Origin of the sequence: Algoriphagus marinus, assembly GCF_001936475.1 — a bacterium.
GTDB lineage: Bacteria > Bacteroidota > Bacteroidia > Cytophagales > Cyclobacteriaceae > Algoriphagus > Algoriphagus marinus.
Genome location: NZ_MSPQ01000002.1, coordinates 403,699 through 519,041, shown reverse-complemented (window position 1 = coordinate 519,041; position 115,343 = coordinate 403,699). Strand labels below are relative to the sequence as shown.

Annotated in this window: 111 protein-coding genes, 6 tRNA genes, 1 other RNA gene and 1 pseudogene (1 of these 119 running past the window's edge); 70 read left to right on the top strand and 49 right to left on the bottom strand. The window is 39.9% G+C overall.

The features are described 5' to 3' along the window. Positions 1 to 689, bottom strand: the 5' portion of a protein-coding gene (locus BVC88_RS06700; RefSeq protein WP_075349857.1) for a toxin-antitoxin system YwqK family antitoxin. The gene continues 163 nt to the left of window position 1, outside the view; only the first 689 of its 852 coding nucleotides appear in the window; its start codon is at positions 687 to 689; the stop codon falls past the left edge of the window. Positions 690 to 822: 133 nt separating this feature from the next. On the opposite strand from BVC88_RS06700, the gene BVC88_RS06695 reads away from it, so the two are divergent. Beyond that, positions 823 to 2,025: a pyridoxal phosphate-dependent aminotransferase gene (locus BVC88_RS06695; RefSeq protein ID WP_075349856.1), complete on the top strand. Its 1,203-nt coding sequence runs from the start codon at positions 823 to 825 to the stop codon at positions 2,023 to 2,025. A 78-nt stretch (positions 2,026 to 2,103) separates the two neighbouring features. Further along, the gene (locus BVC88_RS06690) at positions 2,104 to 2,814 is read left to right on the top strand and encodes a glycosyltransferase family protein (protein ID WP_075349918.1); all 711 of its coding nucleotides are present in this window, start codon (positions 2,104 to 2,106) and stop codon (positions 2,812 to 2,814) included. 166 nt (positions 2,815 to 2,980) lie between these two features. On the opposite strand, the gene BVC88_RS06685 is transcribed toward BVC88_RS06690, so the two are convergent. Together BVC88_RS06685 and BVC88_RS06680 are read right to left on the bottom strand one after the other, a co-directional pair. Continuing rightward, positions 2,981 to 3,817, bottom strand: coding sequence for an FkbM family methyltransferase (locus BVC88_RS06685; RefSeq protein ID WP_075349855.1), 837 nt, complete (start codon positions 3,815 to 3,817; stop codon positions 2,981 to 2,983). 153 nt (positions 3,818 to 3,970) lie between these two features. Beyond that, positions 3,971 to 4,738, bottom strand: a complete 768-nt coding sequence (locus tag BVC88_RS06680) for a glycosyltransferase family 2 protein (RefSeq protein ID WP_075349854.1) — start codon at positions 4,736 to 4,738, stop codon at positions 3,971 to 3,973. Between the two features lie 313 nt (positions 4,739 to 5,051). Between BVC88_RS06680 and BVC88_RS06675 the strand changes: the two genes are divergently transcribed. Both BVC88_RS06675 and amaB read left to right on the top strand, forming a co-directional pair. Then, positions 5,052 to 6,077 carry a DUF4421 domain-containing protein gene (locus tag BVC88_RS06675; RefSeq protein ID WP_083639027.1) on the top strand — a complete coding sequence of 342 codons (1,026 nt, stop codon included), beginning with the start codon at positions 5,052 to 5,054 and terminating at the stop codon, positions 6,075 to 6,077. 64 nt (positions 6,078 to 6,141) lie between these two features. Then, positions 6,142 to 7,686: an L-piperidine-6-carboxylate dehydrogenase gene (gene amaB, locus BVC88_RS06670; RefSeq protein ID WP_075349853.1), complete on the top strand. Its 1,545-nt coding sequence runs from the start codon at positions 6,142 to 6,144 to the stop codon at positions 7,684 to 7,686. A 77-nt stretch (positions 7,687 to 7,763) separates the two neighbouring features. Here amaB and BVC88_RS06665 read toward each other — a convergent pair whose 3' ends face one another. From BVC88_RS06665 to BVC88_RS06645, 5 genes are all read right to left on the bottom strand, one after another. Next, complete coding sequence (locus BVC88_RS06665) at positions 7,764 to 8,228, bottom strand: hypothetical protein (RefSeq protein ID WP_139316533.1); 465 nt, start codon at positions 8,226 to 8,228, stop codon at positions 7,764 to 7,766. A 232-nt stretch (positions 8,229 to 8,460) separates the two neighbouring features. Beyond that, complete coding sequence (locus tag BVC88_RS06660) at positions 8,461 to 8,715, bottom strand: GIY-YIG nuclease family protein (RefSeq protein WP_075349851.1); 255 nt, start codon at positions 8,713 to 8,715, stop codon at positions 8,461 to 8,463. Positions 8,716 to 8,755: 40 nt separating this feature from the next. Continuing rightward, positions 8,756 to 8,830 (bottom strand) — tRNA-Val (locus BVC88_RS06655). A 41-nt stretch (positions 8,831 to 8,871) separates the two neighbouring features. Continuing rightward, positions 8,872 to 8,946, bottom strand: a tRNA-Val gene (locus BVC88_RS06650). Between the two features lie 151 nt (positions 8,947 to 9,097). Further along, complete coding sequence (locus tag BVC88_RS06645; RefSeq protein WP_075349850.1) at positions 9,098 to 10,924, bottom strand: TonB-dependent receptor plug domain-containing protein; 1,827 nt, start codon at positions 10,922 to 10,924, stop codon at positions 9,098 to 9,100. A 156-nt stretch (positions 10,925 to 11,080) separates the two neighbouring features. On the opposite strand from BVC88_RS06645, the gene BVC88_RS06640 reads away from it, so the two are divergent. After that, entirely contained in the window at positions 11,081 to 13,039 is a 1,959-nt protein-coding gene (locus tag BVC88_RS06640) for a M1 family metallopeptidase (protein WP_075349849.1), read from the top strand. A gap of 73 nt (positions 13,040 to 13,112) precedes the next feature. Here BVC88_RS06640 and BVC88_RS06635 read toward each other — a convergent pair whose 3' ends face one another. After that, positions 13,113 to 13,544, bottom strand: coding sequence for a VOC family protein (locus BVC88_RS06635; RefSeq protein WP_075349848.1), 432 nt, complete (start codon positions 13,542 to 13,544; stop codon positions 13,113 to 13,115). Positions 13,545 to 13,665: 121 nt separating this feature from the next. Further along, positions 13,666 to 15,318: a S41 family peptidase gene (locus tag BVC88_RS06630; RefSeq protein ID WP_075349916.1), complete on the bottom strand. Its 1,653-nt coding sequence runs from the start codon at positions 15,316 to 15,318 to the stop codon at positions 13,666 to 13,668. A gap of 168 nt (positions 15,319 to 15,486) precedes the next feature. Here BVC88_RS06630 and BVC88_RS06625 point away from each other — a divergent pair, with 168 nt between their 5' ends. The 9 genes from BVC88_RS06625 (at position 15,487) to BVC88_RS06580 (ending at position 26,224) form a co-directional block, all read left to right on the top strand. Beyond that, complete coding sequence (locus BVC88_RS06625; protein ID WP_075349847.1) at positions 15,487 to 16,245, top strand: hemerythrin domain-containing protein; 759 nt, start codon at positions 15,487 to 15,489, stop codon at positions 16,243 to 16,245. Then, positions 16,245 to 16,658 (top strand): Holliday junction resolvase RuvX, encoded by a 414-nt coding sequence (ruvX, locus tag BVC88_RS06620; RefSeq protein ID WP_075349846.1) that lies wholly within the window; start codon positions 16,245 to 16,247, stop codon positions 16,656 to 16,658. Before BVC88_RS06625 ends, ruvX begins: the two co-directional genes overlap by 1 nt. Next, a complete protein-coding gene (gene def / locus BVC88_RS06615; RefSeq protein ID WP_075349845.1) occupies positions 16,655 to 17,209 on the top strand; it encodes a peptide deformylase in 555 nt (184 codons plus the stop codon). Before ruvX ends, def begins: the two co-directional genes overlap by 4 nt. Further along, entirely contained in the window at positions 17,206 to 18,006 is an 801-nt protein-coding gene (locus BVC88_RS06610) for an amidohydrolase (RefSeq protein WP_075349844.1), read from the top strand. The genes def and BVC88_RS06610 overlap by 4 nt, the downstream gene beginning before the upstream one ends. A gap of 185 nt (positions 18,007 to 18,191) precedes the next feature. Continuing rightward, complete coding sequence (locus BVC88_RS06605; RefSeq protein WP_075349843.1) at positions 18,192 to 20,420, top strand: NADP-dependent isocitrate dehydrogenase; 2,229 nt, start codon at positions 18,192 to 18,194, stop codon at positions 20,418 to 20,420. Between the two features lie 218 nt (positions 20,421 to 20,638). Then, a complete protein-coding gene (locus BVC88_RS06600; RefSeq protein ID WP_075349915.1) occupies positions 20,639 to 21,367 on the top strand; it encodes a LytR/AlgR family response regulator transcription factor in 729 nt (242 codons plus the stop codon). Continuing rightward, positions 21,354 to 24,341, top strand: a complete 2,988-nt coding sequence (locus tag BVC88_RS06595; protein WP_075349842.1) for a histidine kinase — start codon at positions 21,354 to 21,356, stop codon at positions 24,339 to 24,341. Before BVC88_RS06600 ends, BVC88_RS06595 begins: the two co-directional genes overlap by 14 nt. Positions 24,342 to 24,439: 98 nt before the next feature. Further along, complete coding sequence (locus tag BVC88_RS06590) at positions 24,440 to 25,537, top strand: GTPase (RefSeq protein ID WP_075349841.1); 1,098 nt, start codon at positions 24,440 to 24,442, stop codon at positions 25,535 to 25,537. A 258-nt stretch (positions 25,538 to 25,795) separates the two neighbouring features. After that, on the top strand, positions 25,796 to 26,224 hold the full coding sequence (locus tag BVC88_RS06580; RefSeq protein ID WP_075349839.1) for a hypothetical protein: 429 nt from the start codon (positions 25,796 to 25,798) through the stop codon (positions 26,222 to 26,224). Positions 26,225 to 26,371: 147 nt separating this feature from the next. Here BVC88_RS06580 and BVC88_RS06575 read toward each other — a convergent pair whose 3' ends face one another. Continuing rightward, positions 26,372 to 27,202: a S1 family peptidase gene (locus BVC88_RS06575; RefSeq protein ID WP_075349838.1), complete on the bottom strand. Its 831-nt coding sequence runs from the start codon at positions 27,200 to 27,202 to the stop codon at positions 26,372 to 26,374. 255 nt (positions 27,203 to 27,457) lie between these two features. Here BVC88_RS06575 and gap point away from each other — a divergent pair, with 255 nt between their 5' ends. Further along, the gene (gene gap, locus BVC88_RS06570; protein ID WP_075349837.1) at positions 27,458 to 28,462 is read left to right on the top strand and encodes a type I glyceraldehyde-3-phosphate dehydrogenase; all 1,005 of its coding nucleotides are present in this window, start codon (positions 27,458 to 27,460) and stop codon (positions 28,460 to 28,462) included. An 82-nt stretch (positions 28,463 to 28,544) separates the two neighbouring features. After that, a complete protein-coding gene (locus tag BVC88_RS06565; RefSeq protein WP_075349836.1) occupies positions 28,545 to 29,165 on the top strand; it encodes an LON peptidase substrate-binding domain-containing protein in 621 nt (206 codons plus the stop codon). Here BVC88_RS06565 and BVC88_RS06560 read toward each other — a convergent pair whose 3' ends face one another. The 5 genes from BVC88_RS06560 to BVC88_RS06540 form a co-directional block, all read right to left on the bottom strand. Next, on the bottom strand, positions 29,166 to 31,733 hold the full coding sequence (locus tag BVC88_RS06560; protein ID WP_075349835.1) for a M1 family metallopeptidase: 2,568 nt from the start codon (positions 31,731 to 31,733) through the stop codon (positions 29,166 to 29,168). A gap of 117 nt (positions 31,734 to 31,850) precedes the next feature. Continuing rightward, a tRNA-Lys gene (locus BVC88_RS06555) sits at positions 31,851 to 31,923 on the bottom strand. Positions 31,924 to 32,042: 119 nt separating this feature from the next. Next, positions 32,043 to 32,116 (bottom strand) — tRNA-Arg (locus BVC88_RS06550). Positions 32,117 to 32,169: 53 nt separating this feature from the next. Next, a tRNA-Pro gene (locus BVC88_RS06545) sits at positions 32,170 to 32,243 on the bottom strand. Between the two features lie 128 nt (positions 32,244 to 32,371). Next, a tRNA-Lys gene (locus BVC88_RS06540) sits at positions 32,372 to 32,444 on the bottom strand. Between the two features lie 175 nt (positions 32,445 to 32,619). On the opposite strand from BVC88_RS06540, the gene BVC88_RS06535 reads away from it, so the two are divergent. Beyond that, the gene (locus BVC88_RS06535) at positions 32,620 to 33,309 is read left to right on the top strand and encodes a tetratricopeptide repeat protein (RefSeq protein ID WP_245803605.1); all 690 of its coding nucleotides are present in this window, start codon (positions 32,620 to 32,622) and stop codon (positions 33,307 to 33,309) included. A gap of 42 nt (positions 33,310 to 33,351) precedes the next feature. Here the strand turns inward: BVC88_RS06535 and BVC88_RS06530 are convergent, their stop codons facing one another. The 4 genes from BVC88_RS06530 to BVC88_RS06515 are packed head-to-tail and all read right to left on the bottom strand — an operon-like array spanning position 33,352 to position 36,782. Then, positions 33,352 to 34,086 carry a 3-keto-disaccharide hydrolase gene (locus BVC88_RS06530; RefSeq protein WP_075349833.1) on the bottom strand — a complete coding sequence of 245 codons (735 nt, stop codon included), beginning with the start codon at positions 34,084 to 34,086 and terminating at the stop codon, positions 33,352 to 33,354. A 3-nt stretch (positions 34,087 to 34,089) separates the two neighbouring features. Continuing rightward, positions 34,090 to 34,503 carry a c-type cytochrome gene (locus BVC88_RS06525; RefSeq protein WP_317044966.1) on the bottom strand — a complete coding sequence of 138 codons (414 nt, stop codon included), beginning with the start codon at positions 34,501 to 34,503 and terminating at the stop codon, positions 34,090 to 34,092. A 28-nt stretch (positions 34,504 to 34,531) separates the two neighbouring features. Beyond that, a complete protein-coding gene (locus BVC88_RS06520) occupies positions 34,532 to 35,584 on the bottom strand; it encodes a sugar phosphate isomerase/epimerase family protein (RefSeq protein ID WP_075349831.1) in 1,053 nt (350 codons plus the stop codon). A 28-nt stretch (positions 35,585 to 35,612) separates the two neighbouring features. After that, positions 35,613 to 36,782 (bottom strand): Gfo/Idh/MocA family protein, encoded by a 1,170-nt coding sequence (locus BVC88_RS06515; protein WP_075349830.1) that lies wholly within the window; start codon positions 36,780 to 36,782, stop codon positions 35,613 to 35,615. A gap of 249 nt (positions 36,783 to 37,031) precedes the next feature. Here BVC88_RS06515 and BVC88_RS06510 point away from each other — a divergent pair, with 249 nt between their 5' ends. The 4 genes from BVC88_RS06510 to BVC88_RS06495 are packed head-to-tail and all read left to right on the top strand — an operon-like array spanning position 37,032 to position 41,424. Further along, a complete protein-coding gene (locus BVC88_RS06510) occupies positions 37,032 to 38,258 on the top strand; it encodes a nucleoside permease (RefSeq protein WP_075349829.1) in 1,227 nt (408 codons plus the stop codon). 6 nt (positions 38,259 to 38,264) lie between these two features. Next, positions 38,265 to 39,143: a hydroxypyruvate isomerase family protein gene (locus tag BVC88_RS06505; RefSeq protein WP_075349828.1), complete on the top strand. Its 879-nt coding sequence runs from the start codon at positions 38,265 to 38,267 to the stop codon at positions 39,141 to 39,143. A 26-nt stretch (positions 39,144 to 39,169) separates the two neighbouring features. Beyond that, a complete protein-coding gene (locus BVC88_RS06500; RefSeq protein ID WP_075349827.1) occupies positions 39,170 to 40,849 on the top strand; it encodes a GMC oxidoreductase in 1,680 nt (559 codons plus the stop codon). Positions 40,850 to 40,866: 17 nt separating this feature from the next. Next, a complete protein-coding gene (locus BVC88_RS06495) occupies positions 40,867 to 41,424 on the top strand; it encodes a gluconate 2-dehydrogenase subunit 3 family protein (RefSeq protein WP_075349826.1) in 558 nt (185 codons plus the stop codon). A 78-nt stretch (positions 41,425 to 41,502) separates the two neighbouring features. On the opposite strand, the gene BVC88_RS06490 is transcribed toward BVC88_RS06495, so the two are convergent. Further along, positions 41,503 to 42,156, bottom strand: a complete 654-nt coding sequence (locus BVC88_RS06490; RefSeq protein WP_075349825.1) for an MCP four helix bundle domain-containing protein — start codon at positions 42,154 to 42,156, stop codon at positions 41,503 to 41,505. A 119-nt stretch (positions 42,157 to 42,275) separates the two neighbouring features. Then, complete coding sequence (locus tag BVC88_RS06485) at positions 42,276 to 43,070, bottom strand: glycoside hydrolase family 16 protein (RefSeq protein WP_075349824.1); 795 nt, start codon at positions 43,068 to 43,070, stop codon at positions 42,276 to 42,278. A gap of 217 nt (positions 43,071 to 43,287) precedes the next feature. On the opposite strand from BVC88_RS06485, the gene BVC88_RS06480 reads away from it, so the two are divergent. The 4 genes from BVC88_RS06480 (at position 43,288) to BVC88_RS06465 (ending at position 46,492) form a co-directional block, all read left to right on the top strand. Further along, on the top strand, positions 43,288 to 44,451 hold the full coding sequence (locus BVC88_RS06480; RefSeq protein ID WP_075349823.1) for a homogentisate 1,2-dioxygenase: 1,164 nt from the start codon (positions 43,288 to 43,290) through the stop codon (positions 44,449 to 44,451). A 232-nt stretch (positions 44,452 to 44,683) separates the two neighbouring features. Next, on the top strand, positions 44,684 to 44,845 hold the full coding sequence (locus tag BVC88_RS21300) for a hypothetical protein (RefSeq protein ID WP_175574384.1): 162 nt from the start codon (positions 44,684 to 44,686) through the stop codon (positions 44,843 to 44,845). A 58-nt stretch (positions 44,846 to 44,903) separates the two neighbouring features. Then, complete coding sequence (locus BVC88_RS06470; RefSeq protein WP_075349821.1) at positions 44,904 to 46,079, top strand: DUF4221 family protein; 1,176 nt, start codon at positions 44,904 to 44,906, stop codon at positions 46,077 to 46,079. Next, entirely contained in the window at positions 46,076 to 46,492 is a 417-nt protein-coding gene (locus BVC88_RS06465; protein WP_075349820.1) for a hypothetical protein, read from the top strand. The genes BVC88_RS06470 and BVC88_RS06465 overlap by 4 nt, the downstream gene beginning before the upstream one ends. 103 nt (positions 46,493 to 46,595) lie before the next feature. On the opposite strand, the gene pafA is transcribed toward BVC88_RS06465, so the two are convergent. Beyond that, entirely contained in the window at positions 46,596 to 48,224 is a 1,629-nt protein-coding gene (gene pafA / locus BVC88_RS06460; RefSeq protein ID WP_075349819.1) for an alkaline phosphatase PafA, read from the bottom strand. Between the two features lie 111 nt (positions 48,225 to 48,335). Here pafA and BVC88_RS06455 point away from each other — a divergent pair, with 111 nt between their 5' ends. Beyond that, a complete protein-coding gene (locus BVC88_RS06455) occupies positions 48,336 to 49,937 on the top strand; it encodes an aminopeptidase P family protein (RefSeq protein WP_075349818.1) in 1,602 nt (533 codons plus the stop codon). Between the two features lie 85 nt (positions 49,938 to 50,022). Further along, on the top strand, positions 50,023 to 50,406 hold the full coding sequence (locus BVC88_RS06450; RefSeq protein ID WP_075349817.1) for a GxxExxY protein: 384 nt from the start codon (positions 50,023 to 50,025) through the stop codon (positions 50,404 to 50,406). A 608-nt stretch (positions 50,407 to 51,014) separates the two neighbouring features. On the opposite strand, the gene BVC88_RS06445 is transcribed toward BVC88_RS06450, so the two are convergent. After that, a complete protein-coding gene (locus BVC88_RS06445; RefSeq protein ID WP_075349816.1) occupies positions 51,015 to 51,665 on the bottom strand; it encodes a carboxypeptidase-like regulatory domain-containing protein in 651 nt (216 codons plus the stop codon). Positions 51,666 to 51,774: 109 nt separating this feature from the next. Here BVC88_RS06445 and BVC88_RS06440 point away from each other — a divergent pair, with 109 nt between their 5' ends. The 4 genes from BVC88_RS06440 to BVC88_RS06425 all read left to right on the top strand — a co-directional run bounded on the left by BVC88_RS06440 (position 51,775) and on the right by BVC88_RS06425 (position 55,941). Then, positions 51,775 to 52,158, top strand: coding sequence for an ArsR/SmtB family transcription factor (locus BVC88_RS06440; protein ID WP_075349815.1), 384 nt, complete (start codon positions 51,775 to 51,777; stop codon positions 52,156 to 52,158). 5 nt (positions 52,159 to 52,163) lie between these two features. Next, complete coding sequence (locus BVC88_RS06435) at positions 52,164 to 52,859, top strand: YjjG family noncanonical pyrimidine nucleotidase (RefSeq protein ID WP_075349814.1); 696 nt, start codon at positions 52,164 to 52,166, stop codon at positions 52,857 to 52,859. An 85-nt stretch (positions 52,860 to 52,944) separates the two neighbouring features. Continuing rightward, positions 52,945 to 54,579 carry an L-glutamate gamma-semialdehyde dehydrogenase gene (gene pruA, locus BVC88_RS06430; protein WP_075349813.1) on the top strand — a complete coding sequence of 545 codons (1,635 nt, stop codon included), beginning with the start codon at positions 52,945 to 52,947 and terminating at the stop codon, positions 54,577 to 54,579. Positions 54,580 to 54,789: 210 nt separating this feature from the next. After that, entirely contained in the window at positions 54,790 to 55,941 is a 1,152-nt protein-coding gene (locus BVC88_RS06425) for a hypothetical protein (RefSeq protein ID WP_075349812.1), read from the top strand. Positions 55,942 to 56,069: 128 nt separating this feature from the next. Here the strand turns inward: BVC88_RS06425 and fabG are convergent, their stop codons facing one another. Continuing rightward, positions 56,070 to 56,816 carry a 3-oxoacyl-[acyl-carrier-protein] reductase gene (gene fabG, locus BVC88_RS06420; RefSeq protein ID WP_075349811.1) on the bottom strand — a complete coding sequence of 249 codons (747 nt, stop codon included), beginning with the start codon at positions 56,814 to 56,816 and terminating at the stop codon, positions 56,070 to 56,072. Between the two features lie 295 nt (positions 56,817 to 57,111). On the opposite strand from fabG, the gene lpdA reads away from it, so the two are divergent. From lpdA to BVC88_RS06375, 9 genes are all read left to right on the top strand, one after another. Beyond that, positions 57,112 to 58,509, top strand: a complete 1,398-nt coding sequence (gene lpdA / locus BVC88_RS06415; protein WP_075349810.1) for a dihydrolipoyl dehydrogenase — start codon at positions 57,112 to 57,114, stop codon at positions 58,507 to 58,509. Between the two features lie 78 nt (positions 58,510 to 58,587). Further along, a complete protein-coding gene (locus BVC88_RS06410; RefSeq protein ID WP_075349914.1) occupies positions 58,588 to 59,121 on the top strand; it encodes an RNA polymerase sigma factor in 534 nt (177 codons plus the stop codon). Further along, positions 59,122 to 59,943 (top strand): anti-sigma factor, encoded by an 822-nt coding sequence (locus tag BVC88_RS06405; RefSeq protein WP_075349809.1) that lies wholly within the window; start codon positions 59,122 to 59,124, stop codon positions 59,941 to 59,943. 98 nt (positions 59,944 to 60,041) lie between these two features. After that, positions 60,042 to 60,500, top strand: coding sequence for a DUF2721 domain-containing protein (locus tag BVC88_RS06400; RefSeq protein WP_075349808.1), 459 nt, complete (start codon positions 60,042 to 60,044; stop codon positions 60,498 to 60,500). Then, complete coding sequence (locus BVC88_RS06395; RefSeq protein WP_075349807.1) at positions 60,490 to 61,455, top strand: glycerophosphodiester phosphodiesterase family protein; 966 nt, start codon at positions 60,490 to 60,492, stop codon at positions 61,453 to 61,455. Before BVC88_RS06400 ends, BVC88_RS06395 begins: the two co-directional genes overlap by 11 nt. After that, entirely contained in the window at positions 61,452 to 62,459 is a 1,008-nt protein-coding gene (locus BVC88_RS06390; RefSeq protein WP_075349806.1) for a threonine aldolase family protein, read from the top strand. The genes BVC88_RS06395 and BVC88_RS06390 overlap by 4 nt, the downstream gene beginning before the upstream one ends. Before the next feature lie 61 nt (positions 62,460 to 62,520). After that, entirely contained in the window at positions 62,521 to 62,703 is a 183-nt protein-coding gene (locus tag BVC88_RS06385) for a hypothetical protein (protein ID WP_075349805.1), read from the top strand. After that, positions 62,691 to 62,993, top strand: a complete 303-nt coding sequence (locus BVC88_RS06380) for a type II toxin-antitoxin system RelE/ParE family toxin (protein ID WP_075349804.1) — start codon at positions 62,691 to 62,693, stop codon at positions 62,991 to 62,993. Before BVC88_RS06385 ends, BVC88_RS06380 begins: the two co-directional genes overlap by 13 nt. A 42-nt stretch (positions 62,994 to 63,035) precedes the next feature. Further along, positions 63,036 to 64,298 carry a replication-associated recombination protein A gene (locus tag BVC88_RS06375; RefSeq protein WP_075349803.1) on the top strand — a complete coding sequence of 421 codons (1,263 nt, stop codon included), beginning with the start codon at positions 63,036 to 63,038 and terminating at the stop codon, positions 64,296 to 64,298. A gap of 32 nt (positions 64,299 to 64,330) precedes the next feature. On the opposite strand, the gene BVC88_RS06370 is transcribed toward BVC88_RS06375, so the two are convergent. Both BVC88_RS06370 and BVC88_RS06365 read right to left on the bottom strand, forming a co-directional pair. After that, complete coding sequence (locus BVC88_RS06370; protein WP_075349802.1) at positions 64,331 to 64,684, bottom strand: four helix bundle protein; 354 nt, start codon at positions 64,682 to 64,684, stop codon at positions 64,331 to 64,333. A 126-nt stretch (positions 64,685 to 64,810) separates the two neighbouring features. Then, entirely contained in the window at positions 64,811 to 65,539 is a 729-nt protein-coding gene (locus tag BVC88_RS06365; protein WP_075349801.1) for a nitroreductase family protein, read from the bottom strand. A gap of 96 nt (positions 65,540 to 65,635) precedes the next feature. Here BVC88_RS06365 and BVC88_RS06360 point away from each other — a divergent pair, with 96 nt between their 5' ends. Next, on the top strand, positions 65,636 to 67,126 hold the full coding sequence (locus BVC88_RS06360) for a DUF5687 family protein (protein ID WP_075349800.1): 1,491 nt from the start codon (positions 65,636 to 65,638) through the stop codon (positions 67,124 to 67,126). Further along, positions 67,123 to 67,818, top strand: coding sequence for an ABC transporter ATP-binding protein (locus BVC88_RS06355; RefSeq protein ID WP_075349799.1), 696 nt, complete (start codon positions 67,123 to 67,125; stop codon positions 67,816 to 67,818). The genes BVC88_RS06360 and BVC88_RS06355 overlap by 4 nt, the downstream gene beginning before the upstream one ends. 31 nt (positions 67,819 to 67,849) lie before the next feature. Here BVC88_RS06355 and ssrA read toward each other — a convergent pair. Further along, positions 67,850 to 68,252: a transfer-messenger RNA gene (gene ssrA / locus BVC88_RS06350) on the bottom strand. Positions 68,253 to 68,432: 180 nt separating this feature from the next. Between ssrA and BVC88_RS06345 the strand changes: the two genes are divergently transcribed. Continuing rightward, a complete protein-coding gene (locus BVC88_RS06345; RefSeq protein ID WP_075349798.1) occupies positions 68,433 to 69,578 on the top strand; it encodes a DNA polymerase III subunit gamma/tau in 1,146 nt (381 codons plus the stop codon). A 125-nt stretch (positions 69,579 to 69,703) separates the two neighbouring features. Continuing rightward, complete coding sequence (locus BVC88_RS06340) at positions 69,704 to 70,153, top strand: hypothetical protein (protein WP_075349797.1); 450 nt, start codon at positions 69,704 to 69,706, stop codon at positions 70,151 to 70,153. Here the strand turns inward: BVC88_RS06340 and BVC88_RS06335 are convergent. From BVC88_RS06335 to BVC88_RS06320, 4 genes are all read right to left on the bottom strand, one after another. Beyond that, positions 70,150 to 71,142: a DUF3078 domain-containing protein gene (locus BVC88_RS06335; RefSeq protein ID WP_075349796.1), complete on the bottom strand. Its 993-nt coding sequence runs from the start codon at positions 71,140 to 71,142 to the stop codon at positions 70,150 to 70,152. The two genes, BVC88_RS06340 and BVC88_RS06335, sit on opposite strands and share 4 nt — an antisense overlap. Positions 71,143 to 71,167: 25 nt before the next feature. Next, positions 71,168 to 72,748, bottom strand: a complete 1,581-nt coding sequence (locus BVC88_RS06330; protein WP_075349795.1) for a lytic transglycosylase domain-containing protein — start codon at positions 72,746 to 72,748, stop codon at positions 71,168 to 71,170. Between the two features lie 65 nt (positions 72,749 to 72,813). Further along, complete coding sequence (locus BVC88_RS06325; RefSeq protein WP_075349794.1) at positions 72,814 to 73,458, bottom strand: O-methyltransferase; 645 nt, start codon at positions 73,456 to 73,458, stop codon at positions 72,814 to 72,816. A gap of 1 nt (position 73,459) precedes the next feature. Continuing rightward, positions 73,460 to 74,689 carry a M16 family metallopeptidase gene (locus tag BVC88_RS06320; RefSeq protein WP_075349913.1) on the bottom strand — a complete coding sequence of 410 codons (1,230 nt, stop codon included), beginning with the start codon at positions 74,687 to 74,689 and terminating at the stop codon, positions 73,460 to 73,462. 119 nt (positions 74,690 to 74,808) lie between these two features. Between BVC88_RS06320 and BVC88_RS06315 the strand changes: the two genes are divergently transcribed. Continuing rightward, positions 74,809 to 76,098: an aminopeptidase P family protein gene (locus tag BVC88_RS06315; protein WP_075349793.1), complete on the top strand. Its 1,290-nt coding sequence runs from the start codon at positions 74,809 to 74,811 to the stop codon at positions 76,096 to 76,098. A 264-nt stretch (positions 76,099 to 76,362) separates the two neighbouring features. Here BVC88_RS06315 and BVC88_RS06310 read toward each other — a convergent pair. After that, positions 76,363 to 76,644, bottom strand: a pseudogene (locus BVC88_RS06310) (translation elongation factor Ts); the annotation flags it as partial. 314 nt (positions 76,645 to 76,958) lie between these two features. On the opposite strand from BVC88_RS06310, the gene BVC88_RS06305 reads away from it, so the two are divergent. From BVC88_RS06305 to BVC88_RS06295, 3 genes are all read left to right on the top strand, one after another. Continuing rightward, entirely contained in the window at positions 76,959 to 77,504 is a 546-nt protein-coding gene (locus tag BVC88_RS06305; protein ID WP_139316532.1) for a hypothetical protein, read from the top strand. A 185-nt stretch (positions 77,505 to 77,689) separates the two neighbouring features. Next, positions 77,690 to 77,986: a type II toxin-antitoxin system HigB family toxin gene (locus BVC88_RS06300; RefSeq protein ID WP_075349790.1), complete on the top strand. Its 297-nt coding sequence runs from the start codon at positions 77,690 to 77,692 to the stop codon at positions 77,984 to 77,986. Positions 77,987 to 77,989: 3 nt separating this feature from the next. Next, positions 77,990 to 78,349, top strand: a complete 360-nt coding sequence (locus BVC88_RS06295) for a helix-turn-helix domain-containing protein (protein WP_075349789.1) — start codon at positions 77,990 to 77,992, stop codon at positions 78,347 to 78,349. Between the two features lie 124 nt (positions 78,350 to 78,473). On the opposite strand, the gene tsf is transcribed toward BVC88_RS06295, so the two are convergent. From tsf to BVC88_RS06250, 9 genes are all read right to left on the bottom strand, one after another. Continuing rightward, positions 78,474 to 79,304 (bottom strand): translation elongation factor Ts, encoded by an 831-nt coding sequence (tsf, locus tag BVC88_RS06290; protein ID WP_075349788.1) that lies wholly within the window; start codon positions 79,302 to 79,304, stop codon positions 78,474 to 78,476. A 138-nt stretch (positions 79,305 to 79,442) separates the two neighbouring features. Next, complete coding sequence (gene rpsB / locus BVC88_RS06285; RefSeq protein WP_075349787.1) at positions 79,443 to 80,204, bottom strand: 30S ribosomal protein S2; 762 nt, start codon at positions 80,202 to 80,204, stop codon at positions 79,443 to 79,445. Positions 80,205 to 80,245: 41 nt separating this feature from the next. Then, a complete protein-coding gene (gene rpsI, locus BVC88_RS06280) occupies positions 80,246 to 80,632 on the bottom strand; it encodes a 30S ribosomal protein S9 (protein WP_075349786.1) in 387 nt (128 codons plus the stop codon). 11 nt (positions 80,633 to 80,643) lie between these two features. After that, a complete protein-coding gene (gene rplM, locus BVC88_RS06275; protein WP_075349785.1) occupies positions 80,644 to 81,087 on the bottom strand; it encodes a 50S ribosomal protein L13 in 444 nt (147 codons plus the stop codon). 181 nt (positions 81,088 to 81,268) lie between these two features. Further along, a complete protein-coding gene (locus BVC88_RS06270) occupies positions 81,269 to 81,979 on the bottom strand; it encodes an RluA family pseudouridine synthase (protein ID WP_075349784.1) in 711 nt (236 codons plus the stop codon). Positions 81,980 to 82,081: 102 nt separating this feature from the next. Continuing rightward, positions 82,082 to 82,558, bottom strand: a complete 477-nt coding sequence (locus BVC88_RS06265; protein WP_075349783.1) for a hypothetical protein — start codon at positions 82,556 to 82,558, stop codon at positions 82,082 to 82,084. Between the two features lie 160 nt (positions 82,559 to 82,718). Next, a complete protein-coding gene (locus BVC88_RS06260) occupies positions 82,719 to 83,792 on the bottom strand; it encodes a sensor histidine kinase (protein ID WP_075349782.1) in 1,074 nt (357 codons plus the stop codon). Between the two features lies 1 nt (position 83,793). Then, positions 83,794 to 84,483 carry a response regulator transcription factor gene (locus tag BVC88_RS06255; protein WP_075349781.1) on the bottom strand — a complete coding sequence of 230 codons (690 nt, stop codon included), beginning with the start codon at positions 84,481 to 84,483 and terminating at the stop codon, positions 83,794 to 83,796. Between the two features lie 139 nt (positions 84,484 to 84,622). After that, entirely contained in the window at positions 84,623 to 85,564 is a 942-nt protein-coding gene (locus BVC88_RS06250; protein WP_089153061.1) for a DUF3108 domain-containing protein, read from the bottom strand. Positions 85,565 to 85,593: 29 nt separating this feature from the next. Between BVC88_RS06250 and recA the strand changes: the two genes are divergently transcribed. Then, positions 85,594 to 86,628 carry a recombinase RecA gene (recA, locus tag BVC88_RS06245; RefSeq protein ID WP_075349780.1) on the top strand — a complete coding sequence of 345 codons (1,035 nt, stop codon included), beginning with the start codon at positions 85,594 to 85,596 and terminating at the stop codon, positions 86,626 to 86,628. Between the two features lie 46 nt (positions 86,629 to 86,674). On the opposite strand, the gene BVC88_RS06240 is transcribed toward recA, so the two are convergent. Beyond that, on the bottom strand, positions 86,675 to 87,922 hold the full coding sequence (locus tag BVC88_RS06240) for an ABC transporter permease (RefSeq protein WP_075349779.1): 1,248 nt from the start codon (positions 87,920 to 87,922) through the stop codon (positions 86,675 to 86,677). A gap of 116 nt (positions 87,923 to 88,038) precedes the next feature. Here BVC88_RS06240 and queA point away from each other — a divergent pair, with 116 nt between their 5' ends. The 5 genes from queA (at position 88,039) to BVC88_RS06215 (ending at position 92,595) form a co-directional block, all read left to right on the top strand. Beyond that, positions 88,039 to 89,088 (top strand): tRNA preQ1(34) S-adenosylmethionine ribosyltransferase-isomerase QueA, encoded by a 1,050-nt coding sequence (gene queA, locus BVC88_RS06235; RefSeq protein WP_075349778.1) that lies wholly within the window; start codon positions 88,039 to 88,041, stop codon positions 89,086 to 89,088. Positions 89,089 to 89,167: 79 nt separating this feature from the next. Next, entirely contained in the window at positions 89,168 to 89,842 is a 675-nt protein-coding gene (locus BVC88_RS06230) for a 2-C-methyl-D-erythritol 4-phosphate cytidylyltransferase (protein ID WP_075349777.1), read from the top strand. 134 nt (positions 89,843 to 89,976) lie between these two features. Then, a complete protein-coding gene (locus tag BVC88_RS06225; RefSeq protein ID WP_075349776.1) occupies positions 89,977 to 90,798 on the top strand; it encodes a LiaF transmembrane domain-containing protein in 822 nt (273 codons plus the stop codon). Between the two features lie 29 nt (positions 90,799 to 90,827). Then, positions 90,828 to 91,886 (top strand): sensor histidine kinase, encoded by a 1,059-nt coding sequence (locus BVC88_RS06220; RefSeq protein ID WP_075349775.1) that lies wholly within the window; start codon positions 90,828 to 90,830, stop codon positions 91,884 to 91,886. Continuing rightward, positions 91,864 to 92,595, top strand: coding sequence for a LytR/AlgR family response regulator transcription factor (locus BVC88_RS06215; protein ID WP_075349774.1), 732 nt, complete (start codon positions 91,864 to 91,866; stop codon positions 92,593 to 92,595). Before BVC88_RS06220 ends, BVC88_RS06215 begins: the two co-directional genes overlap by 23 nt. A 32-nt stretch (positions 92,596 to 92,627) precedes the next feature. Here BVC88_RS06215 and BVC88_RS06210 read toward each other — a convergent pair whose 3' ends face one another. Further along, complete coding sequence (locus tag BVC88_RS06210) at positions 92,628 to 92,849, bottom strand: DUF2795 domain-containing protein (protein WP_075349773.1); 222 nt, start codon at positions 92,847 to 92,849, stop codon at positions 92,628 to 92,630. 78 nt (positions 92,850 to 92,927) lie between these two features. After that, entirely contained in the window at positions 92,928 to 94,175 is a 1,248-nt protein-coding gene (locus BVC88_RS06205; protein WP_075349772.1) for a DUF349 domain-containing protein, read from the bottom strand. Positions 94,176 to 94,308: 133 nt separating this feature from the next. On the opposite strand from BVC88_RS06205, the gene ettA reads away from it, so the two are divergent. Further along, a complete protein-coding gene (gene ettA, locus BVC88_RS06200; RefSeq protein WP_075349771.1) occupies positions 94,309 to 95,988 on the top strand; it encodes an energy-dependent translational throttle protein EttA in 1,680 nt (559 codons plus the stop codon). A 193-nt stretch (positions 95,989 to 96,181) separates the two neighbouring features. Here the strand turns inward: ettA and BVC88_RS06195 are convergent, their stop codons facing one another. Together BVC88_RS06195 and BVC88_RS06190 are read right to left on the bottom strand one after the other, a co-directional pair. After that, entirely contained in the window at positions 96,182 to 96,574 is a 393-nt protein-coding gene (locus tag BVC88_RS06195; RefSeq protein WP_139316531.1) for a hypothetical protein, read from the bottom strand. A 117-nt stretch (positions 96,575 to 96,691) separates the two neighbouring features. Continuing rightward, entirely contained in the window at positions 96,692 to 97,993 is a 1,302-nt protein-coding gene (locus BVC88_RS06190) for a metallophosphoesterase (RefSeq protein ID WP_245803604.1), read from the bottom strand. Positions 97,994 to 98,220: 227 nt separating this feature from the next. Here BVC88_RS06190 and BVC88_RS06185 point away from each other — a divergent pair, with 227 nt between their 5' ends. Next, positions 98,221 to 99,525, top strand: coding sequence for a pyridoxal phosphate-dependent aminotransferase (locus BVC88_RS06185; RefSeq protein ID WP_075349769.1), 1,305 nt, complete (start codon positions 98,221 to 98,223; stop codon positions 99,523 to 99,525). Between the two features lie 124 nt (positions 99,526 to 99,649). On the opposite strand, the gene BVC88_RS06180 is transcribed toward BVC88_RS06185, so the two are convergent. Continuing rightward, positions 99,650 to 100,594 carry a zinc dependent phospholipase C family protein gene (locus tag BVC88_RS06180; protein ID WP_245803603.1) on the bottom strand — a complete coding sequence of 315 codons (945 nt, stop codon included), beginning with the start codon at positions 100,592 to 100,594 and terminating at the stop codon, positions 99,650 to 99,652. Positions 100,595 to 100,806: 212 nt separating this feature from the next. Here BVC88_RS06180 and rpsT point away from each other — a divergent pair, with 212 nt between their 5' ends. From rpsT to BVC88_RS06140, 8 genes are all read left to right on the top strand, one after another. Then, positions 100,807 to 101,061 (top strand): 30S ribosomal protein S20, encoded by a 255-nt coding sequence (gene rpsT / locus BVC88_RS06175; RefSeq protein ID WP_075349768.1) that lies wholly within the window; start codon positions 100,807 to 100,809, stop codon positions 101,059 to 101,061. A 90-nt stretch (positions 101,062 to 101,151) separates the two neighbouring features. Further along, complete coding sequence (gene radC / locus BVC88_RS06170) at positions 101,152 to 101,847, top strand: RadC family protein (RefSeq protein WP_075349767.1); 696 nt, start codon at positions 101,152 to 101,154, stop codon at positions 101,845 to 101,847. Between the two features lie 3 nt (positions 101,848 to 101,850). Further along, positions 101,851 to 102,468: a DUF1684 domain-containing protein gene (locus BVC88_RS06165; RefSeq protein WP_075349766.1), complete on the top strand. Its 618-nt coding sequence runs from the start codon at positions 101,851 to 101,853 to the stop codon at positions 102,466 to 102,468. 110 nt (positions 102,469 to 102,578) lie between these two features. Then, positions 102,579 to 104,993 carry a phenylalanine--tRNA ligase subunit beta gene (gene pheT / locus BVC88_RS06160; protein ID WP_075349909.1) on the top strand — a complete coding sequence of 805 codons (2,415 nt, stop codon included), beginning with the start codon at positions 102,579 to 102,581 and terminating at the stop codon, positions 104,991 to 104,993. Between the two features lie 2 nt (positions 104,994 to 104,995). Further along, entirely contained in the window at positions 104,996 to 105,280 is a 285-nt protein-coding gene (locus tag BVC88_RS06155) for a hypothetical protein (protein ID WP_075349765.1), read from the top strand. A 1-nt stretch (position 105,281) separates the two neighbouring features. Continuing rightward, positions 105,282 to 105,566 carry a cell division protein ZapA gene (locus BVC88_RS06150; RefSeq protein ID WP_075349764.1) on the top strand — a complete coding sequence of 95 codons (285 nt, stop codon included), beginning with the start codon at positions 105,282 to 105,284 and terminating at the stop codon, positions 105,564 to 105,566. 67 nt (positions 105,567 to 105,633) lie between these two features. Then, a complete protein-coding gene (gene rny / locus BVC88_RS06145; RefSeq protein WP_075349763.1) occupies positions 105,634 to 107,199 on the top strand; it encodes a ribonuclease Y in 1,566 nt (521 codons plus the stop codon). 60 nt (positions 107,200 to 107,259) lie between these two features. Then, a complete protein-coding gene (locus BVC88_RS06140) occupies positions 107,260 to 108,021 on the top strand; it encodes a zinc-dependent peptidase (RefSeq protein WP_245803602.1) in 762 nt (253 codons plus the stop codon). On the opposite strand, the gene BVC88_RS06135 is transcribed toward BVC88_RS06140, so the two are convergent. After that, the gene (locus BVC88_RS06135) at positions 108,002 to 109,414 is read right to left on the bottom strand and encodes a tagaturonate reductase (RefSeq protein ID WP_075349761.1); all 1,413 of its coding nucleotides are present in this window, start codon (positions 109,412 to 109,414) and stop codon (positions 108,002 to 108,004) included. The two genes, BVC88_RS06140 and BVC88_RS06135, sit on opposite strands and share 20 nt — an antisense overlap. Positions 109,415 to 109,561: 147 nt before the next feature. On the opposite strand from BVC88_RS06135, the gene BVC88_RS06130 reads away from it, so the two are divergent. The 6 genes from BVC88_RS06130 (at position 109,562) to BVC88_RS06105 (ending at position 115,144) form a co-directional block, all read left to right on the top strand. Then, positions 109,562 to 109,954, top strand: a complete 393-nt coding sequence (locus BVC88_RS06130; protein ID WP_075349760.1) for a VOC family protein — start codon at positions 109,562 to 109,564, stop codon at positions 109,952 to 109,954. Between the two features lie 36 nt (positions 109,955 to 109,990). Beyond that, positions 109,991 to 111,004, top strand: a complete 1,014-nt coding sequence (gene yiaK / locus BVC88_RS06125) for a 3-dehydro-L-gulonate 2-dehydrogenase (RefSeq protein WP_075349759.1) — start codon at positions 109,991 to 109,993, stop codon at positions 111,002 to 111,004. After that, the gene (locus tag BVC88_RS06120) at positions 111,001 to 112,029 is read left to right on the top strand and encodes a Gfo/Idh/MocA family protein (RefSeq protein ID WP_075349758.1); all 1,029 of its coding nucleotides are present in this window, start codon (positions 111,001 to 111,003) and stop codon (positions 112,027 to 112,029) included. Before yiaK ends, BVC88_RS06120 begins: the two co-directional genes overlap by 4 nt. A 319-nt stretch (positions 112,030 to 112,348) precedes the next feature. Continuing rightward, positions 112,349 to 113,335 (top strand): TRAP transporter substrate-binding protein, encoded by a 987-nt coding sequence (locus BVC88_RS06115; RefSeq protein WP_075349908.1) that lies wholly within the window; start codon positions 112,349 to 112,351, stop codon positions 113,333 to 113,335. 22 nt (positions 113,336 to 113,357) lie between these two features. Further along, the gene (locus tag BVC88_RS06110; protein ID WP_075349757.1) at positions 113,358 to 113,849 is read left to right on the top strand and encodes a TRAP transporter small permease; all 492 of its coding nucleotides are present in this window, start codon (positions 113,358 to 113,360) and stop codon (positions 113,847 to 113,849) included. Then, a complete protein-coding gene (locus BVC88_RS06105; RefSeq protein WP_075349756.1) occupies positions 113,849 to 115,144 on the top strand; it encodes a TRAP transporter large permease in 1,296 nt (431 codons plus the stop codon). The genes BVC88_RS06110 and BVC88_RS06105 overlap by 1 nt, the downstream gene beginning before the upstream one ends. The last annotated feature ends 199 nt before the right edge of the window (positions 115,145 to 115,343 follow it).

Sequence of the window (115,343 nt, the reverse complement as noted above, 5' to 3'; positions counted from 1 at the left end):
TCACCAAACTCATATTCTCCAGTCACAGCTATTTGAGCGTCTTCATAAAAAAAGAAATAGTTTCCCTCCTCCATACTATATTGAATTGGGATTATTTCCTCAATTACATTTGATGTCCGGTCGTGATAGGTGATTCTGGACTCTCTTGGCCAACCTTCTGAAAAATGATTCTTATCCTGAAGCACATTGTTAGAGTCGAAAAGCATCCAAGTCTTATGTTTGGTACCGTAGAAATACATTCCCTTTTCGACGACCTCTTCATTGATCACTCGTTCATATGGGCCATGGAGTAAATAGCCCTTGCCGACCATATACCCATCTTTTTTTATGGCACGATCAGAAGTGTCGAACCAATAAATGTCCCGAATGTAAGGATCTGGCTGCCTGGTAGCATCTGTGTAGTTGAAAAATTCAAAGATTTGGGTTCCACGAAGTTCTCTCCGTGTGTATCCCTTTTTGGTTTTTAAACCAAACCAAATATTTTTCTTTGCCTTTTTCTTTTTCGCTTTTTTTTCGTCTTTCTCAGCAGAGTCATCAAAAAGCAGCAAAGGCATCGAAGTAGGGAGCAAGCTGGAATTCACTACGCCGGAGGAATCAGGATCAACTTTTGGTTTGGAAGCTTCATCTTGTGCCAAAGTCAATTGACTTGTCAGTACAAAAAAAAGCAACAGAATGTAAAATCTATTCATCGAGGATAAAAACGCAATTTACTTCGCTGTATTTTATTCAAAAATAACATTTCGACATCAAAAGACCCAGATTGTTTAGATTTTATAATCTTCTCTCTATTTTTGAGAAATTTGTAAAAAAACCTCTCAAAAAATGAATTCTATTTTATCGGATCGGATAATCAATATGGAAGAGTCAGCGACTCTTGCTATGGCGAAAAAAGCCAGAGAACTGAAATCCCAAGGAATTGACATCATCAGCTTAAGTCTTGGTGAGCCGGACTTCAAAACTCCCAAGCATATTCAGGAGGCTGCTAAAGCGGCAATTGATGAAGGGAAGTATTTTTCTTATCCTCCGGTAGCTGGTTACCAAGATTTGCGAGAGGCTATTGCCAAGAAACTTCGAGAAGAAAATCAAATTGCCGATGCCAAAGCAGAAAATATCGTAGTCTCCACTGGAGCAAAGCATTCGATCGCCAATGTGTTCATGTGTATGATCAATGAAGGTGATGAAGTGATTATTTTTTCTCCTTACTGGGTGAGTTATGCAGAGATCATCAAACTGGCCGGTGGAGTGCCAGTCTTGATTGAAGGGACTTTAGAGAATAATTTTAAAGCTACAGCAGCCCAACTAGAGGCTGCTATAACTCCGCGGACCAAAGCGGTTATTTATTCCTCTCCTTGTAATCCTACAGGTTCGGTATTTAGCAAAGAAGAATTGGAAGCCATTGCTGCTGTGATTTTAAAGCATGATAACATCATGGTGATTGCTGATGAGATCTATGAGTTGATCAATTTTGTGGGTAAAAATTACAGTATCGGATCCTTCCCAGGTATGTTTGATCGGACGATTACTGTCAATGGCTTCTCCAAAGGTTATGCAATGACAGGCTGGAGAGTGGGATACATTTGCGCTCCTCTATTTATTGCAAAAGCAGTTGAAAAGATGCAAGGTCAATTTACTTCTGGAGGTACAGGGATTGCACAGCGGGCAGCACTTGCTGGGATCGCGGGTGATCAGACTCCTTCCAAAGAAATGGCAGATGCTTATTTTAGAAGAAGAGCTTTAGTATTAGGCTTACTTCAGGATATCCCAGGTATTAAGACTCATGTTCCAGAAGGAGCATTCTATTTCTTCCCTGATGTGACGGCTTTCTTTGGTAAATCTGCACACGGCCATAGCGTAAAAGATGCAGATGACCTTTGCTTGTATTTACTTGATGTAGCCAACGTTTCATTGGTCACCGGGGCTGCTTTTGGAGCTCCAGATTGCGTGCGATTGTCCTATGCAGCTTCTGATGAGGAATTGGTAGAGGCACTAAAACGAATCAAAAAAGCACTCGGAGATTTAGCCTAATTGAAATTCAACCCCGACGAAAGTCGGGGTTATTTTTTGCATAAAAGGGAAAGCCCTATTTTTGAGAAAAATATTCCTATGGCCGAAGTACTTGTAATAACTCCAGTAAAAAATTCGATAGAAACCACACTGGATACAGCTCGGGCGATCGCAGTATCTCCAGTTTCACATCGCCATATTATTTTTAATGATTTCAGTACAGAAGAAACAAAAATCCAACTTGAGGCGAATAAAGATGAAATAGGATATGAGTTGATTCATTTGGAAGATTTGACGAATACTCCTTCTCCCAATTATAAATTGGTATTGCAGACTGCGCAAAAATTAGCTTTGGAATCCGGAGTTCCACTTTTAGTCATTGAATCTGATGTGGTAGTCAAGCCTGAGACTCTTTCAGAATTGCTGAGTTTTTGTAAGAAAAATAGCAAAACTGGCTTAGTGGGATCAGTCACAGTGGATGAAGTGGGGATTGTAAACTTTCCCTATTTGAAATTCAAAGGAGTGAAAGATTCGGTGGTGAAAACAAATCGCAGCCTAAGTTTTTGCTGTACATTATTCTCCGTAGAGTTTTTGAAGAAATTTGATTTCAAAGAACTTGATGAAGCAAAAGATTGGTACGATACTTTTATTTCAAAAAAAGCAATTGAATTAGGCTTCGAAAACTTTGTTTTGATGAATTCCCCCGTTTGGCATAGGCCTCATGCAAGTCGGCCGTGGAAGCAATTGAAATATTCTAATCCTCTGAAGTATTACTTTTTGAAATTTTGGAAAGGCTTAGATAAGATTTGATCTAAAAATTAGACTTTATTTATATCCGCTTTTATACAAAAAATAGATTAACTCTTCGGAAAACTAGGCTAAGATCAGATTATGGTTGCATCTGTCACCCGACATGGGACAACCGTCTAGTAAAACAAAGAAAATAATGCTACTGGCATCATTTCGGATAATAATATTAGATTTTATTCTCTTTGAAAAACTCACTAAACTGTCCAGTTGGATTTTTTAAAGCCAGCGTATCTCTTCCAAATTTTGCAAGGGAGTAATTATTTCCTTTTAAAAAGTCATAACAAGATTTTAAATCTGCAGAGTTTAAATTCTCATTCTCAAAAATAATGGCTTGTGGGTTTGTTTTTTCAATGTCAAAGATCCGGATTACTTCCAAATCATATCCCTCTGCATCAATTTGAAGTAGGTCTATTTTGGAGATATTGTATTTCTTGATCAATGTCTCAGGAGAAATCACTTCGACATCTTCATAAGAAATTTGCTCTTCAGGAGAATCGGGAATTGCAATGCCAAGTTTTTGACAATTTTTTTCAACCACACCATTTTTAAAAGCCAATTGGATTTTATCCAAAGAAAAAGATGCCAGGCCAGTAGCCCATCTCATATCGCAAAACCCGATTTTATAGAGTTTTTGGGACCCATCTTCATTTCCTATAGCTGCACAAATCGGGTGTATTCCTTTGTTTTTATGATAAATCTTTGAAAGCTCATTTTTAAAAACATCAGGTTGTGGCTCTAGAAGTACGCCTTTCCAGCCATCTCTTTTGATGAATTTGTGAATGGGGTCATTAGTAATGCCATCATTTGCGCCGATTTGAATGACAAAAAAATCTCCAGCTTTTGAAATAGAATATTGAGAGATAAAATCGGCCAGACTTCCTTTTTTTGGAGTGTAAAGATTTTTATAATAAAATTGAAAAAGCGGACTATCTGACGCACTTAAATTAAAGCGAAACTCCTTCCAAAACGATTTAAAGGTAGATTTTAAGGAGCGGCTTGACATTTTTTAATTTGGTTATGTGCTTCGTACTAAAAAGAGGAAAGAAACAATCATTTCACGCAAAAATAACTATTTATTCAAATTTTGACCTTTCCATTTTTTTGCAAAAAATCAATTTTAAAGTAGTCACTAAATCTTATTAGGATAATTAGGGTGCTAAAGTTTTCCAAAAAGTTTTAAAAGTGAATTGTAGGGTTTGGACCAGGTTCGTTGAAATCTTAAAGGTCCATTTAATTCTCGCTCGAAGAAATCCTGATGTTTAGAATTCAAATAGGCTATTCTAGCTTTTTTTTTCTCATTTGTGCCTGTTTTCTTTCTTTTACTGGAAGCAGTTAGCCTATAGAAAAAGCCAACAAATGGAAGTTGAATTACTTCACCACCGTTTTTCAGCATTTTAATCCAAAACTCCCAATCTTCACGGCCGTAGTGCATATCCTCGGAAAAGCCCCCACAATCCTCCCAATCTGACTTCCTGAATAGAGCAGACACAAAAATCATATTGTCTCTTGCCAATAGATTCCGGCTAAATGGTTTAAGATTCCAAGGCTTTTCCTTCTTCTCATTGAATTTTACAGCCTTGCAATAAACCACTTTTACCTCAGGCGAATTAGTAAGAACCTTTGCCGCTTCCTTAAGATAATTGTCTGAAATCAAGTCATCACCATCTAGACATAAGATAAAAATCCCCTTTGCATCTTTTATTCCGTGATTGCGGGCCACGGCCACACCCTGATTCTGTTGATTAAGAACTTTAATCTCTTGGTGCTGATTTGCCAATTGCTCTGCCAACTCCTTACTTCCATCCGTTGACCCATCATTTACAATGATGATTTCTATTGGTCTATAAGTCGATTTCAATGCGGATATAACTGTTTCCTCAAGGTATTTTTCTTGATTATAACAGGGGATAATAATGGATATCATTAAGCTGGACTTTTCAGAAATAGGTTCTGGATGAATTATTCAAATATTCTAAAAATAGGATTCTCAGCAATCGTATTGTTCTTTTTTTCAAAAAAAAACAGCTAAACCATTTGTAATGATTGAGATAAGTCCTAAATTAATTCCGGTGATTAAACAACTTTTATAGCATACTATGTTTTTTGATAGTTAATATTAAATCATTTTTCGAACTCTAACTGTTTTAAAAAAAATCCGGATCAAGGTCCGGATTTTTTTTTGTTGCCTAATATTCTCAAATTTTCATCCAACTTGAATAAACATTATAACCCTGTGGATGACCAATCGTAAAATCCTGCTTCTTTTTATTTTTCTGATATCTTTTATTGGTGCTCAAGGACAAACTTCAAAGCCAACTTTTGATACGGCCTATGTCGAATCACATCCTGAACAAATAAACTTAAGGCTCTACCTATCTAGAAAATTTACCAATTTTGTTTTGAGGGTTCCGGATGAGAATCATAAATATGTGTATCAACCCAATTCAGGTTTGAACCTTGGAGTTGGTATTACCCATCAAAGGTTCACTTTGAACCTTGCTGTGCCTGTGGGGTTTTTAAATCCCAATCGATACGAGGACTGGCCTAGATTTTTGGATCTTCAATCACATGTTTATCCAAGAAGGATGATAATTGATTTCTTCGGACAGTTTTACCGTGGTTACTCAATTCGGAATAATTTTCTAAAAAATTCAACAGAAAATTATTTAAGAGAGGATATGAGGTTGAATTCGGTTGGGGTAAATTTCCATTATATGTTTCGAGGGGAGCGGATCTCATTAGCAGCAGCATTTAATCAGTCTGCAGTACAAAAGAAACCGGCCTTTTCACCATTTCTTGGTTTTGAAGTTTATGGAGGTTCAATGAAAGGTGATTCTTTATTACTTCCCTCGACTGAAAACCTCGATATTTTGAACTTTAATCGATCAAATTATTTTCAATTTGGTCCAAATGCCGGTGCTGCTGCTACTTTGGTTTTTGGAAAAGGGTTTTATGTGACCGCTCTTGGGTCGGTTAATTTAAGCGTTGGTTTTGCTGAATGGGAAAATCGAATCGAATATCGAAAATGGGGTTCTGTACCAACTTATTATGCCAGGGTATTTTTAGGATATAATGATCAAAAATTTTCCATCAACGCAAATGCTGTTTATAAAAATCTAAACCTCATCAAAGTAGAGTCTTTTGATCAGGCCGTAAATACGGGCAACATTCGCTTTAATATTATCTATAAGTTAGGTGCAGGCCCTAGATTTGAAAAAAGCTTTCGCAAAATCAATCCGATGCGACTTTTAAAAAAGGATTAGAGTTTTGGTAAAGTCCTTTGCCTGTAATTTTTTAGCTTTGGGGTAAGAAAAAAGGAATATTACTATGAAAGATCAATTTGGCATCAAAGAATCACTCAATAATTTGGGCTTGAAAGATGAAAATCCGGGAAGTTCGACAGGACAAAAATGGATAGATTCCAAGACCGAATACTTTGCTTCAATGTCACCAGCCGACGGAGCAGTGATTGGAAAGGTTCAGGTTGCCGATGAAAAAACCTATGAAACGATCATTGCTCAAGCTCAGAAAGCATTTGAAACTTGGCGGAATGTGCCAGCTCCACAACGAGGTGAAATCGTCCGAGAGATCGGAAATGCACTTCGCGAAAAAAAGGCTGACCTAGGTAAATTGGTTTCCTATGAAATGGGGAAATCTTACCAGGAAGGTTTGGGAGAGGTTCAGGAAATGATTGATATCTGTGATTTTGCCGTGGGGCTTTCTAGACAACTATACGGACTAACGATGCATTCAGAGCGTCCAGGACATCGGATGTATGAGCAGTGGCATCCACTTGGTATCGTTGGGATCATTTCAGCCTTCAACTTCCCAGTTGCCGTTTGGTCTTGGAATGCAGCTTTGGCTTGGGTCTGTGGCGATGTCTGCGTTTGGAAGCCGTCTGAGAAAGCGCCTCTTTCGGGTGTGGCCTGTCAATTGATTGCGGCTGAAGTTTTTGCGAAGCATAATATGCCCGAAGGGATTTCTTGCTTGATTAATGGAGATTATAAAGTAGGGGAGTTGCTTTCGCATGACAAGCGAGTGCCTTTGGTTTCCGCGACTGGTTCTACCCGTATGGGGAAGTTGGTAGGTAAGGCAGTTGGAGAAAGACTGGGTAGATCATTGTTGGAATTAGGCGGTAATAATGCAATAATCATCACCGAAAATGCGGATATGGAAATTGCAATCAGAGGATCACTTTTTGGAGCTGTGGGTACTGCTGGACAGCGATGTACAAGTACACGAAGGCTGATCATCCATTCTTCTATATACGAAACTGTGAAAACAAGATTAGCGGCAGCCTATTCTAAATTGGTTATCGGAAATCCGCTTGATGAAAAGAATCATGTGGGTCCCGTCATAGATCAAGCTGCTGTTGATATGTATCTAGCAGCGATAGAAAAAGCGAAAGCAGAGGGAGCAAAAGCCGTGGTAGATGGCGGAGTATTGACTGGTGAAGGCTATGAATCTGGCTGCTACGTAAAGCCTGCAATCTTCGAAGCGGAAAATCACTATGAAATAGTACAGCATGAAACCTTTGCTCCAATATTATATTTAATTAAATATGATACGATAGCTGAGGCAATTGAGCTTCAAAACGGAGTTCCACAGGGACTTTCTTCTGCGATTATGACTTTGAAAATGCGAGAGGCTGAGGCTTTCCTTGCGGTTTCAGGATCGGATTGTGGGATCGCCAATGTAAATATTGGGACTTCAGGAGCTGAGATAGGCGGTGCATTTGGCGGTGAAAAAGAAACTGGTGGAGGAAGAGAGTCCGGCTCAGATGCTTGGAAAGCTTACATGAGACGCCAAACGAATACCATTAATTATTCGACTGCATTGCCATTGGCACAAGGGATTAAGTTTGATATTTAAGTCGAAGAGGATTTGTAAAAAATTAAGGCCAAAGATTCAGATTCTTTGGCCTTAATTTTTTAAAGCAGCTCATATTTTTAATATGACTCAACTTTTTTATAAGTACTCTTTAATGTCGGGATATTTTGCTTTTGACTGATATAGACTAGGATTAGTTCATTCTCATTGATCTTTAGAACTTTTGATTGTTGGGTATAAGGCGGAAATCGAATTTGGTAAGTGATGACTGAATCAGCTTTTCCGATATTCCAAACCGATTTATCCTGAATGATGTCTTTCCGATCGATTACGGTTGAGGTCATCGAGTCCAAACTGTAAAAATCCATGTAGGAGTTTTCCAATACCCTATTTGTAACGGCTACAATCTTATTGTACTCCTCTCTGGGCTGCTGTAGAATAAATAGTGAATTAAGAAAGGCTTCCATTCCCTCATCATGAACAAGTTTCCATTTTCCTAAGAGCTGTTCTTCTAGAGATTGTCCAAGACTAGTTGCTGCTGTAGCAAAGTAAAAAAGTGTAAAGTATAAAAGGATGGTTTTCATAAAGCTAGAGATTGGAATAATAGACATATTACCCAATAACAGGTCTGTAAAACTATGCTCTAAGTTAAAAGTTGTTAAATAGAAGAAGATGGGTAAAATCAGGCAAAAAAAAATCCCGAGAATTTCGGGATTGAATGTGGGAGTTGGGTCCCGAAAGCTTTCGGGAGAACTCCCGACCCTTCCGATTGCATCGGAATGCTAAGAATCATCTGATTCAAACTTCATATAAATGTTATTTCGAACTGTTGACTAGTTCGGTGATCATTTTTTTACTTTTCCATGCTTTGACAGATCTTTCTCTAGCATATGCAGAAGTTTTGTCTGGATAATCTTCATGATATACCACTGCCCAATCTTTGGTTTTTGCAGTGAAGCCTGAGTGATCAGAAAGATGTTTTCTTAATCTCTCTGCTAATGTTTCGCAGGTGTGTCCTACATAGAACTTGTCTAATAGGATGGAGTGCAATATGTAAAAGTGACAAGCCATTTGACATAAAAAAAGCCTTAGAATAATTTCTAAGGCTATGTGGGAGTTGAGGGATTCGAACCCCCGACCCTCTGCTTGTAAGGCAGATGCTCTGAACCAGCTGAGCTAAACTCCCGAGAAAATTGGTAATTAAAATTTAATTTAACGAGTAAGATGTGGGAGTTGAGGGATTCGAACCCCCGACCCTCTGCTTGTAAGGCAGATGCTCTGAACCAGCTGAGCTAAACTCCCATCTTAATTTCCTTTTCCTTTCGAAACGGAATGCAAAGGTAATTTGAAATTCAAAGCAGGCAAATTTTGGCTCTCTTTTTTTTAGAGCTTTTAAACAATCCCTTGATAATGAGGAGTTAATTTTAATGTGTACTTCCTCGCTTCCGTTAGCTTATTCCAAATTCAACATAAATCCCGCTCTAAACCACCTTCCAGGCATTTGGACAGTTCCAGCTTCGATGTAATCTGTATTGGTGATGTTCGATGCTTCCGCAAAGAATCCTATTTTGCCAGTTCGGTTATAATCCACCCGCATGTCCAAAAGGAAATATGGATCCTGACTCATTCGCTCTACATTTCTGACTTTCGTATTCCATTCTGCCTTTGACCCGATTCCAATCAGAATTCCTCCAATAAGTTGATTTTTCAAAGCAGTTAAGGCATAGCGAGTTTCTATTCCAGGCTGCTCATTAAGAGAGGCGTCGATATAGTTGTAGGAAAGGTTTAGCTCTTTGATTTGAATAGGTTTCCCAGTTGGGTTTACACGATAGTTCAGGGAAATCTCTAAACCTTTAAAATCGACCTTATTGAAATTTTGGGGCTGCCAAGGCGTAGCTTCATTAGGTCTAGTCCATTCGATCAGATTGTCTGTGGATCGGATGAAATAAGCTGCCTCAGCGCTCAGGTTTCCTTTGGAATATTTCGCTCCGAATTCCACATTCTGAGCCTCCTCTGGCACCAGTTGGTCATTTCCAATATTCGTAGGTCCAACGTAATACAAATCTGTGTAGGTTGGGATTCGAAAGCTTGCTCCATAACCTGAATAGAATCGAAGGTTTTGATTTGCTCGAAAACCTATTTCCGCTCCCGGGAAATGCTTCCAGCCATATTCTGAATAGTAGTTGGAATAGATTCCGCCTCGCAGATCTACTTTGGATCCTAGATTTACAAGTTGCTCTAGGAAAATTCCCATTAGATTCCGTTCTCTGTTTCCAAGATTGTTGCTTTCAATGGATTCTTTCCTAGTTTCCAATCCAAAACCGGTAGTACCTAGTTTGCTTTCAAAGCTCCCGTTTGCCTCCAAAGCAAACACGTCTGTGGTATGGTTATTCTGGAAAAAGGCAGGTTCGTTTCTGCGAAGTCTGAATTCATCGACATTCCTTCTCCAATAGCCTCTGGTATTAAGTCTAAATTTTTCCAAGGAAATGGTATGACTTAATGAAGCTAAAGTAGTCTGAATACTTTCCCATTGATCCGGAAAAGTCGAGGTGTAAAATCCATTCGCACCAAAAGTCCTGTCGGTGTAAGCGATCATGCCTCGGAGGGAGTTTTGTTTATTTAGATCTATTCCCCCTTCATAGAAAAAGTTACTGGCTTTGTAATCAGAGTTATATTGGTGTCCATTGGAATCATCATAAGATACCGCTAGATTTTGCTTGTAGTTCCCCACTGGAAGCGAACCTGCAAAATTGATTCCTGTCATCCCAAAATCGCCTGCATAGCCTTGAATCCGGACAAATCGCTCATCAGAAAGTTGAGTAATAACGTTGATTGCTCCTGCATAGGCATTCTGTCCAAAGATCCGTGAAGCTGGTCCTTTCAAGACTTCCACCCGATCGATATTCACCATGGGTACCGGAATGTTCATCATATGATGCCCCGTCTGTGGGTCAGAGAGTTTGATTCCATTGAGTAGCATCAAAGTCTGCTCAAATGAACCCCCACGGATCCCAATATCTGCCTGTACTCCTGTGACTCCTCTTTGCCTCACATCCACTCCAGGGACAAAAGCCAATACTTCCTGAAGACTCCTGGCAGGCGATGTCTCCAACTGGAATTTGTCTATGACAGTAATATTTCGACTCTGCTTTGAAAAAGGGATCTGAATACGATTTTCTTGAATTATAATTTCGTCTAGTTTGGTAGCAGTTGTGTCAGTTTGGGCGATTGCCAGGTGGGGTAGAATTAAGCCAATTACTAAACCTGTGAAGATTTTCATTATCTCTTGTTGTTTCGAGGTCCGAAATTGGCAGGAAATATTCCCTAATCCAAGATTGTCTTTTTTCTAAAAATTAGTTAAAGGACTTTCCGTTGATAGAAAAAAACAGTGCGTGTACCTCATGATTACGTATTTTTGAGACTGAAATAAATTGATATGAGAAAAAATATAATGTTGTGCTTAATCCTTGCGGGGTTAAGTTTTTCAGGAATTAACAAAGTCATAGCCCAAGAGGCGAGAGAAAACAATCAGAAAGACTTCGGAGAATTTATGGATCGTAAAGGGTCCTATTTTAGAGCTGCATCTGGAAAGCCCGGAGTGGGCTATTGGCAAAATGCTGCAGACTATCAGCTTGAAGTGAGTTTGGATGATGTGAATCATGTGTTAACTGGAAAAGTTACTATCTCCTATACTAACAATAGTCCCGAAGCTTTGGACTTTGTTTGGTTGCAAATGGAGCAAAACAGATTCACGGCAGATTCAAGAGGTACATTGACCACGCCTATTCAGGGCAACCGCTACAATGGTGACACAGATGGGGGTTATGAAGTGACTAACCTCATAGCCAAGGTCGGCTCGAAGGGTGCAAACTCATCTAAGTATCTTGTAAACGATACTCGGATGCAGGTTTGGTTTGCTGAGCCAATCCCTGCCAAAGGTGGTAAGGCAACCATTTCGATGAATTTTTCTTTTAAAGTTCCTCAAGAGGGAATGGATCGAATGGGAAGACTTAAAGTCGAAGACGGTTGGATCTATGCCTTTGCCCAGTGGTATCCTAAAGTAGCTGTTTTCGATGATGTGGAGGGATGGAATGTAGAACCCTACCTTGGAGCAGGTGAGTTTTATTTGGAGTATGGTAACTTCGATTACAAGGTAACTGTGCCCTACGATCATATTGTAGTTGGCTCTGGAAAACTCATGAATCCAAAAGAAGTTCTTTCCAAGGAACTTCAAAATCGCTATGAAAAAGCGCAGGCAAGTGATGAGACAGTGTATTTGATTACTCCAGAGGAAATCAAAAACACGGAACTGACCAGACCAAAACAGGATGGGACGGTTACCTGGCATTTTCAAATTGAAAACTCCAGAGATGTAGCATTTGCTACGTCCAGAGCATTCATCTGGGATGCAGCCAAAATCAATCTTCCTAGTGGCAAAACCATTCTGGCACAATCCGTCTATCCAAAAGAATCTGATGGCGTAGGGGCATGGACCAGATCTACAGAATACAGCAAAGCTTCGATTGAGCATTATTCCGAAATGTGGTATGAATTCCCTTATGCTTCAGCTACGAATGTAGCGGCAGATATCGGGGGTATGGAATATCCAGGCTTGAATTTCTGCTCTTACAACTCTAAAGGAGCTGGACTATGGGGAGTAACCGATCATGAGTTTGGCCACAACTGGTTTCCGATGATCGTTGGTTCCAATGAAAGAAGATACGCCTGGATGGATGAAGGTTTTAACACTTTTATTAACCATTACAGCTCGAATGCTTTCAATAATGGGGAGTTTCCTTCCAACTTGAATGAGACCCGTCGCTATTTGAATTACTTCACAAATGAAGCTCGGGAAGGGATAGATACTTATCCTGACGTCTCAAATGTCGGTAATTTGGGGATGATCGCATACAATAAACCTGCAATGGGATTGCTAATGCTTCGCGAATACATTCTAGGTCCGGAGCGATTTGACAACGCATTCAAATCCTACATTAACGCTTGGGCCTATAAGCATCCACTCCCTCAAGACTTCTTCAATCACATCGAAAATGTTGCTGGAGAAAATCTAAGCTGGTTTTGGCAGGGATGGTTTTATGGTAATGGGAATATTGATTTGGGAATCAATGGAGTAATTCCTTATGCTGGAAACTACGTGGCGGTTCTTTCAAATAAAGGTGAAATTCCAATGCCTGTATTGATTGAAATCACTTACGAAGACGGTTCCTCAGAGCGACAAATGCTCCCTGTAGAAATCTGGCAAAGAGGAGATACTTGGAATCACCTCATCAAAACGACTAAAACGATTAAAGGAGTTACCATTGATCCTGATAAAATTCTTCCGGATATTAATCTTGGAAACGATCATTGGCCACAGGCTTTATATCAAAAGTAAATAAAAAGCAAAAGCCCGAAGATCCACCTTCGGGCTTTTGCTTTTATAAAAACATTATTCTAGTAGCTCAATTTCAAAAATCATCGTTAATTTCCAGCCACATGCCATCAGGATCTTGAATGTAAATCTGACGAATACCATCAACTCGAATGGTCACTTTGCTTTTTTCACCTTGCCAGCTTTCAAAAGGATAATTGGTGTCTTTTAAGGTTTGAATGAAAGCATCCATGTCCTTCATGCTAAAGCAAAGGTGATTCACTTTAGATATTTCAGTAGGGACATTTGGTGCCTCGATTAGATGTAGTGCAGCTCCACCCCCTATATCATACCAAGCGTGAAGCCCATCTTTAAATGGTTCTTCAATGGCTTTTAGACCTACGATATTTTCATAAAATTCCATGCTGGGTTTTAGCTTACTTACATGGACTGCGATGTGGTTGACTTTTATTTGAGCAAAAGTTGTCATGGTTATTCCAATAAAAAGAAGAGTGAATAGCGCTTTCATAGATTTTCTTTGGGTTTAAATGATTTCTAAGGTTAGGATTTTTGAGGAGGATTGAAACATTTTTAATAAAAAAAGAGCAGGACTTTCGTGCTGCTCTTTAAATCCAGGGATTTAGATTTCTTTATTCCTCATTCGATGGGGTCAAGTCAGTTGCCAATGCAATTCGCTCTGCCTCCCCAAATAACTTTAAAGCTTGTATATAAACTTCATTGATGTCGTTGACTACTTTGTAGAAAGCATTATCGTCATAAAGCTGTCTTCCAAGGTGTGCTTTCATTAGAATTCTTAGGTATTCTTTCGACTTACCAAAATCCTTTGCGTCAAACTCGACCTTATTTTTTGTACCATACTCAGTGACCTTTTTTAACATTTGATCTGTCACAGTATAAGAGGTGTAATATTCTTCCAAATCCATGTTTGCAAACTTGGATTTATTCTCATTTACATAGTCCAAGATGAATTCTCTAGTAGCATCTGAGTTAAAGAGTCTGCTTACATAAGCACTGTTCATTGTTGTGTCCAGTCCCACAAAGTAATCTGGCATGATGCCACCTCCGCCATAGACTGTACGGCCTTTTTTAGTTTCGTACTTCAAGCTGTCATTGAATTTGATACTATCTGCAGAAAAGAATTCTCCATGCTCATATCTTTCAATCCAGTCTCTTTCATATGCCTCATAGTTTTCGCCGTAAGGTTTCTGGATGGATCTTCCTGAAGGTGTATAATATCTTGCAATAGTCAATCTTAATTCAGCACCGTCTGACAAATCAATTGGCATTTGTACTAGACCTTTACCAAATGACCTTCTTCCTACAATTAGGCCTCGATCATTGTCCTGAATAGCGCCTGCCAAAATCTCGGAGGCAGAAGCGGATCCTTCGTTCATCAATACGATGACCGGCCCACTTTCAAACATTCCAGGCTTGAATGCGACCGCTTTTTGATTAAACTCTTTCACTTTACCTTCCTGAGATACAATGACAGATCGATCAGACAATAATTCATCAGCCATGTTGATCGCTGCTCCCATATATCCGCCAGGGTTGGACTGCAAATCAATGATTAATTTCTTCATTCCAAGCGCTTTTAGCTGATTCAAGGATTGCTGAAATTCCTCATAAGTGGTGGCTGCAAATCGAGTGACTTTGATATAGCCTACCTCATCATTGACCATGTATGAAGCATTGATACTGTATTGTGGTATTTTATCTCGGGTGATTTCATAGCGGATCAAATCCTTCTGATTTTTTCGCTTGATATCTACATTTACCTTAGACCCTTTGGGGCCTCGAAGATATTCAAACACGTCACGGTTGGTGATTCCGATTCCTGCCACAGTCTTATCATCCACAGCGATGATCTGATCACCTGATTGAATCCCTAAGGCCTCTGAAGGACCTCCTGTCAAAGGTGCCACCACATAGATAGTGTCTCGAATAATTCCGAATTCTACTCCAATCCCGTCAAACTCACCATCGAGTTGGGATTGAGCCAAGGAAGCATCTCGGGCAGGAATATAGCTGGAGTGCGGGTCCAGGTTTTCGAGCATTTTGGTAATGCCGTATTCAACAAGTTCATTGGTATCCACACTATCAACATAGTCACGATTGATATAGGTCATGATCTCCTGGAGCTTGTACATGGCAGCTCTAAGATCATTTTGATTTCCTTTTGGCTCAGCAAAAGTCGCCCCGATCCAAATACCTGCTGATATGGCCAAAGCTAAAATTATTGGAAGTCGGATCTGGGATTTAGTGTTTTTCTTCTCGCTCACGATTTTTCTTTTTCTGTTGAAATTCAACTTATAATAGATACTAAACTAGACTAAAAGAGTTTCTGTTAAAAAAGTCTTTTGATAAAGCTAGCAAATCTTTGTACGGGGGGAACAGATATTGGACCAAATTAATCCCCTTTTTTATGTTAAAAAAAATTATTTTTGTCCATGCGTTCTCCAAATGATTTCGAAAAAGCCCTTGTGGGAGATTTAGTTTCTGAAAACTATGTCTTTGCTGCTGTGCTCCATTATTTTGGGATTAGCTTTTACCAATATCCTACTCAGTCGCTGGAGGAAGTCTGTAAAAAACACCGTGTCCATGCCAGTCAATTGATAGCAGAATTAGAAGCTTGGGCGCTTCAGCGAGAGCCCTCCAACGAGGATTTATTTTTAAACCCAATCGAGGTTTTAGTCGCTTATCTGAAGAAGAAGCACTATTATTTTGTACGACAGGAATTGCCATTTCTTTCAAATCTGATTTCTGGAATTAGCGGAGAGCCTGGTTTTGGCCCATTAATCGCAGATTTGAGAATTATGTTCCCTCTATTCGTGGAGGATTTTATTCACCATATTCATGAGGAAGAAAGTAGGCTTTTTAAGCGAATCGAAATGCTTCAGGATATTGAGATGGATCTTTTTTCCATTCACGATGCCCTTATTATTTTAGAGCAGGAGCCGATCAGCAATTTGGCTGATCAACACGAAGTCCATGACGATGAAATGGAAGGAATCCGAAAGCTTACGGCTGACTATTTTCTAAAAGAAGATGCACCACTTCCGATGAAGGTTCTCTATCACGAGCTTCAAAATTTCGAACGGGAGCTTCATATCCATGCTAAAATTGAAGACGAATTACTCTTTCCCAAAGCAGTAGAACTGGAGCGGGAAGTTCTTCGTCAAATCCGTAAAAAAATCAAAACCAACTAATGCCCAGAATACTTGCGATAGATCTGGGAACCAAAAGAACGGGGCTAGCTGTTACCGATTCGTTGAAAATGCTGGCGAATCCACTGGAAACTATTCCTACGGCAACTTTGATTTCTTATCTCAAAAGCTATTGCATCAAAGAAGATGTCGATACGCTGGTATTGGGGTATCCTATTCGGCTTAATGGGGCTGATAATGAAATGACTCCAAAAGTCATGGCGATGAAAGGTCAATTGGAGAAGCTGTTTCCAGATAAAAAAATTGAACTCATTGATGAGCGGTTCACCTCCAAAATGGCCATGCAAAGCATGATTGCTATGGGGAGTAAAAAGAAAGACAGAAAAGAAAAAGCAGGAAACCTTGATAAAGTTAGCGCTGCGATCATCCTACAATCCTATTTAGAAAGACAATGATTTATCCTATAGTGGCTTTTGGCAATCCAATATTGAAAAAGGAAGCCGAAGAAATTGAAGAAGGAAAAAATATAGATGCACTGATCAAAGACATGTATGCCACCATGGACCATGCAAGTGGAGTTGGCTTGGCCGCTCCTCAGATCAATCAAGGAATTCGACTTTTTGTCATCGATAGCAGTCTGATGCTTGACGAGGAGGATACTGAAAAAGGAATCCGAAGAGCCTTTATTAATCCGATTATCTTGGATGAATACGGTGATGCTTACAGCTTTGAAGAGGGTTGTTTAAGTATTCCTGAGGTACGCGCTGAGATTATCCGCCCCGAAAAACTCACCATTGAATATTACGATGAAAATTGGAACTTGAAGGAGGAAGAGTTTACAGGAATGACCGCTCGTGTGATTCAACATGAATACGACCATTTGGAAGGGATTCTTTTTGTAGATTACCTAAAAGGATTAAAAAAGCGCTTGGTCCAGTCCAAGTTGATCGATGTGAGTAAAGGAAAAGTTTCAACTGACTACCGAATGATCTACCCAGTTAAATGAGTAAATCCCCCTTCTTAAACATTGCACTAGTTCAGACTGCTCTTTATTGGAAAGATAAAGTAGCAAACTTGGCGATGCTTGAGGAGAAAATCTGGGAGATAAAAAGTTCTCCTGATCTGATTATTTTACCTGAAATGTTTCCTACAGGATTTAGTATGGATGCCAAGGAATTGGCTGAGCCGATGAATCTTGGAGTGACCAAATGGATGAAACAAATGGCCGCTCAAACGGGGGCAACGCTCACCGGTAGTGTGATCATTCAGGATCAGGGTAAATTTTACAACAGACTTTTATGGGTCAGCCCGGATGGTAAGGTGTCTCATTACGACAAGCGACATTTGTTCCGGATGGCTGGTGAGGATACTATTTTTTCCGCTGGATCTACCACACCTATCTTTGAACTCAAGGGTTGGAAAATCTGTCCTCAAATTTGTTATGACCTTCGATTTCCAGTTTGGTCGAGAAACACGAGCAGCCCCGATGGGCTAGCCTATGATTTAGTTTTTTATGTTGCTTCCTGGCCAGCTGCGAGAGTGGGAGCTTGGGATGCTCTTTTGCCAGCAAGAGCCATTGAAAACCTCTCTTATTCAATAGGAGTCAATCGGATCGAAGAAGATGGGAATAGTATCTCGTATTGTGGGCATTCTGCAGCTTATGACTTTAAAGGAAATCAGTTACTTTTTTTAGGGGAAAATGATTGCATCGAATTTGTGAAATTGGATGCCGAAGATTTAGACTCTTATCGATCAAAGTTTCCTGCTTGGATGGACTCGGACGAATTCAGTATTCAAGACTGACTTTCATCATTTATCCAACTCTTTGTTTTAAACGGGATTTGTCTCCAGTAGAAATTCCTTATTTTAGCCCCGAATTTTCCCGAAGACAATGCGTTTTGCTGAAAGATTTCAGAAAAATCAATTCTAAATCTTTCGATACAGTATCCATCGGGTACCTTTTAACTCTTTTTAGATTAGAATAAACAATGAGTAACCAAACTCCAAAAATCCTTTACACGCTGACAGACGAAGCGCCAGCCCTCGCCACGTATTCCCTTTTGCCAATTGTTCAGGCTTTCACCAGCTCCGCAGGAGTACAAGTGGAGACAAGAGACATTTCGCTTTCAGGTAGAATTTTGGCGAATTTTCCAGAATACTTAAAGCCAGAGCAGCAGGTGGCCGACTCCCTCTCTGAATTGGGTGAAATAGCTAAGACTCCTGAAGCCAATATTGTGAAACTCCCTAATATTTCGGCGTCGGTTCCTCAGTTGAAAGCTGCAATAAAAGAACTTCAATCTCAAGGTTTCGCTCTTCCAGACTATCCAGAAGAGCCTAAAACTGATGCTGAAAAAACTGCAAAGTCTAAATATGATAAAATCAAAGGCTCAGCGGTCAACCCGGTTTTGAGAGAGGGAAACTCAGATAGAAGAGCTCCTTTGGCAGTAAAAGCTTACGCGCGAAAGCATCCGCATTCAATGGGGAAATGGGCTTCTGACTCTAAATCACATGTTTCCAGCATGTCCGAAGGAGATTTTTATGGAAGTGAGAAATCCTATTTAGTGCCTAAAGCAACAGCGATTTCGATAGAATTAATAGGGACAGACGGTAAAAGAGAAGTTCTCAAGACGGGGTTAAACCTTTTGGAAAGCGAGATCATTGATGCTTCTACCTTAAGTGTTTCTGCTCTAAAAGCTTTCTTGAAGAAAGCGAAAGCAGAAGCAAAAGCTGAGGGGGTTCTTTTCTCGATCCATTTGAAAGCCACCATGATGAAGGTTTCGGATCCGATTATCTTCGGTCATGCGGTTAAAGTGTTTTTCGAACCAGTCTTTGAAAAGCATGCTGCTGCTCTAGAGTCTGTAGGAGTAGATGTGAATAATGGTTTTGGAGATTTGCTTTCCAGCATTGAGAAATTGCCAGATGAAAAGAAAGCTGAGATCCTAGCTGATATTGATGCTTGCTATGCAGATAGCCCAGATTTGGCGATGGTAAATTCTGATCGTGGAATCACTAATCTTCATGTGCCAAGTGATGTGATTATTGATGCCTCAATGCCTGCGATGATCCGTACTTCAGGTAAAATGTGGAACAAAGAAGGAAAGGCTCAGGATACAAAAGCTGTGATTCCAGATAGAGCTTATGCTGGGGTTTACCAAGCAACGATTGAATTTTGCAAAGCAAATGGAGCATTTGACCCTACGACCATGGGAACTGTGCCAAACGTGGGTCTCATGGCTCAAAAAGCTGAAGAATATGGATCACATGACAAGACTTTTGAAATCCCTTTTGCTGGAAGAGTGGATGTGATTGATTCTGCTGGACAAGTAATTATTTCTCATGAAGTGGAAGCAGGGGATATTTGGAGAATGTGCCAGACCAAGGATGCTCCAATTCAGGATTGGGTGAAACTGGCTGTGACAAGAGCAAGATTATCCAGCACACCGGCGGTATTCTGGTTAGATCCGGAGCGAGCGCACGATGCCGAGTTGATCAAAAAAGTGAATCGATATCTTTTAGATCACGATACCAAAGGATTGGAAATCCATATCATGTCTCCTTTGGAAGCAACAAACTTTTCTTTGGCAAGACTCAAGGCCGGAATGGATACGATCTCAGTGACCGGTAATGTGCTTCGTGATTACCTGACGGATTTATTTCCGATTTTGGAATTGGGCACTTCTGCAAAAATGCTTTCAATCGTCCCGCTTATGAATGGTGGAGGACTGTTTGAAACTGGAGCCGGAGGATCAGCACCTAAGCATGTGGAGCAATTTGTAGAAGAAGGACACCTGAGATGGGATTCGCTTGGTGAATTTTTGGCATTGGCTGTTTCCTTGGAGCATTTGGGACAAACATTCCATAACGATAAGGCACTCCTTCTCTCAGAGACTTTGGATGCAGCTACTGGAAAGTGGCTGGAAAATGATAAATCTCCAGCTCGAGTAGTGGGCAAGTTAGATAATAGAGGAAGCCACTTCTACCTTGCATTATACTGGGCAGAGGCACTTGCGGCTCAATCTAAAGACATGGAGTTGAAATCCCGTTTTGCACCATTGGCAAAAATGCTAAAGGATAATGAGGATCAAATAGTCAATGAATTGAATGGCTCACAAGGCAAGCCAGTCGACATCGGAGGATATTATAAGCCTGACAGCAACTTAACCTCAGTAGCTATGAGGCCAAGTAAAACCTTGAATGAAACGCTAGCGAGTCTATAAAGATTAAAGCCCTGAAGAAATTCAGGGCTTTTTTTTAGAATCAGATTGTTTGAAAATGTTTCTCGAGGGTTTAATCGAATCTATTATTTGCAGAGTTTGGAAGTGCTCTATTGAAAAATACTTTTTCACTTAAACTCAAATTCTCGACACTAATACATTGACAATAATTTTTTAAGTGATATTTTTCAATTTAACTTTTAGGGACAATGTCTAAAACCATGATAAAGGCGATTCTTGTTGATGATGAAAAACACGCATTGGAATCTTTGGAAATTCTTCTGGAGATGAATTTTCCTGGCAAATTTGAAATCCTGGCTAAGTGTAGTTCGGTGGATCAAGCTTTGCCAGCTATTCAAAAACATGAGCCAGAGTTGGTGTTTCTGGATATTCAGATGCCACAAAAAAACGGTTTTTCTCTTCTTGAAAGTTTCCCGTTTCGGGATTTTGAAGTGATTTTCACCACTGCTCATAAAGAACATGGGATAGACGCAATCAAAATTGAAGCTTTTGACTACTTACTCAAACCCATTGATGTTGTCGAATTGAATAAATCCATTTCCCGATATATCAATAAAATAAAAAGCCAGAAAGACCCTTTACGGTTATTGGAAAAGCAACTCAAAAAAAATCAAGTGATCGTACTCAAATCTCATGAAATCGATGAATATGTTGATTTGAATGACATTCTATATCTTGAAGCAAATGGAAACTACACCAATTTTTACTTAGAAGGCGGAGTAAAAAAGATGGTTTCCAAATCTCTGGGGATTTATGAGGACAGATTAAAATCCAGCGATCGATTCGTAAGAATCCATGATTCGATTTTGGCTAATTGTACCAAATTTGATTACTATGATAAAAAAGAAGGGTTTATGTTTCTCAAAAATGGAGATAAAATTTCCGTTTCAGTCAGAAAGAGTGCTAATCTGAAAGATGGGTTTTATTAAAAAGCTTACACTTTGTTTTTTTCTGCTTGAATGCCTGTGTGTCCAAGTTTTTTCCCAGCAGGTACCTTCTTATAACTTTACCACTGCTGACGGATTACCCAACAATGTGATCAGAGCACTGTTGGTAGACTCCAGGGGAATTTTATGGATAGGTACAGAAAACGGAGTTTCTAAATTTGAAAATGGAAGTTTTCAAAACTTTTACGGAGAAGATGGACTTGGCTTTAATAGTTGTTGGGCCATTGAAGAAGATCAAGAAGGGAATCTTTGGTTTGGGAGTTATGGGGGTGGTATTTCTGTTTTTGACGGGAAAATATTTCATGTGTTCACCCAAGAAGATGGTCTTACAGACAACAGAATCAGACGGTTTTATTCCTTCGGGGACAAAATGCTTATCGGCACAGAAGATGGAGTGAGCATTGCCGATGTAGCCACATTTAAAATCACGCCTATTTCCTCCAGTATAAGGGAAAATGACCTGAATTACACCACAGGATTTTTTGAAAATGAAAACCGCTTGTTTTTTACAACCTACAGAAGCGGAAGCTATGAATTGGATTTGAACGGAAGTACACCAACGATTTCCAAAATCAATGATTGGCTTCCCATCTATTCAGTTTTTCAAAAACAAAATGATCTTTTTTTAGCGGATAAAGGGTCTATTAAAAAGATTGACCTTTCTGATTTCCTTGTAGGAAAATCTCCTAAAGATAGCCTGGGTCAGTCCATAGTCTGGCAAAAATTGGAAGGACTAAAAAATGAAAGCTATTTACTTGCCGCAAGTACATTTTCAAAAGACGGCGGAGTGTTTTTACTTCAAGACGGACACTTGGAAAATCTAAATCAATGGTTTGGAGTTGAATCAAAATTCATTCTGGCAGGAGCAGTCGATAAAAAAAGAAAATTACTCTTCTTGGGATCTCAAGATAAGGGGCTGTATCAGATTCGGTTGGATAATGCAATTGTCTATGAAGCATTAGATGGCGCCGAAGTCAAAGGTATTGCTGGCAATCAACAGCACATGGCTTTTATAAGTAATAAGGGGCTAGATATTCGAGAATCATTAGGAAATAGGACTATCGTTACCGCTGCGAGCTTTAAACAAAAGCAAGCAGAGTATTATAGCATTTTCCCCAAAAAAATCCCTAAACACCTAGATGGTTTTTTTGAATTGGATCCTTCAATTCCTGCTGAGGAAATTGAATTTTATGAATTGCACCAAAAAGGGAATTCATGGTGGACTAATTCCAATATTGGAATATTTGAATTGAGTCTTCAGGGAAAGATCATGACCTATCTTCCGGTTCACGCCTACAGTATTGGTTTTACACCAGATGGGAAACTTTTAGAGACCAACCCTTATGCTGGCGTAAGGATATATTCAGATCCTTCAAATTTTGAATACACTTATTATGAGCCAGAGCTTCCAAGCACTCCGTTACAGATTGCAAAAGTCATAGAGACAGAAAACCGAACGTATCTGGCATCAGTATTTCATGGACTTTATCATTATGCCGGCGATGCTTTCCTTTCCTATAAAAAGGAAGGGACTTGGGAAGAACCAAAGTTTAAAACCCTCCATAACTTAGGGAATGGGCAGTTATTAGCAGGGACAGAATTTGGGGATTTGTATCAAATTCGCGTAGAACCTACGTTTGAAATCCTAAGAAAATGGCCTAAAGAAGGGCTTCATGGTACTTCGATCCTGTTTATTGAGTCCTTTCAGGATGTGATTTTTGTCGGCACTGAATTAGGCTTACATATTTTACAAGGGGATGAAATTCGGTTTTGGCCAGAAAAGGGAGGGGGATTCAATCGAATTTATAGAACAGCAAAGCGGATTGGAGAAAAGTTATATATCGGACTGGACAAAGGATTTTATGTACTGGACCTTCCTGATTTGATTGCTAAAGAATATCCACCTGTCCAACTCTCCATCACTGAACTCAAGGTAAATGGGAAGAAAACCAATACGGCTGACTTTCGATGGTTTGTCTATCAAGGTGAAGGCTTGGATTTAAGTTCACAAGAAAACTCCTTATCCATTCGATTTCAGCCAAAAGATAATTTCAGCGAAGGAAAACTTCTCTACCGCTACCGGCTTAAACCAGAGGCGGAATGGACTGAGTATAGCGATGAAACGTTGATAGAGCTGACGTATTTGCCTCCTGGGAATTATACGCTAGAGGTGGAAACCCAAGACCTTTTTTCCGGGAAGCTATCCAACTCTGCTTTACTGCCATTTTCTATTTCAAAGCCCTACTACTTGCAAGGTTGGTTTATGTTTTTGACTGGGATTCTTCTGGGAGTTCTGTTTTTGCTGGTCTACAAAGTCAGAATGAGTCAGGTAAAAAGTGAATCTATGCTGAAACAACGGCTTGCAGAAATTAAGTTGGAAGCCTTGCAATCCCAGATGAACCCTCATTTCATCTTCAATGCGATCAATAGCATTCAATATTATATCTTAAAAAAAGATACGCCCCAGGCACTGGAATTCTTGGGCAAATTCAGCAAGCTTATTCGAAGCACCTTAGACCAAAGTAGCAAAGCCCAAGTCACCTTAGAGGAGGAAATCGCGTACCTGAAAAGCTACATAGCCGTAGAAAATATCCGAATGGATAATCGCGTGAAGTGGGAAATCAAGGGTAGCGCTTTGAATCAGAAACAGGACTTGCTTATTCCACCGATGATCATTCAGCCCTTGGTGGAGAATGTATTCAACCACGCCTTTGCAGTAGATCACCCAAGCCCAGAGCTCATGATATGTTATGAACTGCTAACCGAAAATCAATTGCTATGTATCGTCAAAGATAACGGTACCGGAATGCAGCAAGTGAACAAAACTCATGAATCCAAAGGGATCAAAATGATCCGGGAAAAACTGAGTTTACTTCCGGGCTACACCTCCGAAAGCATCCAGGTAGATGCCAACAATCAAGGTTACGAAGTAAGGGTAAAGATTTTTTGTGGCTAGAAAGTAACAGTTATGTAGGATTTTGGGGCGGTTGTGAATTGTAGAATTTGCTTTTTCAAAAAATAGAAACCTTAAGCTTAATAAACTTTAAATGAGCTATGGAAGAATCTAATGAATTAGGGGAATATCTGAGAGGGTTAGTTGAAAAAGGTCAAAATTATAAAAACACTAAAGTAAGTGGAGCTTTGATTGGACAAAGTGGAACAGGGAAATCTAGTTTGATTAATGCTATCATAGGAGAAAATATATGCGATACTGGAACCATTGAAACTACTATTGAAAAAAGTGGTCCTTTTTCCAAAAACGGTGTGTCTTTTTATGATTTGCCAGGATGCGGAACCACAAAATTTCCTAAAGAGGAATATGTTGAGAAAATGGAATTGGCTTCTTTTGATTTTTTAATCCTTGTTACTGCAAATAGGTTTTATGAAAATGATTTGTTTTTAATTAAAGAGGTTAAAAAGTTAAACAAGCCCATTTTCATAGTTAGGACTAAGATTGACCAGTCAGTAGATGATGGAAAGCATAATACCCCTAAAAAATCCGAACAAGAGACATTGAGTGAATGTCTATATGACTTGGAACAATACTTAACTAACCTAAAACATTTTGGTATTTATTTAATATCCTCAAGACAACCACTAAACTTTGACTTGGGTAAATTAATCAATGAAATTTCTCTAAATCTAACAGCATTAAAAAGGGATAAATTCATAGCAGAGGCATTTATTGCAAATGAGGAAATTTTAATGAAAAAAAGGGCAATAGCAAAAAAACTTGTAATGTGGATTTCTGCTGGAGCTGGTCTTAATGGGTTAAACCCAATTCCTGGGGTTGACATTGCGGCTGATATAGCAATTCTTATGAAAATAAATAAGGAGATTATGAAGATTTATGGTTTTGATGGTGAGTCTATTTTATTTTTGGAGAATCACGGGGTAAAAGCAAGTGTTTTGTCTGGTATGAAAATCTTTGCCCAGAGATTCCTCAGTAAAGAATTGGTACTAATTGCACTAAAGAAGTATGCACCTCAGATAACTATTAAACAAATCGGTAAATACATTCCAATAGTCGGTCAAATTACTGCAGTTGCCGCTGCATTTACATTGACCGTTTACTTTGGGAATAATATGATAGATGAATGTGAAGCTAAAGCAAAGAGCGTATTGGATGACCTCACAAATTCTGAAGTTTAGACCATTATGCCCACCTCACTCTGCGAATACTGCGGAACCAAATTTACTTCCGTCGCAAATTTGACTGCTTCTCCCTGTTTTAGACATCCTTTGGGATCGAACAAAGGGAAGCACAAACTGTACGAAGGTTCAGAGAAGTCAAGTTATTCTTGCAAGTATTGCGGGACCAGCAATAATAGTTTGGCAAGTCTCACCTCAATGCCTTGCTTCCGTCATCCATCAGGCTCAAACAAAGGAAAGCATTCACCAGCTTTATAAATGATGTCCAGACCCTATCATCGAGGAGAAATCAATAAGGCTTTTGAAAAAGTAAAGGCAGAACTTCATGCTGAAGCCCTACGAAAAGGAAGCGGAAGAGCTTTCTATCTCGACACTTATACAGGCGAGCAGTTATGGGGAGGTGATCCGTATGACTATGATCATATCTTTCCTTCAGAACTGATTCACTCCAAATTCAAAGATCAGTTCAATGATCAAGAAATTGCTGAGATTGTCAATATCCCTGAGAACATTGCCGTGACACTTCGAAGTATCAATCAGTCCAAGGGAAAGAAAAATCCGGAAGTCTGGATTCAGGAAGAGCGTCAGACTCGAAATGAATCTATCAAAATCGATTTGGTGGAAAAAGCTATCCAGCTTGCTAAGCAAGCCATCGAAAAGAAAAAAGAGCTGTTAAAGAGAAAGTAATCAGCTATTTAGGATTTGATAGCACTTATCTATCAATATCCCATGTTTCATTATCTATGGTTATTATAGGCTATTGTTTCAGATAACCTCTTCAGGTGTTAAGTACTTTTTTGGCGGGTCTTTTATGGGGTGATAAGAGATCCGCTTTTATCCCTCCTCAAAAGCAACATTGTGCTGTCTCAAAAACTCCTTAATCACGGAGACGTGTATGCATTCGCCTAAATGGATAAACGCGTAATCATTTACTTTTTTTGCTTTACCATGAGCGATAATTGCTTTTTCTTCAATATCAAACCCTAGATGTAAATGCTTTGTCCTGCTTTGCATTCCAAAGATTTTACCTTCCGAATCAAACAAAGGGCCACCACTTTGCCCTCGGAGCCCAGGTGTACTGAGTTCCATCCCATATACTTTTCCCGAATTGTCCCCTAAAAAACGAGTGAGCATTCCTTCAATGGGAAATCTTGGCGACCGGGCATTTCCCTCTTTGGTCCAAACAAGCGTTTGTGAGTTTTGATCCAATCCAAAATTGCTGAATTCCGGAAATGGAAACCCAAGACGGCACAGCATTGCCCCAGGCTGAATAGCACTTTCATCTTTTTGAAAAATCGGGGTATTTGGAAAAAGTATTTTATCGAAACCTTCAAACTTGATTAAGGCTAAATCATAAATTGGGTGGAGGTGAAATTTGAGATTGCTGATTTTGTCAACGCAATCGACAAATGTGATCCGCATCTCACTGGTTTGATCTGCATGAAGACCAAGTTTCTTTGCCAAGGCATGCCGCTTTCCTGCTCCCAGTTCTTTTGCTTGACTGATCCATTGGGCAACATGCTTGCAGGTCAGCGCATATCCTTCTCGATTGACAAAGAAAAGTGTTGCTGATCCTTTTTGAACCTGGGGCGATCCGAAATTTCTTGAAATAGAATGGATCGCCCGAGTGAATTTAGCGATATCTTGAATTGCTTTCACGAACATTAAAAATCTCTGTTTTTTAAATCATTAAATTAAGAATTCTAATTTTAGTATGAGTTTTTATAGAACTCCTACAATTATTTTTCTTCGAAATCGATTGAATTTCCTTTGGAATAGAGTCGTTTAAGTTAAGCATTGGAATAGTTTGGGCTAGCCAAAAAATTGTAATAACTTAGCCATTCATCAGGAATTTTTAGCCAAAAGTGGCTATTCTGTTAGAGTTTTTAGAATCAAACCTATACGTTAATCAATAATAAAATGAGCAAAATTAAAGTTGGAATCAACGGATTCGGAAGAATCGGTCGTCTGGCATTCAGAGTGGCCCAAGAAAGAAGTGATATTCAAGTCGTAGGAATCAATGACTTGATCGATGTAGACTACATGGCTTACATGTTGAAGTATGACTCGACTCACGGGCAATTCAAAGGCACTGTCGAGGTAAAAGATGGTAATCTTATTGTAAACGGAGATACGATCCGAGTTACCGCAGAAAAAAGCCCAGCTAACTTGAAATGGGGTGAAATCGGAGCTGATTATGTGATCGAATCTACAGGGATTTTCTTGACCAAAGAAACTGCTCAGGGCCATATCGATGCCGGTGCTAAAAAAGTGATCATGTCTGCACCTTCCAAGGATGATACTCCAATGTTTGTCATGGGTGTAAATGAGGGTTCATATACTCCGGATATGGTATTTGTATCAAACGCTTCATGTACTACTAACTGCCTTGCGCCGATTGCCAAAGTATTGAATGATAACTGGGGAATCGAAGAGGGTTTGATGACTACAGTTCACGCTACAACAGCTACTCAAAAAACCGTTGACGGTCCTTCTGCGAAAGACTGGAGAGGTGGAAGAGGTGCTGGACAAAATATCATCCCATCGTCTACTGGAGCTGCAAAAGCTGTAGGAAAAGTAATTCCTGAGTTGAATGGAAAGCTTACCGGGATGGCATTCAGAGTTCCTACTCCTGACGTATCTGTAGTAGATTTGACAGTTAGGTTAAAGAACCCTGCAACATACGCTGAGGTTTGTGCGAAGATGAAAGAAGTGTCCGAGACTACAATGAAAGGTGTTTTGGGATATACTGAAGACGATGTGGTTTCCACAGATTTCTTGGGCGATCCTAGAACATCAATTTTTGATGCCGGTGCTGGGATTCAGCTTTCTGATAAGTTCTTGAAAGTAGTGTCTTGGTATGATAACGAGTGGGGTTATTCCAATAAAGTAGTTGATTTATTGACCTACATCGCAAGCAAATAATTTTAAAGCCGGTTTTTTTAACCGGCTTTTTTTTTGAAAACCAAAATTAGCCGGCATCAGTTAATAAATCTAAAAACCAAAAATGTACGTCCCCTTTTTTCCTCTTAAGCTTGTTGCCTTTCCTGATGAAGAGTTAAACCTTCATATTTTTGAGCCTAGGTATAGACAACTTATTGCTGATATTGAGATCGAAGGTGGCGTCTTTGGTGTTTGTACTTTTTTGGATAAAATTTCCGGTTTTGGGACTTTGGTAAGGCTTGATCAAGTTTATAAGCGATATGAAGACGGGAGGCTAGATGTCAAAACTGTTGGAATCCAGCCTTTTCGTATTAAATCATTTGACAATCCATCCCCAGGAAAAGAGTATGCTGGCGGTGAGATTGAGTTTCTGCCTAATGACCCTACGGTAGATTCTTTTTTAAATCAAGAGTATATTTTTTATTTGAAGGAGATGCTCTTCTTGTTAAAGTATGACGTTGAAGTAGACCCTAAATCTGTAAATTCATATACTTTTTCCCATAAAATAGGGCTTAGTCTCGAAGAGGAACTGGAATTGCTGAAAATGGTCTCTGAAGCAGAGCGCACAAGATTTTTGGTAAATCATTTTAAACGGATTATCCCAGCGGTTAAGGCTGCAGAGCAGGCTAAAGAAAAGATTAGCCAAAACGGACATTTTAAACACTTGGATCCATTGAACTTCTAATCAATTCTCAATTCCTGAAATTCTTTGTACTCGCATGAGATCATCCGTGCCTTGTAAAATTTTGTTTTTTAGAATTGGATTAAAATTTGGATTATCTCTTAGAAAATTGGTTACCTCATCAGCTGCTTCTTTTGAAGTGTATTGGCCGACAGTCGAGGTTATCCATCTTTTTGGGAAGAATATATCCCCTGTCTTCTGGATCTCATCTAAAAGAGCCAATGAAAGTGGCACATGTTTTACGCTTTCTGCCTGATGTAATGGATGATGTATATACTCACAAGCATCCAAAACCCAAGATTCTTTTTCGCGGTTTGCAGCTTCTTTAAATGATTCAAATAATCGGTCTCGATCTTCCACATTTTGTGAAAGGGCAGGTCTCAAGAAGTCGAATCGATCCAATTTATCTGGATTAGAAATTCTTGATCTTTCCTTATCTAGAATTTCTTCCGATTGGGTATGTCCATAAAGCGCCAAATTCATCGCCAAAGCGGTAAAGTTGTCGGGGTTTAACTTCAAATTTTCGATTTCTAGATTTTTATTCCAAACACTGTAGAGATTGGTTTTACCGGATTCTGAGTAGGCAATTCTACTATAAAGAGAAAATAAGCTTTTCTTAATATTTGTTGGTAAATCAGCCTGGAGTAAATCCCAGATCTGATTTTCAAAATCTGATAGAATAGCTTCTCTATTTTCTTTGGGAAGAAAAGTCCAAAATAGACTGCTGGCCTCTGATGCTAGAAGTCTAATCAGAATTTCATTTTTTTCGGTATTGATCCCTTTTCTAATAATTTCTAAAGCGATTTCTGCCGGCACATTACCCAAAAGTGTGTTTTCATAGAGATTTATAAAGCTATGTGCTCTCATTACTTCGTTTTCGAGATTCGGGTAGTTCTCTAAAGAAGTCAAATCAATCGGGAAAACCCCATATCCTAGACCATTGCTGTTGTATAAGATCGCTTCTGGTTTTTCCAATCCGATAGCTTCATCAATAGTCAGTTTCTGGTTTTCAATAGCGATTGGAATGTTTTTAAGGTGATCAGAATAGACTAAAGTAATGTCGAATAATTGGGGCCAAATTTTCTTGGACCCATCTTCTGCTTTTTGTGAAATCGAAAACTCAGCGATATTTCCATTCTTGTCGATTGAAATATGCTCAGAAAATAAAGGACGACTTGATTGATTTACCCAGACATCGCTCCACTTTTGTAGATCAATGGATGTTTCTTCGTCCAAAATCTCCACAAGGTTATTCCAGTTGGCGTTTCCATTTGCATACTTCCTTATATATGTTTGAATCCCTTTTTGGAATGCCTTTTCTCCCATAGCTGTCTCCAGCTGTCTCATCATGATAGGGGCTTTGTTATAAATAATACTTCCATAAAGTGATCCGGCATCTTTTAGATTGGGTAGATTTTGCCTGATCGGGTTTGTTCCTGCTGTTCTGTCTTCCCCATAAGCTGACGGATAGTTGGAAGTTAAAAAGGCTAGGTCATGATTGATTTCAGGGTAATTAGGGTTTACAATTTTTCCTGCCATAAACCCTGCAAAGACTTCTTTCATCCAGACGTCATTGAACCATTCAATTGAAACCAAGTCTCCAAACCACATGTGTGCAGTCTCATGTCCAATCAATTTTGCGCGGCTTAGAAGCTCCGAATCTGTAGCATTGCTATCCAAAAATAAAGCTGACTCTCTATACTGAATAGCTCCCACATGTTCCATTCCTCCATATTGGAAAATAGGAATTGTCGCAAAATCTAATTTCTGAAAGGGAAAAGAATACCCTGTATAGTTCTCTAAAAAGTCTACTGATTTACGGTGTAGAACAAATACTTCGGGAATACTTGCTTCAATCTTTTCTGGATTTGTCTCCCTGTAAAGCATTTTTTGAGGGAAGATTTCTTCGGAGCGTGCTGTTTTAAAATCTCCTGCCACAAATGAAAAAAGGTAGGAACTCATGAGATCAGATTTCTTAAACTCGTGTTTAGTGAAATCCCCTTCCTCGATTGTGACTAACTCAGGGCCTCCTGCCAAAACTTCCCAACCTTTCGGAGCAGTGATGCTTAATGTGTAATTCGCTTTCAAATCAGGTTGATCAAAACAAGGAAATAAAGTGCTTGCCCGGTCAGGAACCAAAAGTGTATATAGAAAGTCATCATTTCTATTTAAAGATAGATCACCTGCAATAAATTCTATTTCGAGTTGATTAGAACCTGATTTCAAATGATTTTTATCTATAATGATGTGTTCCTTTTCATGTCTGACTAGTGTGGATTCCCCATTTACAAGAATTGATTTGATGTTTTCTGATTTTTCATTGAAATCCAAAATGAGTGGATGGTCAATATTTGAAATAGTTAACTCTAGTTTCAAAAGAGAATTTATTCTATCCTCTTTTTTCTTCGGGATAGAAAAGTCCAGGATGTAATGGATATCTGAAATTTGTTGCTTTCTGAATTTTGCAAGTTCCAAAGAAATCCCTGGATCGTAAAAATGATTGTCAGATATAGGGGGAGAGCAAGAAGCTATAACGAGGATGATAGAGAGCAGGGTAATCAGATTTTTCATGCATCAACAATCCACATTAATTCATGAATTAACAAATGAAAATCCGTAAACGATTATTGCCGAGTTTTGATATGCCTAAAAATAAGAAAAGCAGTCCAATTTTGGACTGCTTTCTTGTGATCCCTCTGGGGCTCGAACCCAGGACCCATACATTAAAAGTGTATTGCTCTACCAGCTGAGCTAAGGAATCGGTAAATGATAATAAAATAAAAAGCGGAACGTAATTCCGCTTCGGTAATAAAGTGATCCTGTCAGGACTCGTCCCGATAGTTATCGTGGACTGAAACCTACAATTAGATCTTATCTAAGTGATCCTGTCAGGACTCGAACCTGAAACCTACTGCTTAGAAGGCAGTTGCTCTATCCGGTTGAGCTACAGGACCTGGATAAAAGAAGATCGAGCTATTTCAAAACTTCGATCAACATTAATATAAAGTCGGGGTGGCAGGATTCGAACCTACGACCTCCACATCCCAAATGTGGCGCGATACCGGGCTACGCTACACCCCGAAACTTTTTTTTAACTCCGTGCAAGTTAATATTTTCTGTGATCCCTCTGGGGCTTCCCGATATGGTCTCGCTTCGCTTCGACTGCATCGGGACAGGCTTCTCGCCTTTAACCTTTGGTGTTTCACTTGTGATCCCTCTGGGGCTCGAACCCAGGACCCATACATTAAAAGTGTATTGCTCTACCAGCTGAGCTAAGGAATCATATTTATTTCTGACTTAAATTTTCAGAAACTTTAACCTCTCAAGGAGGGTTAAAAACCTTTCAATTTGACTCCCTAGGCTTGCTTTTTGCCAGATCATTGTCGTTATTGGACTGCAAAAATAAGCGACTAGAATCTAAATGCCAAACCTGAATTCAATCTTTCTTACAAAACTTTTGATATTTTTTGCTTTTCTTCTGCAAGGCATTAATTGTCAAGCAGATGTAAATGATCTAAAAATAGCAGATTCCTTATTTAGTCAAAGAAGTTATAAAGAAGCAATGGAGATTTATAGAGCCAACTATGAAGAGGGCTTGTATTCTACTTCAATGTTACTCAAAATGGCCTTTATTGAAGAGGGAATAGGGGATAATGAGCAGGCTACACTGTACCTGAGTAAGTATTATGACCTTGCTCCAAATCCGCAGGTAATTACCAAAATCAAAAGCCTTACCGGGCAAAATTCCTTGGTAGGCTATGAAGTGTCAGACGTCCAGCGATTTCTGATTTTTTTAACAGAATACAAAGAATATATCGTAGGTCTTTTGACGGTTTTTCTCCTAATGTCAGTTTTTTCGAATTGGTGGACCGGGCGAAAAGTTGAAAAGAAAGAGACCTATTGGCCTACTGTGCTGCTTATAGTTTCTATTTTCCTGGCAAATAATTTTCTGGAAAGCCCGAGAACTGGTCTGATAACTTCCAGTCCAACTATTATTGTTTCAAAGCCTACAGCAGGCGGGGAGTTCGTAGAATTGGTTGAGCCAGGTCATCGAGTAAGGATCAAGTCCAGCAAGGATAACTGGTATGAAATAGAATGGAAAGAGAAGCCTGCTTACATTAAAAAGGACAAAGTGACTAGATTATAAAAAAAGGCCTCGAAATTTTCGAGGCCTTTCTGTTTGTTAGTTTTAAAGTTTTTTAAGTACGATGTTTCGGTAGTATACCAGATCACCGTGATCCTGAAGAGCAATTTTGCCCTTTTTGAATTTTCCAAAACCGGGCATGTCTTTAAACTTGCTACCTGCGATTAACGCTTCCCATTCTGGAGTCCACATTGTCGTGCTTACGATTGTGGTTCCATTCAATACAAGTTCAAGTTTACCATGATCAGCAATGATTTCAGCTTGATTCCACTCTCCATAAGGTTTTACAGTCTCCTCACTGCTCACAATTAGATCATATAAATCACCTGCTCTATGGCTGATGATTTTGGCGTCTGGGTGTCCTTCATTGTCAAGGACCTGCATTTCAGGACCAGTTTGCCAAGGATATTGGTATTCTGGTGATTCGTTGATGAAGAATATTACTCCACTGTTTCCGTTTTGAGCGATTTTCCATTCATACTTTAAATGGAAATTCTCAAATTCTTCATCTGTCACTATATCTCCGCCGTCTCCGGTTTGCCAACCGTCTTTATTAACAGCATCAAGATATATTGCGCCATCTTCTATTTTCCAAGCTTTACCGACTTCCCCTCCTCCGTATTTATGCCAGCCTGTGAAAGATTGACCGTCGAACAAATCAATCCATTCCTCAGCAGGAGCAACCTCAGTCACGGTTTCCTCTGATTCAACTGTTTTTTCTCCAGAGCAAGATACCAGCAAAGATGCTAGTGCTGCTGCAGCTAGATATTTTTTATTCATGACTTATTTTTTAAGAAGTAGTACATATCGAATCATGTCTTTTGCGTCTTCCTCACTTAATGAAAGGTGCGGAGGCATAGGAATTTCACCCCAAACGCCTACGCCGCCGTTGATTACTTTTTGGGCGAGCATGTTGACATTCTCTTCCGTACTCTCATATTTCGCTGCAACTTCAGCATAGGATGGACCTACTATCTTTCGTTCTACCATGTGGCAAGACAAGCAATCAGATGCTTTTATTTTCTCAATACCTTTGATATAAATAGGATCATCCTGATATTTTTCTTCAAGGGTCATTTCCTTTGCTGGCGCGGCTGGTGTTGCTTCTGCAGTTGTCTCAGCCGTTTTTTCTCCTCCTCCGCAGGCAAAAGTCATTCCGACCAATGCCATCATTCCCATTCCTAATAATCTGTTCATTTTCATTTGTTCTGTATTTGTTTAATTTTTATATGCCTAATATTTTTTTATTAAATGCTTCATCAGCGCCCATTCCAGCAAAATCATCAAATGCCTTTTCGGTTACCCTTATAATATGCGCGTCAATAAATGGAGCTCCTTCTGCAGCTCCTTGTTCTGGATGCTTAATTGCACATTCCCACTCCAACACAGCCCAGCCATCATAATTGTATTGGGAAAGTTTGCTAAAAATACCACCAAAATCAACTTGTCCATCTCCCAATGATCTAAATCTTCCTGCTCGCTCTACCCAACCTTGGTAACCTCCATAGACTCCTTGCTTCCCAGTTGGGTTGAATTCTGCATCTTTTACGTGGAACATCTTAATTCGATCATGATAGAAATCAATGAACTGTAAATAATCCAAACACTGTAGGACAAAGTGACTTGGGTCATAAAGGATGTTTGCTCGCTTATGACCATTTACTTTTTCCAAGAACATCTCAAAAGTTATCCCGTCATGTAAATCTTCCCCTGGATGCAGTTCATAGCATACGTCCACACCATAAGAATCGAACTCATTCAAAATTGGGAGCCATCGCTTTGCCAATTCGGTAAAACCTGTATCAACCAATCCTGCAGGTCGCTGCGGCCATGGATAGACGGTATGCCACATTAATGCACCTGAGAAAGTAGCATGAGCATTTAAGCCTAAATTGCTGGAAGCTTTCGCTGCATATTTTAACTGTTGGGTAGCCCACTCGGATTTACCTTTGAGGTCTCCTTTAAGATTTGCTGGAGCAAAGCCATCGAAAAGCTCATTATATGCTGGATGTACTGCTACTAATTGCCCCTGCAGGTGAGTAGAAAGTTCGGTGATCTGCATTCCTGATTCTGCAACAATGCCGGCGATCTCGTCAGCATAGGTTTTACTCTCTGCAGCTTTTTGGAGATCGATCATTCTTGGATCCCAAGAAGGGATCTGAACGCCTTTATAGCCAAGATCGGCCATATAGGTGCAAATATTTTTTAGGCTGTTGAAAGGTGCCGCATCATCCGCAAACTGTGCCAGGAAAATAGCTGGGCCTTTGATAGTTTTCATTTTTGATAAGTTATTTAGGTTTAAGAATTTATTTTTCTACCACAAATGGGGTCCATTTTTGATCGGATACATTGCTTTTCAAAACGTGATCAATGAAAGCCATCCCCCTGATTCCATCCTCTACTCCAGGATAATCTTCCCACTCAGGTTTTGGCTTTTGACCAGCCCGATCAGCGTAGATACATCTAGCAAAATTGCGATAGAGGTTTGCGAAAGCTTCCACATATCCTTCCGGGTGGCCTGCTGGGGTACGGGAATTTTCCTGAGCCATGGAACCTAGATATCCAGTTCCAGCACGGTAGACTTGATCTGGGCCTTCCGGCCATCTAACAAGTAAGGTGTTATTGAGTTCTTGCTCCCATTCTAAGCCTCCTTTTTCACCATAGACCCGGACTTTCAAATTATTTTCTGCTCCAGTATCAGTTTGAGAAGCCATCAAAACTCCGGAGGCTCCATTTTCAAACCGCATCAAAACAACTCCGTCATCATCGATTGGTCTGCCAGGTATTTTGATGTAAAGATCTGCACAGATTTGTGATACTTTCTCCCCTGTGACATACTCCGCCATGTGAAAAGCATGTGTACCGATATCCCCCATGCAGCCTGCCAAACCGTTTCGCTTAGGATCTGTGCGCCATTGTGCTTGTTTATTGTCTTCAGATTCTAATAGTTTAAACAACCAGCCTTGCGGGTACTCGACATATACTTTTCTTACTTTTCCGATCTCTCCATTTGCAATCATTTGTTTTGCTTGCTTGATCATCGGGTACCCTGAGTAAGTATGGGTCAAGAGAAACCGCTTATCGGAGGATTTTACGATATGGTATAGCTCTTTTGCCTCTTGATAATTCAAGGTCAAAGGCTTGTCTAACGCCACATGAAACCCATTTTTCAATGCTTTTACAGCGGGATCAAAATGAACATTATTTGGAGTTACAATCACGACAACGTCGATCCTTTCGGATTCAGGCAAAGATAGCTCCTTGGCAAACATTTCATCATAGGAACCATACACTCGATTTGGATCAAGCATCAATTCTTCGCCTCGTTGTTTTGATTTTTCAGGATTTGAACTGAAGGCTCCGGCAGCTACTTCAAACATTCCGTCCATCAAAGCACCATTGAGATGGATTGCTCCGATAAATGAGCCAGGACCTCCGCCAATCAATCCTATTTTAAGTTTTTTGGGTGTTGTCATAATAAAAAAAGACTTGTTGATTCAATTATTGATTCTTAAAATAATAGATTTATCAGGTAATTTCCTTCTAAAATTAACTTAGAAGAGGCAATAAATGATCAGAAGCAACAACAGGTTATGAGTGGCTTTTTCAAAATAAAACGACCTCTTTCTTCAGAAAATCAAAGGAACTGCTTAAAATACAGGAAAAAGCCCAAACTCTAAACTTTGGGAAGTACTTAACCCAATATTTACCATTAATTCGGCCCTATGAATTTAGCCACAAAGTCTCGCTTGTCTTTAATGATGTTCCTTGAATTTTTTGTTTGGGGCTCTTGGTATGTGACAATGGGGACTTTCCTAGGTTCAAATTTGATGGCTAAAGACCAGGATATTTCTCTTGCTTTTTCAACCCAATCCTTTGGAGCAATCATAGCCCCGTTTATTGTGGGATTAATTGCTGACAGGTATTTTCATGCACAGCGGATTCTAGGAGTAATTCATTTGATCGGAGCAGGGTTAATGTACATGATGTACAGTTCGACTGATTTTGACGGTTTCTTTCCATTTCTATTAGCCTATATGATTCTCTTCATGCCCACTCTGGCACTAGTAAATTCCATTTCATTTAATCAAATGAAGAACCCGGCAAAAGAGTTTTCGGTGATTCGGGTTTGGGGTACAGTTGGATGGATTGCTGCGGGGTTGTTAATCAGCTTCTTTGCTTGGGACAGTCAGGAGGGCTTGAAGGAGGGTTTACTCCGGCATACTTGGTTAATGGCGGCGCTTGTTTCATTGGTTTTGGGGGTTTTTAGTTTTACACTTCCTCATACACCGCCTCAGGCAAAAACGGGAGGAAAAATCAAGATTTCAGAGATCCTTGGATTGGATGCACTTGCATTATTGAAACATAAGAACTTTGCCATCTTCTTTATTTCATCTATTCTTATTTGTATTCCTTTGGCGTTTTATTATCAAAATGTCAGTCCTTTTTTGACCGAAATAGGGGTTGAGAATTCAACTGGCAAAATCGCTTTGGGACAAGTTTCAGAAGTCTTGTTTTTATTAGCCTTACCGATTTTCTTCACCAGATTTGGGATTAAAAAGACTTTAATAGTAGCCATGCTAGCTTGGGCAATTCGCTATGTATTTTTTGCATTTGGCAATGCAGACGAAGGAGTATGGATGCTCTTAATAGGGATTCTTTTACATGGCGTTTGCTATGATTTCTTTTTTGTAAGTGGTCAGATATATACAGATTCTCATGCTGGCACCAAATTCAAATCTTCTGCACAAGGCTTAATTACATTGGCGACTTATGGAATAGGGATGCTAATCGGCTTTTGGGTAGCGGGATTAGTGTCTAATAATTTCTTAAATGCTGCCGGTAATCACGACTGGAAATCAATTTGGTTGATTCCTTCTGGTATTTCTGTCTTGGTTTTATTATTTTTCATCACTCTTTTCAAAAAAGAGAAAATAAACTCACCTCAATAAACCCTCATGACCAAACCTATTGATTCCGGAAGGAGAGATTCCTTTAAGAAAGTTCTCCTTGGAGGCGCTGCTTTCGGGGCACTTACTTCCATGGATTTTAAGAAAGAAAAGCAAAGCTCGCTCAAAGGAAACATCAATCACGGTGTCTGTGCTTGGTGTTTTAGAGATTATACACTCGAAGAGCTTTGTGTTGAAATAAAAAAAATCGGGATAACAGGAATTGATCTGATCGGACCCGATAATTGGGAAATCCTCAAAAAGCATGGGATTTATTCTTCCATGTGTAATGGCGCTGAGATTAGCTTGGTAGATGGTTTTGGAGAGACTAAGTTTCACGATCAGCTTGAAAAAAATTATGCTGAGGTCATTCCTCTAGTTGCAAAAGCAGGCTATAAAAATTTAATCTGCTTTTCTGGAAATAGAAGAGGAATGGATGATGAGACTGGGCTTAAAAACTGTCAAGCTGGATTGGAGCGGATCATACCCATTGCCGAAAAGCATGGGGTAATTGTTCAAATGGAACTGCTAAACAGTAGAGTGGATCACAAAGATTATTTGTGTGACAAATCCGCTTTTGGAGTTGAATTATGTAAAAGAATAGGTAGCGATAATTTCAAGTTACTTTTTGATATCTATCATATGCAGATCGATGAGGGAGATATCATTCGAAGCATCCGAACAAATCATGAATATTTCGGTCATTATCATACAGCGGGCAACCCAGGCCGTAATGAGTTGGACGAAAATCAGGAAATAAACTATACTCCAATCATGCAGGCGATCGTGGATTCAGGATATAAGGGATACGTCTCTCACGAGTTTATTCCGAAATCTGCAGATAAAATGGGATCATTAGCGCAGGCTGTGCAAGTCTGTGATGTATAATATTTAATAAACCAAAAAACCAATTTATGGCAAATCAATCGTACGATGCAATCGTTGTGGGGTCGGGGATTAGTGGTGGCTGGGCTGCCAAAGAGCTGACAGAGAAGGGACTGAAAGTATTGCTTCTCGAGCGTGGTCCAAATGTGGAACACATCAAAGATTATAAAACTGCAACTATCCCGCCTTGGGAGGTTCCGCATAGAGGAAGAAGAACACAGGCGCAACTTGAAAATCACCCGAATCTCAGAAGAGATTATGTGTTGAATGAGTTGAATTTAGACTGGTGGGCACATGAGGACGAGTCACCATATGTGGAGGAAAAGCCTTTTACTTGGTTTAGAGGCTATCAAGTAGGAGGTCGTTCCCTACTTTGGGGACGTCAGTCTTATCGATGGGCAGATGTTGATTTTGAGGCAAATGCCAAAGAAGGAATTGCGGTCGATTGGCCAATCCGATACAAAGATATTGCTCCTTGGTATAGCTATGTAGAAAAGTTTGCCGGAGTATCTGGCTCTAAAGATAATTTGGCAATTCTTCCTGATGGAGAATTCATGCCGCCAATGCCAATGAACTGTGTAGAAAAAGATGCTGCTGCACGGATTAAAGAACATTACAAAGATGCACGAACCTGGACTATCGGTAGACCAGCAAATATTACGCAGCCACTTCCAGGTCGTCCAGGATGTCAGTATCGAAACAAGTGCTCTTTGGGTTGTCCATTTGGAGGCTATTTCAGTACTCAGGCTTCAACATTACCTGCGGCAGTAGCTACAGGAAATTTAACGTTGAGACCATGGTCAATCGTGAGAAGATTGATTTACGACAAAGACACCCAGAAAGCCACTGGTGTAGAAGTGCTTGATGCAGAGACAAATCAGACTGTGGAATATGACGCAAAAATCATTTTCTTATGTGCTTCCTCATTCAATTCGTCCGCAATTTTAATGAGAACGGCAACTGATATTTGGCCTGGAGGTTTAGGATCAAGTTCTGGTGAATTAGGTCATAACGTCATGGATCATCATTTCCGACTTGGTGCAAATGGACAAATAGACGGCTATGAGGACAAATATTATTTTGGTCGAAGACCAACCGGACTTTATATTCCAAGATTCCGAAATCTAAACGGAGAAAAAAGGGATTACTTAAGAGGTTTCGGTTATCAGGGAGGAGCGAGCAGAAGCGGTTGGAACAGAGATGTCGCTGAACTTAATTTTGGTGCGCCGATGAAAGAAGCGCTGACCGAGCCAGGACCATGGAGTATAGGTTTCACTGCATTTGGAGAGATTCTCCCTTATCATGAGAATACGGTTAAGCTAAGCGATACCGTAAAGGATAAGTGGGGAATGGAGGCTTTGGTCATGAATGCAGAGATCAAGGAAAATGAAATCAATATGCGGAAAGACATGATGGCCGATGCTGCCGAAATGCTTGAGGTAGCTGGTTTTAAAAATGTAAAAACCTTCGATGCTGGATATACTTTCGGTCAAGGAATCCATGAAATGGGAACTGCCAGAATGGGTCGTGATCCAAAAACCTCTGTTCTGAATGGGAACAACCAGGTTTGGGATGCGAAAAATGTATTTGTAACTGATGGTGCTTGTATGACTTCTGCAGCTGCACAGAATCCATCGCTAACCTATATGGCTTTGACAGCTCGTGCGGCTGCTTTCGCAGTGGAAGAATTGAAAAAGCAAAACCTTTAATCCAAAAAGAAAAGACTATGGCTATGAATAGAAGAGACGCACTCAAAAGCGTCATGGTAATGATGGGAGGAACGATGGTCGGTTCTACGGCTATCCTGACAGGATGTGCCCCCGAGCAGCAGATCGAAGGTCTAAACTTCAGCCCTGAGGACATTGCTTTTTTGGATGAGATAGGCGACACGATCATTCCGGAGACAGATACACCAGGTGCAAAAGCTACTGGTATTGGTGCCTTTATGGTGATGATGGTAAAAGATACCTATGATGCAGAGCAGCAAAAGACTTTTGTAGATGGGTTAAATTCAATTCGAAAAGACTTCAAATCTACCAAAGGTTCTGATTTCGTAGAAGCTTCGGCTGAAGATCGGTTAGCTTACTTGAATGGCATGTATGAACAATATAAGTCCAGTAAAGGCGAAGATGCCAAAGTGATCAATATGCTCAGAGACCTTACTGTCTTGGGGTATTTTTCTTCAGAAATTGGAGCTACTCAGGCACTGAATTATGTAGAAGTTCCTGGTAGATTTGATCCTTGTATTCCTTGGAATGAGGGAGACAAAGCTTACGCGATTTAGATTTCCTTTAAGGATTCGAGTTTCATAAAAAAACCTGCCAGAATTAACTGGCAGGTTTTTTTATCTATTTTTTTAAAATTATTGATCTGTCTCTTCTTTGGAACTAAAATTTTTGAAAAGCAATAAATAAAGCACAACTAAAATAAGGAGCAGCAAAGCCACTTCAAATTGAGCCCAGATTTGGGAGCGATTAATCAATGATTTTGCTTTTCCCATCACTTTCTTACCTTCCGAAAGCTGAATGTCGGAAAGTCCTTCTAAATCTTTTCGAGCGCGGGAAATCTTTTCATCATAGCTTTTGACTTGTTCGATATTTACCCCTGAAGAGTCAGAATACAATAATTCATAACTCTTTATGTTCAAGTCATTCTGTATGATTTCTTTGAAATCGCTAAGATACTCGGCCTCTTGCTCAGTCAATTTTGTTTTTTCAAATTCAGCAATGATATCCAGAATTTCATTTTCACTAGTTGTGATTTCATCAATAATATTGCTGTAGTCATAATCTAGGTCACAATGGTCGATTAATTCCTGAATATTGAAAAGGTTTTCAGAGATATCAAAAATGTATCCTTTTACCACTAATCGATCATCATATACTTCTGAAAAGGCGCGACTGATCTCTTTGAAAGAAGATCGTTCGATTAGGTTCTTGGCGTAAATCAGTAATAGTAAAAAGCTTATGATCACTAGTGCTCTGACTTTTTTGCGTTTACTTACTGAATCTTGCATGTCTTGTTTGTTTTGCTAACTGTTTTTGTATTTCTAATAAATAACCTTTGGGAGATAATCCCAAACAAATCAGTGAATCCTTTTGGTTTTGTTTGGTAAATCCTATCGAGATTTAAATTTTAGAATGGCTTTTCGGAATAAACCCGTACATAATCTATTTCCATTCTTTGAGGCCAAATAGAAGTGTCGACTCCTTTCTGACCTCCCCAGTTTCCACCAATAGCTATATTTAGAATTAAGTGAAATGGGTGATCAAAAGGCCATTCTGCTGTTGATTTCCCCGAATTGGTAAACGTGAAATACAGTGAATCATCAATATAGAAATCAATTTTGTCACTTTTCCAATCGATCGCATAAGTGTGAAATGCAGTACTAAAATCAGGAATTGATTTTACCTCACCCACATCTGTCCCGATGGAATGGTTGAAAGCCTCAGTATGCACTGTACCATGGATTACGGAAGGATCAAAGCCCACATGCTCCATAATATCAATCTCCCCACTTTTTGGCCAGCGGCCATAAGGGTTTGTTTCAGAAAGCATCCAGATTGCAGGCCAAGTGCCGACGCCTTCCGGGAGTTTTGCTTTAATTTCAAAATACCCATAAGTCCATGCCGCTTTTCCTTTGGTGACCAGTCTTGCTGAGGTATAGCCTTTTGCTTTATTGGAGTCAGCATGGGCTTCTATTATTAACTTTCCATTTTCCACACGGGCATTCTTTAAGTCGTCCGTATAGAACTGAAGTTCGTTGTTTCCCCAACCATGATCTCCGATATTGAAGCTCCATTTACTTGGGTCGGGTGAGCCATTCTGTTCAAACTCATCAGCCCAGATTAGCTTCGCTGGAGTTTTTTGCTGCGCTATCAAGGGAAGTGAACTGATCATAAGGCAAAGTAAAAGGTGAAGATTTTTCATCTGTTTATAATTCGATTTTTATAGGTCATATGGAATCTCGCAAAGCTGATAATCATACCAGTGTGTGACTTTTTAGTCATGCTCGATTTCATATGGTCCAATTTATAAAAACTTAATTAGAAGGACACTGTTGAAATAAGTCAAGCTATTGAATAAAAAGGAATTTCAGTCCTGAATCATTATTTGTAATTTAGCGAAGCATATAAACCCAACTCAAATGGCATATTATCATCGGCTCGGAGCTATTCCACCAAAGCGACACACACAATTTCGCCAACCTGATGGCAGTCTTTACAAAGAAGAACTGGTGAGTTCCAAAGGTTTCTCTGGGATCTATTCCACCATGTACCATATCTATAACCCAAATGAAGTTAAGTCAATTGGCACACCCAAGCCCTTCGATTGGAAGATCGCAAAAGCGCATGGATTAAATCAAACCCATCTCAAAACTTCCGGAGTAGAAATCACTGGAGAGGATTATCTAAGTGCTAGAAGAATTCTCATGATGAATAGTGATGTGATGATGGGAATCTGTACTCCAAAAAAACGGAAGATGGATTATTTCTTCAAAAATGCAGACGGTGATGAGCTGATCTATATTCATGATGGCGAAGGAGTGATGTATTCCCAATTTGGCGTATTGGAGGTTAAAAAAGGTGATTATATCGTAATTCCTCGGACGACTATTTATCGTTTTGAATTTCAGGAGGAAGGACCTTTGCGATTGTTGGTGATCGAGTCTAAAGGACCTATTGAAACCGTGAAGCGCTATCGTAATGAAGTGGGACAATTATTGGAGCATTCTCCCTATTGCGAGCGAGACATTCGTACTCCTCATGAATTGAAAATCGAAAAGGAGAAAGGAGATTACCTTGTTCAGATCAAAAAGCAGGGAATGCTTCATCAATATTCGTATGGGCATAGTCCTTTGGATATCGTGGGATGGGATGGGTATTTATATCCTTATGCACTTTCTATTTTTGATTTTGAACCCATTACTGGAAGAATCCATCAGCCGCCTCCAGTACACCAAACTTTCCAGGCTTGGGGTTTTGTGATCTGTTCGTTCGTTCCAAGACTGTTTGATTATCATCCATTGGCGATTCCTGCACCATACAATCATTCCAATATTGATTCCGATGAAGTATTGTATTACGCAGAGGGAGAATTCATGAGCCGAAAGGGAATCGACAGAGGATCATTTACGATTCACATGGGAGGATTGCCACATGGTCCACATCCCGGAACAGTGGAGAAATCCATAGGTGCAAAAGAAACTCACGAATATGCAGTAATGCTAGATACCTTCAAGTCCTTAGAAATCACCACTGATGCCTTGGAGTTTGTTGACGAAAAATATCCAATGAGCTGGACGGAGTAGTAAGAGTTAATTCTTGAGACCTAAATACATTTTGTTTAAGTTAAATGATTTTGGAGCGTGGGATTTTTTTTAAATTTTATCCTCATGATTTTCAATTAGTTATATAATTTTTTAATTTATTTTTTAATTCACTATTATTATAGGAAATAATTTTTAAACCATTAGATGATTAATTATGAAGAAAATTCTCTCACTATTTACGCTGATATTTGCGGTAGCTTTTATTGGCACTATGGATGAAGTAAGCGCACAAGGAACACCCTTAGGGCATTTTATTGATGTCTATGACGGGCATGAAACCCCACAATACGCAGTATGTGCTGGTTCTGGAGAAGACTGTATTGGTGGTGATGTTAAGACCTATCCAGGGCCATTTGTACCTATTCTTACTTAATGCTAAAACCCATAATTAAGGAGGGATTTTTTCCTCCTTAATTATATTTACTGGTCTCATGACAAGAATTTATATATTTTTAAGCTTATTTTTTTTTAGCTGTTCATCAGCTTATCATGATAATGCTATTGTTCCTGTTGTCAATAATATATCATATCAAATTAAATTAGTGGATAGCTTGAATGTCGACTTGAATGAGTTTGTATATGCGAAGTATTCAAAACATCAGATTTGGGAGGACTCCTTGTTTTTTGGGCTTTCTCCTGGAGCAGAGCCAAATACAATTAGTGTGTTTAATTTAAAGAATGAGTATTTTGTAAAGAAAATAAAAATTGATAGAAATTTTTTTAAAAACGATATTTCTTCATTCTATATTCACAATCCAGATAGTATCTATTTTCTGTCTTTTCAATCTAAAAATATTTATTTAATTGATAATGATGGTAAGAAGAAGAATGAATGGAATATTTCTTTTCTGGGTGAAAATCCATTTGGAGAGATAGACTTTATGTTTCCTACCTTTGTAATGTATAATAGTTTTTATTTTGATGGTGAAAAAAACCAAATAGTTTGCTCGATAGTATCCCAGAGATTTCATGAATTGGCTGGAGATAGTAATTTGCCATCAATAGCTATTATAGATCTTAATTTAGGGAAAATTACAAAAGCTTTTTCTCCACCAATTGGAAAGATTAAAAGCCGTCAAAATAATTTTTATCCTGATGATATTAGTGTTGTTCAGATTACACTTCACGACGGGATTGTTTATGCTTCTTATCCAATTGATCAACTGATTTATCAATATGATCTTGAATCAGGTGAATTGTTAAGAATCTCCCCACCCTTTGCAGGTGAAGAGGAGTTGAAATTTCTGCCACCAATGGCATATGATATAAAGAAGGATCGAAGCAAGGCTTGGACATACCGAATTCAAACACCTTATTTTGAGAATCTGAGATACCACTCTGATTCAAAAATATTTTCAAGGGTGTTTCATCACTTTTACGCGAGTAGTGAATCTACAGTAAATAAAGGCCAATTTAGAACGTCTACGATTTTTTTATTTGATAAAAATCTTAATCTAGTAGGAAAGGAGATTGTTCAGAATAGCAAATTGGGAGCTTTTGGTTCAGTGTCAACTAAAGACGGATATTTATCAGCACCTCATGATTTTTACCAAAAGAATGAAAAATTTTTAAGTCATAAATATTATTATAAAATTAAAAATCTATGAGTTACATATTATCGTTTCTTCTAACTATTATGTCAATTGTTTCCTGCCTTGTGACAAGCAGTAATTCTTTTGATTTAAAGATAGCAATGGATGCTTTGACAAAAGAGGAGTTGAAAGATGGTAGCCCCGTGATATTAAAAATTAGGGTTATGAATTTATCAAAGAATACGTGTCCTGAAAATGCATATAAATTTACTTTATTTATCAACGATAAGTTAGTCAGTTTGGATAGGAAACCGACTGAGCTATTACCTCAAAATAGTATTACTTACACAAAAGAATTGGGTAGTTATCATTTTATTGCTCATAAAGACAGTACTTATAAAATTTCTGCTAAAATTGAAATTGCTGAGGGATATGAGGATTCAGATTTAACAAATAATCGAATTGAAAAACTCATACTCATGAAATAATTAACTTTTAAATACTAAGTATTCACTTCTTTTCACTTGTGTAAACTAGAAAAGCCTAGACTTGTCAAAGTTCTAGGCTTTTCTATTAGTAGAGAAGTTGTGATCAATTCGTGATTTCCTGAATAGGCTGGCCTGTAGCTCCATTCGGTAGCCTGATTCCAAGCATCATCGACAGAGTAGGAGCAATATCAGTGACTGTTGCATATCTAGTGCTTGATCCCGGTTTTACATTCCATCCATAGAATAAAATCGGGACATGAGTGTCGTAGGTAAAGCCTGTTCCATGCGAAGTTCCTCTTGCTCCACCAGTCAACCAGCCGGGTTCTAAGATTAACAAGAGATTCCCTGAAGCTTTATGATTAAAACCGTTTTGAAGTAAGTGCGCTCTTCCTTCTTCAAAAGCAGAAGTTTTCATCGTTGTTCCAGTGTAAACTTCTTTGATCCCTCTGAATCTTAGGAGGAATCTTGCAAGTTCTTCTTCAATATCATCAAGGTCAACATCCTTGTCACGCGCAAGTTTTTCATTTAAAAATACTTGCTCGTTGGATACATTGAGAATCCAATCTCCTTCACCGAATTGCGCTGCCATATAGCCTTTGAGCTGGCCGGTGATGTAAGAAGTGTTTAGATTTCCAGCAGGAACATTTTCAGATTCCATGTAAGTGGCTACATCAGCTACTCCATGATCAGCTGTAAGAAAAATCAAATACTGACCTTGCCCGATGGTCTTATCTAAATAACTCAGCAATTTAGCCATCTCTTGATCCAATCTAAGGTAATTATCTTCCACCTCTACGGAAGTCGGACCAAATCTATGGCCAATATAATCAGGGGAAGAAAAACTTACGGCCAAGAAATCGGTGTCATTTCCTTTGCCCAGATTTTCACCTTCAATAGCTGCTATCGCAAAGTCAAGAGTCAGTGAATTTCCAAAAGGAGTGGAGGCAATTAGTCCTGGACCTCCATTTGTCCCGCGGAGTTCGGAAAGGTTATAAGGAAAAGTAGGGCTATCTTTTCCAATAAATGGGGCCTCAAATTCATTGTCATCAGCAATACTTTGCTTGTAAGTAGAGATAGGATAAAGTGTCTCCCAGGTTTGTTCCAAATAGGAATCAGCCAGCTTTTTTGAGTTAAAAGAAGTAACCCAAGCAGGTAGCTCAGCATGGTAATAGCTGGAAGTCATGAACTCCCCGTTTTCACTGTCAAACCAATAAGCATCGCCTAAGTGTCCCGCAGGCAAACTCGCTCCTCTGTCTTTTATGGCTACTCCTACCACTTTTGATCGCTTATTAGATGAAAATCGTAATTCATCGGTTATCGTGGTGGTTAGAAGATTTCTAGGGCTGATTTGCCCATTTCCTGGAGTTCCACCCACATTTGTAACTGTTGAATCACCAGCACAATAAATTGATTTACCGGTACTTTTTACATACCAACTATTGCTTATAATGCCGTGTGTAGCTGGCGTAGTGCCTGTGTAAACCGAAGCATGACCAGGTCCGGTATAGGTCGGTATGTAATTATAATGTCCATTTTTCATCATAAAGCCATCATTCATGAGCCTTTTGAATCCATCTTGACTGTAGCGGTCTGCATATTTGTAGAGGTAATCTTGGCGCATTTGATCGACCACGATTCCAACAATAAGTTTTGGTTTACCCGTGGTGGTTTGTGCAGAAGCAGGGCCAAAAACGACCAACAATAGGATGAAAATTCCCCAAATTCTTTTCATAATTTGATTTGTTTAGATTTTCAAAGATAATGATCTGTCCCGATCATTGGATTAAGACTTTGTTAAATGGCTAAAAGATGAGACATTGGAACGATTTTATTCTTCTTGATCATGAAAAAACTATTTTGGACTTTATTATTTCTTTCGATTTCGACTGCTGGATTGCCTCAATCTTTTTTTGAAGGGGGACTCACTTCCGATTGGCACCAAAGTCGAAGAGATGAATTGAGAAAATTGATGCCTACCAACACGGTTGCAGTTTTCTTTAACAATCCTGTAAAAAACAGGACCAATGATGTGGATTACATTTACCATCCTGATACTGATTTTTTTTACCTCACAGGGTTTAGAGAGCCAAATGCAGTACTAGTCCTTTTTAGCGAAAAGCGAGAAATAAACGGGGAGTTGACAGATGAAATAATATTCGTTCAAGAGCGAGATCCACGTGCTGAGATGTGGAATGGAAAACGTCTTGGACAAGAAGGAGCAATTGAAAAGTTGGGTTTCGAGAAGGCTCTCCTCAATTCTGAGTTTGCCGAAAAATCAGGAATAAATCCTGAAGACTTTGATCGGATTTTCACTTTTAGTCTTTCCCAAGGCATAGAAGAGAGCAGCTCTAATCGTCCATTGATCACGATGATTAATGAATTTAAGTCAGCTGCTGCCTATCCTGATAAATACAACGAAGCCAGCGCCCAAATCTATGATATGATCAAGAAGTCTGATCTTGAAAACTCCGAGAGGGTGGTTCAAATGATTACTAGATACTCACGACAATATCCTGAAATGCTCGATGACCCAGCGATCAACTCGTATATGAAGGCTGATTCTCCGGAGAAAAGAATGGCTGTCAAAGCCGAAATGCCCGAGCAGAAGGTAGATATCATAGCGCTTTCTCAAATGATGGATGTGCTTCGAGAGGTAAAAACTCCGGAAGAAATAACCCTTCTAAAAAAGGCTGTGAAAATCTCTGCAATTGGCCAAATCGAAGTAATGAAAGCGGCTAAGCCAGGAATGTCAGAGCGAGAAATCCAGGGCGTTCATGAATTTATCTACAAAAGATATGGTGCCGAAGATTTGGGTTATCCATCCATCGTAGGTGGAGGAAATAATGGATGTATTCTTCATTATGTCGAGAATGATAAGCGAAACGTGAACGATCGTTTGCTTCTCATGGATCTTGGAGCAGAGTGGAAAGGTTATACGGCAGATGTCACCCGTACTATCCCAATCAATGGTAAATTCAATGAAGAAGAGCGGGCAATTTATGAATTGGTGTATCAAGCGCAAGAAGCTGGAATAGCACTCTGCAAGCCGGGAGCGAGTTTTTCTGAAATAGATGCAGCCGGACGAAAAATCATCAATGATGGACTTGCCAACTTGGGAATTATCAAAGCTGGAGAAAGACACAACTATTTTCCGCATGGAACTAGCCATCACCTTGGATTGGATGTTCACGATCGGGGAGTCCGAGGTGCAAACCTAAAAGAGGGAGTAGTATTAACAGTCGAACCTGGAATTTATATTCCTGAGGGAAGTAACTGTGATCCAAAATGGTGGGGAATTGCTGTTCGGATAGAGGATGATATTTTGGTGACCAAAGATGGTCCGATCAACCTTTCTGCTGATGCTCCAAGATCTATCGCTGCTATCGAGCAAATGATGAAGATTCCGAGTGTACTTGAGAATTGGGTGCTGCCGGAGATTGACTAAATTACTTTCGGTAGTAACAAAGGTTCTATCTCCCGCCAAGGCGCCAAGGCGCAGTTTTTTCTGGATTTTTTAAACCTGCCTAATTATGCATGAAAACGATATTTCAAAGATTATAGTCGATATCACTTTTTTGATTTACAAAAGGTTAGGTCCCGGATTGCTGGAGTCAGTTTATCAGGCAGTGTTTGTGTATGAGTTGAGATTAAGAGGGCTAGAGGTTCAGACAGAAGTGGTAATTCCTGTAATTTGGAATGATATGAAGTTGGATCAAGGATTTCGCGCAGATATCATTGTTAATAATAAGGTAATTATTGAGTTGAAATCTGTAGAGAAACTTCTTCCAGTTCATCCAAAGCAACTTCGAACTTATCTTAAATTAACAGAAATGAGATTGGGTATGCTGATTAACTTTAATGAGGATAAACTCACAGATGGGATTAGAAGAGTGGTAAATGGTTTAACTGATTAAAATTTCGCCTTTGCGCCCTTGCGGGAATAATAAAATGGGTAAATCTCCCGCTAAGGCGCCAAGGTGCAGTTTTTTCGTGTTTAGTTAAATCAGCCCAATTATGCATGAAAATGATATTTCAGAGGTTATTGTCGATATTACTTTTTCGGTTTGTATAAGACTAGTCCTAGGATTGGTAAAATCAATGGAAGCCTTTTTGGCTACCTAGCAAATTGAGATTGAGCCTCTGCGCCATCGCGGGAGTTTTTCGCCGCGTCGCCGCAAGACAGAATCAATAGTAAAATTCCACATCAAAAGCTTTTTGAATGATCAAACAGATTGAGGTTGCGCCTCTGCGCCTTTGCGGGAGTTCTTCGCCGTGTCGCCGCGCCGCCGCGAGACAAAATCAATAGAAAAAGCCCAGATCAAAAGCATGTTGAATGATCAAACGGATTGAGGTTGCGCCTCTGCACCTTTGCGGGAGTTCTTCGCTGTGTCGCCGCGCCACCGCGAGACAAAATCAGTAGAAAGAGCCCAGATCAAAAACTTTTTGAATGATCAAACAGATTGAAATCTCGCCCTTGCGCCCTTGCGGGAGTTCTTCGCTGCGCCGCCGAGCGCAAAAAAGGCTAGTCCTTTCTTTTCAAGTCTCCTCGCTTAATTGATCGGATAAATTGAGACCAAGCAAATGGATCAAGAAGCCGAAGTGGTCTAGGACCGTATAGATCTTGATTTTGAAGCATTTGACCTTGTTGGAAATAGCGGAAGTTTTCATTACTGGATGCAGGCATACTCTCAGCCCAACGAAGGAGCATCTCCGGGCTCATATTTGCTCTGCTGATCGACATAGGGTCCACTACGTTCATTGCTATTACAGCCTGCTTAAACTCCGCCTCGGTAGGGTAGGGCATTACTTCGATTTCTGCTAAGGCTATTTCATCAACTTCCATGGTAAGGATCAAACTGATCCTGTCATTCTCAACTGTTTCAGGAACTTTAAAAGTTTGTTTTTTCAAACCTATAAAAGAAAATACAATGCTGTCACCTTCTAATACTGGCATGGAAAAATATCCAAATCTTCCGGAGCTGGTTCCTCTTCCTTTTTTAGGGACGTAAATATTTACCCCTGCCACAGCATCGGTACTGTCGGAATTTAAGACGATTCCGGAAAGCTGAATTACCTTTCTTTCCTTCTGATCTTGAGCATTTACAAATTGGACAGATATAAAGAATCCCAAAAGGAAAACGAGGAGCGATTTATAACAAAATGAAGTCTTCACAGATAAATTAACTAAATGGACGGCCGATGGTTGTCTTTTATGATGCGATAATACCCTAATTTCGGGTGAATTTTTATTTTCATTGCATAAACTGCGTTAAAACTTACTAATGCGATTAAAAAATATCAGTTTAAACTACGGGCTTAGAATCTTCAAAGCACTCTCAGAGGAGCCTAGAGTAAGGATTTTCCATCTTTTGATGAATAATAAAGAATTGTCCATTTCTGACTTTGAATTGATCTTGGATTTTACCCAAACTAAAACCAGCAGGCATCTAATCTCATTGAAAAATGCCGGTTTGCTTGGAAGTCGTAGAGTGGACCAATGGGTCTTTTATTACATTTTGGAGGAATACCTCGAAATCATTCAGCAGATTTTCAAGTTTATCCAAAAAGATCCCAGTCTAATCCGGGATCAAGAAACTTTCGAAATTCTAAAGTCAAACCGAGAACTCGCCATTAATAAAATTCAGAATAACCAATACCGACGTTAATTAATTTGAAAACTTACCAACACATCTTCTTCGATCTGGACCATACACTTTGGGATTACGATCGAAATGTCACCGAATCACTTTCCGAGCTTTACCATCACTACGATTTATTGGGCTTGGGAATCCCTACTTTTCAGAATTTCTTTGATTCATTTCATCATATCAACTACCAGCTTTGGGATTGGTATAATGTCGGGAAGATCGATAAAGAAAATCTTCGAAAGGAACGATTTAGGATGATTTTTGAGCATGCAGGTGCATCGGCGGATGGAATTCCATTGCCTTTCGAAGAGGATTTTATGCATAGAACCTCTTCTAAATCTCATGTTTTCCCCTATACTTTCGAGATTTTGGAATACCTCCAGCGGAAATATCAATTGCATATCATCACCAATGGATTTGATGAGTCGCAAGCAAAAAAAATTAATTCGGCTAAACTTGGGTCTTATTTTGACTTGATCGTGACTTCGGAGACAACAGGTCACAAAAAACCTGATGCTCGAATTTTTCATCATACTGTTGAAAAACTTGGAACAAGACATGAGCATTGCTTGATGATCGGCGATAACCCAAATTCAGATATACTGGGGGCTATCAATGCAGGAATTGATCAAGTCTATTTTAATCCAGAAGGAAAGCAAATTGAGCTTCAACCTACCTATACAATTGCCCATTTGAGGGAATTGGAAGCCTTACTTTAAGTCCTTTTGTTACCAAAATCACTAGCCAAATAATCCCCTTTCCTTATCTTTGGCCTGAACAGAAATCAAATAAACTCCAAATATCATGTTAAAAGGATTTTTCACTGTGCCGACACCAGTCAATGAGCCGGTAAAAGCTTATGCTCCCGGAAGTCCGGAAAGAAAAGAATTGCAATCTGCGATTAAAGAGGCGAGATCAATGCAAGTTGATGTTCCTATGTATATTGGTTCTGAGGAAGTTAGAACGGGTAATACCAAGTCTATGTCTCCTCCTCACGACCACAAGCATATACTTGGATATTTCCACGAGGGAGATGCGTCTCATGTGGAGCAAGCAATTAATGCAGCTTTGGGAGCAAAACATGCCTGGGAAAATCTAGCATGGGAACAAAGAGCTGCGATCTTCCTGAAGGCCGCGGATTTACTTGCTGGTCCTTACCGTGCTAAAATCAACGCAGCTACCATGCTTGGTCAATCCAAGAATGCAATGCAGGCTGAGATTGATGCAGCATGTGAGTTCATCGACTTCCTACGTTTTAATGTCAAATACATGACTGAGATCTATGCACAACAACCTCCAGTTTCTGGAAACGGTGTTTGGAATCGTGTAGAGCAACGACCTTTGGAGGGATTCGTTTTTGCCTTGACTCCGTTCAATTTTACAGCCATTGCAGGTAATCTGCCTACTTCTGCCGCCATGATGGGAAATACCATCGTTTGGAAACCAGCCTATACCCAGATCTATTCTGCAAATGTGCTGATGCAGGTATTCAAAGAAGCTGGTGTGCCTGATGGCGTGATCAACTTGATCTATGTGGATGGACCGACAGCTGGTGATATTATTTTCAACCATCCCGATTTTGCTGGGATTCACTTTACAGGTTCAACCGGAGTATTCCAGCATATCTGGAAGACTATTGGTGGAAATATTCACAAGTATAAATCTTACCCAAGGATCGTCGGAGAGACTGGTGGAAAGGATTTTGTGATCGCTCATAAGTCTGCAAACCCAAAAGCGGTTGCCGTAGGTTTGGTTAGAGGAGCTTTTGAATATCAGGGACAGAAATGTTCTGCCGCTTCTAGAGCATATATCCCATCTAATATTTGGGAAGATGTGAAGAAATATATGCTGGAAGATCTTGCTACTATGACAGTGGGTGGAACAGAAGATTTCACCAACTTTATCAATGCGGTAATTGATGAGAAGGCTTTTGATAAAATTTCGAATTACATCACTAAAGCAAAAGAAACTGAAGGTGTTGAAATCATTTCCGGAGGTAAATTCAATAAATCAGAAGGTTACTTTATCGAGCCAACTGTCATCTTGACGCAAGATCCTATGTACACGACGATGTGTGAAGAGATTTTTGGTCCGGTTTTGACGATCTATGTTTACAATTCAGAGCACTTTGAAGAAGCATTGGAATTGGTTGATCAGACTTCGCCTTATGCCTTGACAGGAGCCATATTCTCTCAAGATCGCTATGCCGTGGAATTGGCTACGCAAAAGCTAAAGAATGCAGCAGGGAATTTCTACATCAATGACAAGCCAACCGGCGCAGTAGTAGGGCAGCAGCCATTTGGTGGAGCGAGAGCTTCAGGAACGAATGACAAAGCTGGCTCGATGATCAATTTACTACGTTGGGTTTCTCCGCGTACGATCAAAGAAACCTTTGTTTCTCCAGAGGATTATAAATATCCTTTTTTGGGAAAAGATTGACCTTTTAGACCTTCGAGTCCCGAAAAGTATCGGGAATCGAAGGTCTTGAGCATCTATAGTTAAATAGAATAAAACCTTCGAGGAGATTGTTCGCTACTTCGTAGCTCACAATGACACCTCAAAGATTAACTAAAGCCCCGATTTTAGATTCGGGGCTTTTTTGATTTCAAGATTATCTTTAGATTTAGTTATATTTTGAAAACCCCGTAAATGAAAATACTATTACTAATTGCCGTTCTGCTTTTTACTTTCTCTTGTGTGGAGAAAAGCTCGGAGGAAATCTATCAGGGGAAATTGGAGGAGTTGATTGTGGGGGATTTTTCTTTGATGAAAGATTCGTTGACTAAAAGGATTGATATAAAACAGATTTTGATGATTGATAATATAGAATGTCTAGTGTCTAGAGATTTACAGAATGTGAAAATTTATTCATTAGAAACGGGACAAGTCATTCATGACTATCAATTAACACTAGATGGGCCTTATGCTTTTGATGATTATGTTGCTTTATTTTACGCTAATTCTAAAGATGAAATAGCAATTCTAAATACTCAAGGGATGTTTTATTATTATGATAAAAAGGTGCTTGTGAAAAAATTCTTAATTAATTCTGAAATAACTTATTTAAGTTCTATAAGTCCAGAATCGACATTATTTAGATTGAAAAACGGTATATATAGAACCATTATTTTACCTTTAAGTCACTTTTTTACAAAGGATGAAGAAGTTTTAAAAAACAGTCTTAAAAAATTTGTTTTAGACTTCGACCCAAAGAATAAAAAAATAAATTTTTATGGAATAGATTATCCATTTGGATATTTAAAAAAATTTTCAAAAGATATTGGTTCCTATCCACCAGATATATTATATGTTGATTTTGAAGATATCAGCTATTTTACATTTCCTTATTCCGATTCGATATTTATTTACAAAGACTCATTGCTTGTAAGTAAGAATTTTCTTGAATCAACCCGGAATTCAAATTACGGTGGGACAGAACTAGTAGAAAAAACGTTTAAAGGAACAAATGATAAGTTTGCCTTGTATGAATTAAAAAAAGAATCGTCTGCGACAATTGATTTGTTGTTCAATAAGAAACGAAATTTCTTTCTCCTAATAAGAAAGCAAAATGAAACCGGGAATGGAGAAACCAAAGATTCTAGAACTAAAAACTATTCATTCTCATTTTACAATCGAGATTTTGACTCTTTAGGGGAATATGACTTTTCATATCCACCAAACTTTGATCTGGAAAACTGGTTCCTTACCTCCGAAGGACTTTATATCAATAAACCCGAGCAAAAGTCAGAGGATGAATACGAGTTTTATAAAATTGACTTGAGTCGGTTCGGGGATAACTAATTAGCGAATAAATAAATCCCCATCGCTTTACGTCCCTTAATGCACTTTGCGGTTAAAACAAAAAAGCAGCTGAGTTTCCCCAGCCGCCATTATTTCAAATTTCTTATTTCAAACTTGGTACTTCCCAATTAGGTATACATCGCACCATTTACATGCAGTACTTGCCCTGAGATATAGCTACTCATATCAGATCCCAAGAATACGCAGGCATTAGCCACTTCTTCAGGCTTGCCACCACGCTTCATCGGGATACCATCTCTCCAGCCTTGAACAGTTTTTTCATCCAATGCCTCAGTCATTTCAGTTTCTATGAATCCCGGAGCAATGGCATTGCAACGGATGTTTCTGGAGCCTAATTCCAAAGCTACTGATTTAGAGAAACCAATGATTCCAGCTTTAGAGGCAGCATAATTTGCTTGACCTGCGTTTCCTTTTACGCCTACGACTGAAGTCATGTTGATGATGGATCCAGCCTTCGCTTTCATCATGGTTCGCGTTGCTGCTTTTACTGTGTTGAAACAGGATTTTAAATTCACATTCATGATTTCATCCCAAGCTTCCTCAGTCATTCGCATCAAGAGATTGTCACGAGTGATTCCAGCGTTATTTATTAGAATATCCAATCCGCCAAAATCAGCGATCACATTATTCACCAATTCTTCTGCTGCTTTGAAGTCAGATGCGTCAGAGCGATAGCCTTTTGCCTTTATGCCAAAAGCAGCCAATTCCGCTTCAAGTGCCTGGCCTTTTTCTATACTGGATAAAAAAGTGAAGGCCACATTGGCGCCTTCTTCTGCATATCGGATTGCAATTGCTCGGCCGATGCCTTTTGATGCGCCGGTGATCAACGCGGTCTTTCCGGAAAGTAAACCCATTCGATTTTATTTTTTGGTTGCCCCAAAATTAGGAAAAAACCCAAAGTTTCCGATTTCAAATCCGAATCGATTCGAAAAAGTGATTATGTAGCCCTAAAAATCTTGTAATAGCTTGATTTTAAAAATAATATTTGATGGTTGATTTGATCTAAAGAATTATCATTGGTTGACATTTTCCAAATGAGTCAAGTATCATCTCAATCCCATTTTTCAAGGCTTAGACCAAATTTTTTTCTGAATCCAAAAGGCCTATTTTTGCATAGTTTCAATCAGTTATCAAATAAGATTTTAAGATATGTCTTCGACAAAATATGACTTGATCGTGTTGGGCAGTGGTCCAGGAGGTTATGTAGCTGCTATTCGTGCATCACAACTCGGTCTCAAAACTGCTATCATAGAAGCAGAAGAGTTGGGTGGTATTTGCCTCAACTGGGGTTGTATCCCAACCAAAGCTTTGCTGAAAAGTGCTCAGGTTTTTGAATACATCCAGCATGCTGCGGATTACGGGATTTCTGTAAAGGAAGCAAATGCAGATTTCGAAGGAATGGTAAAGCGTAGCCGTGGAGTAGCCGACGGCATGAGCAAGGGTGTTACTTTTTTAATGAAGAAAAATAAAATCGATGTGATTGCAGGTTGGGGTAAAATCCAAGCGGGTAAGAAAATCGAAGTAGCAGATAAGGAAGGCAAGAAAACTGTCTATGCTGCTGATAATATTATTATCGCAACTGGGGCTCGCGCTCGACAATTGCCATCCATGTTGATTGACGATAAGAAAATCATAGGCTACCGCAAAGCGATGACTTTGGAAAAGCAGCCAAAGAAAATGGTGGTGGTAGGTTCTGGTGCAATCGGAGTGGAGTTCGCTTATTTCTACAACTCTATCGGTACGGAAGTGACGATTGTAGAATATATGGATCGAATTGTTCCAGTGGAAGATGTAGAGGTTTCTAAAGCGCTGGAGAAAATCTATAAGAAGTCAGGAATGACTATTATGACTTCTTCTGAAGTGACTGCAGTCGATACGAAAGGCACAGGTTGCAAAGTGACCGTAAAAACTGCCAAAGGCGAAGAAACTCTAGAATGCGATGTGGTTCTTTCTGCAGCTGGGGTTGTTTCTAATTTGGAAAATTGTGGATTGGAAGACGTGGGAATCCTTGTCGAAAAAGGCAAGATTAAAGTTGACGAATATTACAAAACGAATATGCCTGGCTATTATGCCATCGGTGATGTGGTTCCAGGACCAGCTTTAGCTCACGTAGCTTCTGCTGAAGGAATTATTTGCGTGGAGAAAATCGCAGGACATCATCCAGAGCCATTGGATTACGGAAATATCCCAGGTTGTACCTATTGCTCTCCTGAAATTGCCTCTGTCGGAATGACCGAAGCGAAAGCTAAAGAAGCAGGCTATGAGGTGAGAATTGGTAAGTTTCCTTTCTCTGCTTCTGGAAAAGCTTCAGCAGCGGGTGCAAAAGACGGTTTTGTGAAATTGGTATTTGATAAGAAATACGGTGAGCTTCTTGGAGCGCATATGATCGGAGCAAACGTCACTGAAATGATCGCAGAAATCGTAGCTGTGAGAAAACTGGAAACCACAGGTCATGAATTGATCAAGACTGTGCATCCTCACCCAACCATGTCTGAAGCAGTGATGGAAGCTGCTGCTGCGGCTTACGATGAAGTGATTCACTTGTAATCTAAAGTAACTAGCAATAAAAAAGCACAAGGTCAAACCTTTGATCTTGTGCTTTGTTTTTTAGCCAAAAAACTCCCCTTGGAAGAGCAACAATTAATCGCAGGACTTCGAGCAAAAGATCGAAAAACGACTGAATATCTCTATGAGAAATATTCTCGTGCACTTTTTGGTGTGATTTCCAGAATTATTTTTGATAAGGATATTGCTGAGGAGGTTTTTCATGATTCGTTTGTGAAAATCATTCAGAAGATCGATAGATATGAGGAGTCCAAAGGCCGTTTATACACTTGGATGGCCAATATTTGTAGAAATTCAGCCATTGATAAAACTCGATCCAAAGAAATCTCCCAATCCAGTAAGACCAATACCATTGATGACTTCGTATATGGATTAGAAAGCAATTCAGATACCATGGATCAAGTCAATGCCATTGGTGTCAAAGAGTTGATGAATGACCTGAATGAGGATCAGCGATTTATCATTGAGTATATTTATTTCAAAGGATATACCCATTCGGAGATTTCTGAGGAATTTGACATCCCCCTTGGGACGGTTAAATCCAGAGTGAGAGCGGCAATTCAGGTATTAAAGAAAAATTTAGACAGCATTTAAGTGGATATTCAAGCATACATCACATCAGGCAAACTGGAGCTTTTCCTTCTTGGGGAGCTTTCGGAGCGCGAGCGTGCAGAGGTGGTTTCCATGGCTGCACAATACCCGGAAATCCAGCAGGAATTGGATGAGCTGGAGCAAGCAATGTTTGACATTGACCACAAGATTGGAGTTGCTCCTTCTGCTGGGATAAAGGCGAAGATTTTTGATTCACTTGATTCAGAATTCAAAGAAGAAACAAAACCAATTTCAAATACAGCTCCCGCGCAGGGAAAAGTGGTTCCTCTTTCTCCTTGGAAATCATTTGCAGTGGCAGCGTCACTAGTGGCAGTTTTAGCCTCATCAGTCGCGATCTTCTATGCCAGTAAGTTTTATGAAAAAGAGCAGCAATTTACTGCTTTACTTCAGGAGCAATCCGTAATGGCAGACAACCTCAATCAAGTAAAATTGGAATTTGAGGCCAAGGATTCTCAATTAGATAAATTGGTAGCAGGAGATTTCAGATTGGTTAAACTCAAAGGTGAAAGTTTGAACATGCAGAAGGACGCATCTGTGAATCTTTTCTGGGATCAAGGTGCGCAAGAAGTATTTGTGGCAGTGAATAACCTGAATGAACTAAGTGACGAATACGATTATCAGCTTTGGGCAATTGGAGATCAAGGGCCAATCGGAATAGGTCTGGTCAATGAAGGCGAGAAGATGACACTTCAGCAAATGCAGGCCGTAGCACAAGCCGGAGCTTTTGCCATTACCATCGAACCAAAAGGAGGTTCGGAGTCACCGACATTGGAAAAGCTGGTCGTAATTGGAAACGTAGCGTAATCAATATTTTATTAAAATCACTTAAGCCTGCCTAAATAAGTGCAGGCTTTTTTGTGCTTTTCTGAAAATGAACCATCTTTAAAAACACGCAAAAATTTATGGAACTCCAACTCTCCACCCCAGCGCTACTTTTTTCGGCCATCACCTTATTGATGCTGGCTTTTACCAATCGGTTTTTGGCGATTGCCAGTTTGATTCGGGGACTTCATAAAAACTACATCAAAGGTCCCGATCAGGAAATCATCGTGGAGCAAATTCACAACCTCCGTCGCCGCCTGACGCTAATCAAAAACATGCAACTCTTCGGAGTATTTAGCTTTTTATTGTGCATCATTTGTATGTATTTGCTCTTCCGAGGCTATACCATAGCTGCGAATTGGGTATTTGTAGGAAGTATGGCTTCGCTCTTAGTTTCGCTCCTGATTTCCTTGATTGAGATTCAGATTTCCACCAAAGCATTAAATCTGGAGCTGAAAGACATGGAAGAGATCTTTGAAAAGCGAAGTAGTGGGCTGGATTTTATTTTCAAAAAAGAAGGAAAGAAAAATGAAGATTAACTGGAATTGGATTCTTTTTCTCGCACTGGCTTTTTCAGGTTGCGGACAAAGCGCAACTACTGATGAGCTAACCGTTGCTGAAGAAACTTCCACTGTAGAGACGGGAGATTTTCTGATTCAAGTAGAGGATCTGGAGGAGACTCGAGATTTTTATACCTGGACTTCGGATCGAATTCCTTTAGTCTCAGCACATCGTGGCGGACCTTATCCAGGTTTTCCTGAGAATGCGATTGAGACTTTTGCCAATGTCATCAAATATACCCCAGCCATTATTGAGTTGGATGTGGCCATGACCAAAGATGGGGTATTGATCCTCATGCATGACGACGATTTGGAGCGAACCACCACAGGGAAGGGGAAAGTTGAAGAGGTTACTTACGATTACATTCAGACTTTATTTCTGGAAGACGAAACAGGAGCACAGACTGATTTCAAAGTTCCAACTTTCAAAGAGGCCTTAACCTGGTCCAAAGGCAAAGTATTGCTGACGGTTGATGTAAAGCAGTCTGTTCCCTATGAAAAGTTGATTGAAGAAATCCGGGAAACAGACTCCGAAGCACATGCCGCGGTGATTACCTATAGCTTTGCGGCAGCAAAGAAAATGCATTACTTGGCTCCAGAGCTGATGCTTTCGATCACAATAAGAAATGAAGAAGAGATTCGGCGATTTGAAGAAACAGGGATTCCTTGGACTCGGGTGATTGCATTTACCGGAGTGGCCGAGCGCCCACAGGAATTTAATCAAGCCTTGCATGAGAAAGGCGTGTTTACAATTCTGGGTGTTTTGGGTAATTTGGATCGAAGTGCCATTGCCAGAGGAGATGAGATTTATGCAGGATTCGTGCAAAAAGGAGCAGATATTTTAGCTACGGATAGACCGATTGAGGCGGCGGCTGCAATCAAAACCTTGGCTCCATCAAGCAGTTCAAAAAACGACTATTTTACTAGAAAATGATCATAGATTTAAGAAGTGATACGCTGACCAAGCCAACAACAGGTATGCGTGAGGCGATGTTTTCCGCTCCTGTCGGGGACGATGTTTTTGGAGAAGACCCGACTGTCAATGCCTTGGAAGAAAAAATCGCCAAGCTATTCGGGATGGAAGCTGCGATCTTTTGTCCCTCTGGGACGATGACCAATCAGATTGCGATTCGGTTACATACAAGAATTCAAACCGAAGTGATCTGTCATAAATATTCCCATATCTATCTCTATGAGGGAGGCGGAATTATGGCGAATTCATTGGCATCGGTGAAGTTGTTGGATGGAGATTTGGGAAAAATCACTGCAACTCAAGTTGCCGCTTCCATCAATCCGGATGATATTCATGCTCCGGAGACCACGATGGTGTCGCTGGAAAATACGATGAATAAAGGTGGAGGGAGTATTTATACCTTGGATGAAATCAAACCTATTCATGCGCTTTGCCGAGAAAAAGGATTGAAGCTTCATTTGGATGGGGCGAGGTTATTCAATGCTTTAGTAGAAACTGGAGAAAATCCAGCAGATTGGGGAGCCCAATTTGATACGATTTCCATTTGCCTGAGCAAGGGTTTAGGTTGTCCGATTGGCTCAGTATTGCTAGGAAGCAAAGCTGATATCAAGCGAGCTCGAAAAGTTCGAAAAGTCTTTGGTGGAGGCATGCGTCAAGCGGGTTTCTTAGCGGCTGCTGGAATTTATGCGCTGGATCACCAAGTTGACCGTCTAAAAGAAGACCATGCCCGAGCGAGAAAGCTGGGGGAAATGCTTTTGGATTTGCCAGTTGTTTCTGAAGTTTTGCCGGTTTCAACCAATATTGTGATAGCTAGACTGGAAGGAACCACTCCGGAAGAATTTATGAGCAAGCTTTCTCAAAAAGACATTAAATCAGTCAAATTCGGAGCGGACCTCGTTCGGTTTGTTACGCATCACGATTTTGGAGATGAGCAGTTGGAGGAGTTTGGGAGACGGATTAGATAGTTTTAAGATTTCTAAACCCTAAAAGAAATATTATCTAAATTAGACTTAAACATCAAAATCTATGATATCCAAAGAAAAAGCCCTTGAAGCAATCAAATCACTTCCCGAAGAATTCTCGATAGAGGATTTAATGGAGAAACTTATTTTACTGAACAAAATAGAAATAGGACTAGATCAAGCGCAAAAAGGACAAAACTATACTAGCGAACAAGCTAAAAAAATGATTGAAGAATGGTCGAAATAAAATGGTCAAAACAGGCTGTTGAGGATATTTATTCAATCAAAGAATACTATTCAAATTTTTCTAATTCCTACTCTTTTCAACTGATTGATCAAATTTTTCAAAAAGCTGAGATCTTGATTAAATTTCCAGAGATCGGACGAATCATTCCAGAACTAAATAATCAAAGTATTAGAGAGCTAATTTTTAAAAATTTCAGAATCATTTATGCAATCCATGATTTAAATAGGATTACCATTTTGACGGTGCATTCAAGTTCAAAACCTTTGTCTAACCTATCCCTTTTTGATTAATAGTATATTTTTTTAGACTTTGAATTTTGATTCTTAAAAAAAATGAACAATACCCCACTAGCAGAGCGAATGCGACCAACCCGATTAGAAGAGCTAATCGGGCAAGCTCATTTATCTTCGCCCAACTCATTTCTCTTCAAAGCGATCAAGTCGGGCAATGTCCCTTCGCTGATTCTTTGGGGACCTCCGGGAGTTGGAAAAACTACCATCGCAAATATCATCGCCAATGAGATCAAAGCGCCTTTTTACACGCTATCGGCGATCAGTTCGGGGGTGAAAGATATTCGGGAGGTGATTGAGAAAGCGAAGTTCCAGATGGGAGTGGTTCTCTTTATCGATGAGATTCACCGCTTCAATAAATCTCAGCAGGATGCACTTTTGGGGGCCGTAGAAAAAGGAGTAATCCGATTGATCGGAGCAACTACCGAGAATCCATCCTTCGAAGTCAATGGGGCTTTGCTATCCAGATGTCAGGTTTTTACGCTGAACCCGCTTGGGAAATCGGAATTGGAAGCCATGGTGCATCAGGCTTTGGAGAAAGATGTGGATTTGAAAAAAATCAAGGTTGAGTTGAAAGAAACGGATGCTTTGCTACGGATTTCGGGAGGAGATGGGAGGAAGCTTTTGAATCTATTGGAGATCGTCATTGATGGAATCAACGAGAATCCCTGTGTAATCACCGATGAAATCGTGATGCAGATTGCCCAGCAGAAAGTCGCACTCTATGATAAATCAGGAGAGCAGCATTATGATATCATTTCTGCTTTTATCAAATCCATTCGGGGTTCGGACCCTAATGCCGCGGTGTATTGGCTGGCACGAATGATCGAAGGGGGAGAGGATGTAAAGTTTATCGCAAGAAGGTTAGTCATCCTCGCTTCGGAAGATATCGGCAATGCGAATCCGAATGCTTTGCTGCTCGCGACCAATTGTTTTGAAGCAGTGAAAATCATCGGTTACCCAGAATCCCGAATTATTCTTTCCCAATGTGTGACCTATTTGGCAAGTTCTCCGAAAAGTAATGCAGCTTATTTGGCCATAAACCAGGCCCAGGCTTTGGTCAAAGAAAAAGGAGATTTATCTGTGCCTTTAGCTTTGCGAAATGCTCCGACTAAACTGATGAAAGACCTGAATTACGGCAAAGCCTATAAATATTCCCATGACTTCCCAGGTAACTTTGTCGCTCAGGAATTTATGCCCGAAGAAATCAAAGGATTAAAGCTCTACGATCCTGGAGATAATGCTCGGGAAAATGAATTGAGAAGGTATTTGAGTGGGAAGTGGAAGGGGAAATATGGGTACTAAAGTCAGAAGTTTGAAATGAGAAATCTGAAAGGCTAGCCAGAATTTTTCTTTGAATTTATTAGCATGGTTGTAAAAATCGCTGTCAATTCATTTGCCTCTTTTAAAGCCGATTTAATTCTATCTTCAAAAAGTAAATTGGATTCGGAAATCAATTCTAGCCAAAAAACAGTTTCATCAGCCTCCTCTTGAACAACTGATAATTTAGAGATGAATTCAGCTCGAGATCTTCCACGTTGTGAAGCTCTATAATTAGCTCCTAATGAAGTGCCTGACCTGATAAGCTGCTTTCCCAATTCAAACCCAACAGTAGATTTTGGTAACTCCGAAACAAGCTTTATGATTTCAAGTGCAAATTTTTTGGTTCTGTCTTTTAGGTCTCTATCCATGAAAAAGTAAGTAGTTAAGATTTTTAGAAAACTAAATTATTGAATCGTTTCTTAATTTTCTTAAATCTTAGGAGGCTAATGACTCCTGTTTTTTTTAGATTTCTAACTTCAGCTTTCTGATTTGATTCACAAATTACAAATCAACTCACTAGAATCCACCCGAAACCTTTCTCCATATATCCCACCAGGAAGTCCTTTGCCGCATCCGATGATCATGCAGATTTCGGAGCCGGAACTGAGATTTAGGAGTTTGTGGACCCGCTTGGAATCATATCCTTCCATAGGACAGGTGTCATAACCGACAGCTTTCATCCCGAGCATAAAAGTCATGGAAGCAAGAGCCGCAGACTTATGAACGGAGATCCGCACTTCGGTCTCGCCGACTTCACGTACCATAGGGCGCTTCAACCCCATAAAAAATGCAATTAGCTTTTTTAGAATTGTCCAGCCTGGATACTTAGAATACAGTTTCGGGATCAAATTCCCATAATAGCTTAATGCTTGTTTCTTCTTTTTCTCGGGTTGGTTTTGAGTGGCTGATTTGATGTATTCGTAATTTGCCGCTGCCCGGGATTTCCAGAGATCTCTTCTTGTCACGACCACTACGAGTTCCCGTGCGGTAGTTGCAGCTTTTTGGCGCATGCAAAGTTCGGCCAGCTTGTCCTTGACCGGGGAGGATTCTGGAACTCGGATAAATTGATAGAGTTGCAGATTGCTACTGTTTGGAGAAAGAATGGCAGCCTCTAAGGATTTTTTGACTAAATCGTGATCAAAGGGGCTTTCCTGATCGAATAACCTAACTGATCGACGTGCTTCTACGGTCTCGAAAAATCCTAATTCCTGTACGACTTCCATCCTTTATCCTTTTTTTATCTGCTTATTTTAAAACTTTTTGCAAGTTTGGTTATACTTTAGGTGTAAAGTTAGAAAGAATATTCAACTGCAAATTTTATGATTTTTGAATTAATCAGGTTACAGTTTCTAAAAAGTTTCCGATCCACTTCATTCGCTAAAAGTGCCATGGCAAATGTGCTATTGGGTTTTTTAGTGCTGGTTTTACTTGCGTATGTTTTCGGTGCAGGGATTTTCCTGCCTCGGATTATTGACACTTTAGCCGAAGGCCAAGATCCAATTGTGGTTTTAAACAGCTATCTGATTTTCTTCTTTTTAGGAGAATTCATGTACCGATATTTTCTCCAGACCCTCCCGGTTATCGAATTGGAAAGCTTACTTCACTTACCGATTGGGAAGGGGAGAATCATCTCCATGCTGTTGATTCGATCCTTTATTTCAGCCTTATCAGTTATTGCGATTCTGCTATTTCTACCTTCTGCATTTCAAATTATTGCTCCTGAGTATGGAAACAGTGGTGCAGTTTTCTGGATTGGTAGTATTGTGTTCACCAGTTGGACCTTGCACTGGTTTATGCTTTGGTTTAAGCAACGATTTGAAGATGGCTTGATCGGAATTATAGTTGTGTTTGTCATTTTGTCATTGGGAGCTGGTTCTAGTTATATGGGCTGGTTCAATCTAGGGGAAGTGACCAAGCCAATCTTTGACTTTGCATTGACTAGCCCAATCCCAATGGCCGTTTTGGCCTTATTGATGATTGGGACTTTCATCCTTTGCAGGAGATTTTATTTGGATAATGCCTATTTGGAAGATTTGGCTGAGGAAGATGAGATTCGATTCGTCGGGCAATCGATAGGTTTTTTCTCCAGATTTGGATTAGCAGGAGAGTTGGCAAATTTGGAATGGAAGCTTATCATAAGACATAAGAAGAGTCGTACTTACTTGATGCTTTCTGCATTTTTCTTGTTGTACGGATTGATTTTCTATACCAATCCTATGTACCAAAGTGAGGATGGAGGAATCTCTGCAATTTTTATTTTTGTGGGAGTTTTTATCACCGGGATCTTTATGATCCAATATGGACAGCAGTTTCTCAGTTGGAATTCAGGAAATTTTGACTTTTTCCTAAATCGAAAAGATGGGGTGGAAGCCTTGGTAAAAGGGAAATACTTACTCTTTATCAGCATCTCTGTGATCTGTTTTTTAGCATCGATTCCTTACGTGTATTTCGGTTGGAATATTCTATTGATTCATATCGCCACATTCTTATTTAACATTGGGGTTTTGATTCATGTGATTATTTATTTGGCACTTTGGAAGCCAAAACCAATGGATCTGAATAAAGGGGCCATGTTTAATTACGAAGGGGTAGGGGCTGCTCAGTTCCTGATCATTATCCCAATGATGGCCGGTCCATATTTGATTTATCTTCCATTTTCGCTGTTGTTCAATGATTATGTGGGCTTGCTTGCCTTAGGGATCAGCGGGATTATTGGGATTTTCGCATTCAAGCCGCTCAGTAAAATCAATATTGATCGCATCAACTCAAATCGTTACGAAATTTCATCTTCATTCCGTCAAGAATCATGATATACGTCAATCAATTAAAGAAACAGTACAAAGAAGCAGTTGTCTTAGATGTTGAGCAGCTGAGTATTCCAAAATCCGAGTGTTTTGGATTGGTGGGAAATAATGGGGCCGGGAAGACGACCTTATTTCGAATCATGCTCGATTTGGTACGGGCTACATCAGGTTCGGTGACGATTGATGGACAGGATGTAAGCAAATCAGAAGAATGGAAAGCGACTACCGGAGCTTACCTTGATGAGCATATGCTGTTGACTTACTTGACACCGGATGAGTATTTCAAGACGCTTCGCAAAATTTACGGCATGTCAGAAGCTGATTTGGGAGTTCATTTGGAGAAATTCAGTGAGTTATTCAATGAGGAGATTATTGGCAAAAAGAAATATATCCGAGATCTATCTAAAGGAAACCTGAAAAAAGTAGGAATTGCTGCTGCAATGATGGGTAAACCTGACGTGGTATTTTTGGACGAACCCTTCGAGAATCTGGATCCAAGTTCGCAGATCAGATTGAAGAAATTAATTCTTCAGGAAAAGGAGCGGTCAAATACAACATTTTTGATTTCAAGTCATGACCTGAATCACGTCACCGAGATTTGCGACCGAATTGTATTGCTGGAAAAAGGTAAAATCATCAACGACCTTCGAGATAAATCAGCCATGATGTCTGAGCTTGAAGCTTACTTTACGGGTTAAATAAAAAGCCTCCTGAACTCAGGAGGCTTTTTTGTGGAGCTGGCGAGATTCGAACTCGCGTCCAGATAAGGAAACAGCGTACCGTCTACATGCTTAGTCACCTGTTGGGTTTTCGATCGAAATATGCTGGGTGACACACCTAGTTCCGACTTAGCTATTTGTCTTAGACCTGCTTAATAGCATCACAAGCCGCAGTCCAATCAAGTCGACACCCCAAGATCCACCCCGAAAGGACGGGGGGCGGAGGGATGTGGCCGGGGAATTACTCTCGTAACTCAACCCTTTAAGCTTTCTTTCCTGTTAAGGTAAGATTAGGCAGCCATAGCGTAAGAATCTTCGCCATTTATAGTGCGTATGAATCTTTTAAGGCCGTACATACTCCAGCCTGCATGCGAGCCCGATCTTTACACTTACTGTCAATACCGGTCAGCCCCATTTTGTTAGGATGACAAAAGTAAGGGATTTTTGGTTCCATAGCTCATCTCTGTGTTCAGTAAAAAAAATCAAAAATCTTTGAATTTTCATTGGATTGTTTGTCAGTCGATTAGACTAAAATATCTCAGAATAGTTTTCAAAGTCCTCTCTGAATATTGAGTTTTTTATATCTTGCAGCGATGGAAAATTTCGTCGTTTCGGCAAGGAAATATAGACCCGCGGATTTTAAAAGTGTCGTGGGTCAACAGCATATCACTACCACGCTTCAGAATGCAATCAAAAACAAGCACTTAGCTCAAGCATTTCTGTTTTGTGGTCCAAGAGGTGTGGGCAAAACTACTTGCGCCAGAATCCTCGCAAAGACCATCAACTGTGAAAATTTGCAGGCGGATTTTGAAGCCTGTGGCAATTGCGACTCCTGCGTTTCCTTCCAAAATAATAGCTCATTTAATATCTATGAGCTCGATGCAGCTTCCAATAACTCTGTAGACGATATCCGAAATCTGGTAGATCAAGTACGATATGCTCCTCAAAAAGGAGATTACAAAGTCTATATTATTGATGAGGTGCACATGCTTTCTGCAAATGCATTTAATGCATTTCTGAAAACATTAGAAGAGCCTCCTAAGTATGCCATCTTTATTTTGGCTACTACAGAAAAACACAAGATCCTCCCGACAATCCTATCAAGATGTCAGATTTTTGACTTCAACAGGATTCAGGTAAAGCATATTGCTGACCATTTAGAAGGTATCGCGAAAAAGGAGAAGGTAGATTATGAAGAAGAAGCGCTTCGATTAATTGCCACTAAAGCCGACGGAGCCTTACGTGATGCACTTTCTATTTTTGACTTGATTGTCACCTATTCGGCGGGAAAAAAAGTAACCTATCAAGAGACCATCAACAATCTTCATATTCTTGATTACGATTACTATTTCAGGGTAGTAGATAGTTTCCTCAAGGAAGATTTGTCTGCAGTACTACTGACTTTTGATGAGATCTTGAAAAAAGGATTTGATGGTCATAACTTTATTGTGGGACTCTGCGAACACTTGAGAGACCTTTTGGTGGCAAAGGATCCTGCTACTATTGATTTGGTGGAAGTTTCTGACTCGACCAAACAAAAATACTTGGAGCAGTGCCAATCAGCTTCTGTTTCATTTTTGCTTTCTGCTTTGAATATTGCTAACCAATGCGATATCAATTACAAGACTAGCAAAAATCAGCGACTGCATGTTGAACTGGCCTTGATGAAAATTTCCAAACTCTCACGTGCTTTCCACTTGGCAACTGTTGCTGCTGAAGACACAAAAAAAAAAATCTGAGTGAAGAGAACTCTTCTCCAAAGCTAGATACCCAAGAAGAAGTAATTTCTCCACCTTCCAAGCCTTCAAGTCCAATTCAACGGACGATTTCCATTCCCAAAAATATTCTCCATACCAAAAAATTGATGGAGGAGAAAAAATCGGAGGCAGAAAGTCAATCGCTTTTGGCTAACCAAGAGAAGAAGGAAGTAATTGAAGTAAATACAGACAAAAAGCTTACTTCCGAAATTCTCGATCAAGTCCTTCCTGAGATTTTGGCGCATTTCAAAGCTCATGATAAAAACATGGAGCTTGCAATCCTTCAGACTATTCATGTCAAAGACAATCAAGTGATTCTTCATGTAGTAGGACATGTGCAAGATGAGCTAGCGCAAAAGATGAAGCCTGAATTGGTCAGTATCATTCGGAAAAAAACTGGCGTTGGAAGATGTCCAATTGTCGTGGAATCTAGGGATGATCTGGAAGAGAATGTAAAAGTCTACTATACTGATTCGGATAAACTTCGACGATTAAAGGAACTTCATCCCGCATTAGGTGAATTTCAAAAACGGTTTGGCTTGGAAACTGATTTCTAAAAATCCAAAGAAATCCCAAAGTTGATCAAGTTCTGCAGCTGTACTGCTTGTTTGGAACTCCCATCATCTTGTTTTATGAAAACCTCTTCATCGTAGATAATTACCGTTTCTATTCGAGTTGATATAAAACGGTTCACCTTCATTCTGATTACCGAATTGAAGTTCACCACCATATTTCCGAAGCGTTCATAATTTGAGAACAGGTTGATGTCAGACTTCCAAGTCACATTTTCCATCAATCGAATATCGGTAACCGAAGCTGCTATTGAAACCCCTGCCTCAGCACGCACATTTTCACCTTTTTCGACCCCAAAAGCTCCCGCCTGACTGAGAGAGTCATTCATCACAATCGTAAATCTTCCCGTGAATGGGGAAAGGATAATTGAAATTCTACTTTTGTCTTTATATGTTTTTCGATAGTTCAAACCAGTTGAAGATTGTACGTATCCAGGAGAAAGTAAATCCGAAATCTTGGTTCGGGTTTCTAAATCACTCCCTGCTGGTCGGGAATATTTGTATCCAGCTAAGAGTTGGGTTCTCGCATCCAGCTGGGTTGAAAGGTAGAAAAACTCCGAAAGCTCACGTCCATAGTTACTTACAAACTGGAAATTATCGTTGGTTTTTCTAGTTTCGAAGTTTCGGTTTCCCTGTCTGTTAAATCCGAGGTTAATATTCAACTGAGTATCCCAGACCTTTTTGTCTTTCTTATAGTTGGCAAAAAGTGAGAGTCCTGAGTTTAATGCAAGAGTACTTGCACCCCCGGCAGCCCAGTTGGAGAGAGTTACTTGCTGGATGTTTAGATTATAATTCCCACCTGTTTTCCAGAAAATCTCTTTAATAGGCTCTTCGAGTATCAGTGAATCTCCCAGCATCAAGAGTGTATCCCCATTAATCAAAACGGTATCAGGTATAATGATCCGGTCTTGAGCCATAGAGACCTGGCTAAGAAAAACCATTAATATCCCAAAAAGGAAAGAATACTTATACATTCGAAAACGATTGGGGAATAGCAAATTAAGGTCGGAAAATAACTAATTTTTGACCTACGGAGATGATGTTTTGGCTACCAATTTTATTCCAGTTTTTAAGCTGATCCATTGTCACTCCGTATCGTTTACTTATTGCAAATACAGTTTCTCCAGGAGATACGGTATGGGTGATTTGGCTCGAAGTGGATTTTGAATCTGTGACTGGGGATTGTTGCACGACTGTCTCTTTTCTTTCTGGAGCTTGAGCGACTACCGTATTTTGTACCTTAGGAGACGAGACTGGGATAATTTGTATTTCCTCGCCACGTTTTCTGGATTCTTGCAGGTTGAGCACCATACCGACTTTTAACTCATTATCTCGTCGTATTCTGTTTTTAGATTTAAGAGAAGAAAGTTTGATTCCATATTTTTGAGAAATACTCCAAAGAGTCTCTCCTGGTTGTACGATATGAGTCTCTACTTCTGCTCTTGCCTTTTTCTTTTCAGTATAATAGTATTTCCCAGCCTCAATAGGAGCTTGTTCCTCAAGATCATTCAGCCTTCGAAATTTTTTCTCCTTGATTCCAATTTGATCTGTGAACCTAGCCTGTGAAGTAGATTGAGGTGCTTGAACTCCATCTAGATCATTCACTGTAATTTGGTCTGGCTCTGAAGCTTTAGTAGTGTTTCCTGCTACTTTCGGATAGGAATTTGCTTTCCTGTAGGCAGGGCTATTTTTGTCAGCGGTATAATTTTGACTTTTTTGAGGGGTAGGTTGTTGAACAATCGCTGGTTGGACAGGAAGTTCACCCTGTTTGATGAATACCAAGGAATAACTTTTGTCCCCAGGGATTTTTCCATTTTTTGCCCAAGTATTGTATTCCTCTAAATGGTCTTCAGAAACGCCATACTTTTTTGCTAAAGCAGATAATGTTGTAGGTCCCTGAACTTTAACCTCGACTAGTTCCTGATTGGAATTACTTGCAAAAACTCCGATTTGATTTTCAAAAGCAATTTTGTGGGCTAAGAATTTCTTGAAATACCAATGACTATTTCGATCAATATCGACAATTCGCTTCCCGTTATACTGTGTTCCAAAATAGGCTTTCGCACCTCCCAATCCCATTTGATAGGATACTAATGCACACATCCAATTGTCAAATGTGTTATTGTGTTTTTGAAGATAAAGAGCCGCACCCCGAGTTGAAGAAACGATGTTTTGGCGCTCATCTATCTGATTATCTACTCGTAGGAAGACTTCTTCCGCAGTTCCCTGCTTGAATTGCCAAAAACCTACTGCATTTGAAGTAGAAACTGCATTTCCAATCAAACTACTTTCCTGAATTACCAAATATTTCAAATCTAAAGGAACTCCAACAGCTTCTAGTTCACGTTCTATAATTGGCATATAGAGATTTACGCGCTCTTGCTTGATCTTGAAATAGTTGGGGTTTCTGTACTGAGCATCCACATCGAGTTGGATTTCCCGCCTTGCCTGTGGATTAATTCGCACGATTAGATCGGCAAATTCGATTTCTGCCGGCACTTGAGGGATCTGCCCAAATGCTGTTGAAATAAAAAACAAGTTGACAATGAAGATAGAATAGTATAGTCGGGATAAGTTCATTTGAAAAAGGCTTTCACTTACGTTTCAGCCATGTTTTAGCAAAAATGATTCCCTTTTTAGTAGACTTAGATTTTTCTTGCCATCATCACTCCATCTCTGATAGGAAGGAGGATATTTTCTACACGAGGATCTTCTTGTATTTTGGAATTAAAATCAAGTATTGCCTGTGTATCCTTATCAATTTTTTTTCCTCCTTCTACCAATATTTTTCCAGACCAAAGCACGTTGTCTGCCATTATGATCCCTCCAGGACTTACTTTATCGATCACCAAATCAAAGTATTTATCATAGTTGAATTTGTCTGCATCAATAAAAACCAAATCAAAAGGCCCTGGTAATTCAGGTATTATTTCCAGTGCATTTCCAAGTCTATAATCGATTTGATCGGCTAGTCCACTTTCTTCAAAAAATCCTCTGACCATTTTCTCCAGTTCATCATTGATATCAAGGGTGATCAATTTTCCATCTTTTGACAATCCTCTAGCCATGCAGATTCCCGAGTATCCGGTATAGGTGCCTATTTCTAAAATGGTTTTTGGATTCAGCATTTTAGTAAAAATTTCCAGCATTTTACCCTGCAGATGACCCGAAATCATCCGAGGCATCAATACCTTGGCTCTTGTCTCACGGGTGATTTTTTGAAGCAATGCATCTTCCTCTGAAGTGTGCTTTTCACAATAGTCCAATAGGGCTGGGTCAATAAATTCCATGTTAGGAAGGCTTATAGGTAAGAAAAGTCAGTTCTGAGGGATTGAAGATCTCATTAGCAATTTCTAGTATGTCTTCGGCTGTTGTCGATCTGATTTGATTGAAAATTGACTCCAGGGAATCTACCTTGCCATGATCGAGCAGGCTTTTTCCATAGACTAGCATGAGCCCCGAATAGTTTTCCTCCGCCATCGCCATTTGTCCAATGGCTTGCTCTTTTGCCATGTGAAGCTGATTTGATCCCAATCTCACAGTTTGTAATCTCTTCATTTCATTCAAAACGAGATTTTTGGCTTTTTTCAAAGTTTTATTCTCTGTTCCGAAATAGATGCCAAAGAATCCTGTATCAGAAAAAGGGTGGTAACTAGACTCTATGCTATATACCAAGCCATGTTTTTCACGAAGCATCAGATTTAATCTACTGTTCATGCTTGGTCCTCCCAAGATATTATTAAGCAAAAAAAGTTTATACCGATTTGAATTATGAAGCGAAAAGGCTGGTCTGCCAATTGCACAGAGTGATTGGGTCACATCACGCTCCACTGTTTTATCTTTTGGAGTATAGTTGTGAAATTCACTTCTCACATACAAGCTTCTTTTTGGTTGAATTTGAGCTAAGTCCTTTTCGATTGCCTTTAGTGCATTCTTGAAAGAAATATTTCCAACTACTGAAAAAACAATCTCTGAAGTATCCAAATGGGTAGAGATGAAATCAAAGAAATCCAGTTGAGTAAAACTTGAAACAGTAGCCTCTGTTCCTAAAATATTTCTTCCCAACGAATGATTCTCAAATACCAACTCATCTAATTCATCTTGGATGGAATCATCGGGAGAGTCTCTATACATGGCCATTTCTTCCAAAATAACCTGACGCTCATTTTCTATTTGTTTCTCCGGAAAGGTGCTGTTAAATGTAATGTCAAATAGTAATTCAGCGGATTTATTATAATGTTCCTTCAAAGTGGAGGCATAGAAACAGATTTTCTCTTTGGTGGTATAGGCATTCAATTCACCCCCGAGTGACTCTAATCGATTGAGAATATGGAAAGTTTTTCTCTTTTTGGTGCCTTTAAATGCCATATGTTCCCAGAAATGCGCTAATCCCTCTTGCTCTTTGGTTTCATCACGGCTGCCAATATTTAGGATAAATCCACAATGAACCAATCGCGTATGCGTAACTTCCTGATGGACAATTCGAATTCCGTTGGCTAATTCTTTAATGCTTAAATTCATGCTTATGCTACCTCTTTCGGCAAAGTACAAATTAAAGCAACTAGTTGGTTTAAGGTTTGTTTTTACTGCCTTTTGAACGAGATTTTTGTAAATTCCTGCCAGATAAATCAAAATTCTACATGAAGTATACTCCACTCCCAAAAGAACTTTATCAGCGAAATCGGAAAAAGTTGGTTGCCAAGCTTAAATCTGACAGCGTAGCAATCTTGAATGCCAATGATATCATGCCGACCAATGCGGATGGCACGATGAAATTTCGCCAAAACAATGACTTGTTTTACCTCTGTGGTATCGATCAGGAAGAGACTATTTTGTTATTAGCTCCAGATTGCCCGGTTCCCGCGATGCGAGAAGTGCTTTTTCTCCGAGAAACCAATGAACATATCGCAGTTTGGGAAGGTCATAAATACACTAAGGAAGAAGCCGAAGCTGCTTCAGGTATTCAGAACATCAAGTGGTTGGCAGAATTCGATTTGGTATTCAACACCGTAGTGGCACTCTCCAAAAATATTTACCTGAATACCAATGAGCATTTGCGAGCGGGAGTTCATGTAGAGACTAGAGATGCTCGCTTTATCAAAACCTGCAAAGAGAAATATCCGCTTCATGAATATGAGCGAATCGCTCCAATCATGCATGAATTGAGAGGGGTGAAAGAAAAAGAAGAAATAGCTCAACTTCAGATTGCATGCGATATCACCGAGAAAGGATTCCGACGAATATTATCCTTTGTGAAATCTGGTGTAACCGAATATGAGATTGAGGCAGAATTTCTGCATGAATTTGTGCGTAACCGAAGCAAAGGATTTGCCTATGAGCCGATCATTGCATCAGGTGCGTCTGCTTGTGTCCTGCATTACATTGAAAACAACAAAGCCTGTAATGACGGGGAACTCCTACTCATGGACGTGGGAGCAGAGTATGGCAACTATAATGCTGATATGACACGAACTATTCCCGTCAACGGGAGATTCTCACCAAGACAGCGTGCGGTTTACGATGCAGTATTTCGTGTGAAAAACCAAGCTTCTGCCATGCTGACTCCTGGAGTTACGATTCAGGATTACCATAAGGAAGTAGGCTTGATTATGCAGAGTGAGCTAGTCGGTCTTGGACTGATCGATCAGACAGATATCAAAAATCAGGACAAAGATTGGCCGGCATATAAGAAGTACTTCATGCATGGTACCTCACACCATTTAGGATTGGATGTACATGATGTGGGAACGATGCATTTTCCTATCAAGGCTGGGATGGTATTTACCGTGGAGCCTGGGATTTATATTCCTGCCGAAGGATTCGGAGTAAGACTTGAAAATGATATTGTGGTTCTGGAAAATGGTTATCTGGATCTGATGGGTAATATTCCGGTTGAAGCGGAGGAAATTGAGGAATTGATGAATTCCTAAGAAAATATCTGGTGTATCTGCAATGATTCCGGTACTATTATTTTCTTTGGTTGATAGGCTGGAAGACGGATACTTCAGCTACGCTCAGTACAAGTGACCGAAGCCCGAAGTGTCCTCAAAAACCATTTTTCACCAAGGTTTCTATTCCTTAGATCATCCTACTCGCTTAGCTGCCGATACATCCAATAATAATTTTTTTAACACTAGAAAAGCCCTTTCAAGATCACTTGAAAGGGCTTTTTGCTTAGTATTAACTGATTCAGATTATCCGATAGATACTCTTCTGAAAGCAGATACAGTCATTCCTTTGCTTACGCTATCAAGGTATTGCGCAAGCGTTTTGATATTGTCCTTCACGAACGACTGGCTCAACAAAGTATTCTCTTTGTAGAACTTGTTCAATTTACCCAAAGCGATTTTCTCAAGCATTTCCTCAGGCTTGCATTCAGCTCTTGCTTGCTCTTTTCCTACTTCGATCTCACGCTCGACCATAGATGCATCTACGCCGTCTTTGTCCAAAGCAACTGAGTTCATCGCTGTGATCTGCTTGATAGACCAGTGCCAGATAGAAGGTTTTAATTTTGAATAGCTAGTGCTAGCGAACTAAACCAAAAATCCTAACTCACTTCCTCATTTTTTCAAAAAGTAATCAGGGAATAATTACCTAAAAAAAATAAATTTTCAACTTATAATTAACCCCAAAAACCCTTGTTTCAATCGATTTTAAAAGGTTTCCTAGTTACACTTTCAAAAAAAGGTGGATTTCTAAAAAGAAGTTTTTAGAAATATGATGTAACTATTTTTTTTTTCTGCCACGTTGTCAAGGGATTAACAAATTAAATAACCCAAAATAAAACTGTATGAAAAGTCTTGTTTTATTGACTGTTTGTTTGGGGATTTCCTCTTATGCCCAATCCCATCCATCTTTTCATATAAATGGTAGAATGGGAACCCAATTCGACCTTCCTGAAAGTGAAGTTGTTTTTGGTGGTGGTCTCGGACTAGGTTTAGATTTCGGTTCATCTGAGTCCTCTTGGCAATTCGGCTTGCAAATTGACAAGTATTCCAATCAATCTATTTCAGAATTGAATTATCACGGATATAAAAACTGGTCGGCGATGCTGAATTTTGGCAGGATATGGACATCAGGAATTCAACTAGCCAAACAAAAGGTGAGATTTGGTGGGGGGGCAGTTTTGGTTTCTACCCTTAAACTAAGAGAAGCACCAGGTGGAAATAAAACGGTATCTAGTCCAAGTTTAGGACTTTATCTTAGAGCAGATTATCCTGTATACCTAAGCCAAAATGGTGAGTTGAGATTATTTTTGGACAATAGCGTTTTTGGTGATGGTTTCATGAGAAATAATCTTGGGATATCTTACCTATTGGGTTCAAAGTCGAAATAAACTATAGATAGATTGTTTGAAGGTTTTTGCTGCTTAAAAATTCATCAGCCTTTTGTGAAGCATATAAAAAAGCCCTTTCAAAATCAATTGAAAGGGCTTTTTGCTTAGTCTAACAATTTTATTATTGTTCTGTTTTATGTAAATTTGTTTCGAAATATAGAATAAATGGATTCTTTCAAAGATTAATGAGAATTGTTACTTATAAACGGATAAATGAATTTGCAAAGAAACATGCTGATTCTGAATTGGCATTGCGTTTTTGGTATGCTCCAACAGGTAAGAAAGATTGGGATTCGTTAACTGATATAAAAAACGATTTCAATTCAGTCGATTATGTAGGAAATCATCGATTTGTCTTCAATATCAAAGGGAATTCTTATCGACTAATTGCTATAATTTCATTCAATGCTAAAAAAGTTTATATCCGATTTATCGGTACGCACGCTGAATATGATAAAATACAGGATATTCAAAATATATGAGAAATGATCAAGTCTGAAAAAGAGTATAATGCTATCGTAGAAAGGGTTGAGGAATTGCTTTCTAATCCCGATAATATAGAAAACCCAGATGCTAAAGGTTATGTGGAATTGAACCTGCTCTCGGATTTGGTGGCTGACTATGAGGAGAAATACCATGCTATAGTGACTCCTACTTTAGCTGAAGCAATTAGACTTCGCATGCAGGAACGAGGCTTAAGTCAAAAATCGCTCTCTGAATATCTCGGTGTTAGTACGTCTAGAGTCAGTGAGTACCTGAATGGAAAAAGTGAGCCTACGCTTAAAATGGCTAGAGAAATCAGTAGGAAATTGGATATAGAAGCTTCTATTGTATTGGGAGTCTAACGTTCAAAGCAGAACTGTCAGGTTTTCAAAGCCTGTGGGATTTAAAAAAAGCTGACCTTTTACAAAGTCAGCTTTTTAGTAAGTCTTAAATCTAAGATCTAAAATCTTAAATCTAAAATAGTAATTATCCGATAGATACTCTTTTAAATGCAGATACAGTCATTCCTTTGCTTACGCTATCAAGATACTGAGCAATAGTTTTGCTGTTGTCTTTCACGAAAGTCTGGCTAAGAAGCGTGTTCTCTTTGTAGAACTTGTTCAGTTTACCCAAAGCAATTTTTTCAAGCATATCCTCAGGCTTACCTTCAGCTCTTGCTTGCTCTTTTCCTACTTCGATCTCACGCTCGACCATAGAGGCATCTACGCCGTCTTTGTCCAAAGCAACTGGGTTCATAGCCGCGATTTGCATGGCTACGTCTTTTCCAGCCTCTTCAACGTCAGAACCAGTAGTATTAGTAAGACCTACCAATACACCTAACTTACCGTTAGAGTGGATGTAAGAAACGACAGCCTCAGCTTCTACGATTTCAAAATGAGATATTTCAAGTTTCTCACCGATCTTACCAGTCATTTCAGTGATTTTCTCAGCTACTGTGATCGAATCGAAAGGAAGTGCAAGGATCGTATCAATAGAAGTTGCGCCTTTTTCTACCGCTAGGTCTAGCAATGTATTTGCGAACGCTCCGAACTCTTCATTTTTAGCTACGAAATCAGTCTCGCAAGTCAAAGTAAGAAGGATACCTTTTGTTCCATTGTTGACAACTTTTGCTACCGCTACACCTTCTTTAGTCTCTCTGTCTGCTCTAGATGCAGATACTTTTTGACCTTTTTTACGAAGGATATCTACCGCTTTTTCGAAATCGCCTTCAGCCTCAGTTAAAGCTTTTTTGCAATCCATCATGCCGGCACCGGTCATTTGTCTCAGTTTGTTTACTTCTTGTGCAGTAATTGCCATTGTAGTATCAGTTTGATTAAACGATAAAATTATTTTTGGGTGAAACCGTTAGGTTTCAGAGAATCTACTAAAACAAAAAAATTGAACATCGGCCTAAACCTGATGTTCAATCTTTTTTATATTAATTCAAGTTGTGGATTATTCTTTTGTATCCGCGTCAACAGCTTTCTTTGCTTCTTCCTCTTCAGAAAGTTTCGCATCTTCTTTGTCTCTCTTTCGCTCAGAAAGACCTTCTTCGATTGCTTCGCCGAACGCTTTTACCAATAGTGAAACAGATTTGAATGCATCGTCATTAGCTGGGATAGGGAAATCAACCTCATTCGGGTTTGAGTTCGTATCCACCAATGCAAATACAGGGATACCAAGCTTTTGAGCTTCAGCGATTGCGATGTGTTCTCTTTTGATGTCCACTACGAATAGTGCTGCTGGAAGTCTACTTAGGTCAGCGATACCACCTAATACTGATTCCATTTTCTCCTTTTGACGGGAAACCATCAAACGTTCTTTTTTCGCTAGGTTCTTGTAAGCGTCTTCCACCATCAACTTATCCAAAGAAGACATTTTCTTCAATGACTTACGGATAGTTGCGAAGTTAGTCAACATACCACCCAACCATCTTTCAGTTACGTAAGGCATGTTTAATCTTTTAGCTTCTGCAGCTACAAGATCTTTTGCTTGCTTCTTAGTGGCGACGAACATCACCTTTTTGCCGGAGCGTACGATTTGCTTGATTGCGTTAGATGCTTCGTCGAGGCAAGCAAGCGTTTTATTAAGATCGATAATGTGGATACCATTTTTCTCCATGAAAATGTAAGGAGACATTCTTGGATCCCACTTTCTCGTCAAGTGTCCAAAGTGGACACCAGCATCTAGTAAGTCTTTGTATTCTATTTTGGCCATGAATAAATATTTTTTCTGATATAAAAGAGTAAAATCCCGAATTAACGCTTAGAGAACTGGAATTTCCTTCTTGCTTTTCTACGTCCTGGCTTCTTACGTTCTACCATTCTAGGATCACGAGTCAAGAATCCTTCTTTCTTCAAAGGACCTCTGTGTTCGATGTCAAATTCACACAATGCTCTTGAGATTGCCATACGAGCAGCTTCCGCTTGACCAGTACTTCCTCCTCCGTCTACATTGATTTTGATATCGTAATTGCCATCCACACCCACTAGCGCTAGTGGCTGCTTTACTACAATCTGGTGCAAATCAAATGGGAAGTAAACTTCCAATGATCTATTGTTAACGGTGATTTCACCTTTTCCTGGAGACATGTAAATTCTGGCTACAGAGGTTTTTCTTCTACCGATTTTGTTAATGATTTCCATTAAATAGACGATTAAAGCGTGATAGATTTAGGCTGTTGTGCTGCATGCGGATGCTCAGATCCCTCATACACGTACAAGTTGCCGTATAATTTTCTTCCCAATCTGTTCTTAGGCAACATGCCTCTTACAGCTTTCTCAATCAATATTGTTGAAGACTTCTGCTTCAATAATTTTGGGGTAGAGATTCGCTGTCCACCTGGATAACCCGTGTGTCTCACATAAACTTTGGAGTTCCACTTGTCACCAGTTAGCCTGATTTTGTCGGAGTTGATTATGATGACATTGTCACCACAATCTACGTGCGGGGTGAAGCTTGGCTTCGTTTTCCCTCTTAAGATTTTCGCTACCTCACTAGCCAATCTACCTAAAACTGCAGCTTGGGCATCCACAATAACCCAATGCTTATCTACAGTTGCGGTGTTGGCTGAAACGGTCTTATAGCTCAAAGTATCCACTGTGTAACTGTTTAATTTTTAGCTTGTTAAATTTATTTCACCCTCAAAAAGGGACACAAAGATAGAAGTATTTTGTTTTTCATCCAAAATATTTCCAATACTAAAGCCTAATTTTCACGGCTTTAGCCCTAAAATGCGCTTTAGCGACTCCATTCCAGCTTATTTTTTTTAATTCTAATGATTAACTCGTTTTTTCGAGCTGATTCACTAAAACCTGGAAATCTTTCGGGTAGGGGGCTAGAACTTTAATTTCCTTCCCATCTACTCCTTGAAATCCTATCGAATAAGCATGCAAGGACACGCGCTGCATGATCGGTTGCTCTTCTGTATCTTTCTTGAGATTAAAGCGGCGCTTGAGTGAAGAAAGGTATAAGGGGTTGCCACCATATAAAGTATCTCCGCATATCGGCGATTTGAGATAGGCCAAGTGAACACGAATCTGATGCAAACGCCCTGTGATAGGCTTACATTCGACTAATGTGTGTGCATAATAGGTCTTCAACGTGTTGAAGATCGTTTGCGCTGGCTTTCCTTCTTTACTGACTTTAGCAATCCCTTTATTATTTGCAAGTAGGTTTCGGTTGACCAATTCATCTTTGAATTCCTTGATGCCTTCGACTACTGCATGATAGACTTTGTCCACTTTTCTGCTTTCAAACTGCATCGCCAAATGCCTGTAAGCGACTGGATTCTTAGCGATCACCAGACATCCTGAGGTTTCCTTATCCAATCTATGGCACAGTTGAGAATCGGTGGTGTGTGCCTTGGCTAAGTCCAGAATATTCTGCGCCTCATGTCTGTCGTCTAAGCTTGACAGATAGGGCGGCTTGTTGATCACCAGGTAATCCTCATTTTCAAACAGAATGAGTTTTTCAAAATCTACTTTCTTCATGGATTCTCCTGCCTCTTTTAAAGAGGTTGCAAAAGTAGGGAAATGGTTGGCTAAAAAAAAATCCTTCCGAAGGGAAGGATTTAATCAGGTTTCAATTTTGGATTATTGCCGCGGTTTGATAATAGTAAATCCCCTTCTTTTAGTTGTAGGTAGTTCATGCATTAATTGCCCTTGATAGTATACTTTTTGGACAATAACACTTGAGGCATTATCCTGGATTTCTGCTATAATCGTGTCTGCTTCTGCCTCGTTCCACTGAATGACTGTTTTTTCTGAATCCAAAGCTAATGCCAACAAGTAATCACTGCCAAACTCTGGGGGGTCAATTCGAAAATTTCTCGGCATAGTCAAGTAGCCCTCATAAAATTCCACCATTTTTCCATCTCGTTCGTAGAATATTTTGATATCCTTGGGATAATAAGCTCCTTCTTGATTAGGATCTAGAAGGTTATTGCCTTGCTCGTCCAATACCGTGATAAATGCCATCATATCTACGGTAGCAAATTGAGGCTGTTCATTTTCTTTGCAGGAAAAAGAAATCAAAACAAGACAAACTATTAAATATTTGAGATTTTTCATTTTAATAAAAAGTTAAGGGTCATGAAAACTAAAAAAAAAGATTCTAAAAAAAAACTATTCGTTTTTATTTAACATTTTTTTCTGCTACTTCTTGATAACAATGCTAAACTGTTGATAATTAAGAAACTGAATAGGACTATCCGAGGCTTTCCCAGTATACTTAATGTACGGTTTTAGCTTTTTGTTCCACAGGTTCTTTTTTCACCAAAGGCAGTGAAAAACTAAAAATCGAACCTTTGCCCAGTGTCGAAGTCACGGAGATCTTGCTTTTATGACCTTCCAATATATGTTTTACAATAGCTAGCCCAAGTCCGGTTCCGCCTTTTTCCTTAGACCTACTTTTCTCTACCCGATAGAATCGCTCAAAAATCCGCTTGATATCTTCGGGCGGGATTCCCTGTCCATCATCTTTGATATCCAGCTGAATGCTATTCTTATGAAGCTTTAAAGTGACATGAACTTCGCCCTTTTCATCGTTATACTTTACAGCATTCACGATCAGATTTTGGCAAACTCGATATATTTTCGGTCGATCTCCTGAAGTGAGGTAGCTTTTCCCCTCCTCATATTCAAAGTTGATCTTCATTTCTCGCTTCGAAGCCTTGTGCTCTAATTGGTCGATCACTTCAAGTAAAAGATCTTTGAGGTCAAACTCGGTAAAGTTGAATTTGATCACACCGCTTTCCATTTGATTCAAAGTCAGTAGATCCTGGACCAATACATCAAGAGAGTCTAAGCTTTTTGCGGCTCGCTTTAGAAACTTCATTCGTACCGCTTTGTCGTCTATTGCGCCGTCCAACAAGGTGTGGATGTAGCCCTGCGTAGCAAAAATTGGTGTTTTCAATTCATGAGAGATATCTGCGATAAATTCCCGTCGGAATTCTTCATTCTTCTGAAGGGTCTCGATCTCCTTCTGTCTAGCTATCGCATAGGAGTTGATCACTTTATTGATTTTCCGAAGTGGCGAGATCGAAGTCTTTTTACCTTTTTCGTGAATCTCGGAGAGGTCTTTCCTTTGAATTTTCTCCAAAAGGGCATAAATGTTTCCTATTTCCTTAAATACCAAAAAATCAAGTGTGAATGACATCAATATGTAAGCTGAGGAGAATGAAACTCCCAAGGCAACCAAAAGAATAATCAATGTTGACTCCTCTATTAATGATAAAAAAGCCACGACCAAAGCGGAGGTGGCTAATGCTAGTACGAATGAGATTCCTCTGGAACTTGAAAGCATTTTATCCTAATTCGAATTTATATCCTACACCTTTCACGGTGGTAATATAATCATCTCCAATCTTTTCTCGCACTTTTCGAATATGAACATCTACAGTTCGGGCGAGTACAAAGACATCTGCTCCCCAGATGTTTTGAAGCAATTCATCTCTACTATAGACGATGTTCGGGTTTTTTGCCAGAAAATAAAGTAATTCAAATTCTTTCTTTGGAAGTGTGATGGTCTTTCCGGCCTGGTCTACAGTATAGCTTCCTCTATCAATGATTAAGTCTTTGATTTTGATCTGAACCTGCTCTTGTTCTTTCTTGGATTCTCTTCGAAACAAGGCCGAAATTCTACTCATCAAAGCGCGAGGCTTGATCGGCTTGGTGATGTAATCATCCGCTCCCACATCAAATGCTGCTACTTCAGAATACTCCTCCATTCTTGCAGTAAGGAAAATTATAAAAGTATTCTTGAGTTCAGGCATCTGACGAATCTGAAGACAAGTTTCTACGCCGTCTTGATTTGGCATCATAATGTCTAATAAGATGACATCTGGCAAAAATTTGGCGGCAGTTTTTACCGCTTTGATACCATCTTCCGCAGTAGCTACTTCATAACCTTCTTTTTGAAGGTTGTATTTTAGGATTTCGACGATATCCGGCTCATCATCAACGACTAGAACCTTGATTTTTTGACTATCACTCATTTGATATTTCTTAATATTTAGCTTAAAATTAGTGAATATTTAAGCATAGAAACCAAATAAAAATTTGCCTTTTGATGAATTCAATATAAAAAAATCCTGAGAATTGATTTTTATTAATGAAAGATTAACCAGAGATTATCTAATTGTTTCTTAATCCTTTCGCAGAAATGATGTCCAAATTCAATGAACCCAGAAACAGGTTGGCCTTAATTTTAACTGGAATTTTATTCTGATCTTTTGTTACCCATACTTTTACAGGATAGTTTCCTCTGAAGAGTTTATTCGGTGGGATTTCCGGAGAAAAAATATAGGTTTCTTTTTCACCGAGATTCGTATCAATCCGCTCAGTCCCCTCGTAGATTAATTTTATGTTATATATTTCTTTGTCAAAGAATCCACGGATTTGAATTATCTCTCCAGGTTTCAGATTTGAAAGGTCTAAAGATCTTAAATAATAAAAACCGCTCACCAAATCCTGGACTTCTCCTTTGAGATCGTATTCTCTCACTTCCTTAAGATTTCGGTTTTCTTTGTCATAGAGTTCAACGCTTGCCTTTTTATTCTTTTGATCAAAATATACCAACTCATGCTTTCGGTATTTTCCTTCCTCAATGTGTCGATAGGATTGATGTGGTAGCATAGTTTGCGGATTGAGGATTGTTCCCCAGTTATCATTTACCCTTCCGAAAATTGTGGCTGCACCTTTGGTTTTACCAAAGACATCAATTTTATAATGTGAAATATTGTTATGACTATGAGGTCTTCTGGAAATCTGAAGTTTTGCGTCTGCCAAATCCAACCAACCATAGGACACCTCAAAGTTCAATTCTTCACCAAATGTAAAGGCAGTATTCTTGCCAGCTATTTGAGCTGAGAGTCGAAAGGAGAACAAAAAAGTGAAAAGAAAAAGAGTTGCGATGAATCGATGCATATAATTCTTTGACAATACCTGACGATTTTCAGTTTTATCTTGAGGTATTACGAAAAAGGGTGCCAAAAGGCAATTAAAATTACGAATTTGGTCATCCAAAACAATAGCTCTGACTTCTTTGGTTTGGACTTGTTGTTTAATTAATTTCACCTAAATATTGATTCTTTAATCGAAAACTCATGAGTAATAACGCAGAAAAATTGAAAGCGCTTCAGTTGACCATCGATAAGCTTGAAAAAACTTATGGAAAAGGAACTGTAATGAAGCTAAGCGACAATAAGGTTCAAGATATCCCCGCAATTTCTACTGGTTCTTTAGGACTGGATATTGCTTTGGGTATAGGAGGAATCCCGAGAGGTCGAGTAATTGAGATTTATGGACCAGAGTCTTCAGGTAAAACAACATTGACGATGCATTGTATTGCCGAAGCTCAGAAAGCTGGTGGGATGGCAGCTTTTATTGATGCGGAACATGCTTTTGATAAAAGTTATGCTGAAAAACTTGGGATTGATACTGAAAATCTTCTTATCTCCCAACCGGACAATGGTGAACAGGCATTGGAAATAGCCGAGCATCTTATAAGATCAGGTGCAATAGATATTATTGTGATTGACTCCGTAGCAGCTTTAGTGCCAAAAGGGGAGCTTGAAGGGGATATGGGAGATAGTAAGATGGGACTCCAGGCAAGATTGATGTCTCAGGCTCTGCGAAAGCTAACAGGCGCTATAAACAAGACTGGCTGCTCTTGTATATTTATCAACCAGCTTAGAGAGAAAATCGGAGTAATGTTTGGAAACCCAGAGACAACTACCGGTGGTAACGCTTTAAAATTCTATGCTTCTGTTAGACTTGATATCCGAAGAATAGGCCAAATTAAAGAAAGCGCAGATAATATTCTGGGTAACCGTACCAAGGTAAAAGTGGTGAAAAACAAAGTAGCGCCACCTTTCAAAGTGGTAGAATTTGATATTATCTACGGCCAGGGGATTTCTAAGGTAGGAGAAATAATTGACCTTGGAGTGGAGCTTGAAATCATTAAAAAAGCAGGCTCATGGTTCTCCTATAATGGTGAAAAACTTGGACAGGGAAGAGAGTCAGTAAAAACTCTTCTTTTGGATAATCCTGAATTGATGGAAGAGCTAGAGAAAAAGATCAAATTAGCTTCTGGACTATCTACTATGGGGGCAGCCAAAGTTGAAGAAGAAATGGAGTAAAATATCCAAACAGAAAATAAAAAAAGGGGCGTTTGAGCCCCTTTTTTTATGTTGTTCGAATCGCTTCTACAGGATCCATCCGTGCAGCCAGTGTGGCAGGAACAATACCTGAAACAACTCCGATTATTGAAGAGACGCCTAATCCCAATAAAATATTTTTAAATGAGAGTACTATATCCAGGCTTCCTACAGGAATAAAACTTAAGAAAAACACCAAAATAATCCCAGTTGATCCCCCGATCAGACTCAGAAAAACCGCCTCAAAGAGAAATTGAAAGAGAATGAAATAGTTTTTAGCGCCAAGTGATTTCTGTATGCCGATGATATTAGTACGCTCTCTTACAGAGACGAACATAATATTGGCTATTCCAAAGCCACCTACCAAAATTGAAAATCCTCCAATCACCCAGCCTGCGATTGATATCACATCGAATATGGAGCCAATAGCATTTTGAATAAATTCAGTTTTGTTCAAGGCGAAATTATCTTCTTCAGTAGGGCGAAGTCCTCTTTTTGCACGCAAAAGACCGGTCATCTCATTTTCTAAGGCTACTAACCCGACGTCTTCTATTTGCCCCTTTACGGATATTGTAGGTTCAATACCATTTCTTCCGGTATAGAACATTTTTGTAAAAGATCCATATGGAATCAGACAAGCTTCATCTTTAGAAGGTAAATCGAAAAGCCCTTCTCCTTCTTCTTCAAATACTCCAATCACGATAAATTTCATTCCTTTTATCTTGACTTCTTTTCCTAATACAGCCTGATTGGGGTATAAAGTATTGGCTATTTTCCTACCGATGATTGCGAAATTCCGGGCAGCATCGATTTCTGATTGAGAAAAATACCTTCCTTCCTCGAGAGTCACATCAAAAACATCCTGATAGGTATATGCTACTCCTGTCAATTGCATGCCTTCATAAGCATTGCTACCTGCTTTAATAATAGTTCCTGCGGAGGCAGATATGGTTACTGCTTCGGCAGTGGTCATTCGTTCTTGCAGAAATTTATATTCGGCCACTGTGCCAGGAGGTCTGCGAAAATATTTCCACCAAGGATAGTCTTGTGGGCCACTTGCAAAAGGAAATCGATCCACCCGCATTACATTCGTTCCCAAAAAAGAAAATGACGAACGAATGTTATTTTCCAGTGAATCTACAAGGGTAAATACCGCAATAATTGCGAATATACCCACTGTAACCCCTAATAAGGACAGTATTGTACGTGTCAAATTGGATTTCAGGGCAGAAAGTGCAAACCTGAAACTTTCCCAAGTAAGTTGGAAAAAGAGCATGCCTAGAATAGTTGGTTAAAACAATTTGTTAAGATAGCTGATTTTGGACGTTATTGTTATTATCTTTGCATTTTTTAGAGTAATTCTAACATCACTCAGAAATTTAAAACATCTCTATGAAATTATCGGATTTCAAATTTGAAGTACCAAAGAAATTAATAGCCCTTCACCCTTCTCCTAATCGTGATGAATCTCGATTAATGGTTGTTCATCGGAAAACAGGTCTAATCGAGCATCGCGTATTTAAAGACATCACAGAATATTTCGGTGATGGAGATGTGTTTGTGACCAATGATACGCGTGTATTTCCTGCCAGGTTGTATGGTAACAAGGAGAAAACGGGAGCAGAAATTGAGGTTTTTCTATTGAGAGAGCTCAATCCTGAATTGAAACTTTGGGACGTATTGGTTGATCCAGCTCGTAAAATCAGAGTAGGAAATAAGCTTTATTTTGGAGACTCTGATCTTGTTGCTGAAGTGATCGATAATACTACTTCAAGAGGTAGAACTATCAGATTCCTCTTTGATGGAACAGATGAAGAGTTTCATAAAACTATTGATACCCTTGGAGAGACTCCAATCTTGAAAGAGTTTATCGAACGAAAAGTAGAAGCAGAAGATAGAGAACGCTATCAGACTGTATTTGCTAAGAATGTTGGAGCTGTTGCAGCACCTACTGCGGGCCTTCACTTTACGCCCCATTTGCTAAAGCGGTTGGAACTTAAAGGAGTTGAGGTAGCCCCAATTACACTTCATGTGGGTTTGGGTACATTCCGTCAAGTAGATGTAGAAGACTTGACTAAGCATAAAATGGATTCGGAGAATTATTTCATTCCGGAGACTACTGTAGAACTTGTGAATAAAGCTCTGGATGAGAAAAAAAGAGTTGTGTCAGTGGGAACAACATCTCTCAAAACAATCGAATCATCTGTAACAGCAAACGGCAGATTAAAAGCTAGCAGTGGATGGACGGATAAATTTATAATCCCCCCTTACGATTTTAAAATTGCTAATGCCTTGATTACTAATTTTCACTTGCCTGAGTCGACTCTTTTGATGACTACAGCTGCTTTTGGTGGATATGACCTAATCATGAAAGCCTATAAAGAAGCAATCAAAGAAAAGTACCGCTTCTTCTCTTACGGAGACGCGATGCTAATCCTCTAATATTTAAAGCTCCAAACTATGGAGCTTTTTTTATTTCTAAATAGCTCGCTATTTTTCCAATCGATTTTAATTTACAGATATGAATAAGGCTGCAATATTAGTCGCTGGAGGTAAAGGTACCCGGATGGGTGGAACCGTCGCAAAGCAGTACATGCCAGTGGGAGGGAGACCTATTTTGATGCGAACTTTGGACGTCTTTTACAAAGAGGATTCGACTATTGATTTGATTTTGGTTCTACCTGAACCAGATTTTACTTTATGGGCCGACTTATGCTTAGCATATGATTTTGATATTCCCCATCGAGTAGTAGCAGGCGGCAATTCCAGATTTCAATCGGTGCGAAATGGTTTGCTAAATCTGAAATCTGATACAGTCTTGGTTGCTATTCATGATGGAGTTCGGCCTTTTGTCAGCCCATCAGTCATTCGAAAGAGCTATGAAGAAGCAGCAAAAAGTGGGAGTGCAATAGCTGTTGTTCCACTTAAAGATTCGATACGAAAGCTGACTGATGAAGGCAAATCTTTTTTTCAGGAGCGCCAATATTTCAGGTTGGTGCAGACTCCTCAGACTTTTCAAGTAGAAAAAATAAAAAAAGCATTTGAAGTCCCTGAGCTTCAGCAATTCACTGATGATGCTACTGTCTATGAGCATCAAGGCTGGCAGGTGAGTTTGATTTCCGGAAATCCTGAAAACATCAAAATCACTTCCCCTGAGGACATGGATTACGCGGAGTTTTTAGCATCCAGAGCCTAGTCGGTGAATTTTCCCAACACATTTTCACCGACTTTTTCGTCACTTTCACCGACTTTTTAAGAGCGTTTACCTATTGTAGAGTCCTCTAAATTGGTGGCTGAGCTACATTTGACCATCAACTTAACAAAAAACTCATGGCAAAGTATAGCAGATCAAAAAATGACAGCGGTATTATTTTCGGCTTTATTATTCTCGCAATAGGCGTTCTATTGCTCCTTAGAAAGTTGGGCTTTTTCTTTCCGGATTGGCTCTTATCCTGGCCGATGATCTTGATTGCTATTGGCGCATTCACCCTTATCAAGCATGAATTCAAAAGCTTTTTTGGAGCCATCATGCTAGCATTAGGTGTTTATTTCTTATTTGAGCGAGAATTTGATTTCGATTTTGGAATACAGATTTACCTCTTCCCTATCATCCTGATCGTTTTAGGACTCTATTTGATTACCCAAAAAAATAGAGAAAACAAGGTACTAGATGATATACAGAAACAGATGAGGTCCGGTCTCAAGTCCGAAAGCAGCTCCTTCTCTGGTCAGCCTTCTTCAGAGTCGACTGGATCGGCCTATTCCCAAACAGAAAAATCAACTTCAAATTTTGGAACTTCGGGATCTACTTTTTCAGATCGCCTGAATATTGATGCGGTATTTAGCGGGGTGAATAAGCGAGTGATGTCTAAGAATTTCAGCGGAGGCAAATTGACGGCTGCTTTTGGAGGAGTGGATTTAGATCTGACTCAGGCAGATTTTAACGGAATGGCTACTTTGCAGGTAGATGTCATCTTTGGTGGAATGAAATTAATCGTCCCTCCGCATTGGGATGTGAGAGTTGAGGTCAGCAATATCGCTGCAGGGGTAGAAGACAAGCGCCTTTCTAGAATTACCGAAGTAGATCCAGAGAAGGTGCTTCTAATCAAAGGGACGGTATTCTTTGGAGGTTTGGAAATCAAATCTTATTAACGAGATTCCAACATCTAAACTGACCATCCTTGTTTGCAAGAGCTTTTTCAAATCCTTCCAAAGCAAAATGGATTATCCAAGGAGCCGGATTCCTCTGGTTCCTTGGATCTTTTCTATTGCTTAGCTTTTATGGGATAGAATATTCAACTGCGATAGCCGATGCCTTGATTTTCTCTTTGGGATTTTTAGGTGGAGTGTTTGTTTTAGATCGGATTTTTAGTTTTTATATTCCAAAGGGAGAGAATAATTGGCTACTGCTGATCCTTCCGATCGTATTGAGTTTAATCGCTGTTTTTATTCATAAATACGCGCTGATCTGGATTTTTGAAGAGGATTTGACTTACAGTGATTTTCTCAAAAATAATTTTTATCTGCGTTGGGTAGTTTTGGCGATGGCGGAAATCTTCGTCTCACTAATTGCAATTGTTGTTTCTAAGCTGGAGCAACAGGAAGAAATTCAGAATCGCGAAATGATGATGAATGAGCTCTCCAAAGAAGCTGAATTGACCGAGCTAAGGCAGCAACTTCAGCCACATTTCCTTTTCAATAGTCTTAATTCGATCAATGCCCTAGTTATCTCTCAGCCACAAAAAGCACGTGAGATGGTGCTTCAGCTTTCTGAGTTCCTTCGCGGAACCATACGAAAGGATTCCTCTAGGTGGGTTACTTTAGAAGAGGAGTTGAGTTATTTGTATTTGTACCTTGATATAGAGAAAGTCCGATTTGGACATCGCTTAGAAGTGGATTTTTCACTTTCAGACGAAGCAAAAAGTTTGAAATTGCCTCAGTTATTGATCCAGCCTTTATTGGAAAATGCAATAAAATATGGCCTCTATGGAGTTACAGATGAGGTCTTGATTCAATTTTCTGCTACTCGCAAACAGAATTACCTGCATATCTCCATCTCCAATCCTTTTGATCCTGAAACCTCAGCTCCTAAAGGAACTGGCTTTGGGATATCTTCTGTTGAGCGTCGTTTATTTTTACTTTTTGGAAGAAAAGACTTAATTGAAACTAATCAGCAGAATTCCACCTTTACTGTAAATTTGAAAATCCCACAGCGAAATGATCAAAACCTTAATCATTGATGATGAGCCACTCGCAGCAAGTTTGGTTGAAGAATATTTGTCGGAATTCAGCCAATTTCAGATTTTAGAGGTCTGTCAGGATGGTTTTCAGGGCTTAAAGGCCATTCAGCAACATCAACCGGATTTAATTTTTTTGGATGTTCAAATGCCGAAAATAACAGGTTTTGAAATGTTGGAATTATTGGACGAACCACCTGCAGTCATTTTCACCACGGCTTTTGATGAGTATGCGGTAAAGGCATTTGATTCGATGGCAATCGATTATTTACTCAAGCCATTTTCAACAGCTCGATTTGCCCAGGCAATCCAAAAGTTTTTGGTTCATTTCCAGTCAAGTGAAGCATCGACAAACAAAGAGGGAATTAATAATCTGGCTGAAAAAAGTGACCGATTGGTTGTCCGGGTAAAAAATGAAATCAAGATTATTCCCACTCACCAAGTGCTTTATTTTGAGGCAGAAGACGATTACATTTCCATCCATACGGTCACTGGTAAATACCTCAAAAAAATGACGATGAAGTCCTTGGAGGAGGCTCTAGATCCTTTGCAATTCGCTAGGGTACATCGGTCATTTATGCTCAATCTCAACGAAATATCGAAGATCGAGCCTTATGAGCGAGATACTTATTTGGTAAAATTGAGAAGTGGAGCGCAAGTCCCGGTGAGTAAGACGGGCTACTCAAGATTGCGACAAGTACTTGGGCTTTAAAACAAAAAAGCCCCGTTGACCGAGGCTTTCAATTAATATTCGTCTTCGTTGAAGAAGAAATCATCTTTGGTAGGATAGTCCGGCCAAATTTCTTCGATGGTCTCATAAGGTTCACCATCATCTTCTAATTCCTGGAGGTTTTCTACCACTTCCATAGGTGCGCCTGATCGGATCGCATAATCGCATAATTCATCCTTAGTTGCTGGCCAAGGTGCATCTTCTAAGTAAGAAGCTAATTCGAGTGTCCAATACATATGTTATAGATTTATAGAGTTCTTGCTGTTAAAGGGTGCAAAAATATCTTTTTTTTTAAATATCTCTTCCTATACTCCTTAATTAAAAGAAAGTTGCTTTAAAATATAATTTTTTACATCCACTTTTCGCTTGACGCTAAAAAGTTTTTTCTTCATCATAATGTCGAAATCAGCCGATTGAACGCGGAAATTATCCGAATTCTCCTGCGCTGCTTCCAATTCTGTCTGATCTCGACGAAGGAGATCTTTTACTAAAGCAATTTTGATTTGAGTCTGTTCCTCTTGAGTTTTCTGATCCCAATCTTCATATTTCCCATGAACCAGCTTTTCCAAAAATGCTTTTTCAAAGACGATATCTGAGAAAAACTGAAAAGAGCGAACAATCAAATTCGCCTCTTTAGGCTTACGTTGAGGAAGCTTTCTCCATTCTTCCTGTATCGCCTTTGCTCGACCGATCAGTTCATAGGAAGTTGGCTTTCCTGCTAGTTGTTTGATCTCCTCAGTCAACGTCTCCACCTTTCGCATCAATTCTCTAGGATGCATGGTCGGTCCGGGATTCAATGTTCTTTTGTATTTGGAAAAAATGCGGTTATTCAATTTGGAAAATTCATCCCAAAGTGGTTGCCTTCTTTCAGCGGGTACTTTTCCCGATTCTTTCCATTGCTTTTGGATCTTTTTGGAAATATCAAAAGCCATTTTAACATCTGGGAGATCATGCGCTTCGCGGGCTTGGGCTACAAGTGATTCATAGACTTTGATGTTTTCATCCGCCTGTAAAGCTAATCCCTCGAAGAAATGTCTTCTGTTTTCGAAAAAGTGCTGAACGATCGATTCGAATCTATTTTCGATCTCCTCCTGCAATTCTTTTTCCACTGGACCGGTTTTGATCCAGCGCAATTTCAAGTCTTTGAATGCTTCTGCAGTCTCTTTCCAATCCGTATCGTCTTTTAAAGCTTCAGCTTCAAGAATTAAAGCTTCCTTTATCTCTAGATTTTTGGAGCGATTAGCTTGTATGATTTCATTCAAAGCCAATTCCTGCTCATTGAGCGTCTCAATCAAAGGGATGAAATCACCCAAAGCATCGGCTTGCATCAATGAATCTCTCAAGTGAATCAATTTCATTAGAAATGAGCCCTTGTTTTCATTTTCTTCTATGTCGGATTTTAATTTTTCAACCTTCTCTTTGAGTTGGTCAAACCGAGCCTCAAAGTATTTTAGAGTGGAGGCCTCATCTTCTTTTACTTCTCCTATCTGCCGATCCGCCTGCCCTAAAAAACCCTTTAAAAAAACTTTCTTCTCTTTAATATATCCATAAGGATGGTCCATTTCGCTACAATTGGGTTTAGGTGGTCGTTTTCAACTTTTCGCAAATTAATTAATTCAAAAGCACTTATCCTAAGAAAGGGGTTTTTTTGCCATCTTTGATACTTTATGAGTTTTATAAAGTAAAAATCAACCTATGAGTTCAGAAAAAATCATCTTTTCCATGGCTGGCGTTTCCAAAGTCTACCCGCCACAGAAAAAAGTCTTAAAGAATATCTACTTATCATTTTTTTACGGAGCCAAAATCGGTGTCTTAGGTCTTAACGGATCCGGTAAATCCTCCCTTTTGAAGATTATCGCAGGGATGGACAAAGAGTACCAAGGCGAAGTAGTCTGGTCTCCAGGCTATACCGTAGGAATGCTGGAGCAAGAACCCAAGCTAGATCCTACCAAAACAGTCAAAGAAGTAGTCGAAGAAGCGGTACACGAGACCGTAGCTTTGCTGAAAGAATTTGAAGAAATTAACGAAAAATTCATGGATCCTGCGCTGATGGAAGACCCTGATGCGATGGACAAGTTGATCACGCGTCAAGGAGAGGTGCAGGAGAAGCTTGACGCAGCTAACGCTTGGGAACTGGATGTGATGCTGGATAAAGCTATGGATGCGCTTAGACTACCTCCGAGTGATGCCAACGTTGCTAACTTGTCTGGTGGAGAAAAGCGTAGAGTGGCCCTTTGCCGCTTATTGCTTCAGGAGCCGGATGTCTTACTACTGGATGAGCCAACCAACCATTTGGATGCAGAATCTGTGCATTGGCTGGAGCAGCATTTGCAGAATTATAAGGGTACCGTCATTGCGGTAACTCACGATAGATACTTCTTGGATAATGTAGCAGGTTGGATTTTGGAATTGGATCGTGGTGAAGGGATTCCTTGGAAAGGGAATTATTCCTCTTGGCTGGATCAGAAGCAGAATCGATTAAAGCAAGAAGAGAAAACCGAATCCAAGCGTCAAAAGACTTTGGAGCGTGAGCTCGAGTGGATCAGAATGTCACCAAAAGCGAGACAGGCCAAAGGAAAAGCCCGTCTGAGCGCCTATGATAAATTAGTCGGAGAAGAGGCCAAAGAAAAAGAATCGAAGTTGGAATTATTTATCCCGCCGGGACCACGATTGGGTTCTAAAGTGATTGAGGTCAACGGGGTGTCTAAAGCCTACGGAGACAAGTTGCTTTTCGAAGATCTCAGTTTTGCACTACCTCAGGGTGGAATCGTAGGTGTCATTGGTCCAAATGGTGCGGGTAAGTCCACACTTTTCAAATTGATCACTGGCCAGGAAAAACCGGATTCTGGTAATTTCGAAGTGGGCGAGACGGTTCAGCTATCTTATGTAGATCAGGAACACGATTCATTGGATCCGAATAAGACCGTGTATCAGATTATTTCCGAAGGAAATGAATTGATGAAGCTGGGCAATAAAGAGATCAACTCCAGAGCGTATGTATCCAAATTCAACTTTGGAGGATCAGATCAGGAGAAAAAAGTAGGGGTGCTTTCCGGTGGAGAGCGAAATCGAGTTCACTTGGCGATGATGCTGAAAGAAGGTGGCAACTTGCTGCTTCTCGATGAGCCTACCAACGACTTGGACGTAAATACCCTTCGTGCTTTGGAAGAAGCCTTGGAGAATTTCGGCGGTTGTGCGGTGGTAATTTCCCACGATAGATGGTTTCTGGACAGAATCTGTACACATATTCTGGCTTTCGAAGGAGATTCTCAAGTGGTCTGGTTTGAGGGCAACTTCTCCGACTACGAGGAAAGCAAAAAGAAGCGTCTGGGTGATGTGACACCAAGAAGAATTCGATATAAGAATTTGAAGTAAGGTCAGAAAGCTTAAGAAAGAAGTCTGAAAATGAACCCTTTAAGGAGAAGTCTTCGAGGGGTTTGTTTTTTTAATTATTTTTTTATTTTCACTTCAAAAGTAGTTTTTGATCCGATGGGGAAGGAGTGAATAAGAATAATCAGTTAAATAGGTATTCTACTTTTGGAGGTTCAAACTGAGATTTACGTACTGATCAATTCTTACATTGGGTTAAATCATATTTTAATTTCTGCATTTTCCAACTTTGATCATGATTCTTGAACCTTACACCTAATTCACCAGATTCCTTAATAATGGAGTCACCTTGACTTAAATTTTCCCAGAGGATGCTTCGTCCATTTTTTCCAAAATTGAGGTCATTTGTAAGATTCAGGTAGATGATTTCCCCATTATCATCTATAATTTTTAATCCGTGATAATTACGATTCCAAGCTTGATGAAATTTCTCAGTTACCAAACCACTAAATTCAATTGATTGGATTTCCAAAACATGCTCACAATAATTAAATATTTTTCCAAAAAATATAGAGTAACCTAAGAGTGAACCGAAAATTATCGTTCCAGCTATTCCTGATACTCTTATCATTCGATTTAACTTTCGTTGTTCTTTCGCTTGGGATATTTCTGGAAGTCTCTTCATAGCATTACTAAATATCGATTTTAAGGCTATTTAAAAAGATTTTTCATCAGTGAAAGACATTGATTATAACTTTTTCTTCTTCAGCTTCAGCACCGTAATCTCCGGCCAAATACCTACCCTTCCTGGAAAAGCCAAGACTCCAAACCCACGGTTGACATGTAGGTAGCGACCGAGTTCTTCATAAAGGCCAGCCCATTTCGGGTAGCGAAGGGATGCTGGACTCCATTTGATAAAGCCCGGAATCTCAATCCCAAACTGCATCCCATGGGTATGTCCACTCAAGGTTAGGTGGATAAATTGGGCAAAGTTTTTTACCTCCTCATCAAAGTGCGAAGGGTCATGGCTCATCAGTATTTTAAAACTTTGATCGCTGAGGTTTGCTGTTGCTTTCGGTAGGTCGCCATGCTGCGCAAATCCTTTTCCCCAATTCTCCACGCCGATCAGGTCTATGCTTGCTCCGGCCCCTTCGACTTCGCTCAGGACAGGCCCTTCGACTTCGCTCAGGACAGGCCCTTCGACTTCGCTCAGGGCAAGCTTTTGAAGTTTCACTGATTCATTTCGCAAGAGTCTAAAGCCCAGTTCTTCATGGATTTCGTATAGACGCTTCATATTGGCGGCCTTGGCTTCCTTGCTAGGCCATGATATATAATCTCCATAGTCATGATTGCCGAGGATGGAGTATTTACCCATGGGAGCATTCAGCTTTTTGAAGGTCTCTATCCAAGGCTCCATTTCTTCCGAATGGTTGTTCACCAAGTCGCCTGTAAATAGGATGATATCAGATTCTTGTTTGTTGATCAGCTCAACAGCATATTCAAGCTTCTTTTTATTATCAAAACTACCCGAATGAATATCTGAAATCTGGGTGATGGTGAAGCCGTCAAATTCTTCCGGCAGATCCTCAAATTCCAGGGTATGATTCACGACACGGAATCGGTATTTCCCGATTAAAACGCCATGTAGGATTCCCAAAAAAGGAATAGCGGATAGCACTAAAGCCGTTTGACTCACAAATTTTCTACGATCTGGCAAAAAATCGCCTTCATTCGTTCCGGAGACGGATTGATACGTTCCAGTTAGGAGGCGTAAAATATCTTCTCCAAACAGGAGCCCAATAATGATCAGCTTTGGAATCATCGAAAGGACTAGAAGGGAAATCAGCCGGCCTAAATTTAAGGTAGAATTACTGCTTCGGTCAAAGCTTAGAAAACCGTAAATGACAAACAGGTAAACGGCAATTGAAAAAAGCCAAAAGACAATTTTAATCCAGCTATGATTTGAAAATAATGTTCTGAAAGCTTGATAAGAATACCAATCGATTACAAAAATGAAAAACAGGACAAGAAGAATGCGGATAAGAATCAATGTGGAAGAAATTCTTTTTAAATGAGGAAATTCAAAGAGGGATTGAAAGCAATGTTTCAACCAATTCGCAACAAATTTAATCTCCTATCTTATAAAAGGCGACTTGATTGTGATAAATGAACGTGTTGTTTTTTAAAGATCACATTGTTTACTGCTACTGTTTAATCCATTTAAATCCTTTTTTGTTTCTTTGTTCAGATTTATTTCGCCAACAAGCCTATTGACCGATGAGACAATTACTTTTGCGCCCTGGAGCCGAAGAATTAACCTATGAAATCCGAGGAATCGTAAAAAAAGCACGTCAAGTGGAAGCTTTAGGCTATGAGATGACTTGGGAAAATATCGGTGATCCTATTCAGAAGAGCAATCATGTCCCGGATTGGATGAAGGAGATCATTGCTGATCTACTGAAGCAAGATAAAACCTATGGCTATGCAGATTCTAAAGGCGTACTTGAAACGCGTAAGTTTCTAGCTGAACTGACCAATCAAAATGGAGGAGCTCAAATCACCGCGGAAGATATTCTCTTCTTCAATGGACTAGGGGATGCGATTGCCAAACTTTACCAGTTTCTAATTCCAACAGCTCGAATCATTGGTCCATCGCCTGCTTATTCTACCCATAGTTCGGCAGAGGCTGCCCATGCCAATACCGCCCCGATTACTTATAAACTCGATCCCGATAATCAATGGCTTCCGGATATGGAGGACTTGTATTTGAAAGTTAAATACAATCCAGCCATTGTCGGGATTCTAATCATCAATCCGGATAATCCCACCGGGATGGTTTATCCTCGTGAAGTACTCGAAGGATTTGTTAAGATTGCGGAGGAGTTCAATTTGCTATTGATCGCAGATGAGATTTATCAAAATATCACCTACAATGGGATCACCGCAGTTGGATTATCCGAGGTGATTGGCAACAGACCTGCGATTTCTCTAAAAGGGATTTCCAAAGAATTTCCATGGCCGGGAGCTAGATGTGGTTGGATGGAGTTTTATAATCGTGAGGGTTCGATTGAGTTTTCCAAACTCTGCCAGACCCTAGAAAACGCTAAGATGATTGAAGTTTGCTCGACGATTTTGCCTCAGTTGGCAATTCCAAGAATCATGAGCCATCCGGAATATCGCGCCTATCGAACTCGCGCAAATGCTCAGATCGGCAAGCGAAGCGAATGGATGGCGGAAATTCTGGGTGAAATTCCCGGAATTAAATTCAATCCCACCCAAGGGGCTTTTTACAATACCATTGTTTTTGACGAGGCCTTACTTCATCCCAATCAAAAATTACCAATTGAAGATCCCAGGTTGCAAGCCTTGCTGGATACTTGGCTGACTGATGCTACCATGCCATTGGATAAGCGTTTTGTCTATTATTTACTGGCATCCGAGCGAATCTGTGTGGTGCCGATCTCTTCCTTTTGCTCGGATTTGCGAGGATTTCGGGTGACACTTTTGGAAGAAAATGAGGAAGTGTTTAAAGATACTTTTCGAAGGCTTGGGAAGGCGATTCAGCAGTATTTGAAATCGTAAAATAAATCAGAAGTCTCAAGTGAGGAATCTAAAAAGCTAAAACCAGATGGCAGTGAACAGGACTCATTTCGCAGAAACTGCTTACTTCCCAATGTAAACTGCATACTGCCAACTGAAACGCTGCCTACTGATTATCGTGCGCTCGCGTCTTAATCTTAGCATCACGCTCTAACTTTTCCTCCTCGATAACTCCATCGCTTAGCCTTGAGAGATCAGGCTGGCCTGCATTGATCCAGGCAGTGTACCAGAAATCGGAAATCATCTTGATGGAGCGTTTCATTTGTCGCTGAACTTGCCCATCGAGTGCCAGTGCGTAAGCCTCGGTAAATTCCCTTGAATAAACCCGCACTGTCAATCCATTACGCTCCTCATAGCTGTATTTTTGATCTTCCGGAAAAGCCAAAGTCAGTTCCCGCTCCATTCGAAATACCGAATCTACTTGACTGTGAGCGTTTGCCACTGCGTCCCAAATAGCTTGTTGCGGTCGTGCTACATATTCAGCTTTTCCCACCCAAAGCGCATAATCCACCGCTTGAAGCTCTGGAATCCGACTTTCCCAAAAGCCATGAATTCCATTTTGACCTGTCAGCTGTCCATTATAATTCTTAGTGGTATGAAGAGGCACATTCAGATCTCCCAGGTAATGACCTAGATCTGCGGATAGCCTGAGAATCGCGGCTTTATTTTTATTTTCAAAAGCTTTGGTCAAACTAACAAAGGTCAAATAGGCTGACCAAGGACCGATTCCATTTTGCCGAAGGGAGTCTTCCGAAAATTTTTCAATAGCGTCACTCCAATAAATTGGCAATATCTGAAGCGCACTATCTCCGTAATGATCCAAATCGATATAGTGTTTTTCAGCCTCTCCTTCCACGGCATATCTGCGACGATCTGGGTTTACCGCCTTTTCTGTAAGAAATTGAATTTCTGCCTTATAAAGACCAATAAGTTCAGGAGGAAGTGAAAAGACAGCCATCCGGTTGATAAGCGAATGAGCGTAAAAACCCCACGGTAAAATCGGATCAGAAATAAAAATGAAAGGAATCAACCAAGATATAAAAGTTGCCATGAATAAAATTAAGCAAAATCTTTGCAGTATAAGCGATAGATTTTAAGCTATATTTGCACTCATAAGTGCGAAATTGAAGAATATTGTAATTCTAAAAAAGAAAGCTTTGAAAGGAATGTTTTCATTTCCTTTGGCAGAATTAAATAATTACAATAACTTTGCACTCCGATTCGGAATAGGGGAACGTAACGAAATTTATTTAATATCAGGATATGGCAAATCACAAATCAGCTCTAAAGAGAATTCGTGCAAACGAGGCGAAGCGTTTGAGAAACAGATATCAGGCTAAGACCACAAGAACTTTCATCAAAAGATTGAAGGCTACTACTGACAAAGTAGAAGCTTCTGACCTTTACAGAAAAGTATCTTCTATGTTGGACAAATTGGCTAAGAAGAATGTGATTCACAAGAACAACGCAAGCAACAAGAAATCAAGATTGGCCAAGTTCGTAGCCGCGCTAGGTTAATTTCTAAAATTAATTCTCTAAAACCCTGCCTGTCAGGGTTTTTTTATGTCCAATTGTTTGTAGCTTTAGTTAAACTTTTTAATAGCTACGATGAATACATTCACCTCGATCAAAATCTCCGAACTCGCCGAAGCAGATCGTCCTCGCGAAAAACTTCTTCTGAAAGGGAAATCTGCTCTTTCAGATGCTGAGTTAATTGCCATTCTGATCGGTTCAGGCACTCCTTCGATGAGTGCTGTAGATCTTTCTCGGCATATTTTGTCTTCTGTAAATCACAATCTGGCTGATCTGGCTAGACTGTCCATACAGGATTTAAAAAAATTCAAAGGCATAGGGGAGGCCAAAGCAATAACGATAGTGGCTGCACTGGAACTTGGAAGAAGGCGAAAAGATGCTGAACCTAAGGTGAAGCCTAAAATCACTTGCTCAAGAGATATCTATGAATTGATGAAACCCGAACTATTTGATGAGCAGGTCGAGTTTTTTTATCTGCTATTACTGTCAAGATCCAATCAAGTGATGAAAAAGCATTTGATTTCCCAAGGAGGAACTGCAGGTACGGTGGTTGATACTAAAGTTGTTTTTAAGATTGCCTTGGAGCATCTGGCTCAGTCCATAATTTTAGTCCATAATCATCCAAGCGGTAATCTTCGGCCCTCTGAGCAAGACAAACGATTGACAGAGCGAATGGTGAAAATCGGTCGGGAATTGGATTTACCTGTCCTCGATCATGTGATTTATACAGATGATGGCTATTTTAGCTTCGCCGATGAAGGCATCCTTTAAATTATGAAAAAGAATACCCTATTAATCCTCCTTGTTTCAATTGTGGTGGCAGTAGCAGTTTTTTATACGCTTACTGCTACAGAAAGCCCGGAGGATTACATCGAAAAGATTGAGGCAGAGCGGGAGCGACAGTTTAAATTCATCCGATTCAACATCGAATCACCTCTTACCGATACGCAAAAGCGTGAATTCAAAGCCTTGAGTTTTTACCCAATCGACCCCACTTACCGAGTAAAGGCAAGAATGATCCCAGTGGAAAATAAAAAAGTCCGTGAGGTACCTCTGACAGATGGCTCACGGGAAAAATACATAGAGCATAGCTATGCGGAGTTTGAGCTGGGTGGAAATATCAACCGCTTGCTTTTGCTCCAATCCTTGGATGAAGCCGACAAACGGAATTTCTTTTTGGCTTTTGCAGATCAAACCAGCGCAGGAGAAACCTACGGAGGAGGCAGGTATATCAATGCCCGTCAAGACGGGAAAAACAGCATTACACTCGACTTTAATTTAGCTTACAATCCATATTGTGCTTATAATCCGGAGTATGCTTGTCCGCTGCCCCCAAAGGAAAATCTACTTCCTATACCGATTTTAGCAGGGGAGAAAAATTACGAGAAATAGCCTTTCTGCCTAAGCCAATTCTCTTAAATTTGTAATCTGTTTAGAAAGGGTTTTCGGACCCTTTTTATTTACCTATGGTTGAATCGAAAGATTCCCCTTTTGAAATACCTATGAAAATCTCAATCAATCGATTAAAAAAATATATTGCTCTAACCGAAAGCCCGGAAGAAATTGGTGCCCTGCTGACTCAATCCGGACTGGAAGTGGAAGGTATCGAAGCCTATGAATCTATCAAAGGAGGCTTAGAAGGTATTGTCATTGGTGAAGTTTTGACTTGTGAAAAACATCCTGATGCAGATAAGTTGAGCTTGACCACTGTGGATATCGGTTTAGCAGAAACTTCTCAAATCGTGTGTGGAGCACCAAATGTTGCCAAGGGCCAAAAAGTATTGGTAGCCACCATGGGAGCGATGCTTTATCCAACTGAAGGGGAGCCTTTCCAGATTAAAAAAGCTAAAATCAGAGGTCAAGCTTCCGAGGGGATGATCTGTGCGGAAGATGAACTGGGCTTAGGAAAAAGTCATGCAGGAATCATGGTTTTGGATACCGATTTGCCAAATGGAACACCAGCTTCTAAACTGATTGAAGTAGGCCAAGATCATATTTTGGAAATCGGATTGACTCCCAATCGAGCGGATGCTGCCTCACACTTGGGCGTGGCTAGGGATCTTAAAGCACTTTTGAAAAAGGAGCTTTGTCTCGATTCAGTCACTGACTTGGAGATTGAGGCAAATGGTCCCAAAATCACTGTAGAAGTAGAAAATCCCACTGACTGCCCACGCTATGCAGGAGTAGTTTTGTCAGGTATTAAAGTTGGACCTTCTCCCCAATGGCTTCAAAATTTCCTGAAATCATTAGATCTTGAGCCGATCAATAATGTGGTGGATATTACCAATTTCATCCTTCATGATCTTGGACAGCCACTTCATGCCTTTGATGCGGATCGGATTTCCGAAGGAAAAATCATTGTTGGGAAAAGTCCAAAAGGAACAGTTTTCAAAACTTTGGATGAAAAAGAGCGAAAGCTTTCAGGTGATGAATTAATGATAAAAGACCCCAAAGGCGGACTTTGTATCGCAGGTGTTTTTGGAGGAGTAGATTCAGGCGTGTCTGAGCAAACTACTTCGATTTTCTTGGAATCGGCCTATTTTTCTCCGGACATCATTCGAAAAGGGGCGCAGCATCATGGGTTGAAGACCGATGCTTCATTCAGATTTGAGCGAGGCACAGATCCAAATATGCCAGTGTACGCGCTGAAGAAAGCTGTAAAGCTTTTGAAAGAAATCGCTGGTGCCAAAGTTGCCTCTGAAATTATTGATTTGTATCCTAATCCGATTGAAGATTTTCAAATTGAAGTTTCTTACGGACATATAGACCGATTGATCGGGAAGAAAATTCCTGCTAAGGAAGTGAAGCGTATTTTGGAAAGTCTGGAAATTCAGGTAATCAATGAAACAGAAACAGGCTTCACCGCTATTGCCAAACCTTATCGAGTGGACGTGACCCGAGAAGCCGATGTGATCGAAGAGATTCTACGGATTCATGGGTTTGAGCAAGTCGCCTTATCAGAAAATCTCAATACAGACTATTTGGCTGAGCATCCCGTTAAGGATTTGAACAAGTTGCAATTCAAGCTTTCTCAAATTTTAGCAGGACAAGGCTATTTGGAGATGATCACGAATAGCTTGACTAAGTCAACTTATGCGGAGAAATCGGGGTTTTTAAATCCAGAGAATTCTGTAAAGATCTTTAATAAACTGAGTGAGGATTTGGATGTCATGCGACAGTCTCTTCTTTATTCTGGACTAGAAGTTCTAGCAAGAAATATCAATAGAAGACAGACGGATTTGAAATATTTTGAATTCGGAACAGTTTATAGCAAAGCGGAAAGTGGCTATGTTGAAAGCAGAAAACTTGGGCTTTTCCTTTCTGGGAAAAAGTCAGCGGAAAGTTGGATTGAGCCTTCAAAGTCTTTTGCTTTTGCAGACTTGTATGCGACAGTTGAAAATATTCTGCTTATCCTGAATATTGACCTTGGCGAGATGAGCGTTATTGACCATTCACCGTTTGAATATGGATTGCAATTAAAGCTAGGGGAAAAGATTTTGGCAGAAATTGGTTTGGTAGAAGAGAAGTCACTGAAGCTGGCTGAGGTGCGTCAGGAAGTTTGGTATGCAGAGTTGAACTGGGACTTGCTTTGCAAAAAAGCTGCAGGCCTGAAGAAGTACCAGGAGATTTCTAAATTCCCTGAAGTTAGGAGAGATCTTTCTTTAGTGATCGATAAGGCAGTGTCTTATGATCAGGTAAAAAAAGTAGCTTTAAAGGCAGGTGGTAGATTATTACAGCGGATTGGAGTTTTTGATGTGTACCAAGGAGATAAAATCGATGCTGGTAAAAAGGCTTATGCCTTAAGTTTCCATCTGCAGGATCAGGAAAATACGCTGACGGATAAGGTAATTGACAAAACAATGAGTAAATTGATTCAGGCGTTTGAAAACGAAGTAGGCGCATTGATCCGTACATAGAAATGATTCAAGAGGAACTGCTAAAATTGGAAAAACTGGCGACGAAGGCCAGCGATCGATTGCTTGAATTGAGTGCTGAAAATCAGCAGTTAAAGCAAAAATTAGAAGAAGTCAAGCGGGCTTTGGAGGATAAAGAGCAGGAAATCGAGCATTTTAAAAATAAGATTAAAATTAGTAACATTGTGGAGAACCGACCGGTGAGTCCAGGAGATTCGACCGAAATGAGTGACTTAATCAATAATTATATACAAGAAATCGACCAATTGATCACCTATTTGTCAGATTGATATGGACACACTTGCTATCAAAATAAAAATAGGGGCTAGAGAATATCCTATGCGCGTCAAGATTGAGGATGAATCCAAAATCCGACAAGCGGGCAAGTTGATAAATGAAAAACTGCGAAAATATAAAGATGAATTTGGTCTGGATGATAATCAGGATTTACTAGCAATGGTGGCTTTTGATTGCATGGTGGAAGCCCTGGAAACCAATGAAGCAAATGCTGGTGATAGTGAGCATATTAGGACCAGTATTTTAAATATCAACGCGCTTTTATCCAAGGCTTTATAATTAGTTAATAACTTATTTCTTACGATTTTTCGGATTCTCCAAAGGTTAATTTATACTCAAAATACCTATGGGAGACATACTATATATTGTACTCGCAGCCCTAGTAGGGACTGGTGCGGGAGCCGCGATTGCCGGCGCATTGATAAAAAATAAAAACGCAAAGCTCGAAGAAGAGACTAAAGAGCGTGTGAAATCCATGCTTCGCGAAGCTGAGATTAACGCTGAATCTATCAAAAAAGACCGAATACTTGAAGCAAAGGAAAAATACCTGAAGCTGAAATCGGAGTTTGATGAGGAGATGAATAATAAGAAAAATATCATCATCACCAATGAAAACAAAGTCAAACAACGAGAGCAGCAAGTATCCAAAGAATTGGAGCAGGTAAAGCGCAAAGAGGCTGAATTGGATAGCAAAAAGGAAAACCTTAATGCTCAGCTACATTCTGTTCAAGTGAAAAAAGAAGAGCTTGATCGCATTACCAATCAGCGAATCTCCGATCTGGAGAAAATTGCAAACCAAACTCGCGAAGAGGCCAGAGAAGAATTAGTCAAGATGCTTACTGAAGAAGCACAGTCAAAAGCATCGTCCCAAATAAAAGATATTCTTGACGAGGCGAAATTAACTGCCACCAAACAAGCTAAGAAGATTGTTTTGGATACCATTCAGCGAACAGCTACTGAGCATGCGGTAGAAAACTGCGTATCGGTATTCAGCATCGAAAGTGACGATATCAAAGGGAAGATCATCGGTAGAGAGGGAAGAAATATCCGAGCTCTCGAAGCAGCTACCGGCGTAGAAATTGTCGTAGACGACACTCCTGAAGCAATTATTATTTCAGGCTTTGATCCGGTGAGAAGAGAAGTTGCAAGGCTTTCACTACATCGATTGGTGCAAGATGGTCGAATCCACCCTGCAAGAATCGAGGAAGTGGTTGCTAAGACGGAAAAAAATATCGAGGAAGAAATTGTTGAAATCGGTGAACGAACCTGTATTGATCTTGGAATTCATGGACTACACCCTGAGTTGATCAGAATGGTAGGAAGAATGAGATTCAGATCTTCTTATGGGCAAAACCTCCTTCAGCACTCCCGAGAAGTTGCAAAGCTTTGCGCTACCATGGCGGCTGAAATGGGATTGAATGCCAAGCTCGCCAAGCGAGCCGGATTGCTCCATGATATAGGTAAAGTTTGGCCAGAAGAGCAAGAACTTCCACATGCTGTCTTGGGAATGGAACTAGCGAAGCGCTACAAGGAACACCCTGAAATCTGTAATGCGATTGGAGCTCACCACGATGAAATAGAAATGACCTCGATGATTTCGCCTATTGTTCAGGCATGCGATGCAATTTCAGGTGCAAGACCTGGCGCTCGAAGAGAAGTGATGGATAGCTATATCAAGCGCCTGAAGGAGTTGGAAGAACTTGCATTGAGCTTTGATGGAGTAAACAAATGTTTTGCGATGCAGGCGGGTCGAGAACTTCGAGTGCTTGTAGATGCTGATAATGTGGATGACATCACCGCAGGTAAGCTTTCTTTCGACATCTCTCAGAAAATTGAAAAAGAAATGCAATACCCTGGACAAATTAAAATCACGGTGATTCGGGAAATGCGAGCAGTAAACTACGCGCGCTAATTTTCTGATTGTAAAAATTTAAAATGGCAGTTACCTTTGGGTCTCTGCCATTTTCATTTTATGATGCATCGATCGCAATATTTCTACAGATTAGGCTGGTGGTTAAAGGAAGCAAGAGCGAATTTCTACCCAAGAAGGTTGACACTTACCGATATCAAGATTTTGGACCGGTCCTTTCCATATTTTCAAAATCTTAACCCAACCCACAAAGAAGAATTCATGCAGAAGCTTTCGCGGATTCTTTCGGTAAAGGAATTTGTAGGGCGAGGAGGGATTGAAGAGGTGACTCCAGAGATGGAGGTTTTGATTGGAGCTACCATTGTGATGGTGACTTTTGGATGGAGACGTATCCGGCTTCCTCATTTCGATAAAATCCTGATTTATCCCAATGCCTATTATAGCTCGATCACAAAAAGCTACCATCGTGGTGAAGTAAATCCTAAATATGGAATCATCGTGGTGTCTTGGTCCTGTTTTTTAGACGGGATGAAGGATAATCAGGATGGGGTAAACCTAGGGATTCATGAAATTGCCCATGCTCTTAAATTAGAAAATCAAATCTACTATAACGGAGAAAGCGAGTTTTTTAACCCCCAAGCATGGAGTTCTTATCAGGAATTAGTTGGACCTGAAATGGTCAAAATAGAAGCGGGTAATGGCTCTTTTTTTAGGGGAGCGGCAGGCTTGAATGAACATGAGTTTTTTGCAGTCGCTTTGGAGAATTTCTTCGAGAGACCAAAAACCTTCTTTGATTACCATCCTACTTTATATGGTGCATTAGTCCAGCTTCTGCGTCAGGATCCTAGGGTTTGGTTGAAGTGATTAATCTTTGAATACAAGACTCTAACATTGAAATCAACCCCTCATACTGGGAGAGATCTTGACCCCAAAGGTTCTCATTGGTACAAACTTCTGTTAGGGTATCCACAAGGTTTGATTTTGACCAAGCCGTAGAAAAGATCGAAATTACAGTTGGGTCATCATTCAAGGGAAGGGTTTCCCCTTTGAAATTGCCTTTGTAAAAAAGAATCAATGCGGCAAATCCCATCGTCAAATTTGCTGGCCAGGTCTGATTTTTCGCCCAATAAGCAAGTAGAGAAGGAAGCACCCGAACTTTAAATTTCGAGATGCTATTCAAGGCAATTGATTTCAACTCATGTCTGATAAATGGATTGGCAAAACGTTCTAATACGTCTTTAGCAAAATCTGTCAACTCCTCTTTTGGATATTCCATACTTGGAATAATCTCTTCATAAATCGCCTGTTCTAGAAATACCAACATCCCCGGATCTTCTACAGATTCTCTCACAGTACGAAAGCCATGGAGATATGCGTAAGGAACTAGAGTGGTATGTGCCCCATTTAGTATTCTAACTTTCATTGTCCGATAAGGACTTAAATCTTCAACAAACTTTACGTTTAATCCGGCATGATCGAGTGGGAATCTTTCCCGCACTTCTTCGGGTCCTTGGATTGCCCAAAAATGATAGGGCTCCACCATTACGGCCAACTCATCCTTGCAATCAATTTTCTCTTCGATTTCAGCTATTTCTGCTTTTGGGTAACCAGGTACGATTCGATCCACCAGCGTGTCGCAAAAAATATTATGGTTTGAGATCCAATCGCTGAATTCCTGTGGTAATTCCCATTTTTCAGCGTAGGACAGAATACAAGACTTTAATTGCTGACCATTCTTTTCAATCAATTCACAAGGAAGAAAAATTAGCCCTCTTTCTGGATCTCCGCTGAAATGAAGGAATCGATTAAAAAGCAAAGCTGTCAATTTTCCTGGAAAAGTTTTTGAAATGGAATCGATTGGAAAATCTTCAGAATCAAAATAAATCCCTGACTCTGTGGTATTGGAAATAATAAATTCCAAATCAGGATTCTCTCCAAGTTTCAGGTAGGCCTCATAATCTTCGAAAATTGAAGTCACACCAGTAACGCAGGTAATCAACTGGGCATGATCAATCAAGTCACCTTGACTTAGCCCCCGTTCAATGACATGAAACAAACCATCTTGTCTCGTGATTTTTGCATCTATATGCTTGCTGTGTATTTGGACAACTTCGATATTCCCTTGAAATATTCCTTTTTCATTTGCTTCTTCCACCATCCAGTCTGCAAAGCCTCGTAGAAAATTTCCAAACCCAAATTGGAGTATTTTGACAGGGTAAGAATTGGAGTTAGAGGCAGTTCGTTGGAGTGGTTTCATGATCGTTTATTCAGGAGATGTTTGATTACTTGATCGAGTATGTTAATCAAGGATAGTTAAAAATAGGATTTGTGACGGAATTCTAGGAAAGCTTTTCACAATTCTTCATTATTGTTGAGATCAATAATTCCCTTCTTTCTGTAAACTATGAAATTTGAACACTTTGCTTTAAATGTGCCTGATGCAACAGCTACGTCACGTTGGTATGAAAATCACCTTGGCCTGACTGTGGTCAAAAAGATGGAGGAATCTCCATTTATGACTTTTCTGGCTGATGATAGCGGAACCGTTATGCTTGAAATCTACACCAATCCAAAAGGAGAAACGCTTGACTTTACTGCTTTTCATCCCTTAGCTGTTCACTTGGCTTTGGTATCAGAAAACCCTACCGAAGATATGAATCGGCTGATTAAGGCTGGTGCTACCCTTTTCTCCGATGATATCCATCCGGATGGATCACACTTAATTATGCTGAGAGATCCATGGGGGATTTCACTTCAACTTTGTAAGCGCACCACGCCAATGTTGAAATCAAATTAGAACTAATTTTTCCTGAAATCGAAAAGAATAAAGCAAATGGAAGAATTGAGAGTTTCTTTTGATGATTTGATAGACACACTTACTGCCTGCCTGATCCAACATGGGTTTGAGAAGCAGCGAGCGCATCGGTGTGCAGTTCTATTTGCTCAAGCAGACCGGGACGGAGTGCATTCCCATGGAGTGAATCGCTTTCTGCTTTTTTTAGATTTCATCAAAAAGGGATTTGTGGTCCCTGAAAATAGTACTGAATTAATCGCTCAATTTGGAATGATGGAGCGTTACGATGGTCGATTCGGACCTGGTAATCTCAACGCAGAATTTGCCATGGAGCGAGCTATCGAGTTGGCAAAGACTTTTGGGATGAGCACCGTGACGCTTAAGAATACGAATCACTGGATGCGGGCCGGTAATTTTGGCTGGCAGGCTGCTGATTCAGGTTGCATAGGGATTTGTTTTACCAACACGATCGCAAATATGCCAGCCTGGGGAGGAAGCGAGCCGAAGTTGGGAAATAATCCATTGGTAATCGCAATTCCAAGGAGTTCGGGGCATGTGGTCCTAGATATGGCTATGTCCCAATTTGCCTATGGGAAAATGGAAATTGCCAAGAAGAAAGGAGAGCAACTGCCTTTCGATGGAGGTTTTGACAACGAGGGGAATTTGACAAAGTCACCGGTAGATATTCTGGCGAGTCATCTTGCTTTGCCAACCGGCATGTGGAAAGGTGCTGGTCTTTCCTTGATGATTGACTTGCTCGTTTCTATCCTTTCAGGAGGAAATTCCTCAAAGGAAGTCGGAGAAGACGGCGTCGAAAAAGGTCTTTCACAAGTATTTATCTGTTTTGATCCAGTCAGGTTAGGTTTGACTGATTGGTTGGAAACGAAAGCCGATGCGATTATAGAAGATTTAAAAACCTCCTCAGTTTTTCAAAACCAATCGATTCGATATCCCGGAGAGCAAGTGTTACAGACTAGAAGTGAAAATTTAAAGCTCGGAATTCCTATCAATGCTGAGCTTTGGAGTCAATTAGTAACCCTTTCAAGATTATGAAAAAAATAGGAATCATAGGAACTGGCGCGATTGCAGGTATTCATGCCGCTGCCATAAAGGCAATCCAAAACGCAGAATTGGTTGCTTTTTGTAGCAGTTCGCCTGAGCGAGCTCAAGAAGCTGAATCTCGGTTTGGAGTAAAAGGCTATTCAGATATTTCGGCATTTTTAGCGCATCCTGATTTGGAGGTAGTCTGTATCTGTACTGCGAGCGGAAGGCATTTGGAGCCTGCTTTAGCGGCAGCAAAAGCTGGAAAACATTTGATCATTGAAAAGCCGATCGAAGTAACCTTAGACCGGGCAGATCGATTGATAAATGCCTGCCAAACCCAAGGAGTGAAGCTTGCCGTGATTTTTCAAAACCGCTTTTCTTCTGATTATCAAAAATTGAAATCTTCGGTTGATGCAGGCTTATTCGGAAGTCTTTTGATGGGAAATGCCTACGTGAATTGGTTTAGAAATAAGGAATACTATAGCAAAAGCGATTGGAAAGGAACCATTGAGGTAGATGGTGGAGGTGCTTTTATCAATCAGGGAATTCATACCATCGATCTTTTATTGGATTTAATGGGAGAGGTTTCTGAAGTTTTTGGTAAGGTCCAAACAGCCTATCATCAGATCGAAGGAGAAGATTTGGGGGCGGCATTGGTCACTTTCAAAAGTGGGGCAATTGGAAATATTACCTCCGCGACGTCCTTTTATCCGGGCCTTCCTGAGCGAATTGAGATTTTTGGATCGGAGGGAAGTGCGACACTTGAAGGAGGAAAAATTACCCATTGGAAAATCAAAGGAGAAGAGTCAAAGCTTGAAGAGAGTCAAATTTTTAGCTCTTCCGGAGCTGCAGACCCTATGGCGATCAGCGGTATTTTGCACCAGAAACAGTGGGAAGAATTCATTTCAAGTTTGGAGTCTGGTGAAAATTATGCTGTGGATGGGCCTACTTCGAGAAAGTCCTTGGAATTGATTCGAGGGATATATTCATCCTCCAAAAAGAAAGCAACAGTGAAATTTCCATTGCAAGAGTAGGGATTTTTGGAGCAGAAGATCCCGAAAGGATAGATTATTACGGAATCGTTTTCAGGTCGTTTTTTCTGCGTCTGAAATATTCTGAAATTTTTAAAATACGGCTATTTTCATTCTAAGGGCCATTATTTGAATTGCATAAGGTGATCTGAAAGTGGATTTTTTTTCTAAACTAGATTGGCTTTGCTAAGTCAAAAACCATAAACCTAAATTCATTTTGAAAATGAGTTAGATCAGAGCATCTTTAATAGTAGGATTTTGCTGGTCGTACTTTATTACCAGAGTGCAGCTTAAGTTTATTCCAGCCCAAATCAATAAACCCATGAAAAAACACCTTCTTATTATACTTGCTATAGTTCTGGTAGGAGTGCTTCCTTTTTCTTGTAGCAGCCCTCTCAATTTCAAGATGATTAAAATGGGTCACGCTCAGGTTCCCAGTCATCCAGTTCATGATGCGATGATTTTTCTCGCTAAGCGGGTGGAGGAAAAATCCAATGGGAAACTACGGATGAAAGTATTTCCTAACCAGCAACTTGGTTCGGAGCGGGAGCTTTTGGAGCTTTTACAAATTGGTAGTTTGGGAATGACCAAGGTTTCGGCTGCGGCATTGGAAGGTTTTGCTCCAACGATGTCTGTTTTTGGGCTTCCCTATTTATTCCGAGATGATGCACATCAGAAAAAGGTGTTGCAAGGTCCCATAGGAAAGCAATTATTACTTGACGGAGAAAAATATTGGTTGAGAGGATTGACCTATTATGATGCCGGCAAGCGAAGCTTTTATACCAAAGATAAATCTGTAGAAACACCTGCTGATCTTGCTGGAAAGAAAGTTCGGGTAATGGAAAGTGTCACTGCTTCCAATATGGTCAAGGCAATGGGCGGATCCCCAACACCGGTTTCCTACGGAGAATTATACACCGCACTTCAGCAAGGAATCGTGGATGCCGCGGAAAATAACCCTCCAAGTTTGTATACTTCTAAGCATTACGAAGTGTGTAAATTCTATAGTTTGGATGAGCATGCCGCTTTACCGGATGTTGTTATTGTGAGTACCAAGGTTTGGGAGTCATTGACGCCTCAAGAACAGCAATGGCTTCAGGAAGCCGCTGATGAATCCGCAGAATATCAATATGAACTATGGGCGGCTTCTACTGCCGAATCAATGCGGGAATTGGAAAAAGCAGGAGTTACTATTACTTACCCAGACAAAGCCCCTTTTCGCGAGGCAGTCAAGGGAATCTATGATCAACTAGAGATCGACCAACCTGAAATTTATAAAATCGCTAAAGCGATTCAAGCAGTTAATTAAACCCATTAAAAATAACAGGCTTATGTTTTCACTCGAATCTAAATCCAAATTGGATAGCGTTATTTCGTCTTTGCTGGTTGTGTTGATGGCTTTGATGGTGATCAATGTGACTTGGCAAGTTGTATCCAGATATGTCTTTCAAGATCCAAGTTCCTTTACGGATGAATTAGCTCGATATATGTTGATTTGGGTAGGAATGCTGGGGGCTGCCTTTGTTGCAGGAAAAAAAGAGCACTTGGCAATTGATATTTTATTGACTAGCCTTAGCACAAAAGGACAGCTGAAATTGATGGTTTTGATTGATAGCTGCGTTTTGATTTTTGCTTTGACTGTAATGTTAATTGGAGGGAGTAATTTGGTTTACATTACATTTATTCTGGGGCAAAAGTCAGCAGCATTACAGATTCCGCTCGCTTATGTTTACGGGATCATACCTTTTAGCGGCCTTTTGGTTATTTATTACCAGGTCGTAGCAATGTCTCAATCAATTCTAGCCATCAAAACCAGTCATTAATGGAGATCTTACCTATATTAATACTCGTCATTTCATTTATATTTTTTCTGGGAATCGGTGTTCCTGTAGCTTGGAGTTTGGGGCTTTCCAGTATGTTGACCTTAATGGTGACGGTAGCGAGTATGCCTGCCATTACCACCGTTGCTCAGCGAATGGGAACGGGCTTAGATAGTTTTTCCTTACTGGCAATTCCCTTTTTTATACTTGCGGGAGAATTGATGAACCGTGGAGGAATTGCCAATCGACTCATTGAATTTGCCAAAGCTTTGACGGGAAGACTTCCTGGCGGATTGCTGCATGTGAATGTGATCGCAGCAATGCTTATGGGAGCTATTGCCGGATCTGCGGTAGCAGCGGCTTCCTCGATGGGTGGAATTCTAGGCAAGCGAATGGAAAAAGAAGGCTATCCCAAAGAACTTGGAGCAGCTGTGAATATTACTTCTTCTACGACAGGATTAATCATTCCTCCTTCCAATGTACTGATCGTTTATTCTTTAGCATCTGGAGGAGTTTCTGTGGCTGCACTTTTCGTTGCAGGGTATTTACCCGGCTTGTTAGTAGGCTTACTGCTGATGATCACGGCAGCTATTATGGTCAAGATCAAAAAACTTCCAGCCGGGGAGCCATCCTCCATGAAGTTGGTTTTGAAGACTTTTTGGGATGCAATTCCTAGCCTATTTTTGCTTGTTGTTGTGATTGGTGGAATTATCGGCGGGGTTTTTACAGCTACCGAAGCTTCGGCTATCGCGGTCGTTTATAGCTTGATTCTATCCCTGATCTATAGGGAAATTGGAGTGAAAGACCTGCCGGCAGTTTTGCTGAAATCTGCAGAGACTACTGCGGTGGTGATGTTGCTAATTGCGACCTCCATGGCCATGTCTTGGGTGATGTCCAGTGAAGAGATTCCTCAAAATATCAGTAATGCGATGCTTTCGCTCAGTGATAATATCGTGGTGATATTGATCATGATCAACGTCCTCTTGCTATTTGTAGGAATCTTTATGGACATGACTCCGGCGGTATTAATTTTTACTCCGATTTTCCTTCCTGTTGTCACTGCTTTGGGAGTTGATCCGGTTCACTTTGGAATCATGATGGTGCTTAATCTTTGCATTGGACTTTGTACCCCTCCTGTTGGATCAATTCTCTTCATAGGAGTGGGGATTGCCAATACCACAATTCAAAAAGTCATTAAACCACTTTTGCCCTTCTTCTTCGCAATGGTGCTGGCTTTGATTCTAATTATGTTGTTTCCAGAGATTTCGCTTTGGTTGCCACGATTCTTTGGACTTTAAAAACTTGATATTTATAATCTGATTATCCTTAATGATGCCAGAGGCCTCTTTTTCTTTGCTTACCAGGCTGGAAGACCGATGACCGATGACGGAAGTACCAGCTTTGCTAATGTTTACCATTCTTTAAGTCGCTATTTACCTTTTTCTGGTGCAATTGCGGATACACATATTATATAAAAATAAAAAACCGGTCGCTTCT

Excerpts from the sequence above, each read along its gene's own strand:
- BVC88_RS06110 (WP_075349757.1), top strand. The coding sequence starts at position 113,358 with ATGTTTTCACTCGAATCTAAATCCAAATTGGATAGCGTTATTTCGTCT.
- BVC88_RS06315 (WP_075349793.1), top strand. The coding sequence starts at position 74,809 with ATGAAGTATACTCCACTCCCAAAAGAACTTTATCAGCGAAATCGGAAA.
- BVC88_RS06120 (WP_075349758.1), top strand. The coding sequence starts at position 111,001 with ATGAAAAAAATAGGAATCATAGGAACTGGCGCGATTGCAGGTATTCAT.
- BVC88_RS06205 (WP_075349772.1), bottom strand. The coding sequence starts at position 94,175 with ATGGACCATCCTTATGGATATATTAAAGAGAAGAAAGTTTTTTTAAAG.
- BVC88_RS06210 (WP_075349773.1), bottom strand. The coding sequence starts at position 92,849 with ATGTATTGGACACTCGAATTAGCTTCTTACTTAGAAGATGCACCTTGG.
- BVC88_RS06330 (WP_075349795.1), bottom strand. The coding sequence starts at position 72,748 with ATGAACTTATCCCGACTATACTATTCTATCTTCATTGTCAACTTGTTT.
- BVC88_RS06595 (WP_075349842.1), top strand. The coding sequence starts at position 21,354 with ATGGGTTTTATTAAAAAGCTTACACTTTGTTTTTTTCTGCTTGAATGC.
- BVC88_RS06185 (WP_075349769.1), top strand. The coding sequence starts at position 98,221 with ATGAGACAATTACTTTTGCGCCCTGGAGCCGAAGAATTAACCTATGAA.
- BVC88_RS06105 (WP_075349756.1), top strand. The coding sequence starts at position 113,849 with ATGGAGATCTTACCTATATTAATACTCGTCATTTCATTTATATTTTTT.
- def (WP_075349845.1), top strand. The coding sequence starts at position 16,655 with ATGATTTATCCTATAGTGGCTTTTGGCAATCCAATATTGAAAAAGGAA.
- BVC88_RS06305 (WP_139316532.1), top strand. The coding sequence starts at position 76,959 with ATGAAAAGTCTTGTTTTATTGACTGTTTGTTTGGGGATTTCCTCTTAT.
- BVC88_RS06255 (WP_075349781.1), bottom strand. The coding sequence starts at position 84,483 with ATGAGTGATAGTCAAAAAATCAAGGTTCTAGTCGTTGATGATGAGCCG.
- tsf (WP_075349788.1), bottom strand. The coding sequence starts at position 79,304 with ATGGCAATTACTGCACAAGAAGTAAACAAACTGAGACAAATGACCGGT.
- BVC88_RS06425 (WP_075349812.1), top strand. The coding sequence starts at position 54,790 with ATGAAAATACTATTACTAATTGCCGTTCTGCTTTTTACTTTCTCTTGT.
- rny (WP_075349763.1), top strand. The coding sequence starts at position 105,634 with ATGGGAGACATACTATATATTGTACTCGCAGCCCTAGTAGGGACTGGT.
- BVC88_RS06495 (WP_075349826.1), top strand. The coding sequence starts at position 40,867 with ATGGCTATGAATAGAAGAGACGCACTCAAAAGCGTCATGGTAATGATG.
- BVC88_RS21300 (WP_175574384.1), top strand. The coding sequence starts at position 44,684 with ATGGATGAAGTAAGCGCACAAGGAACACCCTTAGGGCATTTTATTGAT.
- BVC88_RS06640 (WP_075349849.1), top strand. The coding sequence starts at position 11,081 with ATGAGAAAAAATATAATGTTGTGCTTAATCCTTGCGGGGTTAAGTTTT.
- BVC88_RS06375 (WP_075349803.1), top strand. The coding sequence starts at position 63,036 with ATGAACAATACCCCACTAGCAGAGCGAATGCGACCAACCCGATTAGAA.
- BVC88_RS06505 (WP_075349828.1), top strand. The coding sequence starts at position 38,265 with ATGACCAAACCTATTGATTCCGGAAGGAGAGATTCCTTTAAGAAAGTT.
- BVC88_RS06645 (WP_075349850.1), bottom strand. The coding sequence starts at position 10,924 with ATGAAAATCTTCACAGGTTTAGTAATTGGCTTAATTCTACCCCACCTG.
- BVC88_RS06340 (WP_075349797.1), top strand. The coding sequence starts at position 69,704 with ATGGAGGAGAAAAAATCGGAGGCAGAAAGTCAATCGCTTTTGGCTAAC.
- BVC88_RS06465 (WP_075349820.1), top strand. The coding sequence starts at position 46,076 with ATGAGTTACATATTATCGTTTCTTCTAACTATTATGTCAATTGTTTCC.
- BVC88_RS06130 (WP_075349760.1), top strand. The coding sequence starts at position 109,562 with ATGAAATTTGAACACTTTGCTTTAAATGTGCCTGATGCAACAGCTACG.
- rpsB (WP_075349787.1), bottom strand. The coding sequence starts at position 80,204 with ATGGCCAAAATAGAATACAAAGACTTACTAGATGCTGGTGTCCACTTT.
- BVC88_RS06195 (WP_139316531.1), bottom strand. The coding sequence starts at position 96,574 with ATGATAAGAGTATCAGGAATAGCTGGAACGATAATTTTCGGTTCACTC.
- BVC88_RS06600 (WP_075349915.1), top strand. The coding sequence starts at position 20,639 with ATGATAAAGGCGATTCTTGTTGATGATGAAAAACACGCATTGGAATCT.
- BVC88_RS06565 (WP_075349836.1), top strand. The coding sequence starts at position 28,545 with ATGTACGTCCCCTTTTTTCCTCTTAAGCTTGTTGCCTTTCCTGATGAA.
- BVC88_RS06335 (WP_075349796.1), bottom strand. The coding sequence starts at position 71,142 with ATGTATAAGTATTCTTTCCTTTTTGGGATATTAATGGTTTTTCTTAGC.
- BVC88_RS06320 (WP_075349913.1), bottom strand. The coding sequence starts at position 74,689 with ATGAATTTAAGCATTAAAGAATTAGCCAACGGAATTCGAATTGTCCAT.
- BVC88_RS06625 (WP_075349847.1), top strand. The coding sequence starts at position 15,487 with ATGCGTTCTCCAAATGATTTCGAAAAAGCCCTTGTGGGAGATTTAGTT.
- BVC88_RS06580 (WP_075349839.1), top strand. The coding sequence starts at position 25,796 with ATGATGTCCAGACCCTATCATCGAGGAGAAATCAATAAGGCTTTTGAA.
- BVC88_RS06270 (WP_075349784.1), bottom strand. The coding sequence starts at position 81,979 with ATGAAGAAAGTAGATTTTGAAAAACTCATTCTGTTTGAAAATGAGGAT.
- BVC88_RS06470 (WP_075349821.1), top strand. The coding sequence starts at position 44,904 with ATGACAAGAATTTATATATTTTTAAGCTTATTTTTTTTTAGCTGTTCA.
- BVC88_RS06240 (WP_075349779.1), bottom strand. The coding sequence starts at position 87,922 with ATGCTCTTTTTCCAACTTACTTGGGAAAGTTTCAGGTTTGCACTTTCT.
- yiaK (WP_075349759.1), top strand. The coding sequence starts at position 109,991 with ATGGAAGAATTGAGAGTTTCTTTTGATGATTTGATAGACACACTTACT.
- amaB (WP_075349853.1), top strand. The coding sequence starts at position 6,142 with ATGAAAGATCAATTTGGCATCAAAGAATCACTCAATAATTTGGGCTTG.
- BVC88_RS06180 (WP_245803603.1), bottom strand. The coding sequence starts at position 100,594 with ATGGCAACTTTTATATCTTGGTTGATTCCTTTCATTTTTATTTCTGAT.
- rpsI (WP_075349786.1), bottom strand. The coding sequence starts at position 80,632 with ATGGAAATCATTAACAAAATCGGTAGAAGAAAAACCTCTGTAGCCAGA.
- rpsT (WP_075349768.1), top strand. The coding sequence starts at position 100,807 with ATGGCAAATCACAAATCAGCTCTAAAGAGAATTCGTGCAAACGAGGCG.
- BVC88_RS06380 (WP_075349804.1), top strand. The coding sequence starts at position 62,691 with ATGGTCGAAATAAAATGGTCAAAACAGGCTGTTGAGGATATTTATTCA.
- BVC88_RS06355 (WP_075349799.1), top strand. The coding sequence starts at position 67,123 with ATGATATACGTCAATCAATTAAAGAAACAGTACAAAGAAGCAGTTGTC.
- BVC88_RS06675 (WP_083639027.1), top strand. The coding sequence starts at position 5,052 with ATGACCAATCGTAAAATCCTGCTTCTTTTTATTTTTCTGATATCTTTT.
- BVC88_RS06450 (WP_075349817.1), top strand. The coding sequence starts at position 50,023 with ATGCATGAAAACGATATTTCAAAGATTATAGTCGATATCACTTTTTTG.
- BVC88_RS06455 (WP_075349818.1), top strand. The coding sequence starts at position 48,336 with ATGAAAAAACTATTTTGGACTTTATTATTTCTTTCGATTTCGACTGCT.
- pafA (WP_075349819.1), bottom strand. The coding sequence starts at position 48,224 with ATGAAAAGAATTTGGGGAATTTTCATCCTATTGTTGGTCGTTTTTGGC.
- lpdA (WP_075349810.1), top strand. The coding sequence starts at position 57,112 with ATGTCTTCGACAAAATATGACTTGATCGTGTTGGGCAGTGGTCCAGGA.
- BVC88_RS06590 (WP_075349841.1), top strand. The coding sequence starts at position 24,440 with ATGGAAGAATCTAATGAATTAGGGGAATATCTGAGAGGGTTAGTTGAA.
- BVC88_RS06695 (WP_075349856.1), top strand. The coding sequence starts at position 823 with ATGAATTCTATTTTATCGGATCGGATAATCAATATGGAAGAGTCAGCG.
- BVC88_RS06225 (WP_075349776.1), top strand. The coding sequence starts at position 89,977 with ATGGCAAAGTATAGCAGATCAAAAAATGACAGCGGTATTATTTTCGGC.
- BVC88_RS06490 (WP_075349825.1), bottom strand. The coding sequence starts at position 42,156 with ATGCAAGATTCAGTAAGTAAACGCAAAAAAGTCAGAGCACTAGTGATC.
- BVC88_RS06690 (WP_075349918.1), top strand. The coding sequence starts at position 2,104 with ATGGCCGAAGTACTTGTAATAACTCCAGTAAAAAATTCGATAGAAACC.
- pheT (WP_075349909.1), top strand. The coding sequence starts at position 102,579 with ATGAAAATCTCAATCAATCGATTAAAAAAATATATTGCTCTAACCGAA.
- BVC88_RS06525 (WP_317044966.1), bottom strand. The coding sequence starts at position 34,503 with ATGAACAGATTATTAGGAATGGGAATGATGGCATTGGTCGGAATGACT.
- BVC88_RS06390 (WP_075349806.1), top strand. The coding sequence starts at position 61,452 with ATGATCATAGATTTAAGAAGTGATACGCTGACCAAGCCAACAACAGGT.
- BVC88_RS06215 (WP_075349774.1), top strand. The coding sequence starts at position 91,864 with ATGATCAAAACCTTAATCATTGATGATGAGCCACTCGCAGCAAGTTTG.
- BVC88_RS06360 (WP_075349800.1), top strand. The coding sequence starts at position 65,636 with ATGATTTTTGAATTAATCAGGTTACAGTTTCTAAAAAGTTTCCGATCC.
- BVC88_RS06440 (WP_075349815.1), top strand. The coding sequence starts at position 51,775 with ATGCGATTAAAAAATATCAGTTTAAACTACGGGCTTAGAATCTTCAAA.
- BVC88_RS06260 (WP_075349782.1), bottom strand. The coding sequence starts at position 83,792 with ATGCTTTCAAGTTCCAGAGGAATCTCATTCGTACTAGCATTAGCCACC.
- BVC88_RS06300 (WP_075349790.1), top strand. The coding sequence starts at position 77,690 with ATGAGAATTGTTACTTATAAACGGATAAATGAATTTGCAAAGAAACAT.
- BVC88_RS06135 (WP_075349761.1), bottom strand. The coding sequence starts at position 109,414 with ATGAAACCACTCCAACGAACTGCCTCTAACTCCAATTCTTACCCTGTC.
- BVC88_RS06325 (WP_075349794.1), bottom strand. The coding sequence starts at position 73,458 with ATGGAATTTATTGACCCAGCCCTATTGGACTATTGTGAAAAGCACACT.
- ettA (WP_075349771.1), top strand. The coding sequence starts at position 94,309 with ATGAGTTCAGAAAAAATCATCTTTTCCATGGCTGGCGTTTCCAAAGTC.
- BVC88_RS06395 (WP_075349807.1), top strand. The coding sequence starts at position 60,490 with ATGAAGATTAACTGGAATTGGATTCTTTTTCTCGCACTGGCTTTTTCA.
- BVC88_RS06155 (WP_075349765.1), top strand. The coding sequence starts at position 104,996 with ATGATTCAAGAGGAACTGCTAAAATTGGAAAAACTGGCGACGAAGGCC.
- BVC88_RS06530 (WP_075349833.1), bottom strand. The coding sequence starts at position 34,086 with ATGAATAAAAAATATCTAGCTGCAGCAGCACTAGCATCTTTGCTGGTA.
- BVC88_RS06660 (WP_075349851.1), bottom strand. The coding sequence starts at position 8,715 with ATGGCTTGTCACTTTTACATATTGCACTCCATCCTATTAGACAAGTTC.
- pruA (WP_075349813.1), top strand. The coding sequence starts at position 52,945 with ATGTTAAAAGGATTTTTCACTGTGCCGACACCAGTCAATGAGCCGGTA.
- fabG (WP_075349811.1), bottom strand. The coding sequence starts at position 56,816 with ATGGGTTTACTTTCCGGAAAGACCGCGTTGATCACCGGCGCATCAAAA.
- radC (WP_075349767.1), top strand. The coding sequence starts at position 101,152 with ATGAATACATTCACCTCGATCAAAATCTCCGAACTCGCCGAAGCAGAT.
- BVC88_RS06520 (WP_075349831.1), bottom strand. The coding sequence starts at position 35,584 with ATGAAAACTATCAAAGGCCCAGCTATTTTCCTGGCACAGTTTGCGGAT.
- recA (WP_075349780.1), top strand. The coding sequence starts at position 85,594 with ATGAGTAATAACGCAGAAAAATTGAAAGCGCTTCAGTTGACCATCGAT.
- BVC88_RS06345 (WP_075349798.1), top strand. The coding sequence starts at position 68,433 with ATGGAAAATTTCGTCGTTTCGGCAAGGAAATATAGACCCGCGGATTTT.
- BVC88_RS06150 (WP_075349764.1), top strand. The coding sequence starts at position 105,282 with ATGGACACACTTGCTATCAAAATAAAAATAGGGGCTAGAGAATATCCT.
- BVC88_RS06385 (WP_075349805.1), top strand. The coding sequence starts at position 62,521 with ATGATATCCAAAGAAAAAGCCCTTGAAGCAATCAAATCACTTCCCGAA.
- queA (WP_075349778.1), top strand. The coding sequence starts at position 88,039 with ATGAAATTATCGGATTTCAAATTTGAAGTACCAAAGAAATTAATAGCC.
- BVC88_RS06665 (WP_139316533.1), bottom strand. The coding sequence starts at position 8,228 with ATGAAAACCATCCTTTTATACTTTACACTTTTTTACTTTGCTACAGCA.
- BVC88_RS06510 (WP_075349829.1), top strand. The coding sequence starts at position 37,032 with ATGAATTTAGCCACAAAGTCTCGCTTGTCTTTAATGATGTTCCTTGAA.
- ruvX (WP_075349846.1), top strand. The coding sequence starts at position 16,245 with ATGCCCAGAATACTTGCGATAGATCTGGGAACCAAAAGAACGGGGCTA.
- BVC88_RS06635 (WP_075349848.1), bottom strand. The coding sequence starts at position 13,544 with ATGAAAGCGCTATTCACTCTTCTTTTTATTGGAATAACCATGACAACT.
- BVC88_RS06560 (WP_075349835.1), bottom strand. The coding sequence starts at position 31,733 with ATGAAAAATCTGATTACCCTGCTCTCTATCATCCTCGTTATAGCTTCT.
- BVC88_RS06365 (WP_075349801.1), bottom strand. The coding sequence starts at position 65,539 with ATGGAAGTCGTACAGGAATTAGGATTTTTCGAGACCGTAGAAGCACGT.
- BVC88_RS06485 (WP_075349824.1), bottom strand. The coding sequence starts at position 43,070 with ATGAAAAATCTTCACCTTTTACTTTGCCTTATGATCAGTTCACTTCCC.
- BVC88_RS06500 (WP_075349827.1), top strand. The coding sequence starts at position 39,170 with ATGGCAAATCAATCGTACGATGCAATCGTTGTGGGGTCGGGGATTAGT.
- BVC88_RS06480 (WP_075349823.1), top strand. The coding sequence starts at position 43,288 with ATGGCATATTATCATCGGCTCGGAGCTATTCCACCAAAGCGACACACA.
- BVC88_RS06265 (WP_075349783.1), bottom strand. The coding sequence starts at position 82,558 with ATGAAAAATCTCAAATATTTAATAGTTTGTCTTGTTTTGATTTCTTTT.
- BVC88_RS06295 (WP_075349789.1), top strand. The coding sequence starts at position 77,990 with ATGATCAAGTCTGAAAAAGAGTATAATGCTATCGTAGAAAGGGTTGAG.
- BVC88_RS06575 (WP_075349838.1), bottom strand. The coding sequence starts at position 27,202 with ATGTTCGTGAAAGCAATTCAAGATATCGCTAAATTCACTCGGGCGATC.
- BVC88_RS06610 (WP_075349844.1), top strand. The coding sequence starts at position 17,206 with ATGAGTAAATCCCCCTTCTTAAACATTGCACTAGTTCAGACTGCTCTT.
- BVC88_RS06165 (WP_075349766.1), top strand. The coding sequence starts at position 101,851 with ATGAAAAAGAATACCCTATTAATCCTCCTTGTTTCAATTGTGGTGGCA.
- BVC88_RS06515 (WP_075349830.1), bottom strand. The coding sequence starts at position 36,782 with ATGACAACACCCAAAAAACTTAAAATAGGATTGATTGGCGGAGGTCCT.
- BVC88_RS06605 (WP_075349843.1), top strand. The coding sequence starts at position 18,192 with ATGAGTAACCAAACTCCAAAAATCCTTTACACGCTGACAGACGAAGCG.
- BVC88_RS06685 (WP_075349855.1), bottom strand. The coding sequence starts at position 3,817 with ATGTCAAGCCGCTCCTTAAAATCTACCTTTAAATCGTTTTGGAAGGAG.
- BVC88_RS06370 (WP_075349802.1), bottom strand. The coding sequence starts at position 64,684 with ATGGATAGAGACCTAAAAGACAGAACCAAAAAATTTGCACTTGAAATC.
- BVC88_RS06680 (WP_075349854.1), bottom strand. The coding sequence starts at position 4,738 with ATGATATCCATTATTATCCCCTGTTATAATCAAGAAAAATACCTTGAG.
- BVC88_RS06400 (WP_075349808.1), top strand. The coding sequence starts at position 60,042 with ATGGAACTCCAACTCTCCACCCCAGCGCTACTTTTTTCGGCCATCACC.
- BVC88_RS06115 (WP_075349908.1), top strand. The coding sequence starts at position 112,349 with ATGAAAAAACACCTTCTTATTATACTTGCTATAGTTCTGGTAGGAGTG.
- gap (WP_075349837.1), top strand. The coding sequence starts at position 27,458 with ATGAGCAAAATTAAAGTTGGAATCAACGGATTCGGAAGAATCGGTCGT.
- BVC88_RS06230 (WP_075349777.1), top strand. The coding sequence starts at position 89,168 with ATGAATAAGGCTGCAATATTAGTCGCTGGAGGTAAAGGTACCCGGATG.
- BVC88_RS06140 (WP_245803602.1), top strand. The coding sequence starts at position 107,260 with ATGATGCATCGATCGCAATATTTCTACAGATTAGGCTGGTGGTTAAAG.